Origin of the sequence: Deinococcus sp. YIM 134068, assembly GCF_036543075.1 — a bacterium.
Classification (GTDB): Bacteria; Deinococcota; Deinococci; order Deinococcales; family Deinococcaceae; genus Deinococcus; species Deinococcus lichenicola.
Window position 1 is genome coordinate 55,781 of sequence record NZ_JAZHPF010000008.1, and the last position, 88,466, is coordinate 144,246.

The following is an 88,466-nucleotide window of genomic DNA, read 5'->3' on the forward strand; positions in this document are numbered from 1 at the left end:
CTTTTGCCCAATTCGCCATCCACACCAGGCGCTCAAGCGACAGGCCGGGTAACGGGATTTGCCATCCCTCGCCCAACACACTTTCCCTCGGTAGACAACCCCCAACCCAGGCGGCGAAACCTCGTGACCTCCGCCTCAAACGCCCTTCACCCGCGCACCCTATTCTGACCCTGTGAACCGTAGACGCATGACGCTCGTGGCGGGGGCGCTCGCCGCTACCGCCGCCGTGGGGTACGCCCAGCTCGGCGGGTATACCCAGGCCGAACTCGCCAAGTCCAAGACCGGCCAATCGCTCCTTCAGGTGCTGAGCAGCCTCGACCGCTTCTACCTGTATCAGGTGGACGACGAGAAGGTGCTGCGCGGCGCGATCAACGGGGCGCTCGGGAGCCTCGACGACGAGTTCACCTACTACTCGGAACCCGCCGACAACGCGGTGGACGCCGAGAACCTCGCCGGGGAGTTCTTCGGCATCGGCGTGACGCTCGTGGGCGCGAACCCCGACGGCACGGGCGGCAAGGTGGACAACGTGTTCAAGGGCGGGGCCGCCGCCAACGCCGGGGTGCAGATCGGCGACGTGTTCGTGAAGATCGGCGAGACCGAGGTCCTGACGAGCAAGCTCAACGAGATCGTGCGTCTGGTGCGTGGCCAGCGGGGCACGACGGTCAATGTGACCTTCGCCCGCGCGGGCAAGCCCTTCACCGTGCGGATGGAGCGCCAGCCCGTCACGGTTGTCAGCGTCGAGCAGACCGTGTTGCCGGGCAACGTCGGCTATATCGCGCTGAACACCTTCTACAACGAGAAGGCGAGCGAGCAGTTCCGCGCGGCGGTCGCCGACATGAAGCGCCGGAACATCCAGAAGCTGATCCTCGACCTGCGCGACAACGGCGGCGGCCTCCTGAACGCGGGTGTGGACGTGGCCGACCAGTTCATGGGGAGCGGCAACATCGTCAGCCTGCGCGACCGCAGCGGCCAGACGCAGGTGTACGGGCGCGCGAGCAGCCGCCCCACCGACTACACGGGCAAGCTCGTCGTCCTCGTGAACAAGAACAGCGCCTCGGCGAGCGAGGTCGTGGCGGGGGCCTTGCAGGACGTGGGCCGCGCCACCGTGATCGGTGAGCAGACCTTCGGCAAGGGCGTGGCGCAGATTCCGCTCGACACGGCGGACGGCGGCAAGGTCGCCATCGTGAACAGCGAGTGGCTGACGCCCAAGGGCCGCCAGATTCACAAGAAGGGCGTCACGCCCGATACCACGGTCGTGGACACGCGCTACACCACGCCCCTGAACTTCAGCGGCGGCGGCCTCACGCCGAATGCCAAAATTACCCTCACGGTAGACGGCAAGCCCGTCACCGTCACCGCCGACAAGGAGGGCAAGTTCACCTACACGGCGGAGGTCAAGCGCCCCACCCGCTCCACCACCCAGGGCGAGGCCGTCGTGGACGTGCAGGGCGACGCGATTCTCAAGCGGGCGGTGCAGGCGTTGCAGTAGGGCGGTCAGCCGTCAGCCGTCAGCAATCAGGAGGGGCGTTCCGGGGCAGTGGAACGCCCCTCCTCTTGTGTCTGTGGCTGAGAGCTGAGGGCTGACCACTGAAAGCTCTGCCTCACTCCCACTCCCACGTCCGCCAGTCGCTCGCCTTTGCCTCCCGGCTGGCGGGCTTTTTCGTTCGGTTGTCCGGGGTGGGATACCACGGATAGGCGGCGGCGAGAGCGGTATGCAAGCGGTCCAGCAGCAGCGCGCGGAGGGTGGCCGACTCGGCGGGCGTGACCTTGCCGATTTCCCGTTCCAGATGGACGGCGGCCTCTTCCAGACCGACCAGGTACGGCTCGCGGGCGAGGCGGACGGCCCCCTTGCGGAGCGGTTCGGGGTGGATGGTAGGCACGTAGGTCTCGGCGGCGGCCCGCAGGAGGGCGGCGCGTTCGGTCTGCCGTTTCGCCCGGTTGCGCTCGGCCCGCTCACGGGCATCGGCGGCGCGGGCCTGACCGACGAGAAACGCCTCCTCCCGCTCGGCCTCCGTCACGCGCTCCTCACGGTAGAGCTTGACGGGCGGCAGACGGCGGCGGCCCATCTTCAAGCCGTTGGGCCGCGTCTCATCGTGGGTGCCGAGGAACTTCTCGATCAGTCTCGGCGTCCATCCCCGCTCCTTGAGGTCCTGCGTCGCCAGGAAGCCCGGCGGGTTGAGGGGCGGCGGGGGCTTGGGCCGTGCGGCCTTGCGCGGACTCACGCGACCAGCGTAGAGCAGTGGGGTGAGGGCGGTGGAGTCTCGTCGGGTCGCCCCCTCACCCCGGCCCTCTCCCACCACGGGAGAGGGAGAAAAAGGCGAATGCTGTGGCCGTCCTACTCCTCCCCCTTGAGGGGGGAGGCCGGGAGGGGGTGAACGGGCCTGGCAACCAAGAAAACGAACCCGTCAACTTCCCCTCTTCCCCTCCCACTCCCGCCGCAGCAAATCCAGCCTCACGCTGTCGTACCGCTCCCCGTTCACCACGCGGGCCTCCCGCACGCGCCCGCACTCGCGGAAGCCCACGCGCCGCGCCGCCCGGATCATGCGCTCATTGCCACCCCAGGTGGTGACGGTGACGACGTGCGCGTCCATCCAGGTGAAGGTGTCGGCCACCCAGCGGCCCAGCGCCCGCGCGCCCACGCCGCCGCCCCAATGCCGGGGGTCGTAGATCAGGATGCCCAGGTCCCACCAGCCGCCGCCCTCCGGCGTCTCCTCCGAGCGGTTGACCATGCCCACGCACTCGCCGTCCACGTCGATGATCTGCTCGTCGGGGTCGGGGGCGCTGTGGGCGAGGTGGTCCACGTAGGCGCGCATGGTCCCCGTGGTCGTCGCCGCGTGGAAGTAGGGCGCGTCCCAGCGTCGCCACTCGGCCCCTGGGTCGGTCAGCCACCGGGTCAGGGTCGGCAGGTCGCGCGGCTGGCGGTCGCGCAGGGTGACGTGGGGTTGGGCAGAGGTCACGCCGTCCACGATGCCACACCTTTCCTCAACCCACGTCCAGCACGAGGCGCGTGAACTGACCGCCCGCCACTCCCCGAACTCCCGCCGCCCGGTAGCCGTGCCGTTCGTAGAGCCGTGCCGCCCGGCTGTCCTCCCCGACGAGCAGGCCCACGCGGGGCAGGCCCAGTTCCCGCGCCCGCGCCGCCACCGCGTCCAGCAGCAGCCCGCCCACCCCCTGCCCGCGTGCCTCTGGGACGACGGCCAGCGTATCCAGATACAGCTCGCCGGGGGTCGCCTCCGGGTCGATCCTGTCGGACAGGCCCAGCGACCGCAGCCGCTCACGGAAGGGGGCGTCCAGCGCCTCGGCCTCCGACCCCGGATAGGCGACCGCCAGCCCCAACGGTCCGGTCGGCCCCTCGGCGATCAGTGTATGGCGGTGGCTCAATCGGTTCCCCGCCAGCGGGAAGAAGCCCAGCAGCACCCGCGCCGCCTCCGCGTCGAAGGTCGTGCCCGTCAGCGCGTGGCCGATGCGCCCATTGACCTCCTGCACGAGCGGCACGGCGAAGGCGGCGTCGAAGGGGTGGGCGGGGCGGAGGCGGACTTCCATCGCCCGCTCAGCATAGGCGGCCAATGGTGAAGACCCGCTCAGCGTTCCCGTACGCCCGCCCCCGCCCGGCTGGCCTACCGTGCCCCCATGCCCCTGAAACCGGACCTGCCCCTGCCCGAGGCCGAGTCGCGCCGCATCGGCTTCGCCATCGTCGGCATCGGCAAGCTCAGCGCCGAGGAACTCATCCCCGCCGCGCGCACGAGCGAGCACGCCGCCATCACCGCCCTCGTGACCGACGACGAGGAGAAGGGCCGCGCCTTCGCCCGCGCCTTCGACCTCACGGACGCGGACGTGTATACCTATGACCGCTTCGAGGAATTGGGAGCGCGCGAGGACGTGGACGCCGTGTATATCGTCCTGCCCAACAGCCTGCACCGGGAGTTCACCGAGCGGGCCGCGCGGATGGGCAAGCACGTCCTGTGCGAGAAGCCCCTCTCCGTGAACGCGGCGGAGGCGCAGGCGATGGTGGACGCCTGCCAGGCGGCGAACGTCCTGCTGATGACCGCCTACCGCTGCCAGTACACGCCCCACCACTGGGCGGCGCGAGGGGCCGTGCAGGGCGGCAAGATCGGCCCCGTCAAGCTGCTCGACTCCATCCACGCGCAGGCCGAGGACGACCCCGAGGCGTGGCGCATGAAGCTGGACCTCGCGGGCGGCGGCCCCCTGCCCGACGTGGGCATCTACAGCCTGAACACCGTGCGCTTCGTCCTCGGCACCGAGCCGGAGTGGGTCTTCGCCACCCTGCACCAGCCGAAGGACGATCCGCTGTTCCGGGAGGTGGAGGAGTCCGTCAGCTTCATGCTGGGCTTCCCGGACGGCGTGGTCGCCAACTGCCTGACGAGCTACGGCGCGCACAAGACGACCACCCTGCGCGTGCTGGGCGAGGAGGGCGCGGTGCTGATGGACCCCGCCTTCACCTACCAGGGCCTGAAGGTGACGATCACCGACCAGGGGGGCGAGTTCCAGCCCAAGCTTCCCAACCCCGACCAGTTCGGCGCGGAGTTCGACCACTTCGCCCTGTGCATTCGGGGCGGCAAGCTGCCGTGGACCCCCGGCGAGGAGGGCGTGCAGGACCACCGCATCATGGACGCCATCTACGAGAGCGCCCGGACCGGGCAGGTCGTCCGCCTTCAGCCTGTGCCCGGCAGAGACGCCTTCCGGGGCGAGAAACCGGAGGTTCAGGGGCAGGAGGGGTGAGCGGTGGACGTGCTCTGTTCCCCTCCTCTTGACTCGCGGGGCTGCTTGCAGAGGGGGGAGGCAAACCGAGCGTCCCCGAAAAATAGGCTGATAAATCGCTGTGCTCGTCCCTTACCCGCAGCGGAAGGGGATGGGAATAGGCCCGCAGCAGCACACGCCACGCGTCTCCACACCCGACCCCAGCGCAAGGGCGGAGCCGCCGTGGAGAGCGTTGTGCGCGGCCCGGCACGCGCCGAAGCGGGCAGCGATACGGACGCGTCCTGCCCTCAGCCCGTCCTCGCGGACGATGCGGGCGACCGCCGCCGAGCACGACTCGCCGCCGTGGAGCGCCGCATGCGCGCAGCGAAAGCCTTTGCGGGGCGACAGGTGACGCCGGTAGAGGCAGATGGCAGCTAGAGCCAGGCGGTCGGGGCGGGACATGGCCCACGGTAGCCCTCCGCCCTGAGAGAACGTCTGCTGCTCAGGGGACGGTAAAGGTGGAGTGAGGATTCGCCCGACCACCCGCAGCATTGCCTACAGCCGCCCTGTCCCCACCCGCCCAGAATGCCCGTCGTGCTGTCTGAGTCGCAAAACGTGTGCATCGTGGGAGGTGGCCCGGCGGGGATGATCCTCGCCCTGCTCCTTGCGCGGCAGGGGATTCCGGTCACGGTCCTGGAGGCGGCCCGCGACTTCGACCGGTCCTTCCGGGGCGATACCCTCCACCCCGCCATCATGGAACTCCTCGCGCAGCTCGGCCTCGCCACGCCGCTGCTCAGGCTCTCGCACACCCGCGCCCACCGCGCCCGCTTCATCACGCCACAGCGCACGCAGGTCATCGCCGACTTCTCGCGCCTGCGGACGCCCTACCCCTACCTGACCGTGATGGCGCAGTCGCGCTTTCTGGCCTTCCTCGCGGGGGAACTGGGCCGCTACGGGCACGTGAGGGTCCTGATGGGTGCGCGGGTGGAGGGGCTATTGGAGGAGGGCGAACGGGTGACGGGCGTGCGCTACCGGCAGGACGGCACCCTGCACGACCTCCCCGCCGCGCTCACGGTGGGCACCGACGGACGCTTCTCCAAAGTCCGTGCCCTCTCCGGCCTCGCCCTGCGCCGCCTCTCGCCCGGTCAGGACGTGCTGTGGTTCGCCCTGCCGCGCCGCACGGACGATCCCGGCGGCAGCATCGACCTGCACCTCGGCGGCCCCCACTGCATCGTCACCACCGACCACGGGGAACGCTGGCAGGTGGGCTATTCCATCCGCAAGGACAGCTACCGGCAGGCGCGGGAGCGCGGCGTCGGCCCCATCCGGCAGGCAGTGGCGGAGACGATTCCCTGGCTCGCCGACCGGGTGGACCTGCTGACCGAGTGGGCGCAACTGCACCTCCTCGCCGTAGAGGTGGCGCGTGTGCGGCGCTGGTGGCGGCCCGGCCTCCTGTTGATCGGGGACGCGGCGCACCCCATCTCCCCGATTGGCGGCATGGGCATCAACATGGCCGTGCAGGACGCAGTGGCGGCGGCGAACGTGCTCTCCGGCCCCCTGCGCGCGGGGAGGGTGCGGCCCCGCCACCTCGCCCGCGTGCAGCGCATTCGCTCCTGGCAGATCGCCGTGCTTCAAAGCCAGCAGGTCGTTCAGGAGCGCGAGGTGGTGGGCATCCACACCGGGGACCAACTCCATGTTCCGACGACCCTTCTGCGGGTGCTGCACGGCATTCCCGGCTTGCGCCGATTGCCGGGGTACGTAACGGCGTATGGGCTGAGGCCGGTGCGGCTGCACGCGCGTTGGCATGTGGCCCGGAGTTGATGGCTTACGAGACGCGGCGTGACCTCCCGCCCCTAAAGACCCGTTCCAATTCCAGCAACGTCGTGTCGGTCATGACCTCCGGCCAGCTGTAGCTCTGGCCGCGCTCGAACTGAAAGTCGTCGCGGGAACGCCGGAAGACCCGCAGGCTCTCGGCGGCGGCCACAGCGATGCACTCGGCACCCAGACGGAGGCCGTAGGACTTGGCCTGCAAGAAGGCACCACGCCACTCCCGTTCGGTGGACAGGCGGTATTTGGCCTCGACGAGCGCGTGGGCGCGCAGTTCTGGCGCTTGCCCCGTCACACCCAGCGCATAGTCCGGGTAGACCCGCTCGCCGCGTCCCATCCGCACGGGAAGCTGTCTGATCCAGTCCTGCTCCCGGTAGCCAAGCCGCCTCAGAAGCGGCTCGATGAGCCGGAGTTCCACATCACGCTCGTTCTCAAGCTGCTCAAGGTCGGCAAGGTCGGCAGCCGGAAGCCGTGGGATGGTCGTGAGGTCGAGGCCACGTTCGGCGAGAAGTGCCAGCAGGCGCTCGTATTCCGTTCGGGAGAGGTGTTTGCCGCTCGCACCTTGCAGGTTGGCCCTCATGTACTTGTTGGCGCTCAGCAGAGGGTCGGCATTCATGTCCGCGAAGGTCAGCCGGGGCACCCGCACGGGCTGGCCGATCTGAACGGCGTGTTTGTAGTGGAAGAAGGGGTCGGCGTATCCGTCCTCTACGGCCCGCCAGATGGAGTGGACGGAGCTGTGCGGGCTGCGGACGTACATCACGCAGATGTCGCCGCGCTGCATGGACTCGTTGCCCTGCCAGTGAGATTGAGAGTTGGCGTCGGCGGACTCCAGCCAGCCGAAGTCGCCGTCCTTCTCGCCCGCGCCCAGCAGGAGCCAGGCACGACGAGGAGGGGGTAACTCCTTTTCCTGCTCGGCCAGAACGAAGCCTGTGGCGAAGTAGTTCAAAAAGGCCAGCATCTCGGGAACGCTCAGCGGGTGGCTTTCCCGGAACTCCCGCAACGCCCCGCACATCTGCCCGTAGTACAGCCAGCGGGCGAGCTTGTCCCGTTTGGACGGCACGGGTGGAAGGAGAATGTCGAACGCCTCGGCAATCCGCCCGAACAAGTCGAAGCGGTTGCCGAAGGCGTAAGGGAGGAAGAAGTCGGGGTGGGCGAGGTGAAGCCCCAGGGAGACGTATTCCACGGCTAAGAGGGCGGTGTCGGCGTCCAAACAGTCGGAGTCCTCGTCGTCCGTGAGAGGCACGGCACCGTTGACTAGCGCTGCCAGGAGTTCCTGCCGCCGTGCGAGCGTGTCGGCAGACTTTGAGGCAGCGAACCTCTGCACTCTTTGAACGAAGGCAACATTATCCGGGTGTGTAGCTGCGTCCTCCCACTCCGGCTTTCCCTCGGCGCTCAGGTGGGCGAGGACGTACTCCTCAACCCCATGCAACTCCGAGAAGAGTTGGGCACACGTCGGGTAGCGGTCCAGATTCGAGAGGTACTCCAAGCAGAGTTGCCCCTCCTCGGAGAACTTGAACAACTCCCACACGTAGGGATTGAGCGGCGTCGCCACCCCTTACCCTGCCACGCCCCGATCTCACAGGAAGGCGAATGTGCCCTCCTGTTCCCCCGCATCCACCGTCACCACGCCCCCATCCTTCAGTCGCCCGAACAGCAGCTCGTCGGCGAGCGGGCGCTTCACCCTCTCCTCGATCACGCGGGCGAGCGGCCTCGCGCCCATCTGCGGGTCGTAGCCGAGGCGAGATAGTAACGCGCGGGCGGCGGGCGTGACGGCCAGCGTCACCGAGCGTTCGCCCAGTTGCTCCTCCAACTGCCGCAGGAACTTGTCCACCACGCTCGCCATGACTGACGGTGCGAGGGGCCGGAAGTGGATCACCGCGTCAAGGCGGTTGCGGAACTCCGGCGTAAAGGTCCGCTTGACGGCCTCCGCCTCCTCGCCCGCGCGGCCCTCCCGCGAGAAGCCGAGGGCAGGGCGCGAGGCGTCGGCGGCCCCGGCGTTCGTCGTGAAGACGAGGATCAGGCCGCGCCCGTCCACCTTCTTGCCGGTGTGGTCGGTGAGGGTGCCGTGGTCCATCAGTTGCAGGAAGAGGTTGTACACGTCCGGGTGTGCCTTCTCGATCTCGTCGAGGAGGACGACCGCGTGGGGGTTCCTCGCCACCGCGTCGGTGAGGAGGCCGCCCTGATCGAAGCCGACGTAGCCGGGCGGGGCACCGATCAGCCGCGCGACCGTGTGCGCCTCCTGGTACTCGCTCATGTCGAAGCGGGCGAGGTGGATGCCCAGCCGCTCGGCGAGCGCGCGGGCGAGTTCGGTCTTGCCCACGCCCGTCGGCCCGGCGAAGAGGAAGGCCCCCTGCGGTTTCTGCGGGTCGCGCAATCCGGCCCGCGCGAGCTTGACGGCGCTGGAGACCGCACTCACGGCGGCGTCCTGCCCGAACACCCGCGTCTTCAGATCAGCTTCGAGGGTGGCGAGCGACCGGGCGTCCTCGGCCTTCACGGCACCGACCGGCACGCGGGCCATGCGGGCGACGGTGGCCTCGATGTCCGTCTCGCTGATCTCGCCGCCCCGCCCGGTGGAGGAGCGTGCGGCTCCCGCCTCGTCGATCACGTCAATCGCCTTGTCGGGCAGGAAACGGTCTCGCAGGTGGCGGGCCGAGAGTTTCACCGCCGCCCCCAACGCCCCGTCCGTATAGGTCACATTGTGGTGTGAGGCGTAGCCGGGTGCCAGCCCCCGCAGGATGGCGAGGGCGTCCTCCTCGGACGGCTCGGGCACCTCCACCGTCTGAAAACGACGCCACAGGGCGCGGTCCTTTTCGAGGTAACGGACCTCGGCGGGCGTCGTCGCCCCCAGGACCCGCAGCCGACCACGGGCGAGGGCCGGTTTGAGGAGGTTCGCCGCGTCCACACTCCCGCCCTCGGTCGCCCCCGCCCCGACGAGCGTATGCAACTCGTCGATGAAGAGGACCGCGTTCTGCCCGTCCAATGCGGCGAGGACGGCCTTCAGCCGTTGCTCGAAGTCGCCCCGGTAGCGTGTCCCGGCGAGGAGGGCACCGAGGTCGAGGGCGTAGACGGAGGCCCCCCGCAGGAAGCCCGGTGCCCGCCCATCCGCCACCCGTTGCGCCAGCCCCTCGGCAAGGGCGGTTTTGCCGACGCCCGGCTCGCCCACGAGGACGGGGTTGTTCTTCGCCCGCCGCGCGAGGATGTGGGTGACGCGCTCCAGCTCCACCTCGCGCCCGATCACGGGGTCGAACTCCCCGGCCCTCGCCTGTACAGTGAGGTCGGTGGCGTAGGCTTCGAGGGGATTCTGGGCGGCCTCCGTGCCCTCCGCCTCCGGCCCGCCGTCGGTCCCCGCTGTCTGCCGCTCGCGCTCGCGGCCCACGACCTTCGCCGCGCCGTGGGAGACGTAGCCGAGCACGTCGAGCCGGGTCACGCCCTGCGCCTCCAGCACCGCGCGGGCAGGGGAGTCCTCCTCCTCCAGCAGCTCCACGAGGACGCGCGCCCCGTCCGCCGCCTGGCTTCCCTTGCCGCTCGCGTGGAGTTGCAGCACGGCCCCCTGAACGACGCGGTGAACGCCGAGGGTGAAGTCCGGCTCGGCGTCCTGCACGACCTCGTACTCGGCGAGGGTGTCCTCCAGATCGCCACGCAACCGCTCCACGTCGGCCCCGACGGCAAGCAGGGCCTCACGCGCGTCCGGGTCGTGGGTCAGCGCGAGGAGGAGATGTTCGAGCGTGACGAACTCGTGCCCGGCCTCGCGCGCATAGTCCGCCGCGCGCCCGATGGTGACTTGCAGGTGGTCTCCGATCATCTGAATGCCCTCACTCGCCCGGCTCCGGCTCGGCGACGACCATCAGCGGGTGGCCCTCGCGCCGGGCGTGGGCCGTGACCTGGGCGACCCGCGTTTCGGCCACGTCGCGCGTGTAGATGCCCGCCACGCCCTGCCCCTTGTGGTGGACGGCGAGCATGATGAGTTCGGCCTCGTGCCCCGACTTGCGGAAGTAGCGCGTCAGCACCCGCACCACGAACTCCATCGGCGTGTAGTCGTCATTCAGGAGCAGCACGCGGTAGAGCCGGGGCCGCTGCGTCTGCGTTTCCGTGCGTTCCAGCGTCCCCGTGCGCCCGCCCGTCTCGTTGTCCCGGCGCGTCATGCCCGGCAGTGTACCCGCGCGGGGGACGTGAACACGCGGCAGGGGTCACGGTCGGGACCAAAGGAAAGAACCCCCCGCTGGGGAGGGTCCGAGGGGTACCGACGGAGGATCAGAGGTTGCGCTTCGCGTCCTGCACGCCCTGATTCACGTCGGCCTTGACGTTCTGGGCCGCGTTCTGCGCGTCGCTCGCGGCGGCCTGCGCGCCCGCTCTGGCATCCTGCGCCGCGCCCTTGAGGTCGGCCTTCACGTCGCTCACGGTGGTCTGAACGCCCATCCGCAGGTCCTGGGTGACGTGCTGCATGTTCCCCGCCGCCTGCTCAGCATTGCTTTGAGTTGCGCTGGCCGCCGTGTTGGCCTCCGCCTTCACCTGCTGCGCGCCCTGCTGCACGTCGGCCTTCACGTCGCGGGCGGTGTCCTTCACGTCCCGCGCGGTGTCCTGCGCCTTGTTCTGTGCCTGCCCCACGGTCTGCTGAGCGTTCGCCTTCGCGTCACTTGCGGCGTCTCCCACCTTGCCCTTCACGTCCTGCGCCTCATTCTTCGCGGTGGCGGCCACGTCCCCGGCGGCGTCCCCCACCTCGCCCGCGACGTTTGCCACGGCGGCCTTCACGTCGTCGGCCACCTGCTTGGCCCGGTCCACCCCGGCCTGCGCCCCGCCCTGCTGCGCGGCGTCCCTGACCTCGGTCGCCTTCTCGGCGATGGCCTGCCCGGCTTCGGCGGCGGCGTCCTTCGTCTTCTCCCAGCCTTTCGAGACGCTCTCGCTGACCTCGGCGGCGGCGTCCTTGAGGCCGAGTTCGGCGAGCTTCTGGTCGAGCGCGCGGCGGCCCTGCTCGCGGCTCAGGTAGTACGCCCCCGCACCGACGAGCGCACCCAGCAGCAGCAGGCGTTTCAGGGGGAAGTGGCTTTCCTCACGATTGGACATAGGGGCAGCCTAGCCCCCCCTCCCCACGGGCGGATGAGGTCCCGTTCAGGCGGGATTTACGGCCTCTCCGCAGGCAGAAGGCCCAGCCGCCCGGCCAACTCCTCGGCAAAAATCCACTCCTCCGGCTCCTCGGCGTCCGTCACCCGCACGAGGACGCAGCCCCGGCCCAGGTAGAAGGCGACGATCCTCGCCCACGCCTCCTCCTCGTCCCCGGCCTCCTCCTCGATGTCAGAAAGCGTGCCCCACACGTCGCCGTCTATCTCGGCACTTCGCAGGGCCTCAGCGTGCGCGCTCAGCACGTAGGCGTCCACCTCCTCCTCGGGGAGGTATTCACCGTCCGGCACCCGCCGCGCCAACGCCTCGTCCCGCTCGTACAGGCCGGAGAGGAAAGCCTCCCACTCCGCCTCTGTCAGCTCCACCGTCCGCCCCTCCGTCTCTCCGCTCATGGCGGGCAGTGTACGGCCCCGACCTCCCAAACTCTCGTCCCGAGGACAGGAAACCTACCGTCTCCTCTGGTGGCTGGCGACGGGCGACCGGTGCCTCCCTCCACCCCCTACACTGGGGCCACTATGCCCACCCCCACGCCGCGAACCCTGCGGGGCGTTCTGCTCCTCCTCGCCACGCTCGCCCTGTGCCTCGCCGCGCTGACGCTCCTCGGGGACGCTGGGGCACAGTCGGGGGGCGGCTTCGGGGGCAGCAGTTCGGGCGGTGGCGGAAGCAGCGGGGGGGGCGGCTCGTTCGGTGGGGGCGGGTATAGCGGGGGCGGGGGGTACTCGGGTGGCGGGTACTCGGGCGGCTATCGTGGCCCCATCATCGTCGGCGGCGGAGGGTACGGGTACGGCGGCGGGGGTGTGGGCGGCTTCGGGCTGGTGAGCCTCCTGATCTTCGGGCTGGTCATCTTCACCGTGGTCGGCTTCATGCGCCGCAGCCTGAGCACGGGCGGGGCGCGGACGCTGGGCACGGGCGGCGGGCTGGGCAGCCTCAGCGGCACCGCGCAGGCCGTGTCCGTCCAACTGCTGATGGCCGAGGGCGATGAGGTCAAACGTGCCCTGCAACGGGTGGCCCGCACCGGCGACCCCGACACGAACGAGGGGCTGGCTCGGATGCTTCAGGAGGCCGCCCTCGTCGCCCTGCGCCACCCGGAACGCTGGGTGTACGGCAACGTGGAACGCGCGCAGGGTCCCGCGAGCGCCGCCGACCGCCAGGTGGGAGCCTGGGCGACCGAGGCCCGTGCCGCCTTCACCGAGCAGACGACGAGCAACTACCAGAACCGGGACGTAAACACGGGCTTCGAGGCCCGCACCGACTACACCTTCCAGAAGGACACGACCGACCTCTACCTCGCCGTCACCATCGCCGTCGCCGCGCACGCCCTCGCCTCCCTGCCCCCTGCCGGGGTGACGACCGCGCAGGAGGCCCGCGCCGCCCTAAGTGCGATGGGCAGCGTGTCGCCCGGCGACCTCATCCGCGCCGAGGTCGTGTGGAGTCCCGACGCGGAGGGTGAGTTTCTGAGCGAGGACGAGGCGATTCAGAAGTATCCGCAGATGACGAAGCTGTGAGGGGTGAGGGGAAAGGGGTTAGGGAAAGGAGAGCGGACTAGCGAAGGCTGCCGCTCCTGCTTTTCTCTTCCAACACCGTTTAGGGCTTAGAACGCTGTATTCATCGGCGTAGATGTTCAAATTCACCGGTCAGGACGCGCGAGCCGAACTCCAATGTCAAGGGCGGTATTTCAAGTTTTATCGTCTGACACGATGAAATCAGGCCCTCAGTAGGGCTTCCTGACATCTGACGCCTAACGCCTAAAGCCTCCCTCCTCCCGTAACTCCCCACCCGGTTTCACCCGCGCCCACACGCCATCATTCCCCCCGATGTCCCGCCGCCGTCCTGAGTCCAACTGGCCCCCGCCTCCCGCCGAACCGGAGCGGTGCGGGCTGTGCGGGCGGGAGACGCCCGTGCTGACCGAACATCACCTCGTCCCCAAGTCGCAGGGACGGCGGCAGGGGGTCAAGATTCACGAGCTGCCCACCGTGCCGCTGTGTCCGGCCTGCCACAAGTTCCTGCACCGCACCTTCACGAACGCGGAACTGGCGGGCGAGTACAGCACGGTGGACGCCCTGCTCGCGCATGACGATGTGCGGCGCTTCGTCGTGTGGATTCGTAAACAGCCCGCGACGAAGGGCGTGCGGGTGCGCTGAGGGCCGTGACCGCGCGGCACTCGGATTTCTCACCTCCCTTCCCTTGATCTTTCCCTTATGGTGTGGGCGTGACTGGGGGGCGAAAGGTGCTGCTGTACGGGCTGGGGCGAAGTGGGCGAGGGGTGGCAAGGTTTCTGGCGCGTGAGGGGCGGCGGGCCGAGTGGCACGACGCCAAACCGACGGACGAGGACGAGGCGCTGATGCGGGAGCTGAGCTTCCCGCGCGGCGATGTGAGCGGCGTATATGAGACGGTGGTGGCCGCGCCGGGCGTGCCCATCGACCACCCTGACTTGCTCGCGTTGATGGCGCGGGGCGCGGAGGTCATCGGGGAAGTGGCGCTCGCCGCGCGCTCCCGGCCCGACCTCCCCCTCGTCGGCATCACGGGCACGGCGGGCAAGGGCGGCACGACGGTCCTGATCGGGCACCTGCTCCGGGCGGCGGGCCTGAATGCGCGGGAGGGCGGCAACATCGACCCGCCCCTTCTCGACGTGGTGGACGAGGCGGAGGTCGCCGTCGTGGAGCTGTCGAGCTTCCAACTGGAGCGGGTGCCGGGTCTGCGCCTGCCTGTCGCCGTCATCACGAATCTGGGGGTGGACCACCTCGACCGTCACCGCACGGTGGGGGCGTACCACGCGGCCAAGCTGAACATCACGGCAGGGCAGGAGGCCGGGGACGTGCTGGTGCTTCCGGTGGGGCTAGACGTGCCGACGCGGGCCACGGTGCGGACCTTCACGCCGGAGCGCATCACCCTCACGGACGGGCGGGAGGTGCTGCCGATGGCCGAACTCCCCGAGGGCATCCACCCCGCCAACGCCGCCGCCGCCGTCCTCGCCGCCGAGGCGCTGCTGGCGCGCTTAGGCTGCCCGGTGGACGTGGAGACGTTAGCTCAGGGCCTCCGCACCGCCCGCCCCGTTTCAGGCCGCTTCGAGACGGTCGCCCGGATTGGCGACGTGCGCTTTATCGAGGATTCCATCGCCACCCGGACGCTCGCGGTGGAGGCGGCGCTCACCCGTGCGCCCACCCCAATCGCCTGGCTCGTCGGCGGGCGCGACAAGGGGGCCGACCTCGCCCCGCTGCGGGAGGCGGCGCGGGGGCGCGTGGCCCGCGTGGTCGCCTTCGGGGAGGACGGCGAACAGCTCGCCCGCGCGCTCGGCCTGCCCTTCGACCACCTTCCCTTCACGCCGGGGATGGACGGGGACGGGGTGATGCGGGAAGCTGTCGACCTGGGATTCGCCGCGCTGGAGGGCCGAGGCACCGTCCTCCTCGCGCCCATCGGCACCAGCTTCGACCTGTTCCGCGACTACAAGGCGCGCGGGGAGAGCTTCGCGCGGGCGGCCCGTGCATTGGCGGCCCGTGAGACCACCGGGGAGGTGAGGGCATGAGTACCCAACTCGTCATCGCGCAGGTGTTGCTGCTCGTGCTGGGGCTGCTGGGGGTGGCGACCGCCCGGCCCGACCTCATCGTGGACCACGGGGGCAAGGCCCTGCTCGCGCTCGGCATGACCTTCCTCGTCGCCCGGCTGCGGCCCCGCGTCTTCCTGCGCTTCGCCACGCCCTTCTGGCTGTTCACGCTGGCGCTGCTGCTGCTCACCCTCTTCTTCGGGCAGGGCACGGAGACGAGTCCGGGCACGAAACGCTGGCTGGAGTTCGGCCCGGTGCGTTTCCAGCCCTCCGAGGTCGCCAAGCTCGGCCTCGTGCTCCAACTGGCGTCCTTCTTCTCGCGCCGGGGCGTGCAGCACAAGCTCATCAGCGCGACCCTGATGATCGTCTGCACCACCCTGCTCGTCCTGCTGGAACCCGACCTGGGCACGAGCGTCCTGATGTTCGGGCTGGGCATCGTGCTGATGTACGCCGCCGGGGTGAGGATCACCAACATCACGGGCTTCCTGCTCGCGCTGGGGCTGGTCGCCATCCCCTTCGTGGGCCGCTATCTGGAGAATCACCCCTATATCCTCGAACGCTTTTTCGGCCACGTGAACCGCACCGAGGGGCTGGAGGTCGGCCTCGACCAGATCGGCATGGCCCACCGCGACCTGAGCTTCGGCGGGCTGTGGGGCCTCGGCCCGGACGGTCCGCGCTGGACCTACTTCGCCGCCCACACCGACATGGTGGTGGCGTCGGTGGGCTTCGCCACGGGGCTGCTCGGCGTGACCATGCTCTTCTTCGCCTACTGGTTGATCGTCTCCACCGCCCTTCAGGTCGCGCAGCTCGCCACCCGCGTCCGGCCCATGACCCCGGAGATTCACGGCGCGACCGTCCTCGCCACGGGCGCGATGTTCATGGTGGTCGGGCAGGCGTTCGTGAACCTCGCGGTCGCGGCGGGCCTCTTCCCGGTGACGGGCGTGCCGCTTCCCCTCGTGAGCTACGGCTTTTCCTCGATCCTCACCATGAGCCTCGCCCTCGGCGTCATCCACAGCGCCATGCGCGAGGTGCGGCGTCAGCTTCCCGCGCTGGAGGGCGGGCCGGAGGTGGTGGCGGTGGCGGCGGATTGAGGCGGAGGGCAGAGGCAGAAGGCAGAAGGGGGCGGGGTCAGGGACCTGCGCCTCCTTCTCCCTTCTCCTCGTCTGGATGTGCGAGACCCCGGATCAGGGCCTTCAGGCCGCGCTCGAAGCCGCCGCGTGGGCCGCTCAATCCGAATCCGCCGCTGCGTTCGAGCTGGACGTAGCCGTGGAGAAAGGCCCAGTACGCGACGGCGGCCCCCGTATCGTCGGGGATTCCGGTCACGGCACCGACGAGATGCAGGACGTGGTTCCACAGGTCCTTGCCTGGGCCGGGTCCGGCGGGTGCGGGGGGGCGCGGGGCGAGCATCAGGCCGTAGAGGTGGGGATGCGCCCGCGCGTAGTCGAGGTAGGCGTGGGCGGCGGCGCTCAGCGCTTCCCTGGGGAGACGGTCCCGGCTGGCCTCCCTCAATGCCCCGTGCAGACTCAGGGCCGCGTGGTCCTCCAGCGCCGCGACGAGGGCCGCCCGGTCGGGATAGTACCGGTAAAGGCTGCTGGGCTGGACGCTGAGCCGCCCGGCGAGCGCCCGCATGTTGAGTGCCTCTTTCCCGCCACCCTCCAGGAGATCGAGGGCACTCCGGACAATGGCCTCTGCCGTGAGCTTAGCGGGATAAACCATAGCGAACAGTGTATGTCTTGACCTCGCCCCCGCCAAGACGTACAGTGTTCGCTATCAAGGTGAAATACGTTCGTCTTGAGAGGAGATTGTCTATGAGGCACACCCGGCACGGCCCGCATCTGCATCAGCTCACCCGCCTCGGCCTGGTCAACGTCTATCTGGTAACGGAGGACGACGGGCTGACGCTCGTGGACGCCGCCATCCCCGGCTGCGCTTCCGCCATCCTGAAGGAGGCCCAGGCGCTCGGCCAACCCATCCGCCGCGTCGTTCTGACCCACGCGCATGTGGACCACATCGGGAGTCTGGACGCGCTGCACGCCGCCCTGCCCGACGTGCCCGTGCTGCTCCTCACGCGGGAGGTGCGGGTGTTGCGCGGTGACAAGGGCCTCGACCCCTCGGAGCCGCAGGTGCCCCTGCGCGGCGGTCTCCAACCCAGCGCCGTACCCGCGCAATCCCTCCACGACGGCGACCTCGTGGGGAGCCTGCGGGTGATTGCCACGCCCGGCCACACCCCCGGCCACCTCTCCCTCCTCGACACGCGCGACGGGACGCTGATCGCCGGGGACGCCTACCACACCGTCGGCGGCGTGACCGTGGTGAGCGAGCGCCGCCTGTTCTTCCCCTTCCCGGCGCTCGCCACGTGGCACGCGGGGACCGCCGTCGCCAGCGCCCGCCGTCTCACCGAGTTGGACCCGGCCCGCCTCGCGCCCGGACATGGGCGGGTCGTGGAGAATCCGGGGGCCGCCATGCGCCGCGCGCTCGAACGGGCGGAGGGCACCCGGCGCTAACCCCGGCGCGGGTGGGAGGACGACGACAAGCGAGGGCGGAGAGCCGAAGCGTTCGCTCAGCCCTCCGCCTTCTCCCTTCTGCCTTCCGCCTAACTGCTGTGCAGCACGTTCATGATGTCCCCGTCCTGCATGACGTACTCCTTGCCCTCGGTGCGGACCCAGCCCTTGCTCTTGGCGCTGGCCCAGCCGCCCGCCTCCACCATCTTCTGCCACTCGATGACCTCGGCGCGGATGAAGCCCCGTTCTAAGTCCGAGTGAATCTCCCCGGCGGCCTCCGGTGCCTTCTCGCCCCGGCGGATGGTCCACGCGCGGACCTCCTTCTCGCCCGACGTGATGAAGGTGATCAGCCCCAGCGTCTCGTACCCGACCTTCACGAGCTGGTCGAGGCCGCTCTCCGTCACTCCGAGGTCGCCCAGAAACTCGCGCGCCTCGTCCTCGGGCATCTCGGCGAGTTCGCCCTCGATCTGGGCGCTGATCTTGACGACGGACGCGCCCTCGCTGGCAGCGTACTCGCGCACCCGGCTCACGGCGTCGTTGTCCTCGGTCAGGTCGTTCTCGCCCACGTTCGCCACGTAGATCACGGGTTTGGTGGTGATCAGGCCGAAGTCCCTGGGGATGGGCGCGTCGTAGGTCCCGGCGCGGGCGGGCTTTCCTGCCCCCAGCACGGCGAGAATCTGCTCGGCGAGGGCCGCCTGCTCGCGCGCGTCCTTGTCGTTGCCCTTCGCCTTCTTCTGGAGGCCCACGAGCCGCTTTTCCAGCCCGGCGAGGTCCGCGAGGATGAGTTCGGTGTTGATCGTCTCGATGTCGTCGAGGGGGTCCACCCGGCCTGCGACGTGGATCACGTTGGGGTCCGTAAAGCAGCGGACGACGTGCGCGATGGCGTCCACCTCGCGGATGTTCGCCAGGAATTGATTGCCCAGCCCCTCGCCCTGGCTCGCGCCCTTCACGAGTCCGGCGATGTCCACGAACTCCACGTAGGTCGGGATGATGGGCGGGACGCGCTCGCCCTTCGTGAAGACCTTCGACAGGGCCGGAAGGCGCTCGTCGGGTACGGGCACCCGGCCCACGTTCGGCTCGATGGTGGCGAAGGGGTAGTTGGCGGCGAGCGCCCCCGCCCGCGTGATGGCGTTGAACAGCGTGCTTTTGCCGACGTTGGGCAGCCCAACGATGCCTATTCCGAGACCCATACTTCACTCCCTTACGCGTCCGGGCCGTCTCTCGCGGCACCCTGGACGCAACCCCGAGAGTCTACCGTGACGGGGCGGGCCGCGGGGAGGGGAAGGGGGTGGGTGCTACGCTCGCCCATGTGGCACTCGCCGGACCGACCGCCGCCCCCCTCGTCGCGCTGACCCGCCTGCCGCTGTGGGGCCGGTATGGCCTACTCGTCTTCGGCCTCTTCCTGTACGGCCTGAGCCTGCGCCTGATGCTCGACGCGCGGGTGGGTGTCGCCCCCTGGGAGGTGCTGCACCTCGGCGTCACCCGGCACCTGCCCCTGAGCATCGGGATGGTCAGCGTCCTGACGGGCGTGCTGATCGTGGCCTTCACGGCGCTGCGGCTGCGCGAGCGGGTCGGGCCGGGGACGGTCGTCAACGTGGTGCTGATCGGCGTATTCCTGGACGTGCTCGGGCCGCTCGTGCCCGACCCGGACGCCCTCGCCGCACGCTGGGTGCAGTTCGTCCTCGGCGTGGCGCTGCTCGGCCTGGCAACGGGCACCTACGTCGCGGCGGGGCTGGGGGCCGGGCCGCGCGACGGCCTCATCCTGGGGCTAAGCCGGGTGACGGGCTGGAACGTGGCCCGCGTGCGAACAGGCATCGAACTCGTCGTCCTCGCCGTGGGCTGGGTGCTGGGCGGGCTGGTGGGCTGGGGCACCCTCGTCTTCGCGCTCGGCAGCGGTCCGGCGATGGCGGCGGGGCTGGCGCTGTACGGTTTGGGGCGGGGCCGTTCCCGCTGAGTCCGGGGGGCGGGCCAGCCTGAACGAACTCGGAAGGGCGGGCATTCCACCTGGCCCGCCCAGTAGCTTAACGTTGAACGGACATCATCCCACCGGAGGCCTTTCATGAGCGACCAGCCCGACCCGTCCGCCGTCGTCACGCCCGCCGAGCAGTCCGTCAACCGCCGCGACACCCTGCGCCTGCTGGGGGCGGCGGGCCTCGTCACCGCCGCCGCGCCCCTCGCCCGCGCGCAGACGGCCCCGCCCTCGCAGACCACACCCCCGGCGCAGGCCCCCGCCGCCCAGCCCACGCCGCCCGTGAACGGCAACGGCTTCTACCGCCAGCGCATCGGGGAGATGACCGCCATCACCGTGAGCGACGGAACGGCCCCACTCGCCGCCGTGCTGCCCACCTGGGGCGCGAATCCCGACCGTCAGGCCGAGTTCGCCGACACCCTCGCCGAGTACGGCCTGCCCGCCACGAACTCGGTCAACCACTTCAACCCGGTCGTGATCGAGACGGGCGCGAACCGCGTCCTGATCGACACCGGGCGCGGCGGCGCGAACGGGCAGCTCGTCGCCAACCTGCGCCGGGCGGGGATCGACCCGGCGGGCATCGACACCGTGTTCATCACGCACGGGCACGGCGACCACATCGGCGGGCTGACGACGGGCGGGCAGCCCACCTTCCCGGCGGCGAGGCACGTGATCGGCGCGGCGGAGTTCCAGTTCTGGACCACGCAGGCCAACCCCAACGCCGCCGTGCAGGCCAACCTGATCGGCCTGCGCGACCGTTTCGCGCTCATCCAGCCCGGCGCGGAGATCGTGCCCGGTCTGACCGCCGTGGCCTCGCCCGGCCACACGCTCGGCCACCTCGCCGTCCGCGCCACGAGCGGCGATCAGGGGTTGATGGTCCTCGGCGACGCCGCCGGGCACTACGTCCTCAGCCTGCGGCACCGGGGGTCCTACCTCACCTTCGACACCGACGGTGCCCTCGCCGCCCGCACCCGCCAGCGCCTCTTCGCGCAGGCCGTGGACGAGAAGCTCTGGGTCACGGGCTACCACTTCCCCTTCCAGGCCATCGGGCACCTGCGCCGCATGATCGGCGGCGGCTACGCCTACGAGCCGACCCTGTGGCAGTGGAGTTGAGCGGGGAGTGAGGGTGGGGGGGGCGTGGGCGAGTGGGAGGCCCGCGCCCTTTTTCTTGAAGACATGGCGGTGGGGTTGTGAGGGGGAGAGGCGTTGGTCACACGCCCCCTCACCCCGGCCCTCTCCCACGGGGGGAGAGGGAGCAAAACACCGTACCTCTTCCGTCCTTCCTCAACTCTGTGAATTCGGCAGTTCGCCTCGCCCCCACGCCGCGCTACCCTCCCTCCCATGACGGCCCCCATGCAGCTCACCGAGGGCGGCAGCCTGTACGACCGCATCGGCCCGGACGCTCTCTCGGCGCTGGTGGGCCGCTTCTACGCGCGGGTAGCCCATGACCCCGATCTCGCGCCCATCTTCCCGGCGGACCTCACGCAGACTGCCGAGAAGCAGTACGCGTTCCTGACGGGCTTCCTGGGCGGGCCGCCCCTCTACCACGAGCGGTACGGCCATCCCCGGCTGCGCGCCCGGCATCTGCCGCACGAGATCACGCCGACTCGGGGGCGGGCGTGGCTGGCGTGCATGAACGCGGCCCTGCGCGAGACGCCGGAGATAGGGGAGGCGGAGGCGCGGGAACTCCATGCGGCTCTCGCGCGGGTGGCGGCGCACATGGTGAATACACCGGAACCGACGGGCTGAGACTTGGACAAGTCTTTTCAATTGACTAGCAAGCTGTGGCGCGGGGGCGGGCGGCTTTCCTACACTGGCACCATGACCCAGCCTCAGCGCAGCATCGACGACCTGCGGGCCGAGATCGACCAGATCAACCGCGACCTCCTGACCCTGCTCTCGCGGCGGGGCGAGGTCGTCGCGCAGATCGGCCACGCCAAGACGCGCGAGGGCCGCCCGCACCACTACGACCCGGCCCGTGAGGAAAAGCAGCTCAAGGAGGTCGAGACCCTCAATCCCGGCCCCTTCACGGGCGCGGCGGTCAAGGCGATCTTCAAGGAGATTTTCAAGGCGAGCCTCGCGCTGGAGGAGAGCAACGACAAGAAGCAACTCCTCGTCTCGCGCAAGGTCAAGGACGAGGACACCGTGCTGGACATCGACGGCGTGCGCGTCGGCGGCGACGCCCCGCCCATCATCGTGGCCGGTCCATGCTCCATTGAGTCCGAGGAGCAGATGGAGACGACGGCCCGCTTCCTCGCCGCGAAGGGGGTCAAGATTCTGCGCGGCGGCGCGTACAAGCCCCGCACGAGTCCCTACGGTTTTCAGGGCATGGGCGTGGACGGCCTGATCATCGGCGGGAGAGCCGCCCGCGACAACGGGATGCTCTTCGTGACCGAGGTGATGGACACCCGCGACGTGGAGGTGGTGGCCGAACACGCCGACCTCCTGCAAGTGGGCGCGCGGAACATGCACAATTTCTCGCTGCTGCGCGAGGTGGGCCGCTCCCGCCGCCCGGTGCTGCTCAAGCGCGGGCTGTCGGCCACCATCGAGGAGTGGCTGTATGCCGCCGAGTACATCCTCTCGGAGGGCAACAACGAGGTCATCCTCTGCGAGCGCGGCATCCGCACCTTCGAGAAGTGGACGCGCAATACGCTGGACCTCTCCGCCGTGGCCCTCGCCAAGCAGGAGACCCACCTTCCCGTCATCGTGGACGTGACTCACGCCGCCGGACGCCGTGACCTGCTCATCCCGCTCGCCAAAGCGGCCCTCGCCGTAGGTGCGGACGGCATCCACGTGGAGGTTCACCCCAGCCCCGCCACGGCGCTGAGCGATAACGAGCAGCAACTCGACTTCGCCGGGTATGAGCGGTTCATGGACGCGCTCTCGCCCATGCTGCGCCTGCCCGTCGGCGTCTGAACGGGAAGCAGAACGGGAAGCAAGGGGGCTGGGTTGCTCACGGGTGGCCCGGCCCTTCTGCTTTGAGGGAGAGAGGGTCTTGTCTGGCGGGTGGCCCGGCCCGTTCACCCCCACCCGGCCTCCCCCCAGGGGACGCCTGATGTGCCATAGAAGGCCAGCGTGCCGAACGTGCTTTTCACTCCCTCTCCCCTTGTGGGAGACGGCTGGGGAGAGGGGTGACGAGCACCGCTCGTCCTCCTGTCTGGTGGTTGTCTGACGACGACAAGGCTTCGCTTCCCAGACTCCTGGCCCACCACGAACGTTTGAGGGACGACATGACGCCTCTTATCCTTGTCTCCCCACCCGTCCCACTTCCACTTCCTCCCCAACCTCCCCCGCGCCCTCCAGCGGGAAGGTGTGGACCTCCTGCACCTCGCCCCGGTCCTCGCGGGTAAGGCTCAGGGCGGTGACGGTGAAGGCGTCTAGGGGAGGGGTCAGCCGCCGCACCTCCTCCCACAGCTCGTCCTCCGCGCAGGGCAGGATGCCGAGGGCGAGGGTGAGGTGGGGCGTGTAGCCCTCGCCGTCGTGGGGCGCGCGGCTCGACGGGCCGACCCCGAGGGCGTGGGCGTGCAGCCGGGCGAGCGTGGGGCCGAGGTCGCACTCCAGAAAGAGCATGTGCGGCAGCTGCTTCCAGCCCTTGACGCGCACCGTGAAGGCCCGCTCGTCGCGCAGCACGTCCCGGAAGGCGGCGACAAGGAGGGGGCCACTCAACTCGGTGTGGAAGGGCGCGCGGATGTTGAGGTGCGGTGCTCCGAAGCCGCGCACGTTCAGCCGCTCCTGCGTGCGCCGCAGCCACGTGTCCAGCACCTCGGGCGGCCACGCGACGAGGCTATACAGGGGGCTGGGCCTGGGCGATGGAGGGGTCATGGCGGGCCGGAGGTCAGGGACCGATGCGGTAGCGGCAGCCGCCCTGCCCACAGGCGATGCGCGTCTCACGCACGACGGGCACGCCAAGCACGTCCAGGAACATGGACAGTTCACTCACGCACAGCTCCTGGTACTGCCGCGCCACGGTCAGGTTCGGGCAATTGCGCTCCACGAGGTACCACGTGCCGTCCGGGCCGGGTTCCACCACGGCGTCGAAGCCCACCCCCGACAGCCGCGCCGCGAACCAGCGCACGCGGTCCGCCAGCTCCAGCTCCCCCGGCAACTCTGCCCGCAAGCCCTCGGCCAACTCCGCGCTCCGGGCGTCGAGGACCCGCATCACCGCCCCCTCGCCGAACAGCGTCTCCACGTGGCGCAGCACGTCCACGCACAGGGTCGAGTACGTCTTGGGAAAGGCCGCCTCCCCCCGCTCGGTGAGGAGAAAGACGTGCTGGGGCCGCCCGCGCCCGCCGGGTCGCTCGGTCCTGGCCTCAATCAGCCCCTGCTCCTGAAGGTCGAGCAGGTGCCGCCGCGCGGCGGGCACGCTCACCGAGAGCGCCGAGGCGAGCGCCTGCGCGGTCAGCGTGCCGTGCCGTTTGAGGAGGTCGAGGAGCCGTTGCTTGGTCCGTTCGGGCGGCGCGGCGGGGGGCAGACCCGGTTGGAAGGGGGAGACGGTCGCCGTCATCTCACACCACCGGGAGTTGCTCGGGCAGCAGGTCCAGCGTCTGCACGCTGATCCGGCCCGCGAGATTGCGCGCGATCTGCCGCAGCGCCACCGCCGCCGCCGACTCCGGGTGCGCGAGCACGGCGGGCACCCCCCGGTCGGCGTCCTCCCGCGCGCTCACGTCGAGCGGCACCTCGCCCAGCAGCAGGAGGTTGCCCAGCTTGCGCGAGCCGCCCCGCCCGAAGAGGTCATAGGTGATCCCGGTGTCGGGGGCCACGAAGTAGCTCATGTTCTCCACCACGCCGAGGACCGGCACCGACGCCTTGCGGAACATGTCGAGCGCCCGTGCCGCGTCGATGAGGGCCACGTCCTGCGGGGTGGTCACGAGGACGGCCCCCGTCACCTGCGCGGTCTGCGTCAGCGAGAGCTGCACGTCCCCGGTGCCCGGCGGCAGGTCCACGATGAGGTAGTCCAACTCGCCCCAGTCGGCGTCCTTGAGAAACTGCTGGATCGCCGAGTGCAGCATTGGCCCACGCCACACCAGGGCCTGCCCGGCGGGCGAGAGGTTCGCCATGCTCAGGAAACGGACCCCGTGCGCCTCGATGGGCAGCATCTTGCGCTCGGCGTTCGCGGTCACGCGCGCCCCGCCCTGTCCGAGCATGTGCGCCACGCTGGGGCCGTATACGTCGGCGTCCATCAATCCCACCCGCGCCCCGTCCGCCGCGAGGCTGGCCGCAAGGTTCACCGCCACGCTGCTCTTGCCCACGCCGCCCTTGCCGCTGCCCACGAGGATCACGTGCTTGACCCCCGGCAGGGCGGGCCGAGCGGGCGGGCGCACCATCGCCCCAAAGGTCACGTCCACCGCCGAGATGCCCGGCACCGCCAGCACCGCCGCGCGCACGTCGCCCTCGATCTGGCCCTTCAGCGGGCAGGCGGGCGTGGTGAGGTTGACCTTGACCTGCGCCACCCCGCCCTCGACCTCCGCCCGCTCGATCATGCCCAGCGACACGAGGTCCCGGTGCAACTCCGGGTCGTTCACGGTTTTCAGGGCAGTCCACAGGGCCTCATGCATATCCCGCCATTAGTAGCGCGTGAGGGGGGAGGGGGGCAAGCCACAGTCTCACAGTGGGGGAGCGGCACGGTTGGCGGCGAGGGCATGAGAAGGGCTTGGATGTTGGCGTTTCGAACGGGGAGAGGGTTGAGTTTTTGGGAGGCCAGGCCCGCTTCACCCCCTCCCGGCCTCCCCCCTCAAGGGGGAGGAGCAAAAACATGGCGCGGCCCATCTGTTTGCTCCCTGCCTCCTTGTGGGGGACTCGGAGAGTTGTTGGCAGAGGGTCGGGAAGGGGGGTGACGAGTACCGCTCGTCCTCCTGCTGGACAGCAAAAACGCCTCAACTCCCCAACTTGTAATTCACCCTGAGCGTTCAAGGTGAAAAGCGAAAACACAGTCCGCCTGTCTTTTCTCCCTCTCCCCCTGTGGGAGAGGGCCGGGGAGAGGGGGCGTGTGACCAACTCCACCGCTCCGCTCCCACCTTCCCCCGCCGCCCGTCCGCGTGATACACTCCCGGAGTTTGCCTCCCCAGGGGGCGAGTTTCCACGCAAGAGGACGGCAGGCCCCGCGTGCCCGCGCGAGTCAGGACCGAGCCGCCGCGAGAAGGAGAGCAAGAAATGAAGCGTACCTACCAGCCCAACGTCCGCAAGCGGGCCAAGACCCACGGCTTCCGCGCCCGCATGAAGACCAAGGCGGGCCGCAACATCCTCGCGCGCCGCCGCGCGAAGGGCCGCCACCAGCTCACCGTCAGCGACGAGTAAGCCTCGCCATCGGGAGCGGGCCTATCTCTCAGCCGGACCCGTCCAGCGCCACCGACTCACGGCCCCGCCGTCCGGTGGCGCTGCCCCATTTGTCCCCGCCCGCCTCTCTGAAGGGCGAGCGCGAGTTCCGGCGGGTGCGGCAGCATGGCGTGGCGCTACGCGACCCCCTCTTCACCCTGCGCGTGACCGATTATCGACCCCGGCACGGTGAGACGTGGCGTCCGCGCGCCATCATAGGCATCGTGGTGTCCAAGAAGACCCTGCGGCGGGCGGTGGACCGCAACCGCGCCCGTCGCCGCGTGCGCGAGGCGTTGCGGACGCTGCCGGGCGGCCTGCCCCCCTGCCGCGCCATCCTGCTGCCCAATCCCAGCGTGCTGACCGCTCCCTTCCCGGAGCTGCAATCGGCCCTTGCCCGCGTGCTGGCGGGGGTGCCGGGGCGCGTGAAGAAGGGGAGCGGGAAGGGCAGGGGACAGACTCCGGCTCCCAGGGGGTCATCATGAGCCTTGCCGCCCGTGGCCTCGTGCGAGTCGTGCGGGCGTACCAGCGGGACCTCTCGCCGCGCAAGCCCGCGCCGACCTGCCGCTTCACGCCCAGTTGCTCTCAGTATGCTGTGGAGGCCATCGAGCGGCACGGCGCGCTGCGGGGCGGCTGGCTGGCCGCGTGGCGCGTCATGCGCTGCAATCCCCTCGTGCCGGGCGGGTTCGACCCCGTGCCGGACCGCTTCCCGACAGGCAGAAAGACGACCCCATGAAAACCAAGACCCTGCTTCCCCTCACGGCCCTGGGTGCCCTCGCGCTGCTCCTGACCGGGTGCGGCACCACCGGCCCCCTCCCCACCTTCGGCAAGGCGATCACGCCCGAGTGGATTCGCGCCGATTTCGACGGCAGGCCCGGCGACGAGTACATCGCCACCAGCAACCTTCAGGACGTGGTGTTCAACGCGCGCGGCGAGGTCATCGGCTGGTACGCCAAGCTCTACGCGGGCACGCCGTACATCCGCCAAAACGCCGACGGCACCTACGACTTCAGCGCCCTCAAGGACCAGCGCAGCATCATCAACATGGTCGCGGGCCGCCGGGCGCTCGCCGTGGTGGGCGAGGGGCTGGGTCCCGACCAGACCGCGCAGGTCACGGTGCCCCGACTGACCACCAACCTCCCCGAGAACCGCCAGGACGCCGTATTCCGCTACACCCAGAACGGCGCGACCGTCACCAAGACCGTCACCCTGCACCCGCGCAACTTCCGGGTGGACGTGCGGACGAACGTCACAGGCGGGCCGGAGAACTACAGCATGCTCTTTCCCGGCCTCGCGCGGGCGAACAACCCGCGTGTGCAGGCGGTGCAGGTGGGGGGGCAGCCCGCCGCCGTGCAGGGCAGCGGCACCCTGAACGTCCAGAACATCCAGTACGCCGCCTTGCAGGAGATGGGTGGCGCGTTCGGGCCGGGCCAGAATGCCCACGCGCTCATCGTCCGTCCCCAGGGGGGCACGACGGCGAACGCGACGCTCACGGGTGGCGGCCCGACCCAGGCCCTCGTGAGCGTCGGCCTTCGGGGCGACAGCAACTTGGAGGTCTTCGGCGGGCGCAACGAACTGATCCACCTGTACCAGAGCGGCTATACCTCACTGCCCGGCCTCTTCGACCCCAACTTCTTCGGGCAGATCAGTCTGTGGATCGTGCGGCTGATGGAGAGCCTGTACAAGTTCGTCGGCAACTGGGGCCTCGTGATCCTGCTTCTCACCGTGCTGCTGCGGCTCGTGATGTGGCCGCTGATGCAGGCGCAGGGCCGCACGACCGCCCGGATGCAGGTCATGCAGCCCAAGATCAAGGAGATTCAGGCGAAGTACCAGGGCAAGCGCGACGCGGACTCCCAGCGGGCGATGCAGGCCGAGATGCAGCAGCTCTACCGCGACTACAACTTCAACCCGGCGGGATGTTTCTCCACCTTCCTGCCCTTCCCGGTCCTCATCGCGCTGTGGTCCACCATCCGCAACTTCGAGTTCGACAGCGGCTTCCTGTGGTTGCCCGACCTAGCCATCCCCGATCCGTTCTACATCCTCGCCCTGATCTACCTCGTCGTGAACATCGGCCAGCTCTACGTCATGACGCGCAAGAGTCCCGAGATGTTCCGCCAGCAGGCCTTTATCTACATCATCTTCCTGTACTTCGCCCTGACCTTCCCGGCGGGCGTGACCCTGTACATCATCCTCTCCACCCTGATCGGCATCGGCCAGCAGATTCTGATCAACAAGCAGGTCGAGCGAGAGACCGCCAACATCGGCCAGAGCGTGCAGAAGGCCCCCGCCCGTGCCGCCGCGAAGCCCGCCAAGACCATCGAGGCCCCGAAGAAGTAGGCGAGTCGGGAAGAGGCCGCCCTGCCGGGAAGGTGGGGCGGTTTTTCTTTGGGATGTGGGGTGTGGGGTGTGGAAAAAGCTCTTCCTACAGCCCACAGCCCACGATCTACAACCTTCCCCAATCCCGCAACCGTATCAGCGCCTCCAGCGTCAGCACACTGCGCCACTCCGCCTCTGCCCCCGGCCAGACCTCCGGGAAGGTCTCGCCCCACGACCAGTTCGGCCCCCAACTGCCGTCCTCCGCTTGCGAGGTGAGCAGGTGGGCGAGGGCCGCTGCGAGGGGTTCCTCCAGCCCGTGCGCGAGGGGGGAGGCGGGCGTGGGCGCGACGGAGAGGGCGCTCAGGCCGTAGCCCTCGAAGTCCGCCGGGGTCCGCGCGACCCGGACGGGCAGCACGTCGGCCAGGTACTCCAGCACGGGTTGACGGTGGAGTTCGGGCACGTCCCCGGCCTGAGCGAAGACGGACGCGACGTGGTGGCCGTTCACGTCCCCCGCCTCCAGCCCGGCGAGGATGGCGTCGCGCGTCTCCACGGTGAGGAGGGCGAGCAGGCCCTCGGGCAGAGGGTCCGGCGTCAGGCCCGGCCAACGGTGGAGGAGGGCCACGATCTCCGCGCGCGGATTGACCCGAAAGGCCCCGAAGGTCGCCTCAAGCTGTCCCGGCTCCGCCTGACTCCACCACGGGGCATGGGGGTAGGACTCCGCCTCAGTCGGCAGGAAGGGCCAGACCGTGCCACCTATCTCCGTGTGGAGATGCGAACGAAGCCACGTCACCGCCCCCCGCAACAGTTCCTCGTCCTCACCCACATTCAGCTTGTGCAGCACCCGCAGCGCCACCGAGGTCGCCAGCACGCTGCTCTCCGGGGCGCGCACATCTGGCTCCAGCGCGTGCCCGAAGCCGCCGTCGAGGTTCTGGTAGGCACGCAGGGCATCCAACACCCCGGAGGCCGGGCCGTCCTCGAAGGTGTGCCGGAAGAGGGCACGTTCCAGCGGACGCCCCTTCTCCAGCAGGAAGGCGCGGGCACGGGCGAACGCTTCCGGGGACAGGCGGGCGGCGGGCGCAGTCATGGGGGGAGCGTAACACTGGGACGGTTGGGCTGGTCCCCTCGTCTCACCGCCCAGGAGTCAGGGGCTGTCGCCGGTGCCCGACCGCTTCTCCGACAGTTCCCCGATCACTCCCAAGAGCGCCGCGTGAACGAAGGTCTGTGGGAAGTTCCCCAGCAGGGCACCCGTGGCGGGGTCGGCCTCCTCCGCGATCAATCCGAGGTCGTTGGTGAAGGCCAGCACCCGGTCCAGAATCTCACGCGCCCGCACGGGGTCCACCGCCGTCCAGTACAACGCGACCCAGAGCGTGCCCGCCAGGAAGGCCCCCTCGCCCGTTCCGCGCTCCTGAAGGGTGCGCCAGTACAGGCCGTCCGCGTGGTGGTCGCGCTCCAGCACGCGCAGGGTCGCCCGCATCTCGGGGGCGTCGGGCGCGCAGTAGCCCCAGATGGGGTAGAGGGCCGCCACCACGTCCACCTCCTCCCGTCCGGCCACCGCCGCGAATGCGCCCTCACTTGTCAGGCCGTGGTCCGAAATCCAGGCGCGGATGTCCCCGGCCAGGGTCCTCCAACGCTCCCCGGTCGCCGGGTCCGGGTGCAGCTCCGCGAGGCGTTCGAGGCCGACCGCGCCGAGCACTTTGCTCGACAGGTAGGGCAGGACCTCTTCCTCCTCCCAGATGCCGTTGTCGGAGTCCTCCCAGTGGGCGCACAGGTACTCGGCGACGGGTTCGAGGACCGGCCAGTGTTCCTCCAGCTCGGCGGGGCTGTACAGGCCTGCGCTCGCCAGCAGGATGTTGCCGTACACGTCGAGCTGGACCTGAGACACGGCGGCGTTCCCGATCTGCACGGGGCGGCTCTCCCGGTATCCGGCGAGGGGCAGTTCTTCCACCCCCGGCGCGTCCTCGGCGGCGACGGTCGCCAGCGGGGGAAGGGGCTGGGTGAGGTCCCGGCCCGAGGCGGAGCGGCACACGAAGTCCATGAAGCCGCGCCCCAGCGTGCCCTCGTTGCCTGGACTCAGCCGCGAGAGCGCCCGCACGATCATCCCCGAGTCGCGGAACCACACATAGCGGTAGTCGTAGTTGCGCTTTCCCCCCACGACTTCCGGCAGCGAGGTCGTCGCCGCGCTGATGACGCTCCCCGTCTCCTCGTAGGTGAGGAGCCTCAGCGCCCGCAGCGAGTCGCGCGCGGCCCCCTCGTAGGGACCGCTGTAGACCGTCTCGCTCGCCACGCCGCGCCACGCCGTCAGGGAGGCGTCCAGCCACGCCTCTGGGTTCGCCCGGCCCGGCGGCCCGTCGCCCAGGAAGGCCCAGCCCGATGCCCCCGCCGGAACGCACAGCCGCACCATGTCCCCCTCAACTTGGAGCGGATGCGAGGCGCTGAGCCAGCGGTGGGCGTCGAGCTGCACGGCCTCCCCGTCGCGGGAGAGGAGGGGCGGGCGGCGGGCATAGTCGGGAGCGGCCCGCAGGACGAGCGTCGCGCCCCCGGAGCCGCGCACGAGGCGGCACACGCCGCGCGGCAACTCCGGCCCGTAGGGCATGAAATCCACGAGCGTCACGTCCCCGCCTTCGGTTCTCAGGTGCGTCTCCAATATGCCGCTGTCGTCCAAGTAGGCGCGGCGCAGCGGGGTCACGTCACCCTCCACCCGCCACTCACCGCCCAGCTCCGGGTCGATCAGGCCCGCCAGCAGCGAGGGGGCGTCGAACCGTTCCGGGCAGTACCAGACCACGCTCCCCGCACGGGTGACGAGCGCGGCGGTACGGCGGTCCCCGACGACGCCGAGGTCACGGATGAGCGGCTGTGTCATTCCGATAGCCTAGAGAGTTGGCCGCCTCGCCCGTTGGGGTGTAAATCTCTTCCGCAGGCCCGATGAGAGGACGCTGATTGAGAGGGGGAGGAGACGGAAGAGGCTGTCCTTTTGCTCCCTCTCCCCCTGCGGGGGAGGGCTGGGGAGAGGGGTGGCGGGCGCAGCTCGCCCAGAGGTCGGGGGTTAGAAGTGCGCTGACAGCCTCCCCCCGTCCTACACCGTCCCCAGCTTCGCCAAATCCTGCCGCGCCCGCAGGAAGTTGGGCCGGGTTTTAAGTGCCTGACTGTAGGCGGCCTTCGCCTGCGCCGTGCGGCCCAGGGCGGCCAGCGCGCGGCCCCGCCAGTACAGCGCCTCCTCGTGGGCGGGGGCGTCACGCAGGATGGCGCTCGTCAGCCGCATCACGTCCGCATACCGGCCCGTGCGGGTGTACGCCTCCAGCGGCCCGAAGGAGTACCACGTCGCCCGCCACGGCAGGCCACCGACCGCCCGCGCCGGACGGGTGGGGTCGAGGGCGGGGTCGGCCTCCGCCGCGAACGCCTGATCGAAGGCCCGCGCCGCCCCCCGTGCGTCGCCGACGGCGAGCTTGGCGTGCCCCACGTTGAACCAGCCCACCGCGTCGTTCCGCCGCTCGGCCTCGGCCAGCGCCACCCGCAGCGCCTCGGTGCGGGCCGCCGCCGGGTCCGCACGGAAGCCCAGCAGCTCCCGCACTTCCTCCTCCTTCTCGGCGGGCGAGACGACGAGGAAGGTGCGCCCGAACGACCGCCACAGCTCGTCGAAACGGGCGTAGGGCATGTTCAGGCGGCCCATGTAGGAGTCCAGCGCGTTGAAGATGCCCTTCTCGTCGTCGTAGCCGGTCAGGAGGCGGTAGTGGCCCATCCCGCCGCTGTCGTGGGTGACGAACCACGTCTCCACGACGACCGGGAAGCCCGCCGCGATCAGCCGCTTGAGCAGCGCGCGGTCGCCGTTCGTGGCGAGGTGGACGTTCATGCCCTCCGCCCGCGCGAAGGCCGCCAGCTCGTCGGGTGACACGTTCACGTCCCAGCGGTACGGCTTGAGCCGGGGCGCGATGTCGTACTGGTCGAGTTCTCCCCCCCAGCGGCTCAGCGCCATCCCCACCGTCACCGGCCCGCAGTTGTTCAGCCGCTGGTACTCGTGCCGCACGGCGGGCACCTTCGCGGCGGCTGGCAGCGGCGGGGGAGAGGGTGGGGCGACGACCTCCGGCTCCGGCTCCGGTTCGATGACGGGGGGAGTGACCGCTTCAGGGGCGATCTCCGGCACCTCCGCCTCGGGCGTGACCGGAGCTGAATTTGTGACAGGAGCCTCCGACGAACGCTGGAACTGAAGGGCACCGAAGACGGTCGCCCCCACGAGCAGGCCAGCGGTCAGCAGCACGGCGGGAAGTCGCATCACCTCTCATCTTAGAGAGTCTTCATGATTTGTGATTGAGTTGAAAACGTGGACTGGGACAGGTTTGGGAGTGATGAGCGATGAGGGGTCGCGGACAGGTTCTTCCTCAGCACTCGTGCCTCAACCCTCAGCCCTTCAGTACCTCACGACCTCCCGGATCGCCCGCGCCACCCGCACCGGATTGGGGCGATACACGTCCTCGACCGAGGTGAAGGGCGGGTACGGCGCGTCGAAGCCCGTCACGCGGACGATGGGCGCGCGCAGGAACTCGATGGCCTCCTCGGCGATGGTCGCGCTGACCTCGGAGTGAAACCCGTTCGTGCGCGGGGCCTCGCTGACGACGACGGCGCGGCCCGTCTTGCGGACGCTCGCCAGCACGGTCTCCGTGTCCATAGGCACCAGCGTCCGCAGGTCCACGACCTCCACGCCGATCCCGTGGGCGCGGGCGGCCTCGGCGGCCCGCGTGCAGACCTCCACCATGCCGCCGTAACAGATCACGGTCACGTCGTCCCCCGTCGTGACGAGGCGGGCCTGCCCCAGCGGCGTCGTGTAGTGGCCCTCCGGCACGGCCTCCTTCGCGCTGCGGTAGAGCTTGATCGCCTCGAAGAAGAACACCGGGTCGGGGTCGGCGATGGCGGAGAGCAGCAGTCCCTTCGCGTCGGCGGGCGTGCTGGGAATGACCACCTTCACGCCGGGGACGTGGGCGAGGATCGCCTCCGGCGAGTCGGCGTGCTGCTCGGGCGTGTGGACGCCACCGCCGTAGGGCGCGCGCACGACCATCGGCAGGTGGAAGCGCGAGCGGGTGCGGTGGCGGTATCTCCCCAGGTGCGACAACACCTGATCGAGCGCCGGGTACAGGAAGCCCGCGAACTGAATCTCCGCCACGGGCTTCAGGCCCGCCAGTCCCATCCCGATGCCCAGCCCCACGATGCCCGCCTCCGCGAGCGGGGTATCGAAGACCCGCTCCGCCCCGAAGCGCGCCTGTAGCCCGTCCGTCGCCCGGAACACGCCGCCCATCACGCCCACGTCCTCCCCGAAGATGTGAACCGTTGGGTCCCCCTCCAGCGCGAGGGCGAGCGCGTCGTTGATAGCGGCGACCATCGTCATGGTCCTGGTGGGGGTGGCGGTGGCGGTCATGCGTGGGCCTTTCGGGAGCGTGTGGCGTGTGGCCTGTGGCTTACGGGGGCTGAGAGCTGACGGCTGACGGCTGAGAGCTGCCTCATTCCTCCGCCTCGATCTGCGCCCGCTGGCGGAGAAGCTGCGGCGTCGGCTCGGCGAACACGTGGTCCAGAATCTCGGCGGGGGTGGGGTCGGGGTAGGCGTCGGCCTCGGCGAGCGCGGCCTCGAACTCGGCCTCGATCTCGCGGGTGAGGGCGGCGTCGGCGTCCCCCGTGAGCAGCCCGTCGGCGAGGAGGTGGGCGCGCAGGCGGGTCACAGGGTCCTTCTCCGCCCAGCCGAGGTTGTCGGCGTCGGTGCGGTAGCGGGCCGGGTCGTCGGCGAGGGTGTGGGGCTTGATGCGGTACGTGACCGTCTCGATGAGGGTGGGGCCGTCCCCCTCCCGCGCCCGCCGCACGGCCTCGGCGGTGACGTGGTACGTGGCGAGCACGTCGTTGCCGTCCACCCGCACGCCGGGAATGCCGTAGCCGTCCGCACGCCGGGCGAGGTTGACCGCGCGGGTCTGGGTGCGGGTCGGAACGCTGATCGCCCAGCCGTTGTTCTGGAGGATGAAAACGCACGGCGCGTCGAGCGCCCCCGCGAAGTTCAGCGCCTCGTGAAAGTCGCCCTCGCTACTTCCTCCGTCCCCGATGTAGGCGAGGGCCACATTCTGCGTCCCCTTCCGGCTCTCCGCAAGGGCCGCCCCGACCGCGTGCGGGTACTGGGTGGCGATGGGGATGTAGAAGGGCAGCACCTTGAGATTCCCCGGCATCGCCCAGCCGTGCGGACTCGTGCGCCAGTAGGCGAGCGTCCGGGCCACGGGCAGGCCGTAGGTCAGCGCCGCGCCCGTGTCGCGGTAGGTGGGGAACAGCCAGTCCTCGTTCGTCAGGGCCGCCGCCGTGCCCACCTGGCTCGCCTCCATGCCCCCGTAGGGTGGAAAGACGCCCAGCCGCCCGGTGCGGTACAGCACCCACGCCCGCTCGTCGAAGTGGCGGATGCGGCGCATATGCCTGTAGAGACTGAGTTGCGTCTCCCGGTCAGGCCACAGCTCAGGATGGTGTGTGGTGCCGTCCGGCGCGAGAAACTGGAAGAGGTCGTCCTGTGGCGGCGGTTCGGTCCCCGGCGGGATGGGGGAGAGGTCGGGCTGGGTCATGGGGTCTCCACGAGGGGGCATGGGAAGGGCGGCGGGCCTGGGGGCGACCTGCCGGGGGCGATGGGCCGGGACGGCGGCCTGGGCGTGTGAGGCGTTCAGCCTAGCAGATGCCCCCGCCGCGAACCCCCCAAAGGAGGACGCGGAAGCGGGTGCCCGCCGCGTACACTGCCCCCATGCGACGCGCGCTCCTGGTCCCGCTGGCCCTCGCCTTCCTGCTCGGCACGGCCCGCGCGGACCACCAGCAGGACAACCTGCGCCCGCTCACCGCCGCCGACCTGTGCCCGCCCGTCGCCTACGCCTACGTGGACGACGAGGAGCAGGAAGACCTCGCCGTCGCCCTCGACGAGCAGCTCGACCGTTACGCCACCCTCTACGGCGTGCCCTACGGCGATCCCAAGACCTGCACCGTCGCCCAGATTTTCACCCTCGACGCCTTCAAGGGCCGTGACGGGCGGATGCTGTATGCCCTCGACCTGAGCGTTCAGGCCGTCAAGCCCACGCGGTTGACGGTGGGTGCCCATACCTTCGAAGCGAGCGCGCTGGAGTTGTGGTCCACGTCGGGGTATGGCAGCGTCTCCAATGTGGAGGGGCTGGCGGACATGGCGGTGGACAGTGTGCGCGAGTATTACGAGGAACTGGCGTTGGCCTGGAAGGCGACGCACCGGAGGTAGAGGGTGTTGGGGCAGGGTGTCTTGCCACGGCTTGCCCCCACCCCCCTGCCCCCTACCCCCAGACTTGCAAAGCTGCGAAGCAGAGGGGGCAGGGGGAGTGGCGCTGCGCTAGGCAAGTGTTTATGGGCCGCGCCCGTGGGCGTGTTCTCTGGCTGGCAAGGTCTGATCTTGTTGCGCGCTGTTTGGAAGGCCCACCGTCTCGCTCCGCGAGCAAGGCGTGGTGGTGGCTTGGGGCGTCGACTCACGGGTGAGAATCGGTCATCGAGAGTGACGGTTTCAAGAGCGCAGAAGTACAAGCAGCTTTTCTCCCTCTCCCCTCGTGGGTGACTCGCAGAGCCGCGAAGCGGAGGGCCGGGGTGAGGGGGCGACGTGACGACTTCACCGCACTACCTCCACAAGCCGCCAAAGAAGCAGGCCGCCCCTTGAACGAGTGGGGCGGCCTGTCCTTCAGTTTGGAGAAGTGGAGAGGGCGTCCCTCTCAGCCTCGAATCCCAGTGTCAACCCCTCAGCGCCGGGTGCGGCTGATCTGCACCTCGAAGCGGTCGCCACGCTGGCGGACGTTCAACTCGACGCGCTCCTGGCCCCGGCGGAACTCGCCGACGATGCGGCGGTTATTCTGGCGCACGTCCACCTGACGGTAGCCCTCGGCGCGCAGGCGCTCGGCGTACTCGGCGTACACGTCGTCCACGCTCGCGCGGCGCTGGAAGCTCGTCTGCCAGTCGCGGTCGCCGAAGAAGGGGGTGGGCTGGACCGGGGCGGGGCGAACAGGCTGCACGGGGCGGACGGGCGCGGGCTGCACGGGGGCCGGACGGACCGGGGCGGGCGCGGGCTGCGCCGCCACGCGGGGGGCCACGTTGTAGTAGGCGGTGGCGCTGATCCACGCATCGGGCTGCACGGGGTTGACCACGATGCTCAGAGCCTGCGCGAGGCGCTCCTGGCCCTGCACGTTCACGGTGGCGAAGGAGTCCTGCCCGGCCTTGAAGGTGGCGATCTGATCGAGGTTCAGCGGCGTGCGGCTCGCCAGCGCGAGGACCTTGTTCAGCCCGTAGGGCGCGGCGATGTCGAAGGTGAAGGGGTCGCCCGCCTCGGGGAAGGCTTTGGTCGTGTTCGCCTTGAGGAAGTTGGCACCGCTGCGGTAGCGGTTGGGCAGGATCAGGTCCACGTTGCCCTGCGGGTCCACGTTGAACAGGTACACGTAGGAGTCCTGATTCACACTCGTGTAGAGCCGGATGCGCTCGCCGGGCGCGTAATTCGCCGCCTGGGTGCCGTTCGCCGTGCGGTCGGTCCAGACTTTCACGGTCAGCTCGGTGGGCACCGGGTTGACGATGATGCTCTGCGCGCTGAGCCGGGGCGCGGCCCCCGCCGTGCCGAGCAGGGCACCGAGGGTGAGGAGAGTGGAGTGGGTCAGGAGCTTGTTCATGCCCCAGACTGTGCCCGCCGCGCTTGACGCGGGACTGATGGGCTTCCTCAGCGAACGTTTCAGGCGTCTCACGGGGAACTCACGGCCCGGCCCTCTCCGGTGCCTCTGACCGAGGGTAAGAGACGGCGGGTGCCTCTTCTGGTGACTGGAACCTGGCGACTCCCCAAACGGTCCAGCCGCCACGAACACCCCCAGGACCGACGCATTACACTCCGGGCGTGTCCTCGCGGATTCGTCTCCTCCTCTCGCTGGTGGCCCTCGCGTCGGGGATGACGTTTGGGGTGGGACGGACCGACCCGGCGCTGGCCCCCTTCGCCTACCTGCGCCCCGGTCGGCCCCTGCCCGCGTCCCGGCCCGGCGAGCGCATCCTGCTGACGGTAGAGGGCGGCCCCCGCACCTTCCGGCTCACCCGTGCCCAGCTCCTCGCCCTGCCGACCGTGCGGTATGCGACCGAGCATGTCCACCTGCGCCGCACCTTCACCTACGACGGGGTGCCGCTGCGGGACCTCGCCGAACTGGGAGGCTTCGCGGGGAGGGACCTGCGGGTATACGCAAGCAACGGCTTCGTGACGACCCTGCGCGCCCGCGACTACCAGGCCGCGCCCCTGATGGTCGCCCACACGGCGAACGGCAAGCCCATCCCGGTGATCGAGAAAGGTCCCCTCGCCGTCGTGCTGCCGAACGACTCCGCCCGCTTCCCGGTGCGGGTGTACGGGGCGGCGTGGGTGTGGTTCGTCGAGCGCATCACGCCCGTTCCGTGACGCCCGCCTCCCTTCTCGTCACCGCCGTCCACCGCCTTCCCCGCGCCGTCGTAATCCGCGAGGGCCTCCTGGCCGTGCTGCCCGCCCTGCTGACGGTGGGGCTGCTGCTCCTCGCCACCCAGCCCGCCTACCAGACCCTGCTGAGGAGCCGCACGAGCTGGACCCCCTACGCCTATCAGGGCCTGACGCAGGACGTGCAGACGTATCAGGCGGCGCGGCTCGACCCCGCCCTGAGCGCGGGGGAGCGGCGTGACATCCGTGACCGGGCGCTGTCGAGCGCGCAGAGTCCGGCCCAGTTCACGGCCCTTGGCACGGTGGAGGGGTACGGCGACGCCCGGCTGGCGCGGGTGGCCCGGCTGCTGCGCGAGGACACGCCCGGTTCGGTCGCCGCCGCCGCCCGCGAGGCCGTCCGATTGAACGCGCAGGCGGGCAGCTACGCCGACGAGACGCGGGTGGCCTCCCTGCGGGCGCTGGGGGAACTGCGCCGCGCGCTGATCGTCACCGCCGGCGTCACCGGGCTGCTGAGCATGCTCCTGACCCTGCGGGCGCTGCTGCTGTGGCGGGCCGAGCGTGACCGCCGCGCCCGCCGCGAGGCCCGGCAGAGAGAGGCCCTCAGCCTCGCCAGCCACGAGTTGCGCCGTCCCCTCCAGTCGCTCCTGCTCGCCAGCGACCTGCTGCGGCAGGCGGACACGCCCGTAGAGCGCCAGAGATTGCTCGGTGTCATCGAGGACAGCGCCGCCCAGATTGCCAGCCGCGCCGACCTCACCCGTCTCAACGACCTCTATCTGGATGTCACCCTGCGCGTTGTCCGCGCCGACCTGCGCCCTCTGCTCGCCCGCTTCGCCGGGGAACGGGTCAGCGTCCACCTCCCGCCCGAACCCGTCGTCTGGACCGCCGATCCGGGCAGGGTGCGCCAGATCGTCGAGAACCTCGTCGAGAACGCCCTGAAGTACACGGACGGCCCGGTGGAGGTCGGTCTGCGCCCGTGCGCCGATGAGCCGGAGATCACCGTGCGCGACCACGGCCCCGGCCTTCCTCCCGAACTGCGCGAGCGCGTCTTCCTCCCCTACGAGCGCGGCCCGCGCGGCCTGTCCGGCGGTCAGGGCCTCGGCCTCTCCCTCGTGCGCCGCTACGCCCGTGCCCACGGCGGCGACGTGACCCTCGACGACGCGGAGGGAGGCGGCACCCTGGCGCGCGTCACGCTGGGGGAGCCGCCGCTGGTGGACGAGGGGGAGGATGTCTGAGGGTCGATGGGTCAAGGGGTCGAGGGGTCGAGAAGATGAGAAAAGGGCGGCCCCTCCTCGACCCCCAAACTTCTCGACATTCAGGCTCCTCGACTCCTCGACTCCTCACTCCCCCTCCAACGTCGCAAACACCTGCGTCCAGTACCGCCCATAGGTCGTCTCCGGGCGGTTCACGTACGACACGCCGATGCGCTTGAAGTCGCCCATGATGTTGCGGCAGTGGCCGGGGCTGCGGAGCCACCCCTGCACGACCTCCTCCGGGGTGGTCTGCCCGCCCGCGATGTTCTCGGCGGAGGCACGGGCGCGCAGGCCCGTCGCCTGGACGCGTCGCCAGGGTGTGCTGCCGTCCACCGGACTCTGGTGGTCGAAGTAGCCGTGGAGTGCCATGCCCGCCGACTGGGCGAGCGCGGCAACCTCCAGCAGCGGGTCGCGGGTCAGCGGGGGCAGCGCGGGGCCGCCCTCCCGCCCGGTGGCGCAGTTGTACCCCCGTGCGCGGGCCTGATTGGTCAGGCGCAGCACCTCCGTCTCGAAGGGCACGCTGCCCGGAAGCGGCGCGGTGCGGAACGTGACGGTGCGCTCCAGCACGCCGCCCTCACCGGGCACGCGCACGGTGGCGCGGTGTTCGCCCGCCGCGATGGGGACGGGTCCAGCCCCGACCGGGCGACCGTCGAGGAGCAGGGTCGGTGTGCCCGGCGTGTAGGCCACGCTGCCCGCCGCGCTGAGGCGCACCTCGCCCCGCCCCAGCAGCACGACCGCCTCGGCGCGTTCGGGGCCGCTGCTGAGGACCGTCAATGGGCCGCTCGCCGTGGCCTGCACCTGCCCGCGCGTGTCGAGCAACCGCGCCCGCACCGTGTAGCGCCCCGGCCTGTAGAACGTGTGCGAGGTCCGCGCGCCCGTCGCCCCGGTTCCGTCCCCGAAGTCCCACTCCACGCGGTACTCGGTCGGTGCCTGCGCCGTGAACGCCACCGTCAGCGGTGCCCGCGTCTCGGAGTCCATCGAGAAGCCCACCCGGAACGCGGCGGGCTGGGCCGTCTGTGCCTCCACGAACGCCGCCCACGGCACCCCCGCCAATCCCAACGCCAGCACCCCGCCCCGCACCCACGCGCCGACCTTCATCACGGGTTCATTCTAGGGGAGTTGACGTGTGGGACGCCGTGAATCCGGCTACGTGATCAGGAGTCAGTCAGCGGCCCTTCTTTTGCTGGACGCTGGCGGCTGGCCGCTGGTCGCCCTCAATGCACGTCTGCCGCGTCCGCCAGCAGTTCCGCCAGTTGCTCCTTCGCCCGGAAGACGCGGCTTTTCGCCGTGCCCACCGCCACCCCCTGAATCTGCGCGATCTCGTCGTAGGGCAGGTCCTCCACGAAGCGCAGCACGACGGCCTCCCGGTATTCCTCGGGAAGGCGCATCAGCGCGCGCTGCACCCGGTCCTGCGCGTCGGCGCTCTCGGCGGCCTGCACGGGTGAGCGGGCCACGCTCGTGACCTCGAAGCCCACGTCCTCGCGCGCCTCCTCCAGGCTGAACCGCTGGAGCTGCTTGCGGCGATGAGACTCGATCTGCGTGTTGCGCGCCACCTGATACAGCCACGGCAGCACCCGCTCGCCCGCCCGAAACGTGCGGATGCTCCTCCACGCCCGGTAGAAGACCTCCTGCGTGAGGTCCAGCGCGTCCTCGGCATTGCCCTCCAGCCGGTAGAGGTAGGCGTACATCCGGCCCTCGTAGGCGCTCACGAAGCTGTACCACGCCGCCTCCTCCCCGGCGGTCAGGCGGGCCAGGAGTTCGGGCGTGAGGATGTCGGGCACCTCGGTCACACTGGGCACACCATACCGTCCCGCGCCCCCGGTCGCCCTCATCCTTTTGGCGCATGGCGCAAGAAACCTGCAAGAGGTGGGAAATTACTCTGCTCCCGTTCCCGTGCTTCCCGACACCCTCTCCACCGCGCCCCTCGCCCACGCCCTCCACCCCCTCCTCCCTGGCCTGAGCGTCGGCACGCTGCTCGGCTTCGCCACCGGCCTCGCCCTGAGAAAGCTCGGGCGGGTCGTCCTCGTCGCGCTCGGCCTGCTCGTCCTCGCCGTGCAACTCCTCGCCTTCCATGACCTCCTCACCGTGAACTGGACGCGCGTCCAGTCCCTTGCCGAACCATTGTTCCAACGACAAGAAGGCGGAGCGTGGTTGCTTGACATTCTGACGGCGCGGCTGCCCTTCGCGGGGGGATTCACGGCGGGGCTGCTCGTGGGGCTGAGGAAGAAGTGATGGGTGATGAGAGGAGACGCGGCCTAGTCGTCACGTTCCCTCTCTGCGCCCATGCTCGACATGAACCAAAACTTGGTCAGAAAGAGGACTTTTGTCGTCTGACAGATGGACGAACGTTGCTCGTCACCCCTCTCCCCGGCCCTCTCCCGCAAGGCGAGAGGGGGAAAAAGAGCCTGCCTGCCACAAGTCTTCTTTTGCCCATCAAAAGAAGAGAGGCGGCAGGCCACAGCCCTCGCCCCTCCTTGTTGTTGCTGATTGCTGACGGCTGAGAGCTGACCGCTCCCTACGCCTGCTGGTACATCACCGCGCGCTTGACCTCCTCGATCAGTTGCGTGATCGGGATGTCGCGCGGGCAGGCTTCGGTGCAGTTGTAGGCGGTGCGGCAGCGCCAGACGCCCGTGTTCTGGTTCATGATGTTCAGGCGCTGATGGGTGGCCTGGTCGCGGCTGTCGAAGATGAAGCGGTGCGCCTGCACGATGGCCGCCGGGCCGAGGTACGAGCCGTTGACCCAGAAGATCGGGCAGGAGGTCGTGCAGCACGCGCACAGGATGCAGTTGCTCGACTGCGCCATCCGCTCGGCGAGTTCGGGCGATTGCAGCCGCTCCCCGGCGGGCGGCGGCGACTCGTTGATGAAATACGGCATGATCGCGCGGTAGGCGTCGAAGAACGGCTCCATGTCGGTCAGCAGGTCTTTCTCGACCTTCAGCCCGCGAATGGGTTCCACCGTGATCGTGCCGCCGTCTTTCACCACGTCGCGCAAGAGCGTCTTGCAGGCGAGGCGGTTGCGCCCGTTGATCATCATCGCGTCGCTGCCGCAGATGCCGTGCCCGCACGAGCGCCGGAACGTTAGCGCGGGGTCCACGTACCACTTGACGTAGTTCAGAACGTCCAGCACGCGGTCGGCGGGCTGCGCCTCCACCGGGTACGTCTCCCAGCGGGCCTTCTTGTCCTTCTCCGGGTTGAAGCGAAGAATCTTGACCTTGATGTTCACCATCGCCACGTTCGGCGCGGGATTCTCGGGGGGGTAGTAGTCGGGCATGGGGTTCCTTTGTTGAGAGGGCTTGTAGCTTGTGGCGTGTAGAACGACAGGCTTTTCTCTACAGGCCACAAGCCACAGGCCACACGCCAATCAGTACACTCTCGGCTTCGGCTCGAAGGCCCGCGTGTAGCCCTTGAGGGCCACGTCCTTGTAGCCGATCAGCACGTTGTCGGGGGTGTTCAGGTCCTTGTAGGCCATCGTGTGCTTGAGCCAGTTCACGTCGTCGCGCTCGGTGTAGTCCTCGCGGTCGTGGGCACCGCGCGACTCCTTGCGGTTCAGCGCGCTGGCGGTCGTGGCCTCAGCGCAGTCGAGCATGAAGCCGAGTTCCAGCGCCTCCATCAGCTCGCCGTTGTAGCGCGTGCTGGGGTCCGAGACGCCGACGTGGGCGGCGCGCGCCTTGAGTTCCTTGATGATCTCGACCTGCCGCTCCATGTCCGGGCCGTTGCGGAAGATGCCGACGTTGTTCATCATCGACTCCTGCAACTCCTTGCGGATCATGGCCGAGTTCTCCTTGCCGGAAGCGTTCCGCAGGCGGCTGAAGACCTCCTCGGTCTCGCGCTCGGGGTTCTCCGGCATCTCGGCATACTCGGCCTGCCGGGCGTACTGCGCGGCGAAGATGCCCGCCCGCCGCCCGAAGACGATCAGGTCGCCCAGCGAGTTCGTGCCCAGTCGATTCGCCCCATGCAGCGACACGCACGCCTGCTCGCCCGCCGCGTACAGGCCCTCGACCGAGGTGCCGTTGCCGTCCGCGAGGCACAGCCCGTTGATGTCGGTGGGGATGCCGCCCATCGCGTAGTGCGCCGTCGGCTGGATCGGCACGAGGTCCTTGATGGGGTCGAGGCCGAGGTACGTCCTGGCGAGGTCGGTGATCTCCGCGAGCTTCTGCTCGATGGTCTCTCGCGGCAGGTGCGTCAGGTCGAGGTTGATCGCGTCCTTGTCGCGCCCCACGCCCCGGCCCTCGCGAATCTCGGTGATGATCGAGCGCGACACGATGTCACGCGGCGCGAGGTCCTTGATCGTCGGCGCGTACCGCTCCATGAACCGCTCGCCGCTCTCGTTGCGCAGGATGCCGCCCTCACCGCGAATGCCCTCGGTGACGAGGATGCCCAGCTTGGCGAGGCCCGTCGGGTGGAACTGGTAGAACTCCATGTCCTCCAGCGGCAGGCCCTTGCGGTAGTACAGGCTCATCAAGTCCCCGGTGAGCGTCAGCGCGTTCGAGGTGATCTTGAAGATGCGCCCGTACCCGCCCGCCGCCAGGATCACGGCCTTCGCGTGGAAGGTGTGGATCTCGCCCGACGCGAGGTGGTAGGCCACCACGCCCCGGCAGCGCCCCTCCTCGATGATGAGGTCGGTGACGTGGAACTCGTTGTAGAAGTTGGTCCCGGCCTTCACGTTCTGCTGGTACAGCGTTTGCAGAATCATGTGCCCGGTGCGGTCCTTCGCGTAGCAACTGCGCTCGACCGCCGCCTTGCCGAACTCGCGCGTATGTCCGCCGAACTTGCGCTGGGCGATCTTGCCCTCCTCGGTGCGCGAGAACGGCAGGCCCATGTGCTCCAGCTCGTAGACGGCCTCGATCACGTCCTTGGCAAAAATCTCCGCCGCGTCCTGATCGGTGAGGTAATCCCCGCCCTTGATGGTGTCGAACATGTGCCATTCCCAGTGGTCCTCGGCGACGTTGCCGAGCGCCGCGCCCACGCCGCCCTGCGCGGCCCCGGTGTGCGACCGGGTGGGGTAGAGCTTCGTGATGCAGGCGACCGACACATCCCCTTTGGCGGCGTAGAGGGCGGCCATCAGTCCCGCGCCGCCCGCGCCGACCACCAGTACGTCATAACGATGGTGCATATGCGTCCTTTGACCTCAGATTCGGATGAGGGCTGCTCAGATCGAGAACAGGCCGACCGTGCCCAGCGTGAAGATGACGGCGGCCACCGTGTAGAAGATCGTCTTGACCCAGGCCCGGTTGGGCCGCGAGCGCACGTAGTCCTCGATGGAGTAGCGCGCGCCGTTGACCCCGTGCAGCATGGAGAGCGTCAGGATCGTCCAGTCATAGAGCTTCCACGCGGGCTGCTGAAGTTTGTTCACCACGGCGATGTACGTGGCGTCGGCCTCGCTGACCTGGATGAACGTCATGTAGATGTGCCCCAGCACGAGGAACACCAGGACCAGACCGCTGATCCGCATGAAAATCCACCAGTTCAGCTCGGCGTTGGAGTGCGCCTGCTGCTGGGCGTCCGTGTAGGTGCGGGCGCGGATCATCCCTCACCCCCGAGCAGTCGCCCGATGACGATGAAGGCGGTGTAGGCGGTCGCCAGCAGCGTCAGCCCCAGCACGCCCCAGAACATCTGCCGCTGGTACAGCACGCCCATGCCCGTGAAGTCCATCATGATGATTCGCAGCCCGTTGAGGGAGTGATAAACCACGCCCGCCGTCACCGCGATGAGGCCCAGGCTGAAGATCGGCAATTCATAGGTCGTGTGCAGCGCCATATAGGCCTGCTCGCCGAACATGAACAGGCTGATGCTGATGACATGAATCAGAAAGTAGGCCAGAATCGCCAGCCCGGACAGGCGGTGAAGCATCCACGCCCACTGTCCCTCTCTTCCTCGGTACATTCCTCGTCCTCCTCGTGCGCCCTCGCGCCCGTGCGCGGCCCGCCGCTCAGCACCACCGGACCGCCTCTTTTGCCGTGTGGGTGAAGCCTCACACCACTTGTTGAATCCAGGCCTTCAGACGCTCCACAGAATATCATCCCGCCACACTCCCCCTGCGGCGGGCATTCCAGTCGGCGGGACACCCTCTGTCACTTCGTGAGTGAAGTTTCAATGGGGGCGCAGTTCTCCTCACAATCTGGGACGTTCGCCCCATGTCATACACCGTCCACATCCCCGCGCTAGGGTGCGGCCATGACGAAGAGCGGTGCCCCCACGCCCCCCCCGCCGAACGAGGCCGAGTATGCCCGCAAACTCGCCCTCGCCATCCTGAGCACCCTCCAGACGAAGGGCCTGCTGAGCGCCGCCGAGGTGGACTCCATCCTGATCGCCGCCCGCCGCGCCGCGCAGGGTCAGGCGTCCCCGGTTCCGGCTCCAGCAGCCGACGCCCGACCCGCGCCCACCCCCTTTCAAGTGACGGTGCAGCCCGCGCCGCCGCCCGGCAACCTGTCGTGGCACACCGTCACGCCCCCGGTGGAGAAGAAGGAAGAGGGAGAGAAAGAGAAGGGGCATCCAGTCATCGACATGACTCTGGATTGATGGGCGCTGGATTGATGGGCGGGGGCAGTAGAGCGGGTCACACGCCCCCTCACCCCAGCCCTCTGCTTCGCAGCTCTGCGGGTCTCCTACGAGGGGAGAGGGAGAAATAAGCCTTCGCCTTCGCTCTTTTCCTCCTCTCCCTTGAACCCTTGATGTGCAATAAGAAGCGAGCGTGCCAGATGTGCTTTGTTCTCCCTCCCTCCTTGTGGGGGAGGGTTGGGGAGGGGGGTAGAGCACCGCTTGTCCTTCTGTCAGACGATAAAAGTGCTCCTCTTGCCCAATTCGCAATTCGCATCAAGCGTCCCCTGGGGGGAGGTTGGGACTGGCACAGCTCCGCAGGAGAGGGGGTGAGCGAGCTTGGCAACCCAAAACACGCGCCCGTCACTCCCCCCATACAACTACCGCCAATACGGTAAACACACTCTTACCCCCGCCCTTTCGCTCCACGCCCCGGCCAGTTCGCCAGGGCCGCCCCCGCCAGGATGACGAGTGCCCCCAGCCACACGGCGGAGGGCAGGCGTTCGTGGAGGACGGCGGCGCTGAGGACGAGGGAGACGGCGGGCGCGAGGGTGTTCCAGACGCTTGTTCGGGCGGCCCCGAGGACCTGCGCCCCGTTCGCCCAGGCGAGATAGGCGACGACGTTCGCGCCGAGGGCGCTGAGGACTATCCCGGCCCACGCGAGGGGCGGCACGTCGCCGGAGATGGACAGGCGCGGCAGCGCCCACACCACGTAGGGCACACACCCCAGCGCGAGGCTGAAGGCCACGAAGGGCAGCGTCCCCAGCCGCTCGGTGAGGGGCCGGTTCCAGAGCGTGTACAGCGCCCACGCCGCCGCCGCACCGAGGACCCACGTGAGACCGCCCGGCGTGACTGCCGCTCCCGGTTGCAGTGTCAGCGCGAGCAGCGCCACCAGCCCCGCGAAGGCGAGCGCCACGCCCACCCCCTGCCGCCACGAGGGCCGCTGGCCCAGCAGCAGCCCCAGCGGAATGACGAGCACGGGCACGATGCCGCTGACCAGCCCCGCCACACCCGCCGGGTTGGCCCGGATGCCGCTCAGGAAGAACGCCTGAAACAGGGAATTGCCCAGCAGCCCGACGAGCGCGACCTGCCCCCAGGTACGCGCGTCCCAGCGCGGCCAGCCATGCGAGCGGACAGCGAGGGCGACGAGAAAAACACCCGCCACGAGGAAGCGCCCGAGGTTGATCGTCTCGGCGCTGAGGTACTGCAAGACCACCTTGAGCAGCACCACGTTCGCCCCCCACAGCGTCACGGTGAGAAGGATGCCCGTCAGCGCCCACCGGACCTGGGAGGCTCCGGCGTGGGTGGAGGCGAGCGGGGGAGAGGTCACAGGGCCGAGCATACGTCCCGACTCCCCCCGGCGGTTCGGCTGGGCGGGACGCGGGGCAAAGGGAAAAGGGCGCGGGCCTCAGCGCCCACGCCCCTCCTTCCCTGCTCAACGGCTCAGAACTTGACGGTCTCGTTCGTGCCCAGGTCGGTGGCGGGTTTGCCCGTGATCGCCGCGCGGGCCTGCGAGAACATGTTCTTGAGCTTGCCGTCGCTGCCCCAGAACTCCCCGCCCGTCGCGTTGATCTTCACGAGCTGGATGGTGGGGTCGTCGATGCCGCCGGGGAAGTACGCCTTGTAGCCGTCGCTCCACAGCTCCTCCAGCTTGGCGCGGTCCTCCACCAGCTCCGCCGTGCCGCTGATGCTGACGTAGTTGCCCTTGTCGGGGTCGGAGTAGCTGACGTTCACCTGCGGCTGGGCGCGCATGGACTGGACCTGCTTGGTGTCCTTGCCGCCGAGGAACCACACGTCGCCGTCGAACTCGGCCTGCTGGGTCGTCATCGGGTGCGCCTGAAGGTGCCCGTTCTCGGTGATGACGGTGAGCATCGCGAACTTCACGTCCTTGATGATCGCGGCCATCGCCTTAATGGATTCCTCGCGGCTGAGGTGGTTGCCCTCGCTCTCGTTCACATGGCTCATGGCCCGAGCATGTCACGGTGCAGCTCATCCGCTTTGGTCACGTCCGCACCGTCTAAAGATTGCCGTCAGGCCGGGTGAGGCTGAAGGGGACCGCTGACCGCTGACAGCTGAAAGCTGATTGCTCCTCACGTCGCCGCCCGCCCCCGCACCGCCTCCGGCACGTTCCGCACCAGCACCACCCCGGCGAGGAAGAACAGCGCGGCGATGCCGAAGACGAGCGTGTAGCCGAGGTTGCCGCCCTGCGCGTTGCCCCAGTCGAGCAGGGCACCCTGCGGGGCGCTGCTCATCTGCGGGGCGACGAAGGCGACGTGCCAGATGCCCATGTCGCGGGCGTAGCTGCTCGCGCTCGGCATGGCGTCGCTGCCCAGCGCCCAGTCCACGCTGGTAAAGGCCCCGAAGCCCAGCCCGAAGCACGCGGCGAGCGCCAGCGCCACCGGGTAACTCGGCGCGAGCAGCAGCAGCAGCGCGGCAGCGGCCATCACCGTTCCCGCCACATAGATCACCGGCTTGCGCCCCACGCGGTCGCTCAGCCGCCCGCCCACGAGCGCCGAGGCGATACTTCCCACGATGATGCACACGAGCATGATGGAGGTGCTCGTCTCCGCGTCGCGCTGCGCCAAAACGTCGGTGTTGTAATACTGCAAGAAGGGCTGCACGCTGTACTGCCCCAGCGCGAACAGCACCCGCGTCACGAACACCCAGAAGAAGGGCTGATGCGCGAACAGTTCCCGCCAGGAGAGGGTCGGTCCCCGCGCCGTCTGGATAGCTGTTCCCCCCGTCTCCGGCACCCCCCGCAACGTGACGAGCGCCGGGATGAGGAGCACGGCGGCGATGAGGCCGAACGAGACGAGGACGGGCAGATTCAACAGGCCGACCACGAAGGCCGCGACCGCTCCCAGCAACTGTCCCACCGCCTGCAACATCGCCATGACGCCGCTGTATCGTCCGCGCTGCTCCGGCGGCACGAGTTGGGGGATGAGGGCGCTGTACGGGGCTGTCGCGTAATTGTTCCCGAATTGCACGAGCAGGAAGCCGAGGACATACACCCAGAAGCCCCCGACGCCGCTGAGCACGCTCGCCGCGAACGCCATCACCGCCAGGCCCGCCAGGTTGACGCCCACCCCGAGACGGATGTAGGGCACCCGCCGCCCCGTGCGGTCGCTGTGTGCCCCGACGAGCGGCGGCAGCACGAGCGCGATTACGGCCCCGATGAACAGCAGGACGCCCAGGTAGGTGCCCTTCTGCTCCTCGCCGACGAAACGCACCACGTTGGCGGGCAGCAGGATGAGGAGCAGCAGCAGCCAGTGAAACGCCGTGCCGAACCAGAAGGCGGACAGCACCCACGGGCTGGGGCGGGGGGCCGCAGGGGAGGAAAGGGTCATGTGGAGCGAGTATAAGCGCGGCTTTACGGCCCTTTTACAGATGTGGGCAGGTGTGGGCGGCGCAGTAGTCAGGAGGGGTGGGGGCGCGGCAGACTGCCCCCCATGAACCTAGAGGATGCCCTGCTCGCCTTCCGCGCCTCCTTCACCTACGACCACCCCGAGGGCCTCAGCATCGACTCACGGGTGGAGGGCGGCACCCTCCGCGTGGAAGTTCGCAATCAGGACGTGGATGCCCTGCGCGGCTTCGACGTGGTGGCCGAGCCGCTTCCCGGCGAGGACCGCGACGCCGTGCAACTCGGCGAGGACGTGGCCCGCGTGGTCGAGCAGGAATTGATGTACGGTCAACTGTCGGCCCAGGATGAGGAGGGCAAGTTCAAGCGCGTGGTGGTGTGAGGTTGGGCGGGGATGATGTTGGAGAAGGGCGAGCGGTGCTCGCCACCCCTCTCCCCAGCCCTCTCCCGCAAGGGGAGAGGGAGAAAACTGGCTGACGCTCGTGCTCTTTTAGCCCCTCCCCCTTGAGGGGGGAGGCCGGGAGGGGGTGAAGCCTTTACGCCAGCCCCTCCCAGAACGCCCGCAAATCCGGCGACAGCGGCACCTCCGCCGCGAACTGGGTGCCCGCCCAGGGAAAGGCGATTCGCGCGGCGTGGAGAGCCTGCCGGGGCAGCAGCAGCCGCGCGGTGAGGTCCGGCGTCTGCCCGTGCTCCATGAAGTCGAGGAACGCCTGCGGGTCGCGCCCGTAAATCTTGTCGCCGACCAGCGGCAGGCCCAGGTGTGAGAGGTGGGCGCGGATTTGATGCAGCCGCCCGGAACGCGGGTACGTCTCGATCAACGTGAAGCCCGCACGCCGTTCCACCACCCTGAAGTCGGTGACGGCGGGCCGCCCGTTCGGTACGACCGCCTGACGGATGGCAATTTTGTTCGCCCCACCCAATCCCAAGTCTCCGAGCGGGGCGTCCAGCGTGTGCCGCTCCCACTCCGGCTCTCCGTGGACGATGGCGAGGTACGTCTTGCCGACGACGTGCGTCTTGAACAGGGTGAAAAAGCGCCGCGCGGCATCGGTGTCGCGGCTCAGAAGTTGAGTTCCGCTCGTCTCTCGGTCGAGGCGGTGCGGCGGGGCGAGGTCGGGTTCCCCCGTCTCCGACCGCATGAAGGTCAGCACGTCGGACACATCCACCCGCGCCCGCACCGGATGGGTGAGCCACAGCGCGGGCTTGTGGACCACGTAGAAGTCGGGATGCTCCACGACGACGCGCGGTTTCTCCGTGGGTGGCAGGAGGGGTGTCCGTGAGACGGGAGCCGTCATCAGACCTCCCAGATCGAGCGGTAGGGGCGGTCCCTCAACCGCTGGGCGAGGTCCACGCCGCGCTCCACCACCTGCGCCAGTCGTCCCGTCAGCCACTCGCCTGGCACCTCGTCCGCCGCCCACTCGGCAGAGGTCGCGTACACGAAATGCGGGTTGACCACGCAGCGGAAGTCGGTCATCAGCCCGAAGGCGAAGGCCCCGTGGCTGAGGTAGCCGTGGGCCAGCCCGCCCGACACGAGGAACGTCACCACCCGGTCGAACCATGCGCCGTGCAGTCCGCGCTCGGGGTCGGTGCTGCCCGTCAGCTCGACGAGGCTCTTGGCCTCCGACCCCAGACCCCAGTTGTACACGGGCACGGCGAGGAACACCCCGTCCGCCTCCCGGATGGCCGAGTGGTACAGCCCCGCGTGCGGGTGGGCGTAGCAGGTGTCGTTGTCGAAGGGGGGCAGGGGCGTCTCCCGGAGGTCGAGGAGCGTCACCTTATGTCCCGCCGCCCGCAATTGCGCCGCCGTCAACTCCGCCATCCAACGGCTGCGGCTCTGGGGGTCGAGGCTTGTCGACAGGACGGTGAACTTCACTGGAGGCAGGGTAGCAGCGAAGTTCTCCCTCAACTCGTTCCTGAGCGCCGTTCGAGCATAGGCCCTGTTGACGCGCTGTGTTACGTCTCCGTGAGGGAGGAGAAAGCCCACAGCCTTCGTCCTGTGGGTCAACCGACGCAACTGCTCGCCCACGCGCCGACGCTCAATCCTTTACCTCTCCTAAGCCACCCGGCGCACGTTCCCTCCCCGGACCCGTTGTTATGCTCCCCCCGTGCCGTTCGACGCCCGTGCCCTGTCCGCCCTCGACTTTCCTCGCATCCGCGACGCCCTCGCCGAGCGCAGTTCCACACCGCTGGGGATAGAGCGGGCGCGCGCCGTGATGCCCTCGACCGATGCCGGGCGCGTGGCCCGCGAACTCGACGAGGTGGAGGACGCCCTCTTCGGCGTCAGCCTCAGCCTGGGCGGCATCGGGGACATCCGCGACATCCACGCGCGGGCGGTGGACGGGCGCGTGCTATCGGGGCAGGACCTCCTCAACGCCGCCTATGCCCTCGACGGAGCGATGTCGGTGCGGCGGGCGATCAATGCCAATTCACGCGGCCCGTTGCGGGAGGTGGCGCTCGGCCTCGGCGACCACGGCGAACTCGTGCGGCGCGTGCTGTCGGCCCTCGACCGGGACGGTGCGGTGCGTGACGAGGCCAGCCCCCGCCTGCGCGACCTGCGGCGGCGCATCGAACCCCTGCGCGGGCGCATCCGCGAGCGGCTGGCGGCCACGCTGGAGAAGTGGTCGGACGTGCTTCAGGAGAACATCGTCACCATCCGCCGGGACCGCTACGTGCTGCCCGTGCAGGCGAGCCGGGTCGGGCAGGTGCAGGGGATCATCGTGGACGCCTCGGCCACCGGGCAGACGTACTTCGTGGAACCCGCCACCGTCACGCCCCTGAACAACGAACTCGCCCGCCTCATCCTCGACGAGGAGGCCGAGGTCCGCCGCATCCTCACCGAGCTGTCGGGCCTGCTCGCCTCCGACGCGGACGTGCCCGTGACCCTCGCCACCATCGGCGAACTCGATCTCATCGCCTCGAAGGCCCGGCTGGCGCGTGACTGGCACCTCAACCGCCCCGAACACGTCAAGGGCGGCACCTATGAGCTGCGCGACGCCCGCCATCCCCTGATCGAGAATCCGGTTCCCAACGACATCGAGCTGGGCGAGACGAAGATGCTCCTGATCACCGGGCCGAACATGGGTGGCAAGACGGCGACCCTCAAGACGCTCGGCCTCGCCGTGCTGATGCACCAGTGCGGGATGTACGTGGCAGCGTCCAAAGCTCGCCTCCCCGTCGTGCGCGACGTGCTCGTGGACATCGGCGACGAGCAGAGCATCGAGGCGAGCCTGTCCACCTTCGCCTCGCACCTCAAGCACCTGCGCTTCGTGCTGCGGCACGCCGCACCCGATACCCTCGTCCTCATCGACGAGCTGGGCAGCGGTACCGACCCCGGTGAGGGGGCCGCGCTCGCCCAGGCCATCATCGAGACGCTGCTGGGGCAGGACGCGCGGGGCATCATCACCTCGCACCTCTCGCCCCTCAAGCTCTTCGCGCTGGAAACGCCGGGTCTGAAGAACGCCAGCATGGGCTTCGACCTGGAGGCCCTGGCCCCCACCTATACCTTGCAGGTCGGGCAGCCGGGCCGCTCCTACGCGCTCGCCATCGCCCGGCGCATGGGGTTGCCGGAGAACGTGCTGGGGCGGGCCGAGGGGTTGCTCGGTCCCGACGCGGGCCTGATGGAGCGGATGCTGGAGGGGCTGGAGCGCGAGCGGGCCGACCTCGCCGGGGAGCTGGAGACCGCTGCCACCGCCCGACGCGAGACGGAGGCCGAACTCGCCCGCGTGAGGCAGGAGCGCGAGACGCTGGAACGCCGCCGGGGCGAGATGCTGGCGGAGGCCGCCCAGAAGGCCGAGAGCCTGTACGCCGAGGCCATCGAGCGGGTCCGCACCCTGCGCGCCCGCGCCCAGGAGGACGGTGCCCGCCCACGCGTGATGCAGGAACTCCGCGAACTGCGCTCCGCCGCCCAGAAGGCCCGCCCCGCCCCGCCCCCCGCCCGTGAGGAGCGCGGCGACCCCATCCGCGTCGGCAGCCGGGTGGACGTGCCCGCCTACGGGGCGAGCGGGCAGGTGCTCGAACTGCGCGGCGACGACCTCGTGGTGCAGCTCGGCGTGATGAAGATCGGCGTCAAGCGGCGCGACGTGCGGCTTCAGCCCGAGGCCAAACCCCAGGTCGTCCGCTCCTCCTTCGGGGGCACCGCGCCCTCCCGCTTCGACAAGGAATTGCAACTGCGCGGCCTCGGCGTGGAGGAAGCCGTCGAGGAACTTCGCACCGCCATCACCGAGGCGCAGGCCCTCAAGGAAACGCCCCTGCGCGTCGTCCACGGCAAGGGCCAGGGTGTGCTGCGGAGGTTGCTGCGTGACTACCTCAAGACCGACAAACGGGTGGAGAGCTTCCACGACGCCGAGGCCAATCAGGGCGGGCACGGCGTCACCATCGTGAACGTCCGCGTTTAGGCGGAACCATCAGCACAAAGTAAGCTTGAGGGAGTAGTTCTCCAGTCTGTGTGAACTTCCTCCCGGAGTGGAACGTTGATCTAGACAGATTACGGGTATTGCATAGGAAGCGCCGTCACGATGCCTGGGTGGTCGAACGTTTTGCCTCCTTCCTGAAAGCCGGGGCCGCCGCGCTGGCGCTGGCGCTGCCAACCCTCGCCGCCGCCCAGAGTGCGTCGCCCAACCTGTTTGGGGGCCTGCGGCTGCCCGCCAACTACATGTCGCGCTTTTCCTCGACCGAACTCCTCGCGTCGAACGAGGTGGGCTTCGGGGTGCGGTACTTCCCGCTACCCTTCGACCCCGACATCCGGGTGTCGCTCGCCCGGCAGCCGAACTACTGGGAGTACAACGTCAGCACGCGCCTGAACGACACGACCCTCGCGGCGGGCGTGTTCAACAACGGCGCGACCGCCGCTGCCGGAATCCCGCGCCTGGAGGCGACGCGTGATCCCTTCAAGGGCACCCAGTTCAGCGGTCGCCTTCAGGGCAACGGGGCGTCCTCGCGCTTCACGGGCGGGTACGCCTTCACGGTGGCGAGTGACCGAGTGCGCGTGCTCAGCAACGTGGGCGTGGCCTTCCAGAACGAGGTGGTCGCGCCCTACACCCAGACCGAGGTGGGCGGCGGGTACGGGCGCTCCTTCGGGCGGCTGAATACGGGCTTCAGCGCCACGGTGCGCGCCTTCACCTTTCCCTCCCAGAGGCAGGCGCAGGGCAGCGCCGACTTCTTCGTGAGCGCGAACATCTCGCCCCTGCGCGGGCTGATACTCGACGCCTCGCAGTTCGAGCGGTTCGCGGTCGGCAGCGTGCCCATCGGCGACCTGAGTTATGGGCGCTACGAGGAGACCAACGCCGCCATCACCTACCGCCTGCCCGTGGGCAGCACTCCTCCCGCCTTCGCGCTGGGTGCCCTGCGAACCCGCGTCACCCGCGATTGGACGAGCAAGTACACCTACCTGCGCGGCGACGTGCTCTTCCGTGTGGAGGCCCTGCCCACCCTGATCGGCCCCAGCATTGGCTACCAGTGGTCGCCCGAGGGCACCCCCGACCGCTGGCTGATCAGCGTCTCGTTCCTGCCCAAATAAGTCGGCCCTCCTATGCGGGGGAGGACGGACGGCGCCGCCTGGCGGTCTGTCCTCCCCCACGGCGTTCTTCACGAGAAGAGGAGAGTCTCCCGGCATCTGCCCTGGCAACTCTCCACGGAGACGATTCCGCGTTGCCGCCGAAACACAGCTATGGCAAAATGCTGGGCACTTCCCGTCCCCTCCTTTGGCTCATTCTGGCCCCTTCCTCATCCGCTCTCTTTCTGGAGGACGCCCGTGGTACAAGCGACAAGACAGGTCCGACTCACCCGCGAGGGCTACGCCCGACTGGAGCGCACCCTCGAACAGGAGCAGCGGCGGCTGGCCGAGGCGACCCGCATCCTGCAAGAACAGATGGACACGAGCGCCGACACCGAGGACACCGGCCTGGAGGACGCCAAGCGCGAGAAGATGAGCATCGAGGCGCGCATCGAGGAACTGGAGGACACCCTCGCCCGCGCCTCCATCATCGAGGAACACGGCGGCGCGGGCAGCATCGAACTTGGGGCCATCGTCACCCTGACGAACGAGGCGACCAAAAAGGACATGCGCGTGCAGGTCGTCAGCGCCCCGGAGGCGGCGGTCCTCGGCGGCACCCTTCCCCGCATCAGCGAGGACAGCCCGGTGGGCAAGCAGCTCATGGGACGCAAGCCCGACGAGACCTTTGTGGTCAATCTGGATAATGGCAAGCAGGTGAAGTACCGGGTCAAGAACGTGGAGTACTGAGGCGGAAGACAGAAGGTCGATGGCAGAAGGCAGGGGACTTTCCCGGCTCTCTGCCCGCTCTTTTCCGCCCCCTGCTCCTATACTCCCCCTCATGTCCGACCAGCCCCCCGCCCCCGAAGGTCGCCCAAACGGGCTGCACGAGCAGACGGTGAGCCGCCTGAACAACCTCGACGCGTGGCGTCAGGCGGGCTTCGAGGCGTTTCCGTACCGCTTCGACCAGACCCACCACGCCCGCGACGTGCTCGCTGCCCATCCAGACGTTGAGGCCGGGCAGGAGTGGCCGGGGGAGACCTACGCCCTCGCCGGGCGCGTGACCCTGCTGCGTCACATGGGCAAGGCTGCCTTCGCCGACCTGAGCGACGAGGACGGGCAGATTCAACTGCACTTCTCCAAACAGGACACCGAGGGCTTCGACGCCACCAAGAAGATCGACCTCGGCGACATCATCGGCGTTGTCGGCTTTCCCTTCGTCACCCGGACGGGGCAGCTCACCCTGCGGGTCAAGTCCTGGCAACCCCTCGTCAAGAGCCTGCACCCGCTGCCCAGCAAATTCCACGGGTTGCAGGACGAGGAGTTGCGCGCCCGCCGCCGTTACCTCGATCTGATGGTCAGCCCGGAGCGGCGGGGGGCGTACCGGGTCCGCGCGCAGGCCATCCGCCACATCCGCCGCTTCCTCGACGAGCGCGGCTTCATGGAGGTGGAGGGGCCGACGCTTCAGGTGGTGCCGGGCGGGACGGAGGCGCGGCCCTTCAAGACCTTCCACAACGCGCTCGGGCACGAGTTCTCCCTCCGCATCAGCCTGGAGCTGTACCTCAAGCGCCTCCTCGTCGGCGGCTTCGAGCGCGTGTACGAGATCGGGCGCAACTACCGCAACGAGGGCATCGACCGCACCCACAACCCCGAGTTCACGATGCTGGAGGCGTACTTCGCCTACGGTGACTACACAGACATGATGCGGCTGGTGGAGGAGATGCTGCACGGTCTCGTCATGGAGGTGAAGGGCGAGCCGCGCCTCACGTATCAGGGGCAGGAGGTGGACTTCTCGCTCCCCTTCCGGCGGCTGGACTTCGTGACGGCGCTGCGGGGGGCCGCCGGGCTGGACTTCGATCCCACCGACCTCGCCCGGCTACGCGCCTGGACCGACGAGCGCCACCCCGAGTTGCGGAAGGTGCCCGACTACAAGCTGCTCGACAAGCTGTTCGGCGAGTACGTGGAGCATACGCTGATCCAGCCCACCTTCGTGACCGACGTGCCACTGGCGATCAGCCCGCTCGTGAAGGCGCACCGCTCCCGCCCCGGCCTCAGCGAGCGGGCCGACCTCTTCGTGGCGGGCTTCGAGCTGGCCCCGATCTACTCCGAACTCAACGACGCCCTCGACCAGCGCGCCCGCTTCGAGGCCCAGTCGGCGCGGCGCGAGGCCGGGGACGACGAGGCCCACGAGCAGGACGAGGACTTCCTCCTCGCGCTGGAGTACGGGATGCCCCCAGCCGCCGGGATGGGCATGGGTATGGACCGCCTCGCCATGCTCCTGACGGACAGCGACTCCATCCGTGACGTGCTCCTCTTCCCGCTCCTGCGTCCCGAGGGGCAGGCCCGGTCTGCTGACGACGAGGGTGAGCAGAAGGGCTGACGGGTGGTCGGCACCTGGGTGCCCCCGACGGGGGAAGAAAAGCTTCTTCCACGCTTCCCTGCTCCACTGAAGTGCGAAAAAAAGCTCCTCCACGCGCTTGTGGGAATCCTCCCGCCCTCCAGTCACGGGCTGCTCTGTCATCGTCACGGCAAAAAGCGCCGCCATCACTTTGACAAATGGCCCTCATGGTGGCAGGATGAGGTCCGCAATAAGACACCCTAAACCGTCCCGCCGTAGGTCCACGGTGGGTCGGCGTCCACGCACGGAGGAGCATTCATGAAGAGTCTCACGAAAAAAGCCCTGCTGATCGCCGCCGCCCTCACCGTCACTGGCACTGCGTCTGCCGCCGGCAAACTCGAAATCTTCTCGTGGTGGGCGGGCGACGAGGGTCCGGCGCTCGATGCCCTCGTCAAGCTCTACAAGCAGCGGTATCCGGCGGTGGCCGTGGACAACGCAACCGTCTCGGGCGGCGCGGGCACGAACGCGAAGGCGGTCCTCAAGACGCGGATGCTCGGCGGCACGCCCCCCGACTCCTTCCAGGCGCACGCCGGGCAGGAACTGATCGGCACCTGGGTCGTGGCGAACCGCATGGAGGACCTGCGAAGCGTGTTCCAGTCCGAGGGGTGGACCAAGGTCTTCCCGCAGGACGTGATCACGCTGCTGTCCAGCAAGGGCGGCATCTGGAGCGTGCCCGTCAACGTCCACCGCTCCAACGTGATGTGGTACAACCCCGCCAAGCTGCGGCAGTGGGGCGTCACCGCGCCGAAGACGTGGAACGAGTTCCTGACGACCTGCGCGACCCTCAAGCGCAAGGGCGTGGCCGCGCCCCTGGTCGTCGGCGAGAACTGGACCCAGCAGCACCTGTGGGAGAGCGTGATGATCGGCTCGCTGGGGTCGCAGGGCTGGGAGAGCCTGTGGAGCGGGCGCACCAAGTTCACGGACCCCAAAGTCGTCTCCGCCTTCGCCACCTTCGGGCGCGTGATGGACTGCGCCAACAAGGACGCCTCCGGCCTGAGCTGGCAGCAGGCCTCCGACCGCATCGTGGACGGCACGAGCGCCTTCAACGTCATGGGTGACTGGGCCGCCGGGTACTTCACGACGACCAAGAAGCTTCAGCCCAACACCGGCTTCGGCTGGGCGGCTAGCCCCAGCACCACGGGCACTTTCGTGATGCTCGCCGACTCCTTCGGGCTGCCGAAGGGCGCGAAGAACCGCACCGAGGCCCTGAACTGGCTCAAGCTGATGGGCAGCAAGGCCGGGCAGGACGCCTTCAACCCGCTGAAGGGCAGCATCGCCGCCCGCACGGACAGCGATCTGAGCAAGTACAACACCTACAGCAAGAGCGCCGCGACCGACTGGAAGCGCAACAAGATCGTCGGCAGCATGGTCCACGGGGCCGTCGCCCCCGAGAGCTTCATGAGCGCGTTCGGCGCGATCATCGACCAGTTCGTCGCCAGCAAGAACGCGCAGGGCGCGGCGGCGGCGGCTCAGCAGCTTGCCACGCGGGCGGGCATCGGGCAGTAAAGCAAACCGGGTAGAGGCGGTGGGTTGTGGGTTGTGGGGCCTTCCCTGCAGCCTACAACCCACAACCTACGTCCCAGAGAACCGAGGTGATCCTCCCTTGAAATCCCTGTCCCGTGACCGTCTGTGGTCCATCGCCGTCCTGCTCCCGAGCGTCGTGCTGCTCGCGGTCTTCGTGTACGGCTTCATCGCGCGCACGGTGTATGTCAGCCTCACCGACTGGGGCAACGACCCCGCGCAGGCGCTCGCCCTGGACCCCATCATCCGCTGGGTGGGCCTCGCCAACTATGGGGAGCTGTTCACCGGTTTCTTGCAGGGCCGCTTCCGGCAGGAACTCGTCAGCACCATCTTCTTCACCCTGTTCTTCATCCTGGGGTGCCTGGGGCTGGGGCTGGGCCTCGCGCTCGTGCTGGACCGCAACCCGAAGGGCGAGGGGCTGTGGCGCACGATCTTCCTCTTTCCCATGAGCCTGAGCTTCATCGTGACGGGCACGATCTGGCGCTGGATGCTTCAGCCGCAGGGGGGACTCAACCAGTTCCCGACCGCGCTCGGCCTGCCCGCCGGGTCCTTCGGGTGGCTGAGTAGCACGGACGCGATCTGGCGGTTCGACTGGAACGCGCTGCCGCTCCTCACGGCGTCGGTGGTCGGGCTGGTCCTGATCTTCCTCGCCGTGCGCGCCGCCCGCGCGGGCGACCGGACGCGGGCCATCGTCGCCGGGGCGTGCGCCGCGCTCCTGCTGGGCTGGGCGCTGTTCGTCGGGCCGAACGTCAAGCTCCTTCCCGCCCCCGAACTCCACGGCTTCAACCTCGCCCTGATCGGCATCATCGTCGCCGCCGTGTGGCAGATGAGCGGCTACACGATGGCGCTGTACCTCGCCGGACTGCGCGGCATCCCCGAGGAGCTGCGTGAGGCGGCGAAGGTGGACGGGGCGAACGACTTCGGGATGTACCGCCACGTCATCTTCCCGCTGCTCGCGCCCATCACCCTGTCGGCCATGATCATCCTGGGGCACATCAGTCTCAAGATTTTCGACCTCGTGTACGCGATGGCCGGGCCGGACAACACCGCCACCTCGGTGCCCGCCCTGAACATGTACCTCACGAGCTTCCGCCAGAACCAGTTCGCGCTCGGCGCGGCCATCGGCACGATCCTGCTCATTCTCGTGGCGTTCGTGATCGTCCCGTACCTGAGCAGTTCGTTCCGCAGTGAGGAGGGGCACGCATGACCACCACCGCTCCCACCACCTCCGCGACGCCCACCCCCACCTCCCGCAAGTTCGGGCTGGGCCGCGCCGGGCTGTACGCCCTGCTCGTCATCGCCGCGCTCTTCTTCCTGCTGCCGATCTATCTCCTGATCGCCACGGCCTTCAAGTCGCCGGACGCGATCAATCTGGCGACGACGTGGCAGTGGCCCCGCGCGCTGAACTGGGCGAGCTTCACCGACGCCTGGGCCAAGATCGGCGGGAACATGCTCAACAGCCTGTTTCTCGCGGTGGTCGCCACTATTCTCGCGGCGCTGCTGGGGTCCCTGAACGGTTACGCGCTCGCCAAATGGAAGTTCCGGGGGGCCAATACCCTCTTCGCCCTGATGCTCTTCGGGATGTTCATCCCGTATCAGGCGGTCCTCATCCCCCTCTTCCAGTTCATCAAGAGCCTGGGGCTGTACGGCTCGATCTGGGGGCTGATCCTCGCGCACGTCGTGTACGGCCTGCCGATCACCACCCTGATCTTCCGCAACTACTACGCCGAGGTGCCCGACGCGCTCGTGGAGGCGGCGACCATCGACGGGGCGGGCTTCTGGAGCATCTACCGTCAGGTGATCTTCCCGCTGAGTGTGCCCGGCTTCGTCGTCGTGATCATCTGGGAGTTCACCCAGGTCTGGAACGAGTTCCTGTTCGCGGCGACCCTGACGAATACGAGTTCGCAGCCCGTCACCTATGCCCTGTCGCAGCTCGCGGGCGGGCAGGCGGTGAGCTGGAACCTGCCGATGGCGGGCGCGATTCTGGCCGCGCTGCCCACGCTGCTCGTGTACATCCTGCTGGGGCGCTATTTCGTGCGCGGGCTGCTGGCGGGGAGCGTGAAGGGCTAACCTCCTTCACTCTCACGGGCACGTCTCTTTCCCGCGTGGAGGAGGCGTGCCTTGCTTTGACCCGCCCTGCTGCCGGGGTTGGAAGACATTTCGCCATTTCGTCTCTCACAGGCGGGGTAGACTCCGGGGACGTGATGCCGAGCGCCGATGCCCAGGTGGTCCATTCTCAGGTGGTTTTCGTCGTCTCCCACGACGCCTCGCATGCCGCCCGGCTCGCGCCCATGCTGGGGCGGGTGGAGGTCGTGCCCATTCCCGACGCGGAGACGCTGCTGCGCGAGGCCCACGTGAGGCCGCCCGCCGTGGCGCTGTTGTACACCAACCTGCCCGGCGTGCCGCTCTCCGAGGTGCTGCCCCTGCTGCGCCAGCGCGCGGAACTGGCGGGCACCCACTGGCTCGCGGTGGGAACGCACGGCCTGGGTGCCCTCCTCGCGGCGGGGGCCGACGCCCTGATCAGCGACACGACCGCCCCCGACGCGCTCGCCCTCCAGGTGCGGACCCTGCTCGCCCGCGCCGCCCGGCACCGTGAGCTGGAGGGCCGCGTCGGGGCGTTGCAACGCCGCCTGGAAACGTGGGAACACGAGGAGCGGGTGCGCGACCAGCTCGTGCATATGCTCGTCCACGACCTGAAAAACCCCATCGCCGCCGTCATGGGGCTGCTGGAGGTGGCGGAGGGCGACGACCGGGTGCCCGACGACACGCGCGAACTCGTCAAGATCGCCCGCGACGAGACCCAGCACCTGCTCCACCTCGCGGTGAACATGCTCGACGTTCGCAAGATTCAGGCGGGCAAGATGCACCTGCGGCCCGAACTGATGTTCAGCCCGATGTTCGAGGAGGTGATCGAGCAGGCGCGCGGCGACGTGGGCACCGGCCTGCGCGACCGCGTGGTGCGGGTGGAGGTCGCCCCCAACCTCAGCCCCGCCCGCGCCGACCCCGAGATTCTGCGCCGGGTGCTGGCGAACCTCCTGAGCAACGCCATGAAGCACACGGCCACGGGCGGCCACATCGAAATCAAGGTGCGTCAGGACGGCGACGACACGCTGATTATCGTCCGCGACGACGGCGAGGGCATCCCCGCCGACGACATCCCCAACCTCTTCGCCGCCTTCGAGCAGTCGCGCCTGACTCTGCACGGGCGCTTCGACACGGGCATGGGACTGGCCTTCTGCAAGCTCGCCGTCGAGGAACACGGCGGCCAAATCTGGGTGGAGTCCGTGCGCGGCCAGGGTTCGACCTTCACCTTCACCCTGCCGCCCGCGCAGGACGCGGAGGACGACGACTTCGTGGAGCTGCTGAGTTAGGGGGGAAGAGAAGCATTCGCCGGAGGAAGGCTGAAACGTGTTCTCACTTTTTCCGTGCCAGAAGGCAGGTCTCGGACTTACTCGCGCGAACTCCCTCGTACACCGTCGTTCGAAAGCCACGTGACGCGACCAGCAAGAAGGTTTTGTGCGTCCTGCCGCATCTTCTCCTCCTTGCACGACTCCCCTGGCCCTTCGCCGTCACTGTGGGTTCGCGCGTCGCGGACCGGGCGCTGCCGTGATAAAACTGGGGACGTACCACAGGCCCTCCTCTCGTCGTGTTCAGTCAAGCCCTCTCTTTTTTTCATCTTGCTCGTGCGTTTTTTCACGAGTGTGTGACGGGAAGAGGTTGGGGCGGAAGGGAGCTTCCCATCGAGTACGCGAATTTCGTGATCATGCTGCTGATCGCCATTGGCATCGGGGTGCTGGCGGTGGTGGTGAGCGCCCTGCTGGGGCCGAAAAAGGCCAGCCGCACCAAGCTGATGGCCTACGAGAGCGGCAATGACCCGGAGGGCGGCGGCGTGGGCACGGGCCAGCGCTTCCCCGTCCACTTCTACCTCGTCGCCATGCTGTTCATCGTCTTCGATATCGAGACGGCGTTCTTCTACCCGCTGGCCGTCGCCTATCAGAAGCTCGTGCCCTTCGCCTTCTGGGAGGCCATCACGTTCGTGGGCCTACTGCTCGTGGGCTACTACTACATCCTCAAGAAGGGCGTGTTGGAGTGGGCGTGAACGCTGAGCGTTGTCTAACCGTCAAAAAGTCTGACCGTCTAACGGAGTTGGGAGCTTTTGCTTTTAGACCGTTCGACGGTTTGACCGTTCGACCCAAGCCGGAGGCTTGCACATGGCGCTGAAAGAACTTTTCGACCGCGACTGGCAGGAACTGGAGTCCGAAGGCATCCTCTTCTCAAGCCTCGAAAAGCTCGTCGCGTGGGGGCGGAGCAACAGCATGTGGCCCGCAACCTTCGGCCTGGCCTGCTGTGCCATCGAGATGATGAGCAGCACGGACGGGCGCAACGACCTCGCGCGCTTCGGGTCGGAGGTCTTCCGCGCCTCGCCCCGGCAAGCCGACGTGATGATTGTGGCCGGGCGGCTGAGCAAGAAGATGGCCCCGATCATGCGGCGGGTCTACGACCAGATGCCCGACCCCAAGTGGGTCATCAGCATGGGCGCGTGCGCGAGCAGCGGCGGCATGTTCAACAACTACGCCATCGTGCAGAACGTGGACAGCGTGGTGCCCGTGGACATCTACGTGCCCGGCTGCCCGCCCCGCCCGGAGGCGCTGATCTACGCCGTCATGCAGCTTCAGAAGAAGGTGCGCGGCGAGGCGTTCGATCAGCTCGGCAACCAGCTCCCGATGGTGGAGGCGTGGACACGATGACGGGCGAGCAGATGGTCGTGACGACGGGAACGGTTCAGAGCGACCCTCGGGACGTGACCGCCCTCATCTCCGAACTCGGGTTGACGGAGGATGACGCCGCCGAGCCGACCGCCATAGTCCCCGCCGAGCGGCTGCGTGAGGTCGCGGCCCGACTCAAGGAACGCGGCTTCATGCTCATGGACACGGTGGGCATCGATTACAGCGCCTACCCGGAGCGCAGGCCCGCCCGCTTTGCCGTGCTGCACAACGTCTACCACCCGGAGGACCACCGCCGCCTCTTCCTGCGCGTGTGGGTGAGCGAGGGCGAGCCGCTCGACAGCCTCTACCCCGTCTGGAAGGCCGCGAATTATCTGGAGCGCGAGGTGTACGACCTGATGGGCGTGGAGTTCATGGACCACCCCGACCTCCGCAAGGTGCTGACACCGGACGACTTGGAAGGCCACCCGCTCCGCAAGGATTTTCCGCTCGGCGAGTCGCCCACCCTGTTCCGTGAGGGGCGCTTTCTCGACCCCGGTGCCTTCCGCGCGGGCCTGACCGGGCAGAGTACGGGCCTGAGCGGCTACCGGGGCGAGTTGCGGCGCGGCCAGGGTGAGGACCGCCTGCCTCCCGTGATGCCGGATGGAGGACCGAAATGAGGTGCGCGGGCACGCTGTCGAGGAGTCGAGGAGTCGGGAAGTCTAGAATCCCTCGACCTCTCGACCTCTCGACCCCTCGACCCCTCGAAGGAGGTCCCTCATGACCATCAAGGACCGCGACGTGAACTCCGGCACCCTCCCCCGCACCCAGATGACGCCCGACCACCAGGAGTCGGTCAGCGCCGAGCGGTTGCAGGGGCAGACGGGCGCGCTCCTCCATACCGAGGTCATGAGCCTGAACGTGGGGCCGCAGCATCCCTCCACGCACGGCGTTCTGCGGCTGGTGGTGGATATGGACGGCGAGTACGTGGTCAAGGTCACGCCGCACATGGGCTACCTGCACACCGGCTTCGAGAAGACCTTCGAGCACCGCACCTACCAGCAGGGCGTGACCTACGCGCCGCGCACCGACTACCTCCACTGCTTCGGGCACGAGCTGGCCTACGTGCTGAGCGTGGAGAAGCTGCTCCAGGCCGAGGTTCCCGAGCGGGCGACCACCGTTCGCGTGATCCTGCACGAGCTGGGGCGCATCCACTCGCACCTCGTCTTCGTGGGAACGGGGATGCTCGACCTCGGGGCGCTGACGCCCTTCTTCTACGCCTTCCGGGAGAAGGAGGCGCTTCAGGACCTGTTCGAGTCGGTGTGCGGCTACCGGATGAACCAGGGCTACTTCCGGGTAGGTGGCCTGAGCCGCGACATTCCCGACGACTGGCCTGCCCGCGTCTCCGCGTTCCTAGAGACCTTCGAGAAGGGCGTGGACGAGTACGAGACGCTGTTCGCACAGAACCCGATCTTCCTCGACCGGGCAAAGGGTGTGGGCGTCATTCCGCGCGACGTGGCGATTGACCTCGGGCTGACCGGGCCGAATCTCCGCGCCTCCGGCGTGGCCCTCGACCACCGCAAGGCGAACCCGTACTGCGGCTACGAGACCTACGACTTCAACGTGCCCACGAGCAACGCCGGGGACAGCCTCGCCCGCTTCCAGCTTCGGCTGATGGAGTTCCGCGAGAGCGCGAAGATCGTGCGGCAGGCCCTCAAGCGCCTCACGCCCGGTCCCGTCAAGGACCCTAATCGCAAGATCAGCCTTCCGCCCCGGCAAGAGCTGGAGACGAGCATGGAGGCGGTCATTCACCACTTCAAGCTCGTGACCGAAGGTTTCCACCCCCCGGTCGGCGAGGTGTACGTGCCGGTCGAAACGGCGCGCGGCGAGGTCGGCTACTACATCGTCTCGGATGGCGGCTCGATGCCCTACCGGGTGAAGATTCGCGCGCCGAGCTTCGTGAACCTGCAAGCGTTGGAATACGCCTGCGTGGGCGGCCAGTTCGCCGACCTGATCACGATTCTGGCGACGATTGACCCGGTGCTGGGGGATGTGGATAGGTGAGCCACCTCAGTGTCACGGGTTTGGACATGAGGCGTGATTTGATCCCTGATCTCCTGCTGGGGGGCGTGCCTGGGGTGGTGCTCCTGTGCTATTCCGCCGCAGTCGTGGTCGGCAGCTTCGTAGTGTTGGGGCAAGTGCCGCTGAAGGGCTGGGGCTGGGCTGCGCTGATGTTCCTGGCCGGAACGCTGGGCATACTTGCCTGCCTCTCGCTCCTCGCCGTGCTGCTGCGGTTTGCTCAGGGGGCGCAGACATCGCTCACGCCCCGAATGGCCGCCTCCCTGCGCTGGGGTTTGGTGACGGGCATGATCCTGACCGCTGCTGTGGTCCTCCTGCTCGTATTTGACCTCTTCCAAAGAGGAGTGGGCGTGGACGGCACCACCGCACTGATCTGCGCGTTATTCCTTGCCCCCGCTATGGTGGCAGCCAAGTACATCCGGTTACTTCGAGGTCTGGGAGGATAGCTTTGCCGTATTTCGCAGACAAACAACCCCTCGTCGCCGACATCTTCAGCCGCTACCCGGCCTCTCCACAAGGGCGGCGCTCGGCGCTGATGCCGCTGTTGCGCGAGGTGCAGAACGCCTTCGGGTACGTGTCGGAGACGCACATGGCGGAGATCGCCGCGCTGTGCGGCACGACGGCGACCGAGGTGCGGAGCGTGATGAGCTTCTATTCGACGTACCACACGGTGCCGACCGGCAAGTACCACCTCCAGGTCTGCTCGACGCTGATGTGCGCGCTGGCGGGAAGCGACGAGCTGTGGGATCACCTCGTCTCCGAACTGGACGTGCAGCCGGGCGAGGTCACGGCGGACGGGCGCTTCAGCGTGCAGAAGGTGGAGTGCCTGGGCAGTTGCGGCACCGCGCCCGTCGTGCAGGTGGGCGACGAGGGCTACTACGAGAACGTGACCCGCTCCAAGTGCGACCGCCTGCTCGCGGCGATGCGCGCGGACACGCCGCCCCCACCCGACAATCCCGTGCCCGTCACCGTGCGCGAGGACGGGCGGCAGATGACGGCGAAGGGCGAGCGCGTCGGGGCCAGCATCCACGACCTCGCCCCGCTCGGAGGTGAGCGATGACCGTTGCCGAACCCGCCCCCAAACCCATCACGAGCGGCAGAGACCCCCGCTTCGCCCCCACCCTCTACGCGCACGTCGGGCAGAAGGAAAGCTGGACGCTCGACTATTACCGGCAGCACGGCGGCTACGAGGGGATCAAGCGCGCGTTCGCAATGGGACCGGATGCCGTCATCGACGAGGTGAAGAAGTCCGGCCTGCGCGGTCGCGGCGGGGCAGGCTTCGCCACCGGCCTGAAGTGGTCCTTCATGCCCCTCAAGGACGGCAAGCAGCACTACATCATCTGCAACGCCGACGAGTCCGAGCCGGGCAGCTTCAAGGACCGCTACCTGCTGTCGGAGGACCCGCACCAGCTCATTGAGGGAATGCTGATCGGCGGATACGCTATGCGCGCCTCCATCGGCTACATCTACATTCGCGGGGAGTACATCCACGCCGCCGAGCGCGTCCAGGCCGCCATCGAAGAAGCTCGCGCGGCGGGGCTGCTCGGCAAGAACATCCTGGGCAGCGGCTTCGACTTCGACCTGCACCTGCACCGGGGGGCCGGGGCGTACATCTGCGGCGAGGAGACGGCGCTGATGAACTCGCTGGAGGGCCTGCGCGCCAACCCGCGCCTCAAGCCGCCCTTTCCCGCTGCCGCCGGGCTGTACGGCCTGCCGACGACGATCAACAACGTCGAGACCTTCTGCGCGGCGACCCAGATTCTCAAGTTCGGGGCCGACTGGCACGCGGGCATGGGCACCGAGAAGTCGAGGGGCATGAAGCTCTTTCAGGTCTCCGGCCCCGTCGCGCGCCCCGGCGTGTACGAGTTGCCGCTGGGCACCACCTTCCGCGAGCTGATCTACGACTGGGCGGGCGGCCCGCTCGAACCCATCAAGGCGGTCATTCCCGGCGGGTCCTCCTGCCCGATGCTGCTGTGGAACGAGGGGACGCTCGACACCCCGATGGACTACGAGAGCATTGCCGCCGCCGGGTCCATGCTCGGCACGGGTGGCGTCACCCTGATCCCGCAGGCCGACTGCATCGTGAATGCGACGTGGAACCTCGTGCGCTTCTACGCCCACGAGTCCTGCGGCAAATGCACGCCCTGCCGCGAGGGCATCTCCAGTTGGATGACCCGCATGTACGAGAAGCTCGTGCGTGGGCACGGCCAGCCCAACGACGTGCAACTCATCCTCGACATGAGCGACAACATCGGCGGGCGGAGCTTCTGCGCGCTGGCCGACGCCTGCCTCGGCCCGGTGCTGAGTTCCATCAAGCTCTTCCGCGAGGAGTACGACGTGCTGGCGCAGACCGGGCAGCCGATGTACGGGGCGCGGAAGCGGTGGAGGGACAGTTGAGGTGGGTCTGGTGATCGAGTTGAACGGATATGATCTGTGGTCCATTCAGGACGTACATCGTGAGTTTGCCCGTCAAGCCGACTTGCCGCCCTTCTACGGCGCGAACCTTAGTGCCTTGTGGGATGCCCTGACAGGCATGGTCGAACGTCCGCTGACTATTCGCTGGTTGAACGCCGACGAGTCGTTCAGGCGTTTTCCTCAAGAGATGGCGGCTTTTGAACAGGTCATCGAAGCGGTCAGGCAAGAAGACCCGTGGCCTGAATTGATCTACGAACGTGTGGGAGGTTCCCCTTGAAAATCACCGTTGACGGCCACGAACTCGACCTCCCGGCGGGCACCAGCGCCATCGACGCCGTGTTCGCCGCCGGGCGGGACGTGCCGTATTTCTGCGCGCAGCCGTACCTCTCGCCCGTCGGGGCGTGCCGGATGTGCCTGATCGAGTCGGGCAGCCCGCGCAAGAACCCGGACGGGACGTTCGTGATGGAGGGCGAGGGCGACGCCGCCAAACCCAAAATCTTCTGGTTCCCCAAGCCGATGGCCGCCTGCACGATGCAGGCCACGGAGGGGATGCACATCCGCACGGCGGCGACCTCCGAGGTCGTGGCGAAGTCGCAGGCGGGGATGATGGAATTCACCCTCCTGAACCACCCCCTCGACTGCCCGACCTGCGACAAGGGCGGCGCGTGCAGCCTTCAGGACCGTGCCTTCGAGTACGGCTACGGGGCGAGCCGCTTCGGCTTCGACCGCCGCCACGCCGACAAGCACTACCCGCTCTCCGACTTCATCATTCTCGACCAGGAGCGGTGCATCCACTGCAAACGCTGCGTGCGCTACTTCGAGGAGGTGCCGGGGCAGGAGGTGCTGGACTTCATCGAGCGCGGCGGGCACACCTTCATCGACACCGAGGAGGGCGGGCTGCCCACGGGCTTCCAGGGCAACATCGCCGACATCTGCCCGGTGGGGGCCTTGCTCGACAACGTGGCCCGCTTCCGGGGCCGCAACTGGGAGTACGACCATACGCCGACGACCTGCACCCTCTGCCCGGTCGGCTGCTCGATCACCGTGGACGCGCGCAACGGTCGGCTGGAGCGCATCGTGGCGGGCGAGAACCGCGAGGTGAACGAGGCGTGGATTTGCGACGCGGGGCGCTTCGGGCACGGCTTCGCGTCGGAGGGGAGGCTGACCCAGCCCCTCGTCCGCGTGAACGGCGAGCTGCGCGAGGCGACGTGGGACGACGCGATTGCCGCCATGCGTCAGGGTTTCTCCAGTGTGAACCCCGCCGACCTCGGCCTGTACCTGGGGTCGGACAGCACGCTAGAGGAGGGTGTGGCGCTCGAAGCCCTCGCCGCCATGCTCGGCACCCGCTCGGTGGACCACTGGCCCCGCTACCCGGCTGGCGTGAACGCGCCCGCCGCGACGCTGACGGACGTGGCGACCGCCGACGCCATCGTGATTCTCGGTGCCGATCTTGGCGAGGAGGCCCCGGTGCTCGAACTCCGCGTGCTGGAGGCGTTGCGCGGCGGCATCATTCCCCCCGAGTTCCCGCACGGCACCGCCATCGCAGATTTGCGCTTGGTCGAACGCCCCGCCCGCAAGCCCGAGCGGCTGGCCGTGATCGGGCCGGATTCCAGACTTGCGGCCCACGCCGGAATCCGAGTCAAGGTGGACGACGGGGGAGACCTCCTCGGTGCCCTCCTCCAGGCCAGGATGAGCGAGACGCGGGCGGTCCTGAAGCTGATGACGGATGCCGAGCGGCCCGTGGTCATTCTGGGGGCGGACGTGCTGAACAGTCCGTCCGGTGCCTTCGCCACTCAGATTGGCGACCTCGCCATGCGGACGGGCGCGAAGGTGCTGGCGATTCCTGCCGGGCCGAACAGCAAGGGCCTCGCGCACCTGAACCTCGTGCCTCAGATGGGTGGCCTCGGGTACGCGCGGCTGTCCGATGCTCCCGCTGCCTTCATCTCCCGCCTCGACCCCGGCACGCGGGCGCGCGGCTTCACGGTCGTTCACGACACGCACCTGACGGGGACGGCGCGGCTGGCGGACGTAGTGCTGCCCGCCGTCACGAACTACGAGAAGCGCGGGACGACCGTGAATCTCGAAGGTCGTCTCCTCCCCCTGCGGCAGTCGGCCCTGAGCGCGGGTGAGGCCGCCGACCTGACCCGGACGCTCGCCACACTCGCGGAGGCGCTAGGTGTTCGCACGAAGATTCGCGGGTTGAAGTCGGCTCAGGCGTTGCTCCGTGACCGCCTCGGCGTGAACGTGGAGAACCTGCCCGAAAGTGGAGTGATCCAGCCCCTCGGCCAGCGTTACGAGGCACCGACCGGACGCGCCCACAAGCCGAACCTATGGACCGAGCGCATGGTGCCGAAGCCCAATCCCAGCTCGAACCCGAGCCACCTGACCGTGGACCCACGCCTGGAGTTGCCGATGGCCTCCCGCTCCACAGTCCAGCCGGGAGGCGATGACTGATGCCCGACTGGCTCATCCAACTCCTCATTACGCTTCTTAAGGGCGTCGCCCTCGCCCTCGCCCTCCTGACCACCTTCGCTTACATGACGCTGGTGGAGCGGCGACTCCTCGCGCGGATGCAGATTCGCCTGGGGCCGAACCGGGTGGGGCCGATGGGTCTCCTTCAGCCCCTCGCAGACGCGATCAAGAGCATCTTCAAGGAGGATGTGACGGTGACGCTGGCCGACAAGCTGGTGTACACGCTCGCGCCCATCGTCGCCATCGGCATGGCGCTGACCGCCTTCGGGGGCATTCCCGCCGGACCCGCCGGAAGCCTCTTCGGGGCCGACCCGTGGGTGTACAACCTCGACGCGGGCGTGCTGGCGCTGCTGGCGATCACGAGCATGGGCGTCTACGGCATCTTCCTCGGCGGCTGGGCGTCGGGGTCCAAGTACCCGATCCTCGGCGGCCTGCGGTCGAGCGCACAACTGATCTCCTACGAACTCGGCATGGGCCTGAGCATCCTGGGCCTGCTGATGCTGGTGGGCAGCACGTCCTTCCTCGGCATCGTGCAGTGGCAGGCGGCGAACGGGTGGATGATCCTCTTTCAGTCGCTCGCCTTCGCCCTCTTCCTCATCTCCTCCTTCGCGGAGACGAACCGCACGCCCTTCGACCTGCCGGAAGCGGAGCAGGAGATCGTGGCGGGATATCTGACCGAGTACAGCGCGATCAAGTGGGCGCTCTTCCAGATGGCCGAGTACGTTAACATGATCACCGCGTCGGCGGTCATGGCGACCCTGTTCTTCGGCGGCTACCGGGGGCCGGGCTTCCTGAACGGGATCATCCCCGGCATCGCGGACCTGCCGATTCTATGGCTGGTCATCAAGATCGCCTTTTTCCTCTTCCTGTTCATCTGGGTGCGCGCCACGCTGCCCCGCTTGCGCTACGACCAGTTGATGCGCTTCGGCTGGAAGCTGCTCCTGCCCGTCGCCCTCGCCAACACGGTGATGACGGCGGCGTACCTCGCCTTCGCGCGTGGGACGGGGTTGTGGCTGCTCGGCCTCCTCAGCCTCGGTGGCCTGCTCCTTCTCCTCGCCATGAGCGACCGCGTGCGCGTGTTGTGGAACACGCCCACGGTCCGGCGCGAGGGCGACTCCCTCCCCAATACCCGTCCGGTGGGGGGCGACTGATGAGCGGTAGTCACGGTCATAACACGCTGTTCTCGTTCTGGGCGGCCAGCAGCCAGCTTCCAGCGACCAGCAAAAACAAGCTTTTGCTTCTGCCTGCCGGTGGCTGGTCGCTGGCGGCTGGAAGCTCATCTCTTGGAGGCACACATGGGCGTTCTTGAAATCGCCAAGGGCATGGGCGTCACGCTCGGGAAGCTCTTTCAGAAGCCGGTGACGGTGAGCTACCCCGAGCAGCGGGCGACCATCCAGCCCCGCTTTCGCGGTCGGCACGTCTTGACCCGGCACCCCGGCCAGCGCCCCGGAGAACTGGGCCTGGAGAAGTGCATCGGCTGTTCGCTGTGCGCCGCCGCCTGCCCCGCCTACGCGATCTACGTGGAGGCCGCCGAGAACGACCCCGTGAACCCGACCAGCCCCGGCGAGCGGTACGCGAAGGTCTACGAGATCAACATGCTCCGCTGCATCTTCTGCGGCATGTGCGAGGAGGCGTGTCCGACGGGTGCGGTGGTCCTCGGCAACGAGTTCGAGATGGCCGACTACCGTTACCGCGACCTCGTGTACGGCAAGGAGGACATGATCGTGGGCGTGGACGGCTCGCTGCCCCAGCGCCGCGAGGCAGAGCGCAAGGCCAAGCCCGTCCGCCTCGGCTTCAAGGTGCCGGAGGGGGCAAGGCCGGAACTGGAGGGGGTGGAGTACCCGCGATGAGGCAGAAGGCAAAGTGCCGGATCGTCAAGGGGTCGAGGCGTCGAGAGGTCGAGAAGAGACGCCCCATGTCCTCGACTCCTCGACTCCTCGACTCCTCGACCTCCAGACCCACCCCGCAGGTGCGCCCATGATCGCCTTCCTCCTCCTCGCCCCCCTCGCCCTGGTCGGCGCGATCATCACCGTCGCGGCGAAGAATGCGGTTCACGCCTCGCTCGGTCTCGTGGGCACGCTTCTCAGTGTGGCGGGACTGTTCGCCAGCCTGAATGCGTCCTTCCTGGCGGCGACTCAGGTGATCGTGTACGCGGGCGCGATCATGGTGCTGTTCCTGTTCGTGATCATGCTGCTCAACGCGAATCAGCCCATCACGGGGCGCGACCCGGTGCCGTTCGTGCGGGAGCTGGCGGGCATCGGCGGGGTGATTCTGGCGGGGGCGTTCGCGGTCCTCGCCTTCACGTACCGGGACGCGCGGCCCCTGGCGGAGAGTGTGCCGAATCTGCGCGGCGGCGGGGCCGGACCCGTGGGCGAGGTGCTGCTGACCCGCTTCCTGCTGCCCTTCGAGGCGGTGAGCATCCTGCTCCTCGTGGCGATTGTGGGGGCGGTGGCCCTGGTGCAGCGGCCCGCGTCACAGCCGGACGGCACGCCGGAGAGGGAGCGTGTGGTGTTGCCCGGTCCGACGGAACCTCCGGTCGAGGCGCGCGAAACGGTCGTCCTGTCGTCGGAACGGGGGCGCGTCTGATGGCTCCCACGGGCTACTACATCGCCCTCTCCGGGCTGCTGTTCGCCATCGGGATGATCGGGGTGCTGACGCGGCGGACGGCGATCATGGTCTTCCTGAGCGTCGAGCTGATGCTGAACGCGGCCAACCTCGCGCTCGTCGCCTTCGCGCGGTCGTGGGGGGACCTCACCGGGCAGACCGCCGTGTTCATCGTCATGACGCTCGCCGCCGCCGAGGTCGCCATCGGCCTCGCCATCATCGTCGCCATCTTCCGCAAGCGTGAGACGACCAACGTGGACACGCTCGCCGGGCTGAAAGGCTGAGTGGGAAGCGTGCCCCTGTATCTGCTGCCCCTCTTTCCCCTGATCGGCTTCGTGCTCCTGATCTGCCTGCCGCGCCTCTTTCCGGGAAAGGCGGCGGGCTGGCTCGCCTCCGGGACGGTGCTGGCGAGCTTCGTCGTCGCCGTGCTGCGCTATCTCGGGCAGGGGGACGAACCCGCCCGCGAGGTGCTGTGGGCGTGGCTGCCCAACATGGCGCTGAACGCCAACCTGAGCGTCGGCTTCTGGTACGACCAGCTCTCGGCGCTGATGGCCCTCATCATCACGGGCGTGGGCTTCCTGATCCACGTCTATTCCATCAGCTACATGGGCCACGACCGCCAGTTCGCGCGCTTCTTCGCGTTCCTGAACTTCTTCGTGGCGATGATGCTGATTCTCGTCCTCGCCGACTCCTACCCGCTGATGTTCGTGGGCTGGGAGGGCGTGGGGATGGCGTCCTACCTCCTGATCGGCTTCTGGTACTCGGGCCGCAACTCGGAGGCGTCGGGGCAGGAGGTGCGCGAGGCCAGCGACCGCGAGGGCGTCGCCAATTCCAACGCCGCCCGCAAGGCGTTCATCATGAACCGCATCGGGGACCTGGGCTTCATGTTCGGGATGTTCGTGATCTACAAGCTGTACGGCACGCTCGTCATCCCCGAACTCGCCGAGCGAGCGGAGGGCGTGCGCGTGGCGGTGGCCGGAATCGAGCTGGCCTGCCTCCTCCTCCTTGTCGGCGCGGTGGGCAAGAGCGGCCAGCTTCCCCTCACCACCTGGCTCCCGGACGCTATGGCGGGTCCCACCCCCGTCTCGGCCCTCATCCACGCGGCCACGATGGTCACGGCGGGCGTGTACCTCATCGCGCGCAGCCACTTCCTGTATGACCTCGCGCCTGTGGCGTCCACCTGGGTCGCGTGGGTCGGAGGTCTGACGGCACTGTATGGGGCATTGTCGGCGCTCAACCAGCATGACATCAAGAAGATTCTGGCCTACTCCACCGTCTCGCAACTGGGATACATGTTCATGGCGGTCGGGCTGCACGCCTACTCGGCGGGCGTATTCCACCTGCTCACGCACGCCTTCTTCAAGGCGCTGCTCTTCCTCTCGGCGGGCGCGGTCATCCACGCGCTCCACGAGGAACAGGACGTGCGGGCGATGGGCGGGATGCGAAAGTTCATGCCCTTCACGCACATCATGTCGCTCGTCGGGGTCCTCGCCATCGCGGGAATCCCGATCTGGAGCGGCTTTTTCTCGAAGGACGCGATTCTGGCCGCCGCCTTCGAGGCCGACCCTCTGCTGTACGTGGTCGGGCTGGGGGTGGCGCTGCTGACCGCCTTTTACATGGGGCGCTGGTACTTCCTGGTGTGGCGCGGCGAGTACCGGGGCCACGTCGCGCACCCACACGAGGCCGACACGCTGATCAAGGTGCCGCTGGGCATCCTCGCCGCGCTCGCCACGCTCGCCGGATTCCTGAACGTGCCGACCTTCCTGGGCGGCGGGCACGCCTTCGACGACTACCTGGGCCGCGCAATCCCGGTGGAGGTTCACGAGATTCCCGTGGCGACGGAATGGCTGCTCACCGCGCTTGCCGTCGCCGCCGGGGTGGGTGGGCTGCTGTGGGCCTTTGCCGAACACCGCCGCCGGGTGCTGGCCGACGGGCCGCTGGGCCGCGTCAGCACGAACGCCCTGTATCTGGACCGCGTGTACGACGGGCTGATCGGCGCTCCCAGCCGCGCCATCGCCGAGGGTCTGGACGTGGTGGACCGGGGCGTGGACAGTACTCTGGGCGGTATCGCGCGCAACAGCGCCGCGCCGGGTGGACTCTTCACCCGCTGGCAGAGCGGCTTCGTGCGCGCCTACGCGGTGTCCATGCTGCTGGGGACGGCGCTGATTCTGGGGTACTGGGCGCTGAAGACGATTGGAAGTGGGGCGTGAGGGGGGGACCGTTGGGAGTCGAGAAGTCGAGAAGTCGAGGCGTCGAGGGACTTCCCGTGCTCCTCTCGACCCCTCGACCCCTTGACCCCTCGACCCCTCATCCCCCAACTCCCGGAGCGCAACCATGATCCACCTCATGATCTTCCTGCCCCTCCTGGGCAGCCTGCTCCTCTTCGCGGTGCCCCGGCGCTGGCGCGAGGAGGTCGCGGGCTTCGTCGCGGCCCTCACGCTGGGGCTGGGGTTGCTGATCTGGCGGGGCGGCGGCTCGGAGCTGTTCAGCGTCCCGTGGGTGCCCGCGCTCGGCATCACGTACTCGGTGGCGCTGGAGGGCGTGAGCCTCGCGCTCGCGCTCGTGACGGCCTTCATGTCCTTCGTCGCCGTGTTGTACGCGGCGCGGCGGGTGGACAATCCGGGGACGATGCTCTCGCTGGTGCTGGCGATGGAGACGGGCCTCATCGGCATCTTCGCCGCGCAGGACCTCGTGCTGTTCTACGTCTTCTTCGAGGACGCGCTGCTCCCCGCGCTGATGATGCTCGCCATCTACGGCAAGCCGAACCGGATGCGGGCGCTCGTCAAGTTCGCGGCCTACACGCTGTTCGGCAGCCTGCTGATGCTGCTCTCCATCATCGGCGTGAAGTATTACGGCGGCAGCCCGACCTTCGCGCTGGCCGACCTCGTGCGAAATCCGGTGACGGGCGCGGCGCAGACGTGGCTGTACCTCGGCTTTCTCGCGGCGATGGCGGTCAAGCTGCCGCTGTGGCCCATGCACGCCTGGCTCCCCGACTTCCACGAGCAGAACCACGACAGCGGCGTGCCCGACGTGATGGGCACCCTGTATAAGGTAGGCGGGTACGGCATCTTCCAGTTCGGCATCCCGCTGTTTCCCGACGCGTCTGAACAACTTCGCCCGCTCCTGATGGGCCTCGCCGCCTTCACCGCCCTGTACGCGGCGTGGATCGCCTTCCGGCAGACCGATTGGAAACGGCTGCTCGCCTACGCGGGCCTCTCGCACATGGGCTTCGTGGGCCTCGGCGTGTTCAGCCTGAACGAGACGGCGACCATCGGGGCGATGTACCTGCTCGCCTTCCAGAACGTGTATACGGGGGCGCTGTTCCTCTCGGTGGGGATGTTGCAGGAGCGCATCGGCAGCCTCAGCACCCGCGTCGGCGGCGTGATGACGCAGGCGGGGGCGCTCGGCGGGCTGACGATGGCGCTGTGGTTCGCCTCCATCGCGGTGCCGGGGCTGGCGGGCTTTATCGGGGAATTCAGCGTGCTGCTGGGGGCATATCAGGTGCAGCCGTGGATCACCCTCGTGGCGGGCCTGTCCACCATCGCCGCCGCCGCCTACGCGCTGACCGCCTTCCAGACGACCTTCTGGCAGGGCCGTCCCCTCGGCGCGGTGCGCGCATGGGACGTGCGGGGGACCGAGTGGCTGGTGCTCGCGCTGCCGCTCGCCGTGGCCGTGTTCTTCGGGGTGTACTCCGCACCCGCCCTGCGGCTCATTCAACCCGCCGTGCGCGGGGTTCTCTCCGGTCTGGGGGGCCAGTAGATGCTGCAAGTTCCCGACGTGGCCCTCGCGCCCATGCTGCCCATCCTGATCGTGCTCGCGGGGGCGGTGTCGAGTACCGTCCTCGGCTTCCACCTGCCCCGGCGGGCGCTGACGATCATCAACCTCGTGCTCCTCGTTCTCAGCGGCGTGAGCATGGCGACCCTGTGGAACAGCGGGGCCACCGCGTTCGGCGGCTCCCTCCAAGCGGATAACGCCGCCCTGCTCCTCGGCCTGACCATCCTCGTCGGCAGCATCATGACCCTGCTCGTGAGCCTCGACACGGCCTACCGCGCCCGTGTGAGCTTCCCGGAGTTCGACGCCATGCTCATGTACGCGATCACGGGCACGCTGCTCATCGCCTTTTCCGGCGACCTCATCACCATGCTCATAGGGCTGGAGATCATGAGCCTCGCCAGCTACGTGCTCGCCACCCTGCAAGACTCGCGCCGGGCGGAGGAGTCGGGCCTGAAATACTTCCTCCTCGGCGCGGTGGGGAGCGCCATCCTGATCTACGGCATCGCCTTCGTGTATGGGGCGACGGGAAGCCTGAGTTACGCGGTGATCGCCGAGCGGGCGGGCGGGCTGACCCCGGCGAACGTCGGCATCCTCGTTGGCGGGGCGCTGCTGCTGCTCGCGGGTTTCGGGTTCAAGGTGGCGCTCGCGCCGTTCCACCAGTGGACGCCGGACGTGTACACGGGCGCACCGACGAGCGTGAGCCTCTTCCTGAGCACGGTGGTCAAGGTCGCGGCCTTCGCGGGGATGCTGCGCGTGTTCGGCGGGGCGCTCGCCTCCGCGCCGGGCTGGGCGTCCACCCTCCAGGTTCTCACCGCCGCGACCCTGATCGTGGGGAACGCCGCCGCCCTGTTCCAGCCCAACTTCAAGCGGATGCTCGCTTACTCTGCGGTGGCCCACACGGGCTTTCTGGCGATGGCGCTGCTCGGCACGCCGGAGGTGGGGGGCGCGGCGCTGGGCTACTACCTCCTCGTCTACACGCTGATGACCGCCGCCGCCCTCGCCATCGTGGCCGCCCTGCAACGCAGTGAGGAGGGCATGACCATCACCGACCTGCGCGGCCTGTACTACCGCCACCCGGCCTACGCCGCCGCGCTCGCGGTGTGCCTCGCGTCGCTGGCGGGGCTGCCGCCCTTCGCGGGCTTCTTCGGCAAGTACCTCGCGTTTCAGGCGGCTTTCCAGAACGGGTACGTGTGGCTGTCCGTCCTCGCGGCCCTTACCAGCGTCGCCGCGCTCGTCTACTACCTGCGCCCCGGCATGCTGATGTTCATGCCCGACCGCACCCCGGCGCGCGAGTACCCCCACGGTGAGCGCACGCCCACCACCCTCACGGTCGCCCTCGGCGTCGTCGGCGTGACCGTGCTGGGCATCCTGCCGAACCTGTGGTACGGGTGGGTGGCGAATCCGGGCATCTGGCAGGGGCTGGCGGGGAGGTAGGGGAGGAGCGGTCAGCCGTCAGCGGTTAGCCGTCAGCGAGATGCTGGCGGCTGTTGCTTTCTCCGTCTTCTGCTGACGGCTGAGGGCTGATTGCTGATAGCTTCCCTACTCTCCCTGCTCCCGCTGATACTTCATCCGGTAGCGGTTGCGGCTGGCGGCCTCGATCAGTTCCTCGGGCGTGCGGATGTCCGAGTCGGTGGTGGCGGCCCCGAAGCTGACGGAGAGAGGCACGTCGCGGTAGGTGAGGGCGTCGAGCGAGTCGCGCACCGAGTCGCTGAGGCGGGCAAGGTCGTCCTCGTCGGTGTTGTCGAGCAGAACGGCGAACTCGTCGGGTCCCCAGCGGAAGAGGACATCCCCCCGCCGTCCCTGCGAGCCGATGCGGGAGGCGAGGTCGCGCAGCAGCTCGTCCCCGGCGGCGCGGCCATACACGTCGTTGACCTTGCGAAAGCCGCTGAGGTCCACGAGGAGCAGCCCCACGGGCCTTCCCTCACGCCCCGGCCAGCGGTGTTCCACGGCGCGGGTAAAGGCGAGGCGGTTGCCCAGACCCGTCAAGGGGTCGCGCGTGCCGAGGTGGCGCAGGTTCCACCACCGCTCCAGCGCGACGAGGGCGGTGCCCAGGATGGCGGCGACGGAGACGGTGACGCCCGGAAACAGCACGTTCACCAGCCACAGCGGCACGGCGAGGCCCAGCGTGGCGAGCGCGAGGCCGAAGCCCCACAGCCCGCGCGCCAGCACCGCGCCCACGGCGGCCCCGACGCACAGCAGCGCCGTGAGCCATGTCGGCAGGGGGCGGAAGGGCGGGCCGAGCAGGCTGGAGACCGCCCGCGCCTGAAGCAGCACGCCGGGCACCTCACTCCCGCGCACGTCGCTGAGTGCCGGACCCGCCAGCCCGGAGGCGGTCAGGCCGATCAGGACCACCCGGCCTTGCAGGTCGGCGAAGCGCACGTTGCCGTTCACCACGTCCCGGAAGGGGAGGACCGACGTGCCCGCCGCACCCACCGCGACGGCACGCAGCGGACGGGGCACCGTGTCGAGCGGGGCCGGTTCGCCCGCCGCCACCGCGACCTGCCGGGCGAAGCTGGGTTCCAGCCGATTGTCCTGGGTGCGGTACGCCGTCTGAAAGGAGCGCACGACCCCGCCCGGCCCGAGGTTCAGGGCGCTCACGCCGGTGGGGGAAGTCCAGCCGGGGGGCAGGGTGCCCGTCTCGCCGGGCGCGGTGGCGAGGACCACGTTGGGCCGCGAGAACAGGCCCGCGAGCGCGACGCCGGAGCTGCCGAGGTCGCTCAGGAGCACGTCCAGCCCCACGGCCCGCGCCCCCGCCTCCGTCAGCGTCCGCAGCGCCTGACCGTACAACTCGGGCGGCCAGCCGGAGAGCTGCCCGTAGTCGCCCAGCGAGGCGTCGTCGATGCCGACCACGACCACGCGGGCGTCGGGCGGGGTGGGAAGCGCCCGGTTCACGGCGTCCCACAGGCGGTCGTTTCTCGGCGCGAGCAGGGCGAGGCTCAGGCCCAGCACGGCGGCCACCGGAATGGTGTAGCGCGCCAGCGACTGCTCAGGGGAGGTTGGCATAGCTCTCGTTCCCCGCCTCGTCGCGCGCCACGATCCGGGGCGGCGTGCCCGGCGCGGGCAGCAGCCACCGGAAGTTCCCCTGTACCCGCCGGGTGAAGGTCTGGTCGCCCAGCCGCGTCGTCAGCGTCACGGGGCCGTCGTCACGCACCGTGCCCGTCACCGTCAGGGAGCGGCCCACCCGCTCGGCGCGCAGGGCGCTCAGGGCGGGCGGCGTGCGGTCGATCACCACCGTCTGCCAGCGGGTCGCCGCCTCGCCCCGCCGCTGGGCGCTCACCCGCACGGTGTAGGTGCCCTCGGGGAGCGGGGGGTCCAGCCGCCCCAGCCGGAAGCGGTCGCCCTCCCGCGTGAGGGAGAGGCGGCGGCCCGCGACGGTGGCCGTCACCCGCGCGTCGGGCAGGCTGCGCGCCGAGAGGGTGAGGTCCCGCACGCGGCCCCGCACCGGGTCGAGGGTCAGGGTGAGGGGACGCGGTGCCTCCGCGTCCGCCGCCGTGCTCTGGCTGGGACCGGCCACCGCCTCGTCCAGTACCTTGACGCGCCCACCCGCGTCCACCCGGAAGACCGTTCCGCGCGCGGCGGTGCTGACGACCGGGGTGCTGAGCTGGAGGCCGCCGGGCGTGCCCGGACTGCCCGGAACCACGTTCCAGGCGCTGCCACGTGAGAGCTGCAACGTGACCTCGCGGCCCCGCCCGGTCCCCTCGGCCCCCGTGACGCTCAGCTCGCTGTGCGACTGGAGCCGCAGGTAGCCGCCCCCCGTGAACTCCACCTCCGCCCACGACCCCTCCCCGGTGGTGAGGCGCTCGCCGGGATTGAGGCGGTCGCGCACGGCGGCGGGCCTGATCTCCGCCCCGCGCGTCACCCGCACCGTCCCGCGCAGGGCCTGAACGGTGGCCTCACCGACCCCGGTGAACTGCGCGGCGTACCACGGGTCCTCCTCCCGGAAGGCCGAGACCGACCCAGAGGCCAGGTCGAGTTGCTGCCCCTCGCCCACGGTGACGGCGCGCCCGCCCAGGGCCACCCGCAGGCTGCCGCTCGTCACGGCGACGCGGCGGGTCACGTCGCCCCGCAGGTCCACCCGTGCCCGCCCCGCCCGGTCCATCACCAGATGCTTGCCCCGCACGTGAACGGCCACCGGCCCCTCCAGCAGGAAGTTGCCCTCCAGCAAGTTCGCCTCGTCGCGCAACACCCCCAGCCGCGACGCGCTCGCCAGCAGCACGCTGCCCGCGTACTTGCCGCCCGTGCTCGCCACGCGCGCCCGGCCCGTGCCCACCCGCAGCCCCAGCGCGACGGTGGGCGTGCCGCTCGCCGCCCGCCACACGTTGCCCTCCCCGAGCAGTTCGGCGCGGCCCGTCAGATACTGCACCCGCAGGGGCGCTCCCCCCTGGGAACTGGGAGGGGCCGCCCGCGTCACGCCCCCGGCAAGCAGGACGCAGACGCCCATCCAGACGGCCATTCTTCTCACGACGCACAGTCTAAAGGATTCATTGAGAAGCTTTTGTCGGATTTTCGGCTTCGTTCGGGAAGGCACATTCTCGGGAATGAGGATGTTGAGTTGAACGCAAGTCCCACCAAATAGTCTGTTTTGCTCCCTCTCCCCTCGTGGGAGAGGGCTGGGGTGAGGGGGCGTGTGGGCGGCCCGACCGTCTAGCGGGAGCCTTGACCTTCCGACTGGCCTTTGGACGCCGTGCCCGCTTCACCCCCTCTCCTGCGGAGCTGTGCCAGTCCCAGCCTCCCCCCTCAAGGGGAGGGGCGAAAAGCAAAGGCGGCGGGTCTTCCTGCCCTCTCTGGCGACCGGTCCCTGGCGACTGGCGACCTTCCCCCCAGCCCCTATACTGCCCCGCGTGCTTGTCGCCGCCGTGGACGCCTCCAAGGAGTACGGCCCCCTGACCGTGTTGGCGGGGGTGAGTTTCGCCGTGCAGCCGGGCGACCGGGTGGGGCTGGTGGGGCGCAACGGGGCGGGAAAAAGTACTCTCCTCAAGCTGCTCACGGGTGAACTTTCCCCCGACGGCGGAACGGTGCGCCGCGCTCCCGGCGTGCGCGTACGGGCGCTGACGCAGGACCCCACCTTCCCCGAGGGGGCGACCGTGGAGGCGGTGCTGGAGGCCGCCTTCCACGACCTCGACGCGCTGGAGGCCGAGCTGGAGCGGGCGGCGGCGGCGATGGCGGACGGCACCCCGGAAAGCGTGCTGCACCACGAGGAATTGCTGGAACACTACGCCCGCCGGGGCGGGTACGAGCGCCGCAGCCGCCGCGAGGCCGTGACCCTCGCCTTCGGGTTCCGGGGGCGCGAACAGGAACCCGCCTCCGCCCTCTCCGGCGGCGAGCGTACCCGCCTGGGTCTCGCCGCCCTCCTCGTGGAGAACCCGGACGTTCTCCTGCTGGATGAGCCGACGAACCACCTCGACATCGTGATGGTGGAGTGGCTGGAGACCTTCCTGGGCCGCTACCCCGGCGCGGTCCTCGCCATCAGCCACGACCGCGCCTTCCTCGACGCCGTGACGCGCGAGACGGCGTACCTGCGGGGCGGTGGGCTGAAGGTCTATCCCGGCGGCTACACGACCTTCCGCGAAACGCTGGCTGCCGATCTGGAACGGCAGGCGGCGCAGGCGGCGCAGGACGCCAAACAGATCGCCACGCTTCAGGCCAGCGCCGACCGGATGAAGATTTGGGGTCTGGGCATGAGCAAGCTCGCCCGCCGCGCGAAGGCCATGCAGGCGCGCGTGGACCGGATGCAGGCCCGCGCCACCGCCGCCCCGCCCGCCGAGGAGCGCACCACTCGCATCACCTTCCACGCGCCCCCAAGCGGGGACGTGGTCCTCGACGCCCGGCACGTGACCCGCCGCGTCGCGGGCCGGACCCTCTTCGCGGGCGTGAACGTCCAACTGCGCCGGGGCGACCGCGTGGCGATCATCGGGCGCAACGGGGCGGGGAAGACGACGCTACTGCGCGTCCTGCTCGGATTGGACCGGGCGGACGATCCCCGTGCCCACGTCCTGACGGGTGCCCGCGTCTCCGTCGGTTACTACGATCAGGCGTTGCGCGGCGTGGACCCCTCGCAGACCCTGTACGACGTGGCGCGCGAGTACGTCCAGAAGGACCCGGAGGCGCACGACCTCCTCGGCACGTTCATGTTTCCCTACGACCAGCACGACAAGCGGGCGGCCATCCTCTCCGGCGGCGAGCGGGCGCGGCTGGCGCTGCTCAAGCTCGCGCAGGAGGACCACAACCTCCTCGTGCTCGACGAGCCGACGAACCACCTCGACATGGAGATGGTGGAGGGGCTGGAGGACGCGCTGACCGCCTACGCGGGCACCCTCGTCATGGTGAGCCACGACCGCGCCTTCATCGAGGGGCTGGCCGACCGCATCTGGCTGATCGAGGACGGGCACTTCTACGAGTATCCCGGCTGGGCCGACTACAAGGCCAGGCACCGCCCGGCGCAGGCGGAGGCCCCGGCGGAGGTCAAGCCCGCGCCCAGGCCCACCGCGCCGAGGGGCAAGGGCCTGTGGCACCTCAAGCGCGAAGTGGAGGCCATCGAGGCGGACATTGCGCGGCTGGAGGCAGATTTGATGGACGCACAGGCCGCGCTAGCCTCCGCCCCACCGGACGCCGATTTCGCCACGCTGGGCCGGGCCGCCCACGACCTCGAAGTGCAGTTGGAGGCGCGGATGGAAGCCTGGGGCGCGAAGCAGGCGGAGGTGGAGGCGCGGGGGGGGTAGGGCCGTAGACTTCGGCCATGAACTGCAGCTTCGGGAAGATGTGGCTGACGCTCTGTGGGTTGTCCCTCCCCTCGTGGGGGCTGGCCGCCTCTCCGGGTTTCGTCTCGTGCGGCTATACCCTGCCGCAGGGCGTCCGGGTAAATTGCAACAACTCGGTCGTAACGATCAGCGTCAACATGCGAACGTGGCACCACCGCTATGAGGGGGATTCTCCAGAGACGAAGCTGGTCTTCGGACGCTATCTCATGCTTCGGGCCACCAACAGTGGGGCGTTGACCTACACCATGACCTACCTCTTCGACCTACGTACCAGGACGAAGGTGCTTGTAACAGAGATGGAATCTCTCTACGAGGACAAGCAGCGTCTCGTCTTCATGCCTCTGAATGTTAGTTCTGATGATTGGGCCTCCAGACCGGAGATTGGCATTTTCAAGGCGGGCGGTAAGGGATTGAGGCTATACGTCTATGACATCCATCCCCGTCCTTCTTGCGGTTTCTCACGGGACGATGTGATGGTGCTGGAACGAGAGGATTTCATTGGTTCTGCGAAGGGCTTTTCCTTCATCCGCGAGGACAAATGCGGGCGTTTCGTGATTAGCAAGCCCTGGCCCCAGTGACGTGAGCTGAGACCTTCTATTCTCCCACCGGGAACGTGTCCGGCACCTCGCCCTCGTCCTCCACCCCCGAAGTTGCGTCCAGCGGCATCAACGCGCTCGTCTCGTCGAAGTGGAGCAGGGCGTCGTACATCTCGCCGGGGCGGGTGTGGACGTAGTGGCTCTGGCGCTCGGTGTCGGGGCGGTAGATCACGCCGATGAAGCGTTGCAACCGCTCCTCGTCGCGGAGATCGTCGGTCGCCGCGTTCCCCGCACGGAGGTCGAGCCAAAAATCGCCCCCAACGTCATGCAGCATCTCCTCCAAACTGCCCGAGAGGCCGGGGCGCACGCGCTTGGTGCGGGCGGGTTCGTCCCAGTCATCGGAGGCGGTCACAGTGCCGTGATGGGTGCTGAGGCCGACGATGAACGTGTCGTCCGGCCAGTGTTCGCGCGTCAGTTGCCCGAGGTTGAGTTCGCCCCGCCGCCAGCCCATCTCGCTCGCGCGGGCGTCGCCGAGGTGGGAGTTGTGCGCCCAGACGACGATCTTCTGCGGGCGGCCCTGTGATTCGCCGTGGTCCACCAGCGCCTCCAGCGTCTCGAACATGTGGGTGTCACGGATATTCCACGACTCGTCGCGGCCCCGGAACATCGCGCGGTAGTAGCTCTCGGCGTTCTTGGCGAGGCGGGCGTTCTGCTCGGCGAAGAAGTGTTCGTCCTCCGCGAGCGGCCCGCGCGCCAGTTCGGCCTCCCGGCGCTGGAGTTCGAGGAGTTGCGCGACGGCGGCGTCCTCGCAGGGTTCCTTGCGCCCATACTCGGTGGCGTAGCCGTACGCCTGCGGATTCTCCCCGAACTGCTCGAAGCACGAGTACCGTTTCTTCGCCCGGCCCGCCGCCTCGGGGTCCACCGCCTCCAAATATTCAATGACCTCCCGAGTGGAGCGGTGCAGGCTGTAGAGGTCCAGCCCGTAGAAGCCCGCCCCCGCCCCCGGATGGCGCTCGTTGTGCCCCCGCAGCCAGTCCACGAACTGCCGCACGTCCTCGTTGCGCCACATCCACTTGGGGAACCGCTGGAAGTCGCCCAGCGCCTCCAGGGCGTCGGCGTCCTCGCCCTGCCCGCGCACGTAGCGGTTCACCCGGTAGGCGTCGGGCCAGTCGGCCTCCACCGCGACCGCCGTGAAGCCGCGCGCCTCGATCAGCCGCCGCGTCAGCCGCGCCCGCTCCCGGTAGAACTCGTGCGTGCCGTGCGACGCCTCACCGATGAGGACGAAGCGCGCGTCGCCGATGCGTTCCAGCAGCCCGTCGTAGTCGTCGGAGGCTCCAGTCAGGGGAAAAGAAGCATCGCGGAGGGCCTGGGTCAGGTCGGAGGTCGTCATGGGGTCACTCCTGGGGTGGGGCGGCGCGGGCGAGCAGTTCCCGCACCTCCTCGTCGGTCGTCTGGTGGAAGTTCTCGTAGAACTGGCCGACCGCGTGGAAGTCCGGCGGGGTGAGGAGGCAGACCACCCCGTCGGCGTCGAGCGTCTCGCAGACCTCGGATGGAGCGACGGGCACGGCGACGACCACGCGGGTGGGGGAGAGGGGCCGCAGCGCGAGGAGGGCCGTCCGCATTGTGGCCCCGGTCGCCAGCCCGTCGTCTACAAGAATGACCGTGTGACCCGTGATGGGGGCGGGAGTGCTGCCCTCCCGGTAGGCCCGCTCGCGGCGCTTCAGTTCCGCCCGTTCGCGCCTTTCGACCGCCTCCAATTCCTCCGGCGTCACGCGGCCCAGACGCACGACCTCCTCGTTGAGGACCCGTACGCCACCCGACGCGATGGCCCCCATCGCCACCTCCTCGTAGGCGGGCAGGCCGAGCTTGCGGACGAGGAACACGTCGAGGGGGGCACCCAGCGCGTCCGCGATCTCGGCGGCCACCGGCACCCCGCCACGTGGCAGGGCGAGGACCGTCGCGTCCGGCCATTCCCCCGCTACGAGAAGTCGCTGAGCGAGTTGTCGCCCCGCGTCCCGGCGGTCGAGAAAGCGCGTCACAGGCATGTCGCCACCCCGTCCCCGATTGTCGGCGTCCCTCCCGGCCCACGCCAGCCGGATTCACTTCATCCCCAGTTGGCAGGGCGCTCATGGGTGGGGTTGGGGCGGGAGGGACTCAGGACCTGGAACTCAGGGGGGGGTGGGAACGGGCGTCACGGGAGCCGGAGCAGGCGTGGCCGCCGCCGGGGGCGGAACGTACTCCCCCGTCTGCTTGTCGAGCGTCACGTTGTACCCCAGCAGCTCGCGCCCGAGCAGCACGGTTCGCAGGACGCCGCTGAACTTCGTCCCCGTGATCTGGCCGCGCAGGGTGCCCCGGTACTTGTTGCCCTCCTCGAAGAGGCCCACGTCGATCCCGCCGCCGTTCTCCCCGCGCTGGAACTTGCCGCTCACGGCGTAGGCCTTGCGGCTCTCCAGATTGGTCATGACGCCGCTCGCCCGCCCCTCGCGCTCCTGCACGCTCAGCACGAGGCGGTAGGGCACCCGGCCCGTGCCCCCCACGCCGATGCCCTCGTAGGTCCCGTTCAGGGCGCGTTCCAGCGACGTACTCGGATTCAGGTACGCCCCGAAGGCGCAGCCCGTCAGGGTGGGCAGGAGCAGGGCGGCGGGCAGGAGACGGGACCACGTTCTGGAGGACATGCCGGAGGCTAAGCCGGACTCATGAAGCGTGTCTGACACGGCACACTTCAGGGCTGCCCCGGCTCCTTGAGCGGATAGACGGCGCTGTTCACGGCCCGCACGCGGCCCTCCGGCTGGGCATAGGTGGCGTTCACGAGGCCCGTGCGGTGGGTGGTGAACCACGTGCGCAGACCGGGGGAGCGGGGAAAGACCTGCGTGTTCAATACCCCCTCGGCCTCCGCGCCCCGGCCCGCCAGCACCATATTTGCGAAGTACCCGGCGAGGCGGGGCTTGAGGTCGTCCGTGCCCTCGCCCGCGTCGAGGCCGCTCAGCACCTCCCGCAGCTCCCGCGCTGCCCGCTGCCCCGGCACGTAGGCGAAGGCGCGCGTGCGGTCGGCGAGGCGCACGCCGTCCCAGCCGAGAACAGTCACCGGGAAGGGACTCGCGGCGAAGGACCAGTCGTAGTAGGCGAGGGTGTTGCTGCCCCAGACGAGTTCCTGGGTGCCGTCGCCGTTCAGGTCGGCCCAGCGGCCCGGGTCGTCCCCCGCCTCGAAGACGGCGAGGTTCTCCACCCGGCCCGTGTCCTGCGTGAAGACATAGAGGGTCGTGCAGCAGTGTGCGCCGCCCGAGTAGGCGCTCAGCACGAGTTCGGGCTGGCCGCCGGGACGTATGGAACGCAACACCGCCTCCACGGCCCACCCCTTCACGGTGAGGAGGGTCCGGCTCCTGTTGCTGATGACGGCTCGCGCCTCAGTGTCGGAGCCGCCCGGTGGACGCGGGGTGACGCTCACGGTCAAAGCACCCCATTGGAGCGTCTGGGTCTGCGGCGTCTGGGCCGACGCGACGGAGAGGAGGGACAGCAGCCCCAGCAGAAACGCCCGCGCCCGGATCATGCCCCCCATCCTAGCCCTCCAACGCGAGCGCCAGCCCCAGCAATCGGTTGTCCTCCCCGTGCCGGGCCACGAGTTGCACGCCGACGAAGGGGGTGGAGGTGGGGAGGGCGACGGTCGGCGCACCAAGCAGGCTGAACGGAGCGGTGAGGCGCAGGACGGCGCGGCGCAGGAGGGTGCGGCCCTCCCCGATCTCCACCTCGTCCTGCCCGATGAGGGGCGGCGGGGTGGGCACGGCGGGGGCGAGGAGCACGTCGCAGCGGTCGAACAGGTGGTCGAGCTGGGTACGGTAGACGTTCCGCCGCTCGAACGCCTCCTCCATTTTCTCCGCCGTCAACGCCTGTCCCTGCCGCAACAGCCCCAGCGTAAAGGGGGTGAAGCCGGGGTCGTCCTGTTGCAAGGCTTCGGCGTGAACTCGCGCCGCCTCGCTCAACACGATGGGGGAGTAGGCGTCGAGGACTTCGGGGAGGTGAACCACCTCCACAAGTGCGCCCAGACCTTCCAGCCGCGCGGCGAAGGCCCGCACCGCCCGCCTCACCCCGTCGTCCACCCAGCCATCCGGCAACCACAGGCCGACCCTTACGCCCGCCCAGTCCTGCTGCGCGACCTCCCGCCCGGTCAGCGCCTCGTGAACACGTACCACCGTCCGCACGTCCTGTGCAAGCGGCCCCGCGTGGTCGCACGTCCACGAGAGGGGCAGCACACCCTCCGTGCTCCACGCCGGGTGGTCCTTCGTCGGCTTGTACCCGACCACGCCGCACCACGCCGCCGGAACGCGGATGGAGCCGCCCGTGTCCGTTCCCAACGCGAAGTTCACCTGCCCGAGTGCCACGCTCACCGCCGCACCGCTGCTGCTGCCGCCGGACATCCGGGCGAGGTCGAAGGGATTCGCCGTGCCGCCGAAGCCGTTCATGCCCGTGATGCCCAGCGCAATCTCGTGCAGGTGCGTCTTGCCCACCGCCGAGGCACCGAGGTCGAGCAGCCGCCGCACGAGGACGCTCTCGCCAGGGTCGGGAACGGGGGCGCGCGTGCTGGCCCGCAGCGGCCAGCCGGGAACGCCGTACAGGTCCTTGACGCTGAAGGTCAGCCCGGAGAGCGGCCCGCCCGCCGCACCCACCAGGGGAGAGGCCGGACGATACGCCCACGCGCGCTGAGGGTCGGGAAAGTCCGTAAAGCTCACGCCCTCACCTTAGCTGTACTTCGGGGATATTCAAGGACCGCTGCATAAAGCTGTGCAGGCGCGACATTTCGGGCAGGGAGGTGGCAGGGACCAGGCCCCTGCCACCTCAGCTCGAATGGCGGGAACAGTGTCGCCCA

At 69.0% G+C, this 88,466-nt stretch carries 86 protein-coding genes; 48 read left to right on the forward strand and 38 right to left on the reverse strand.

All coding sequences use genetic code 11. The features are described 5' to 3' along the window. Window positions 1-172 precede the first annotated feature (172 nt). The gene (locus V3W47_RS09865) at window positions 173-1,489 is read left to right on the forward strand and encodes a S41 family peptidase (RefSeq protein WP_331825036.1); all 1,317 of its coding nucleotides are present in this window, start codon (window positions 173-175) and stop codon (window positions 1,487-1,489) included. Window positions 1,490-1,601: 112 nt separating this feature from the next. On the opposite strand, the gene V3W47_RS09870 is transcribed toward V3W47_RS09865, so the two are convergent. From V3W47_RS09870 to V3W47_RS09880, 3 genes are all read right to left on the reverse strand, one after another. Beyond that, window positions 1,602-2,222 (reverse strand): hypothetical protein, encoded by a 621-nt coding sequence (locus V3W47_RS09870; protein ID WP_331825037.1) that lies wholly within the window; start codon window positions 2,220-2,222, stop codon window positions 1,602-1,604. 183 nt (window positions 2,223-2,405) lie between these two features. Beyond that, the gene (locus V3W47_RS09875; protein ID WP_442877215.1) at window positions 2,406-2,957 is read right to left on the reverse strand and encodes a GNAT family N-acetyltransferase; all 552 of its coding nucleotides are present in this window, start codon (window positions 2,955-2,957) and stop codon (window positions 2,406-2,408) included. 25 nt (window positions 2,958-2,982) lie between these two features. Further along, window positions 2,983-3,543: a GNAT family N-acetyltransferase gene (locus V3W47_RS09880; protein WP_331825039.1), complete on the reverse strand. Its 561-nt coding sequence runs from the start codon at window positions 3,541-3,543 to the stop codon at window positions 2,983-2,985. A gap of 87 nt (window positions 3,544-3,630) precedes the next feature. Here V3W47_RS09880 and V3W47_RS09885 point away from each other — a divergent pair, with 87 nt between their 5' ends. Next, complete coding sequence (locus V3W47_RS09885) at window positions 3,631-4,740, forward strand: Gfo/Idh/MocA family oxidoreductase (RefSeq protein WP_331825040.1); 1,110 nt, start codon at window positions 3,631-3,633, stop codon at window positions 4,738-4,740. A 111-nt stretch (window positions 4,741-4,851) separates the two neighbouring features. On the opposite strand, the gene yidD (V3W47_RS09890) is transcribed toward V3W47_RS09885, so the two are convergent. After that, window positions 4,852-5,160 (reverse strand): membrane protein insertion efficiency factor YidD, encoded by a 309-nt coding sequence (gene yidD / locus V3W47_RS09890; protein ID WP_331825041.1) that lies wholly within the window; start codon window positions 5,158-5,160, stop codon window positions 4,852-4,854. A gap of 123 nt (window positions 5,161-5,283) precedes the next feature. On the opposite strand from yidD (V3W47_RS09890), the gene V3W47_RS09895 reads away from it, so the two are divergent. Next, on the forward strand, window positions 5,284-6,519 hold the full coding sequence (locus V3W47_RS09895; protein ID WP_331825042.1) for an FAD-dependent oxidoreductase: 1,236 nt from the start codon (window positions 5,284-5,286) through the stop codon (window positions 6,517-6,519). A gap of 4 nt (window positions 6,520-6,523) precedes the next feature. Here V3W47_RS09895 and V3W47_RS09900 read toward each other — a convergent pair whose 3' ends face one another. From V3W47_RS09900 to V3W47_RS09920, 5 genes are all read right to left on the reverse strand, one after another. Then, window positions 6,524-8,077 carry a hypothetical protein gene (locus V3W47_RS09900; protein ID WP_331825043.1) on the reverse strand — a complete coding sequence of 518 codons (1,554 nt, stop codon included), beginning with the start codon at window positions 8,075-8,077 and terminating at the stop codon, window positions 6,524-6,526. 24 nt (window positions 8,078-8,101) lie between these two features. Continuing rightward, a complete protein-coding gene (locus tag V3W47_RS09905; protein ID WP_331825044.1) occupies window positions 8,102-10,327 on the reverse strand; it encodes an AAA family ATPase in 2,226 nt (741 codons plus the stop codon). Between the two features lie 10 nt (window positions 10,328-10,337). Further along, complete coding sequence (gene clpS / locus V3W47_RS09910; RefSeq protein WP_331825045.1) at window positions 10,338-10,667, reverse strand: ATP-dependent Clp protease adapter ClpS; 330 nt, start codon at window positions 10,665-10,667, stop codon at window positions 10,338-10,340. Between the two features lie 109 nt (window positions 10,668-10,776). Beyond that, entirely contained in the window at window positions 10,777-11,586 is an 810-nt protein-coding gene (locus V3W47_RS09915) for a YtxH domain-containing protein (protein ID WP_331825046.1), read from the reverse strand. A 56-nt stretch (window positions 11,587-11,642) separates the two neighbouring features. Next, window positions 11,643-12,032, reverse strand: a complete 390-nt coding sequence (locus tag V3W47_RS09920) for a hypothetical protein (protein ID WP_331825047.1) — start codon at window positions 12,030-12,032, stop codon at window positions 11,643-11,645. A gap of 123 nt (window positions 12,033-12,155) precedes the next feature. On the opposite strand from V3W47_RS09920, the gene V3W47_RS09925 reads away from it, so the two are divergent. From V3W47_RS09925 to V3W47_RS09940, 4 genes are all read left to right on the forward strand, one after another. Next, complete coding sequence (locus V3W47_RS09925) at window positions 12,156-13,145, forward strand: DUF1517 domain-containing protein (protein ID WP_331825048.1); 990 nt, start codon at window positions 12,156-12,158, stop codon at window positions 13,143-13,145. Between the two features lie 309 nt (window positions 13,146-13,454). Continuing rightward, on the forward strand, window positions 13,455-13,781 hold the full coding sequence (locus V3W47_RS09930; RefSeq protein WP_331825049.1) for an HNH endonuclease: 327 nt from the start codon (window positions 13,455-13,457) through the stop codon (window positions 13,779-13,781). A 62-nt stretch (window positions 13,782-13,843) separates the two neighbouring features. Continuing rightward, window positions 13,844-15,163 carry a UDP-N-acetylmuramoyl-L-alanine--D-glutamate ligase gene (gene murD / locus V3W47_RS09935; RefSeq protein WP_331825050.1) on the forward strand — a complete coding sequence of 440 codons (1,320 nt, stop codon included), beginning with the start codon at window positions 13,844-13,846 and terminating at the stop codon, window positions 15,161-15,163. Further along, complete coding sequence (locus tag V3W47_RS09940) at window positions 15,160-16,272, forward strand: FtsW/RodA/SpoVE family cell cycle protein (protein ID WP_331825051.1); 1,113 nt, start codon at window positions 15,160-15,162, stop codon at window positions 16,270-16,272. The genes murD and V3W47_RS09940 overlap by 4 nt, the downstream gene beginning before the upstream one ends. A gap of 37 nt (window positions 16,273-16,309) precedes the next feature. On the opposite strand, the gene V3W47_RS09945 is transcribed toward V3W47_RS09940, so the two are convergent. Beyond that, window positions 16,310-16,897: a TetR/AcrR family transcriptional regulator gene (locus V3W47_RS09945; protein ID WP_331825052.1), complete on the reverse strand. Its 588-nt coding sequence runs from the start codon at window positions 16,895-16,897 to the stop codon at window positions 16,310-16,312. Window positions 16,898-16,989: 92 nt separating this feature from the next. On the opposite strand from V3W47_RS09945, the gene V3W47_RS09950 reads away from it, so the two are divergent. Then, on the forward strand, window positions 16,990-17,685 hold the full coding sequence (locus V3W47_RS09950) for an MBL fold metallo-hydrolase (protein WP_331825053.1): 696 nt from the start codon (window positions 16,990-16,992) through the stop codon (window positions 17,683-17,685). An 89-nt stretch (window positions 17,686-17,774) separates the two neighbouring features. Here the strand turns inward: V3W47_RS09950 and ychF are convergent, their stop codons facing one another. Beyond that, window positions 17,775-18,872, reverse strand: a complete 1,098-nt coding sequence (gene ychF, locus V3W47_RS09955; RefSeq protein ID WP_331825054.1) for a redox-regulated ATPase YchF — start codon at window positions 18,870-18,872, stop codon at window positions 17,775-17,777. Window positions 18,873-18,991: 119 nt separating this feature from the next. Between ychF and V3W47_RS09960 the strand changes: the two genes are divergently transcribed. From V3W47_RS09960 to V3W47_RS09975, 4 genes are all read left to right on the forward strand, one after another. Continuing rightward, on the forward strand, window positions 18,992-19,636 hold the full coding sequence (locus tag V3W47_RS09960; protein ID WP_331825055.1) for a YczE/YyaS/YitT family protein: 645 nt from the start codon (window positions 18,992-18,994) through the stop codon (window positions 19,634-19,636). A 105-nt stretch (window positions 19,637-19,741) separates the two neighbouring features. After that, window positions 19,742-20,764, forward strand: a complete 1,023-nt coding sequence (locus V3W47_RS09965; RefSeq protein ID WP_331825056.1) for an MBL fold metallo-hydrolase — start codon at window positions 19,742-19,744, stop codon at window positions 20,762-20,764. 228 nt (window positions 20,765-20,992) lie between these two features. Then, window positions 20,993-21,400 (forward strand): globin domain-containing protein, encoded by a 408-nt coding sequence (locus V3W47_RS09970; RefSeq protein WP_331825057.1) that lies wholly within the window; start codon window positions 20,993-20,995, stop codon window positions 21,398-21,400. A 72-nt stretch (window positions 21,401-21,472) separates the two neighbouring features. Further along, window positions 21,473-22,567: a bifunctional 3-deoxy-7-phosphoheptulonate synthase/chorismate mutase gene (locus tag V3W47_RS09975; protein ID WP_331825058.1), complete on the forward strand. Its 1,095-nt coding sequence runs from the start codon at window positions 21,473-21,475 to the stop codon at window positions 22,565-22,567. A gap of 324 nt (window positions 22,568-22,891) precedes the next feature. Here the strand turns inward: V3W47_RS09975 and V3W47_RS09980 are convergent, their stop codons facing one another. From V3W47_RS09980 to V3W47_RS09990, 3 genes are read right to left on the reverse strand one after another with little or no spacing between them, the layout of a single operon-like run. After that, window positions 22,892-23,473: a 2'-5' RNA ligase family protein gene (locus V3W47_RS09980; protein WP_331825059.1), complete on the reverse strand. Its 582-nt coding sequence runs from the start codon at window positions 23,471-23,473 to the stop codon at window positions 22,892-22,894. A gap of 13 nt (window positions 23,474-23,486) precedes the next feature. Beyond that, a complete protein-coding gene (locus V3W47_RS09985) occupies window positions 23,487-24,155 on the reverse strand; it encodes a helix-turn-helix transcriptional regulator (protein WP_331825060.1) in 669 nt (222 codons plus the stop codon). A 1-nt stretch (window position 24,156) separates the two neighbouring features. Next, window positions 24,157-25,206 carry an Mrp/NBP35 family ATP-binding protein gene (locus V3W47_RS09990; RefSeq protein WP_331825061.1) on the reverse strand — a complete coding sequence of 350 codons (1,050 nt, stop codon included), beginning with the start codon at window positions 25,204-25,206 and terminating at the stop codon, window positions 24,157-24,159. 595 nt (window positions 25,207-25,801) lie between these two features. On the opposite strand from V3W47_RS09990, the gene rpmH reads away from it, so the two are divergent. The 4 genes from rpmH to yidC all read left to right on the forward strand — a co-directional run bounded on the left by rpmH (window position 25,802) and on the right by yidC (window position 28,297). Continuing rightward, window positions 25,802-25,945 (forward strand): 50S ribosomal protein L34, encoded by a 144-nt coding sequence (gene rpmH / locus V3W47_RS09995; protein ID WP_019585335.1) that lies wholly within the window; start codon window positions 25,802-25,804, stop codon window positions 25,943-25,945. Between the two features lie 80 nt (window positions 25,946-26,025). Then, entirely contained in the window at window positions 26,026-26,445 is a 420-nt protein-coding gene (rnpA, locus tag V3W47_RS10000; RefSeq protein WP_442877218.1) for a ribonuclease P protein component, read from the forward strand. Next, the gene (gene yidD, locus V3W47_RS10005; RefSeq protein WP_331825063.1) at window positions 26,442-26,696 is read left to right on the forward strand and encodes a membrane protein insertion efficiency factor YidD; all 255 of its coding nucleotides are present in this window, start codon (window positions 26,442-26,444) and stop codon (window positions 26,694-26,696) included. The genes rnpA and yidD (V3W47_RS10005) overlap by 4 nt, the downstream gene beginning before the upstream one ends. Next, the gene (gene yidC / locus V3W47_RS10010; protein WP_331825064.1) at window positions 26,693-28,297 is read left to right on the forward strand and encodes a membrane protein insertase YidC; all 1,605 of its coding nucleotides are present in this window, start codon (window positions 26,693-26,695) and stop codon (window positions 28,295-28,297) included. The genes yidD (V3W47_RS10005) and yidC overlap by 4 nt, the downstream gene beginning before the upstream one ends. Before the next feature lie 106 nt (window positions 28,298-28,403). On the opposite strand, the gene V3W47_RS10015 is transcribed toward yidC, so the two are convergent. From V3W47_RS10015 to pdhA, 5 genes are all read right to left on the reverse strand, one after another. Next, entirely contained in the window at window positions 28,404-29,360 is a 957-nt protein-coding gene (locus V3W47_RS10015) for a prenyltransferase/squalene oxidase repeat-containing protein (RefSeq protein WP_331825065.1), read from the reverse strand. A 57-nt stretch (window positions 29,361-29,417) separates the two neighbouring features. Then, the gene (locus V3W47_RS10020; RefSeq protein WP_331825066.1) at window positions 29,418-31,136 is read right to left on the reverse strand and encodes a glycoside hydrolase family 15 protein; all 1,719 of its coding nucleotides are present in this window, start codon (window positions 31,134-31,136) and stop codon (window positions 29,418-29,420) included. A 213-nt stretch (window positions 31,137-31,349) separates the two neighbouring features. After that, window positions 31,350-32,543, reverse strand: coding sequence for a C39 family peptidase (locus tag V3W47_RS10025; RefSeq protein ID WP_331825067.1), 1,194 nt, complete (start codon window positions 32,541-32,543; stop codon window positions 31,350-31,352). Window positions 32,544-32,678: 135 nt separating this feature from the next. Next, on the reverse strand, window positions 32,679-33,680 hold the full coding sequence (locus V3W47_RS10030) for an alpha-ketoacid dehydrogenase subunit beta (RefSeq protein WP_331825068.1): 1,002 nt from the start codon (window positions 33,678-33,680) through the stop codon (window positions 32,679-32,681). 82 nt (window positions 33,681-33,762) lie between these two features. After that, window positions 33,763-34,851 (reverse strand): pyruvate dehydrogenase (acetyl-transferring) E1 component subunit alpha, encoded by a 1,089-nt coding sequence (gene pdhA, locus V3W47_RS10035; RefSeq protein ID WP_331825069.1) that lies wholly within the window; start codon window positions 34,849-34,851, stop codon window positions 33,763-33,765. A gap of 173 nt (window positions 34,852-35,024) precedes the next feature. Here pdhA and V3W47_RS10040 point away from each other — a divergent pair, with 173 nt between their 5' ends. Next, window positions 35,025-35,522, forward strand: coding sequence for a hypothetical protein (locus V3W47_RS10040; protein WP_331825070.1), 498 nt, complete (start codon window positions 35,025-35,027; stop codon window positions 35,520-35,522). A 505-nt stretch (window positions 35,523-36,027) separates the two neighbouring features. Here V3W47_RS10040 and V3W47_RS10045 read toward each other — a convergent pair. Beyond that, a complete protein-coding gene (locus V3W47_RS10045) occupies window positions 36,028-36,942 on the reverse strand; it encodes a DUF4384 domain-containing protein (protein ID WP_331825071.1) in 915 nt (304 codons plus the stop codon). Between the two features lie 218 nt (window positions 36,943-37,160). Between V3W47_RS10045 and V3W47_RS10050 the strand changes: the two genes are divergently transcribed. Together V3W47_RS10050 and V3W47_RS10055 are read left to right on the forward strand one after the other, a co-directional pair. Beyond that, entirely contained in the window at window positions 37,161-37,703 is a 543-nt protein-coding gene (locus V3W47_RS10050; RefSeq protein WP_331825072.1) for a putative pterin-binding protein, read from the forward strand. Continuing rightward, window positions 37,700-38,947 carry a sensor histidine kinase gene (locus V3W47_RS10055; protein ID WP_331825073.1) on the forward strand — a complete coding sequence of 416 codons (1,248 nt, stop codon included), beginning with the start codon at window positions 37,700-37,702 and terminating at the stop codon, window positions 38,945-38,947. Before V3W47_RS10050 ends, V3W47_RS10055 begins: the two co-directional genes overlap by 4 nt. Window positions 38,948-39,052: 105 nt before the next feature. On the opposite strand, the gene V3W47_RS10060 is transcribed toward V3W47_RS10055, so the two are convergent. Both V3W47_RS10060 and V3W47_RS10065 read right to left on the reverse strand, forming a co-directional pair. Further along, window positions 39,053-40,063: a CAP domain-containing protein gene (locus V3W47_RS10060; protein WP_331825117.1), complete on the reverse strand. Its 1,011-nt coding sequence runs from the start codon at window positions 40,061-40,063 to the stop codon at window positions 39,053-39,055. A gap of 116 nt (window positions 40,064-40,179) precedes the next feature. Further along, entirely contained in the window at window positions 40,180-40,755 is a 576-nt protein-coding gene (locus V3W47_RS10065; protein WP_331825118.1) for an RNA polymerase sigma factor, read from the reverse strand. Between the two features lie 103 nt (window positions 40,756-40,858). On the opposite strand from V3W47_RS10065, the gene V3W47_RS10070 reads away from it, so the two are divergent. Next, window positions 40,859-41,197, forward strand: a complete 339-nt coding sequence (locus tag V3W47_RS10070) for an FUN14 domain-containing protein (protein WP_331825074.1) — start codon at window positions 40,859-40,861, stop codon at window positions 41,195-41,197. Between the two features lie 283 nt (window positions 41,198-41,480). Here the strand turns inward: V3W47_RS10070 and V3W47_RS10075 are convergent, their stop codons facing one another. The 4 genes from V3W47_RS10075 to sdhC form a co-directional block, all read right to left on the reverse strand. Further along, window positions 41,481-42,236 (reverse strand): succinate dehydrogenase iron-sulfur subunit, encoded by a 756-nt coding sequence (locus tag V3W47_RS10075; RefSeq protein WP_331825075.1) that lies wholly within the window; start codon window positions 42,234-42,236, stop codon window positions 41,481-41,483. Between the two features lie 90 nt (window positions 42,237-42,326). Further along, entirely contained in the window at window positions 42,327-44,078 is a 1,752-nt protein-coding gene (gene sdhA, locus V3W47_RS10080; RefSeq protein ID WP_331825076.1) for a succinate dehydrogenase flavoprotein subunit, read from the reverse strand. Window positions 44,079-44,114: 36 nt separating this feature from the next. After that, window positions 44,115-44,492: a succinate dehydrogenase hydrophobic membrane anchor subunit gene (locus tag V3W47_RS10085; RefSeq protein ID WP_331825077.1), complete on the reverse strand. Its 378-nt coding sequence runs from the start codon at window positions 44,490-44,492 to the stop codon at window positions 44,115-44,117. Then, window positions 44,489-44,848 carry a succinate dehydrogenase, cytochrome b556 subunit gene (sdhC, locus tag V3W47_RS10090; protein ID WP_331825078.1) on the reverse strand — a complete coding sequence of 120 codons (360 nt, stop codon included), beginning with the start codon at window positions 44,846-44,848 and terminating at the stop codon, window positions 44,489-44,491. Before sdhC ends, V3W47_RS10085 begins: the two co-directional genes overlap by 4 nt. 291 nt (window positions 44,849-45,139) lie before the next feature. On the opposite strand from sdhC, the gene V3W47_RS10095 reads away from it, so the two are divergent. Continuing rightward, on the forward strand, window positions 45,140-45,484 hold the full coding sequence (locus V3W47_RS10095) for a hypothetical protein (RefSeq protein WP_331825079.1): 345 nt from the start codon (window positions 45,140-45,142) through the stop codon (window positions 45,482-45,484). A 424-nt stretch (window positions 45,485-45,908) separates the two neighbouring features. On the opposite strand, the gene V3W47_RS10100 is transcribed toward V3W47_RS10095, so the two are convergent. The 3 genes from V3W47_RS10100 to V3W47_RS10110 all read right to left on the reverse strand — a co-directional run bounded on the left by V3W47_RS10100 (window position 45,909) and on the right by V3W47_RS10110 (window position 48,849). Next, window positions 45,909-46,832 (reverse strand): DMT family transporter, encoded by a 924-nt coding sequence (locus V3W47_RS10100; RefSeq protein WP_331825080.1) that lies wholly within the window; start codon window positions 46,830-46,832, stop codon window positions 45,909-45,911. A gap of 113 nt (window positions 46,833-46,945) precedes the next feature. Continuing rightward, a complete protein-coding gene (locus V3W47_RS10105) occupies window positions 46,946-47,467 on the reverse strand; it encodes a pyridoxamine 5'-phosphate oxidase family protein (RefSeq protein ID WP_331825081.1) in 522 nt (173 codons plus the stop codon). Window positions 47,468-47,592: 125 nt separating this feature from the next. Then, the gene (locus V3W47_RS10110; RefSeq protein WP_331825082.1) at window positions 47,593-48,849 is read right to left on the reverse strand and encodes an MFS transporter; all 1,257 of its coding nucleotides are present in this window, start codon (window positions 48,847-48,849) and stop codon (window positions 47,593-47,595) included. Window positions 48,850-48,951: 102 nt separating this feature from the next. On the opposite strand from V3W47_RS10110, the gene V3W47_RS10115 reads away from it, so the two are divergent. Then, entirely contained in the window at window positions 48,952-49,242 is a 291-nt protein-coding gene (locus V3W47_RS10115) for a hypothetical protein (RefSeq protein ID WP_331825083.1), read from the forward strand. 154 nt (window positions 49,243-49,396) lie between these two features. Here V3W47_RS10115 and V3W47_RS10120 read toward each other — a convergent pair whose 3' ends face one another. After that, window positions 49,397-50,152, reverse strand: coding sequence for an RluA family pseudouridine synthase (locus V3W47_RS10120; protein WP_331825084.1), 756 nt, complete (start codon window positions 50,150-50,152; stop codon window positions 49,397-49,399). Further along, window positions 50,152-50,730 carry an NADPH-dependent FMN reductase gene (locus V3W47_RS10125; protein ID WP_331825085.1) on the reverse strand — a complete coding sequence of 193 codons (579 nt, stop codon included), beginning with the start codon at window positions 50,728-50,730 and terminating at the stop codon, window positions 50,152-50,154. Before V3W47_RS10125 ends, V3W47_RS10120 begins: the two co-directional genes overlap by 1 nt. Before the next feature lie 232 nt (window positions 50,731-50,962). Between V3W47_RS10125 and V3W47_RS10130 the strand changes: the two genes are divergently transcribed. The 24 genes from V3W47_RS10130 (at window position 50,963) to V3W47_RS10245 (ending at window position 77,745) form a co-directional block, all read left to right on the forward strand. Then, a complete protein-coding gene (locus tag V3W47_RS10130) occupies window positions 50,963-53,251 on the forward strand; it encodes an endonuclease MutS2 (protein ID WP_331825086.1) in 2,289 nt (762 codons plus the stop codon). 128 nt (window positions 53,252-53,379) lie between these two features. Beyond that, window positions 53,380-54,372: a hypothetical protein gene (locus V3W47_RS10135; RefSeq protein ID WP_331825087.1), complete on the forward strand. Its 993-nt coding sequence runs from the start codon at window positions 53,380-53,382 to the stop codon at window positions 54,370-54,372. Window positions 54,373-54,606: 234 nt separating this feature from the next. Beyond that, on the forward strand, window positions 54,607-55,095 hold the full coding sequence (locus V3W47_RS10140) for a GreA/GreB family elongation factor (RefSeq protein ID WP_331825088.1): 489 nt from the start codon (window positions 54,607-54,609) through the stop codon (window positions 55,093-55,095). A 91-nt stretch (window positions 55,096-55,186) separates the two neighbouring features. Beyond that, window positions 55,187-56,725: a lysine--tRNA ligase gene (gene lysS / locus V3W47_RS10145; RefSeq protein WP_331825089.1), complete on the forward strand. Its 1,539-nt coding sequence runs from the start codon at window positions 55,187-55,189 to the stop codon at window positions 56,723-56,725. A gap of 276 nt (window positions 56,726-57,001) precedes the next feature. Next, complete coding sequence (locus V3W47_RS10150) at window positions 57,002-58,249, forward strand: ABC transporter substrate-binding protein (protein WP_331825090.1); 1,248 nt, start codon at window positions 57,002-57,004, stop codon at window positions 58,247-58,249. 97 nt (window positions 58,250-58,346) lie between these two features. Further along, entirely contained in the window at window positions 58,347-59,471 is a 1,125-nt protein-coding gene (locus V3W47_RS10155; RefSeq protein WP_331825091.1) for a carbohydrate ABC transporter permease, read from the forward strand. Next, window positions 59,468-60,334, forward strand: coding sequence for a carbohydrate ABC transporter permease (locus tag V3W47_RS10160; protein WP_331825092.1), 867 nt, complete (start codon window positions 59,468-59,470; stop codon window positions 60,332-60,334). The genes V3W47_RS10155 and V3W47_RS10160 overlap by 4 nt, the downstream gene beginning before the upstream one ends. Before the next feature lie 134 nt (window positions 60,335-60,468). Beyond that, window positions 60,469-61,635 carry a sensor histidine kinase gene (locus V3W47_RS10165; RefSeq protein WP_331825093.1) on the forward strand — a complete coding sequence of 389 codons (1,167 nt, stop codon included), beginning with the start codon at window positions 60,469-60,471 and terminating at the stop codon, window positions 61,633-61,635. Between the two features lie 332 nt (window positions 61,636-61,967). After that, complete coding sequence (locus V3W47_RS10170; RefSeq protein WP_442877216.1) at window positions 61,968-62,363, forward strand: NADH-quinone oxidoreductase subunit A; 396 nt, start codon at window positions 61,968-61,970, stop codon at window positions 62,361-62,363. Window positions 62,364-62,475: 112 nt separating this feature from the next. Then, the gene (locus V3W47_RS10175; RefSeq protein ID WP_331825094.1) at window positions 62,476-63,012 is read left to right on the forward strand and encodes a NuoB/complex I 20 kDa subunit family protein; all 537 of its coding nucleotides are present in this window, start codon (window positions 62,476-62,478) and stop codon (window positions 63,010-63,012) included. Beyond that, window positions 63,009-63,647 carry an NADH-quinone oxidoreductase subunit C gene (locus V3W47_RS10180; RefSeq protein WP_331825120.1) on the forward strand — a complete coding sequence of 213 codons (639 nt, stop codon included), beginning with the start codon at window positions 63,009-63,011 and terminating at the stop codon, window positions 63,645-63,647. Before V3W47_RS10175 ends, V3W47_RS10180 begins: the two co-directional genes overlap by 4 nt. A gap of 151 nt (window positions 63,648-63,798) precedes the next feature. After that, window positions 63,799-65,031, forward strand: a complete 1,233-nt coding sequence (nuoD, locus tag V3W47_RS10185) for an NADH dehydrogenase (quinone) subunit D (protein ID WP_331825121.1) — start codon at window positions 63,799-63,801, stop codon at window positions 65,029-65,031. Window positions 65,032-65,069: 38 nt separating this feature from the next. Then, window positions 65,070-65,492 (forward strand): hypothetical protein, encoded by a 423-nt coding sequence (locus tag V3W47_RS10190; protein ID WP_331825095.1) that lies wholly within the window; start codon window positions 65,070-65,072, stop codon window positions 65,490-65,492. A gap of 2 nt (window positions 65,493-65,494) precedes the next feature. Next, window positions 65,495-66,106, forward strand: a complete 612-nt coding sequence (gene nuoE, locus V3W47_RS10195; protein ID WP_331825096.1) for an NADH-quinone oxidoreductase subunit NuoE — start codon at window positions 65,495-65,497, stop codon at window positions 66,104-66,106. Next, window positions 66,103-67,443 carry an NADH-quinone oxidoreductase subunit NuoF gene (gene nuoF / locus V3W47_RS10200; protein ID WP_331825097.1) on the forward strand — a complete coding sequence of 447 codons (1,341 nt, stop codon included), beginning with the start codon at window positions 66,103-66,105 and terminating at the stop codon, window positions 67,441-67,443. Before nuoE ends, nuoF begins: the two co-directional genes overlap by 4 nt. Before the next feature lie 10 nt (window positions 67,444-67,453). After that, window positions 67,454-67,738 carry a barstar family protein gene (locus V3W47_RS10205; protein WP_331825098.1) on the forward strand — a complete coding sequence of 95 codons (285 nt, stop codon included), beginning with the start codon at window positions 67,454-67,456 and terminating at the stop codon, window positions 67,736-67,738. After that, window positions 67,735-69,915: an NADH-quinone oxidoreductase subunit NuoG gene (nuoG, locus tag V3W47_RS10210; RefSeq protein ID WP_331825099.1), complete on the forward strand. Its 2,181-nt coding sequence runs from the start codon at window positions 67,735-67,737 to the stop codon at window positions 69,913-69,915. The genes V3W47_RS10205 and nuoG overlap by 4 nt, the downstream gene beginning before the upstream one ends. Continuing rightward, the gene (gene nuoH / locus V3W47_RS10215) at window positions 69,915-71,084 is read left to right on the forward strand and encodes an NADH-quinone oxidoreductase subunit NuoH (protein WP_331825100.1); all 1,170 of its coding nucleotides are present in this window, start codon (window positions 69,915-69,917) and stop codon (window positions 71,082-71,084) included. The genes nuoG and nuoH overlap by 1 nt, the downstream gene beginning before the upstream one ends. Before the next feature lie 144 nt (window positions 71,085-71,228). Continuing rightward, entirely contained in the window at window positions 71,229-71,783 is a 555-nt protein-coding gene (gene nuoI / locus V3W47_RS10220; protein ID WP_331825101.1) for an NADH-quinone oxidoreductase subunit NuoI, read from the forward strand. A gap of 127 nt (window positions 71,784-71,910) precedes the next feature. Continuing rightward, complete coding sequence (locus V3W47_RS10225; protein WP_331825122.1) at window positions 71,911-72,519, forward strand: NADH-quinone oxidoreductase subunit J family protein; 609 nt, start codon at window positions 71,911-71,913, stop codon at window positions 72,517-72,519. After that, window positions 72,519-72,821 carry an NADH-quinone oxidoreductase subunit NuoK gene (gene nuoK / locus V3W47_RS10230; protein WP_331825102.1) on the forward strand — a complete coding sequence of 101 codons (303 nt, stop codon included), beginning with the start codon at window positions 72,519-72,521 and terminating at the stop codon, window positions 72,819-72,821. Before V3W47_RS10225 ends, nuoK begins: the two co-directional genes overlap by 1 nt. Window positions 72,822-72,830: 9 nt before the next feature. Next, entirely contained in the window at window positions 72,831-74,747 is a 1,917-nt protein-coding gene (nuoL, locus tag V3W47_RS10235) for an NADH-quinone oxidoreductase subunit L (RefSeq protein ID WP_331825103.1), read from the forward strand. Window positions 74,748-74,871: 124 nt separating this feature from the next. Next, complete coding sequence (locus V3W47_RS10240) at window positions 74,872-76,296, forward strand: NADH-quinone oxidoreductase subunit M (RefSeq protein WP_331825104.1); 1,425 nt, start codon at window positions 74,872-74,874, stop codon at window positions 76,294-76,296. After that, entirely contained in the window at window positions 76,297-77,745 is a 1,449-nt protein-coding gene (locus V3W47_RS10245) for an NADH-quinone oxidoreductase subunit N (protein WP_331825105.1), read from the forward strand. It abuts the gene before it with no gap. A 105-nt stretch (window positions 77,746-77,850) separates the two neighbouring features. On the opposite strand, the gene V3W47_RS10250 is transcribed toward V3W47_RS10245, so the two are convergent. Both V3W47_RS10250 and V3W47_RS10255 read right to left on the reverse strand, forming a co-directional pair. After that, a complete protein-coding gene (locus V3W47_RS10250; protein WP_331825106.1) occupies window positions 77,851-79,314 on the reverse strand; it encodes a sensor domain-containing diguanylate cyclase in 1,464 nt (487 codons plus the stop codon). Next, the gene (locus tag V3W47_RS10255; protein ID WP_331825123.1) at window positions 79,298-80,764 is read right to left on the reverse strand and encodes a FecR domain-containing protein; all 1,467 of its coding nucleotides are present in this window, start codon (window positions 80,762-80,764) and stop codon (window positions 79,298-79,300) included. The genes V3W47_RS10250 and V3W47_RS10255 overlap by 17 nt, the downstream gene beginning before the upstream one ends. Before the next feature lie 388 nt (window positions 80,765-81,152). Here V3W47_RS10255 and abc-f point away from each other — a divergent pair, with 388 nt between their 5' ends. Both abc-f and V3W47_RS10265 read left to right on the forward strand, forming a co-directional pair. Further along, window positions 81,153-83,030 carry a ribosomal protection-like ABC-F family protein gene (gene abc-f, locus V3W47_RS10260; RefSeq protein WP_331825107.1) on the forward strand — a complete coding sequence of 626 codons (1,878 nt, stop codon included), beginning with the start codon at window positions 81,153-81,155 and terminating at the stop codon, window positions 83,028-83,030. 17 nt (window positions 83,031-83,047) lie between these two features. Next, on the forward strand, window positions 83,048-83,647 hold the full coding sequence (locus tag V3W47_RS10265) for a hypothetical protein (RefSeq protein WP_331825108.1): 600 nt from the start codon (window positions 83,048-83,050) through the stop codon (window positions 83,645-83,647). A 16-nt stretch (window positions 83,648-83,663) separates the two neighbouring features. On the opposite strand, the gene V3W47_RS10270 is transcribed toward V3W47_RS10265, so the two are convergent. From V3W47_RS10270 to V3W47_RS10290, 5 genes are all read right to left on the reverse strand, one after another. After that, on the reverse strand, window positions 83,664-84,995 hold the full coding sequence (locus tag V3W47_RS10270) for an erythromycin esterase family protein (protein ID WP_331825109.1): 1,332 nt from the start codon (window positions 84,993-84,995) through the stop codon (window positions 83,664-83,666). Between the two features lie 4 nt (window positions 84,996-84,999). After that, window positions 85,000-85,650 carry a phosphoribosyltransferase gene (locus V3W47_RS10275; RefSeq protein WP_331825110.1) on the reverse strand — a complete coding sequence of 217 codons (651 nt, stop codon included), beginning with the start codon at window positions 85,648-85,650 and terminating at the stop codon, window positions 85,000-85,002. A gap of 123 nt (window positions 85,651-85,773) precedes the next feature. Next, on the reverse strand, window positions 85,774-86,280 hold the full coding sequence (locus tag V3W47_RS10280; RefSeq protein WP_331825111.1) for a hypothetical protein: 507 nt from the start codon (window positions 86,278-86,280) through the stop codon (window positions 85,774-85,776). A gap of 47 nt (window positions 86,281-86,327) precedes the next feature. Next, a complete protein-coding gene (locus V3W47_RS10285; protein ID WP_331825112.1) occupies window positions 86,328-87,161 on the reverse strand; it encodes a hypothetical protein in 834 nt (277 codons plus the stop codon). Between the two features lies 1 nt (window position 87,162). Next, a complete protein-coding gene (locus V3W47_RS10290; protein ID WP_331825113.1) occupies window positions 87,163-88,329 on the reverse strand; it encodes an amidase in 1,167 nt (388 codons plus the stop codon). Window positions 88,330-88,466: the final 137 nt, after the last annotated feature.

What these genes read in the sequence shown, in the direction of transcription:
- V3W47_RS09970 (WP_331825057.1), top strand. Translation starts at nt 20,993, where the DNA reads ATGACGGCCCCCATGCAGCTCACCGAGGGCGGCAGCCTGTACGACCGC.
- V3W47_RS10285 (WP_331825112.1), bottom strand. Translation starts at nt 87,161, where the DNA reads ATGGGGGGCATGATCCGGGCGCGGGCGTTTCTGCTGGGGCTGCTGTCC.
- V3W47_RS10115 (WP_331825083.1), top strand. Translation starts at nt 48,952, where the DNA reads ATGAACCTAGAGGATGCCCTGCTCGCCTTCCGCGCCTCCTTCACCTAC.
- V3W47_RS10270 (WP_331825109.1), bottom strand. Translation starts at nt 84,995, where the DNA reads ATGACGACCTCCGACCTGACCCAGGCCCTCCGCGATGCTTCTTTTCCC.
- V3W47_RS10060 (WP_331825117.1), bottom strand. Translation starts at nt 40,063, where the DNA reads ATGAAGGTCGGCGCGTGGGTGCGGGGCGGGGTGCTGGCGTTGGGATTG.
- V3W47_RS10015 (WP_331825065.1), bottom strand. Translation starts at nt 29,360, where the DNA reads ATGACTGCGCCCGCCGCCCGCCTGTCCCCGGAAGCGTTCGCCCGTGCC.
- V3W47_RS10110 (WP_331825082.1), bottom strand. Translation starts at nt 48,849, where the DNA reads ATGACCCTTTCCTCCCCTGCGGCCCCCCGCCCCAGCCCGTGGGTGCTG.
- clpS (WP_331825045.1), bottom strand. Translation starts at nt 10,667, where the DNA reads ATGACGCGCCGGGACAACGAGACGGGCGGGCGCACGGGGACGCTGGAA.
- V3W47_RS10160 (WP_331825092.1), top strand. Translation starts at nt 59,468, where the DNA reads ATGACCACCACCGCTCCCACCACCTCCGCGACGCCCACCCCCACCTCC.
- V3W47_RS09915 (WP_331825046.1), bottom strand. Translation starts at nt 11,586, where the DNA reads ATGTCCAATCGTGAGGAAAGCCACTTCCCCCTGAAACGCCTGCTGCTG.
- sdhA (WP_331825076.1), bottom strand. Translation starts at nt 44,078, where the DNA reads ATGCACCATCGTTATGACGTACTGGTGGTCGGCGCGGGCGGCGCGGGA.
- V3W47_RS10120 (WP_331825084.1), bottom strand. Translation starts at nt 50,152, where the DNA reads ATGACGGCTCCCGTCTCACGGACACCCCTCCTGCCACCCACGGAGAAA.
- rpmH (WP_019585335.1), top strand. Translation starts at nt 25,802, where the DNA reads ATGAAGCGTACCTACCAGCCCAACGTCCGCAAGCGGGCCAAGACCCAC.
- V3W47_RS09975 (WP_331825058.1), top strand. Translation starts at nt 21,473, where the DNA reads ATGACCCAGCCTCAGCGCAGCATCGACGACCTGCGGGCCGAGATCGAC.
- V3W47_RS10075 (WP_331825075.1), bottom strand. Translation starts at nt 42,236, where the DNA reads ATGCCCGACTACTACCCCCCCGAGAATCCCGCGCCGAACGTGGCGATG.
- V3W47_RS10095 (WP_331825079.1), top strand. Translation starts at nt 45,140, where the DNA reads ATGACGAAGAGCGGTGCCCCCACGCCCCCCCCGCCGAACGAGGCCGAG.
- V3W47_RS09950 (WP_331825053.1), top strand. Translation starts at nt 16,990, where the DNA reads ATGAGGCACACCCGGCACGGCCCGCATCTGCATCAGCTCACCCGCCTC.
- V3W47_RS10025 (WP_331825067.1), bottom strand. Translation starts at nt 32,543, where the DNA reads ATGCGACTTCCCGCCGTGCTGCTGACCGCTGGCCTGCTCGTGGGGGCG.
- V3W47_RS09940 (WP_331825051.1), top strand. Translation starts at nt 15,160, where the DNA reads ATGAGTACCCAACTCGTCATCGCGCAGGTGTTGCTGCTCGTGCTGGGG.
- V3W47_RS10085 (WP_331825077.1), bottom strand. Translation starts at nt 44,492, where the DNA reads ATGATCCGCGCCCGCACCTACACGGACGCCCAGCAGCAGGCGCACTCC.
- V3W47_RS09885 (WP_331825040.1), top strand. Translation starts at nt 3,631, where the DNA reads ATGCCCCTGAAACCGGACCTGCCCCTGCCCGAGGCCGAGTCGCGCCGC.
- nuoF (WP_331825097.1), top strand. Translation starts at nt 66,103, where the DNA reads ATGACCGTTGCCGAACCCGCCCCCAAACCCATCACGAGCGGCAGAGAC.
- sdhC (WP_331825078.1), bottom strand. Translation starts at nt 44,848, where the DNA reads ATGTACCGAGGAAGAGAGGGACAGTGGGCGTGGATGCTTCACCGCCTG.
- nuoK (WP_331825102.1), top strand. Translation starts at nt 72,519, where the DNA reads ATGGCTCCCACGGGCTACTACATCGCCCTCTCCGGGCTGCTGTTCGCC.
- V3W47_RS10040 (WP_331825070.1), top strand. Translation starts at nt 35,025, where the DNA reads ATGCGACGCGCGCTCCTGGTCCCGCTGGCCCTCGCCTTCCTGCTCGGC.
- V3W47_RS09925 (WP_331825048.1), top strand. Translation starts at nt 12,156, where the DNA reads ATGCCCACCCCCACGCCGCGAACCCTGCGGGGCGTTCTGCTCCTCCTC.
- V3W47_RS10225 (WP_331825122.1), top strand. Translation starts at nt 71,911, where the DNA reads ATGATCGCCTTCCTCCTCCTCGCCCCCCTCGCCCTGGTCGGCGCGATC.
- V3W47_RS10030 (WP_331825068.1), bottom strand. Translation starts at nt 33,680, where the DNA reads ATGACCGCCACCGCCACCCCCACCAGGACCATGACGATGGTCGCCGCT.
- yidD (WP_331825063.1), top strand. Translation starts at nt 26,442, where the DNA reads ATGAGCCTTGCCGCCCGTGGCCTCGTGCGAGTCGTGCGGGCGTACCAG.
- V3W47_RS10175 (WP_331825094.1), top strand. Translation starts at nt 62,476, where the DNA reads ATGGCGCTGAAAGAACTTTTCGACCGCGACTGGCAGGAACTGGAGTCC.
- ychF (WP_331825054.1), bottom strand. Translation starts at nt 18,872, where the DNA reads ATGGGTCTCGGAATAGGCATCGTTGGGCTGCCCAACGTCGGCAAAAGC.
- V3W47_RS09990 (WP_331825061.1), bottom strand. Translation starts at nt 25,206, where the DNA reads ATGCATGAGGCCCTGTGGACTGCCCTGAAAACCGTGAACGACCCGGAG.
- V3W47_RS09945 (WP_331825052.1), bottom strand. Translation starts at nt 16,897, where the DNA reads ATGGTTTATCCCGCTAAGCTCACGGCAGAGGCCATTGTCCGGAGTGCC.
- V3W47_RS09920 (WP_331825047.1), bottom strand. Translation starts at nt 12,032, where the DNA reads ATGAGCGGAGAGACGGAGGGGCGGACGGTGGAGCTGACAGAGGCGGAG.
- V3W47_RS10280 (WP_331825111.1), bottom strand. Translation starts at nt 86,280, where the DNA reads ATGTCCTCCAGAACGTGGTCCCGTCTCCTGCCCGCCGCCCTGCTCCTG.
- nuoH (WP_331825100.1), top strand. Translation starts at nt 69,915, where the DNA reads ATGCCCGACTGGCTCATCCAACTCCTCATTACGCTTCTTAAGGGCGTC.
- V3W47_RS09880 (WP_331825039.1), bottom strand. Translation starts at nt 3,543, where the DNA reads ATGGAAGTCCGCCTCCGCCCCGCCCACCCCTTCGACGCCGCCTTCGCC.
- nuoI (WP_331825101.1), top strand. Translation starts at nt 71,229, where the DNA reads ATGGGCGTTCTTGAAATCGCCAAGGGCATGGGCGTCACGCTCGGGAAG.
- V3W47_RS10250 (WP_331825106.1), bottom strand. Translation starts at nt 79,314, where the DNA reads ATGCCAACCTCCCCTGAGCAGTCGCTGGCGCGCTACACCATTCCGGTG.
- nuoD (WP_331825121.1), top strand. Translation starts at nt 63,799, where the DNA reads ATGACGCCCGACCACCAGGAGTCGGTCAGCGCCGAGCGGTTGCAGGGG.
- lysS (WP_331825089.1), top strand. Translation starts at nt 55,187, where the DNA reads ATGTCCGACCAGCCCCCCGCCCCCGAAGGTCGCCCAAACGGGCTGCAC.
- V3W47_RS10045 (WP_331825071.1), bottom strand. Translation starts at nt 36,942, where the DNA reads ATGAACAAGCTCCTGACCCACTCCACTCTCCTCACCCTCGGTGCCCTG.
- V3W47_RS09965 (WP_331825056.1), top strand. Translation starts at nt 19,742, where the DNA reads ATGAGCGACCAGCCCGACCCGTCCGCCGTCGTCACGCCCGCCGAGCAG.
- yidC (WP_331825064.1), top strand. Translation starts at nt 26,693, where the DNA reads ATGAAAACCAAGACCCTGCTTCCCCTCACGGCCCTGGGTGCCCTCGCG.
- yidD (WP_331825041.1), bottom strand. Translation starts at nt 5,160, where the DNA reads ATGTCCCGCCCCGACCGCCTGGCTCTAGCTGCCATCTGCCTCTACCGG.
- V3W47_RS10150 (WP_331825090.1), top strand. Translation starts at nt 57,002, where the DNA reads ATGAAGAGTCTCACGAAAAAAGCCCTGCTGATCGCCGCCGCCCTCACC.
- V3W47_RS09905 (WP_331825044.1), bottom strand. Translation starts at nt 10,327, where the DNA reads ATGATCGGAGACCACCTGCAAGTCACCATCGGGCGCGCGGCGGACTAT.
- V3W47_RS10265 (WP_331825108.1), top strand. Translation starts at nt 83,048, where the DNA reads ATGAACTGCAGCTTCGGGAAGATGTGGCTGACGCTCTGTGGGTTGTCC.
- pdhA (WP_331825069.1), bottom strand. Translation starts at nt 34,851, where the DNA reads ATGACCCAGCCCGACCTCTCCCCCATCCCGCCGGGGACCGAACCGCCG.
- V3W47_RS10255 (WP_331825123.1), bottom strand. Translation starts at nt 80,764, where the DNA reads ATGGCCGTCTGGATGGGCGTCTGCGTCCTGCTTGCCGGGGGCGTGACG.
- V3W47_RS10275 (WP_331825110.1), bottom strand. Translation starts at nt 85,650, where the DNA reads ATGCCTGTGACGCGCTTTCTCGACCGCCGGGACGCGGGGCGACAACTC.
- V3W47_RS10180 (WP_331825120.1), top strand. Translation starts at nt 63,009, where the DNA reads ATGACGGGCGAGCAGATGGTCGTGACGACGGGAACGGTTCAGAGCGAC.
- V3W47_RS09980 (WP_331825059.1), bottom strand. Translation starts at nt 23,473, where the DNA reads ATGACCCCTCCATCGCCCAGGCCCAGCCCCCTGTATAGCCTCGTCGCG.
- V3W47_RS10105 (WP_331825081.1), bottom strand. Translation starts at nt 47,467, where the DNA reads ATGAGCCATGTGAACGAGAGCGAGGGCAACCACCTCAGCCGCGAGGAA.
- V3W47_RS10245 (WP_331825105.1), top strand. Translation starts at nt 76,297, where the DNA reads ATGCTGCAAGTTCCCGACGTGGCCCTCGCGCCCATGCTGCCCATCCTG.
- V3W47_RS09895 (WP_331825042.1), top strand. Translation starts at nt 5,284, where the DNA reads ATGCCCGTCGTGCTGTCTGAGTCGCAAAACGTGTGCATCGTGGGAGGT.
- V3W47_RS10165 (WP_331825093.1), top strand. Translation starts at nt 60,469, where the DNA reads ATGCCGAGCGCCGATGCCCAGGTGGTCCATTCTCAGGTGGTTTTCGTC.
- V3W47_RS09930 (WP_331825049.1), top strand. Translation starts at nt 13,455, where the DNA reads ATGTCCCGCCGCCGTCCTGAGTCCAACTGGCCCCCGCCTCCCGCCGAA.
- V3W47_RS10240 (WP_331825104.1), top strand. Translation starts at nt 74,872, where the DNA reads ATGATCCACCTCATGATCTTCCTGCCCCTCCTGGGCAGCCTGCTCCTC.
- V3W47_RS10020 (WP_331825066.1), bottom strand. Translation starts at nt 31,136, where the DNA reads ATGACACAGCCGCTCATCCGTGACCTCGGCGTCGTCGGGGACCGCCGT.
- V3W47_RS09985 (WP_331825060.1), bottom strand. Translation starts at nt 24,155, where the DNA reads ATGACGGCGACCGTCTCCCCCTTCCAACCGGGTCTGCCCCCCGCCGCG.